Source organism: Buttiauxella sp. AC038 (assembly GCF_979253565.1).
On sequence record NZ_CEEDCQ010000001.1, the window covers coordinates 3,746,198 to 3,861,540 of the forward strand.

Below are 115,343 nucleotides of genomic sequence, written 5' to 3' on the forward strand. Positions count from 1 at the left end.
TGGCACAAAGAGGGTGACTGCCCGGCTTACCATCTAAAAACAAACATAAAAAATAAAATCTATACAACATCATTCTATTTTCGATAGCATTTTCCGCATAAATAAAAACAAAAAATCAGAATTTAGCTCTGTAAAAAAACACCTATGCAATCGAAAACATCACGATAGCGTTCGTAACACCTCACTCACCAATGAATGCATCACCAGAAAAGAATGAAATGACAACAATCCCCCAACATCATTGAGGGGGATATTCTTTCTGCAGAGTAATTATTTCGTGTTATACCCAAGTATTAAACCCAAGTATTAAACCAGCCTTATTAGCACATAACAAAACGGTTTTTTGTTTATTTTTAACAAACACGAATCAACTTAATGAGAATAAGTGCGGCATTAAGCTATCAAAGCGCTGCTAATTAATAGCAAGCCATTATGAGTATGAGTCCATATCTGGAAACAAGGCTACTGTTAGCACACAAACCATTTCCAGAGAAACAATAGCCAGGCAGCAGCAATCAAACAACGGCAAAATAATATTCTTGCCTCGGGTGATGAGGAGCATCAACACCATCCCCCTTAAACCTCAGTTGAACTCAGGCTAATCCCACAGCAAATGATTTTTGTGGTACAAAGTACCAGCAGTTTTTAACCATTTTCAGGGACGTGCCATGTCTGTTTCCATCGATATTATTTCCTGTATCACCGATCGTTTTGTGGAGCTGACCACGACAGAAAAGCGTATTGCGCAATTTATTCTCGATGATGTGCAATCAGCTACGACTTTGTCGATTTCAGAAATGGCGCGGCTTACAGATACCAGCCAGGCATCAATTACCCGTTTTGCACGCGCGATTGGCTGCAAAGATGTGCGCGAGCTAAAAGTGAAACTTGCACAGTCGTTGGCGGTAGGGCAACGTTTTATTCTGGATGTGCCTGACCTCGAAGGCGTGCAAGGTATCTACGAAACTATCATTAATGTGCTGGATATTAATCGCCGGGCGCTCGATACCGATTCGCTTAACAAAGCAGTGGAATGGTTGAGCCAGAGCCGACAAATTCTGGCTATCGGGATGGGCGGTGGCTCCACAATTTGTGCCCAGGAAGTACAATTCCGTCTGTTCCGTCTTGGCCTTCCAGTGGTCAGCCAGAGCGATGGTCTGCTGGTAAGAATGATGTGTTCGGCTGTGTCACCCAACGATGTGGTACTGGCTTTATCGCTGGGAGGCTACACACCAGAGGTGATTGAAAGTGCGGCTATCGCCCGGCAGTATGGCGCAAAAGTGATTGCCATCACCCCGCAAGACTCACCGCTGGCGCAAAACGCCGATATTGTGCTGCCGCTGATAGTGCGGGAAAACGACTACATTTTTAAGCCCAGCACCTCGCGTTATGCGATGTTAGCGATGGTAGATGTGTTGGCGACGGAGCTTGCTATGGCCAATAAAAACCAGACCAAAGACCGCCTGCGCCGCATCAAACTTGCCCTGGATAGCCATCGGGGTGGTGCGGACAGGCAGCCTCTGGGGGATTAGCGGCTTGCCGGGTGCAGTTGTCTCTTACACACAACGCGCCTCAGTAATTTTGTCAGGGTGAGATCTTTAAGCCTCGCTCATTTTCCGTTCACCCGTGCGTTCAGTTATCTCTTTAATTCCCGAAAACGGTGAACGTATCAAGGAGAGAACGCCCTCTCCTTGATAATCCTGGCGCCCGGTCATTAAATTGCCGCTGCGCGGTAAACCCCAGCTTATCCCCAACATCAGGGTCGCTCGCGACTCGTTCCCGACGATCGCTCTCTTTCGCTGCTCCCGGCAGCTCAACCCTGACTTATGGCGAACACTGGGGCAATTTATACCGGGTACAAGGTCAAAACCCGCTCAGTGCTGTCTTTGGGTTTTGACGTTGACCTTTGGTTCCGGCTTCAATCGCGCCGTTTTTCACCCTTCAGTCGGGGGGCACGTGGCAGGGAGCCACGTGAGTAAGCAAACCCTTAACGGTCTGCCCGATAACAGGTCAAATCCACTTCGACTTTACAATCCACCACCAGGTCAGCCACACAACAGACACGAGCGGGCGGATGCTCGGCAAAGAACTCACCAAACACTTTGTTAAACGACTGGAAATAGCGCGCGTCGGTAAGATAAACCTTCACATGCACCACATCGGCCAGGGTGTAGCCCGCGCTTTCCATGATGTCCACGCAGTTCTGAATCGCCAGGCGCGACTGCTCAATAATGCCACCTTCAACGACTTCACCATCTTTCATTGGTGTTTGCCCGGAAACATAAAGCCAACCACCCGCTTCTACCGCTTTTGCGAAGGGTAAATGCTGCCCGCCTGTTCCAGTGCTGCCACCGACTCCATAACGTTTAATGCTCATTGTTGTTCCTTATTTGTTTTCATTCTCTCGAAAGAGGGGCGAAATGAAGGTGCGTTTTAGCGACGTAAGAACCGCCCGGCACGCCCGATAACTTGTTGATCCCGACCATAACTCATCACACCGTTAACCATTACCGCTTCAATACCAGCAGCCGGTTGTTGTGGATCGCTAAAGCTTGCCACATCGCGCACGGTTTCAGGATCAAACATCACTAAATCAGCATAATAGCCGCACTTAACCAGTCCACGCCCATCAAGCTGGAAACGAGCAGCCGACATTCCCGTCATCTTATGCACCGCAACGGTCAGCGGAAATAGCTTCTCATCACGGCTGTAGTGACCCAGTACACGCGGGAAGGCTCCCCACAAACGCGGATGCGGCATCGGATCGTTTGGCAAGCCGTCTGAGCCGACCATGGTGACCGGGTAGCTCAACACACGCCGCACGTCCTGTTCGTCCATGTTGTAGTAAATCGCCCCTGCCGGCATCAGCAATTTCCCTGCCTCAGTCAGCGTCATCGACCAGTTTTGCGCGATCTGTTTTAGCGACTGCCCGGCAATTTCAGGATGTGGCTCCGACCAGGTAATCACAATGTCGAATTCGTCGGTAATTTGTTTCAGGTCCAGCGTAGAAGAGCTCGCAGAATAGGGATAACAGTCGCAGGACACATCCTGCTGCTGGCGCACCTTGTCGAATAGTTTCAATGTTTCAACCGTCCGCCCCCAGTTCTTTGCTCCAGCGCACTTATGATGTGAAACAACAACAGGCACTTTGCCATGACGACCAATGCGAAAGGCCTCGTCGAGCGCCTCAAGAATCGGCTCAAATTCTGAGCGCAGATGGGTGGTGTAAATTCCTTTCCCCGCCGCCAACTCTTCCGCGAGCGCCATTACTTCTTCGGTTGTGGAATGGAACGCGCTGCCATAGGCAAGACCAGTACTTAACCCTAGACCGCCCTGCTGCAACGCCTCACAAAGCTGCGCGCGCATGGCGCTAATTTCTTCGCTTGTGGCGGCGCGGAACAAGTCATCCATATGATTGTTACGAAGTGCCGTGTGGCCAATTAATGTGCCAACGTTAACCGCGGGCTTAGCTTGCTCTACGGCTTGCGCGTAGGCGGCAACCGTTGGGTAGATGAAGTGTTCCACTTCACCGAGCAAATTCATCGGGTCCGGCACATTACCCTTCATAGTCGCCGTGGCGGCACTGATTCCGCAATTGCCGACGATCACTGTCGTAATACCCTGGCTAATTTTTGGCAGGTACTCCGGCATCCGGATAACGTTGATGTCATCGTGGGTATGAACATCAATAAAACCAGGAGCCAGCACTCGGCCGTTACCATCAATTTCTTCATGTGCCGAGCCGCTGATCATTGGCGCGATTTCCACAATGCGATCGCCCTGCACCGCAACATCAGCAAGATATTGCGCTCCGCCGCTTCCATCGATAACCGTGACATTCCTGAACAAATAATCGAACTTCATGTCTTCCTAACCCCCGTTATGTTCTGGATTAAAGTTAACCATTTACAAGCGTAAAAAACAGTGGAAGACTACTCAAAACCCCTATGAATTTATGATACTTTTATTCAATTAATCACATTATTTTTAATAAAACATATATTTTTCATTAAATTACAAATGATACATTGTCTGAAAGAAATGAAAATCACAAAGGAATAATGTTATGAAATACCAGAACAGTAACCTCGTACCACACAAATCAGCCTTGATGTTTACCCCTGCGAATATCCTCAACGAAGACATTTGTTTACCCGCAGCCGTTATCAAAAAAGGCGCGCTGGAGAACAATATTCAGTGGATGCAGCGCTACGCAGACACACGCGGTGTCTCCCTGGCCCCTCACGGGAAAACCACCATGACACCGTGGATTTTTCAACAGCAGCAGCAAGCCGGAGCCTGGGCGGTAGGTGTCGGCAGCGCCTGGCAAGCAAGCATGGCGATGGTTAGCGGTATCAAACGAGTGTTGATGGTTAACCAGTTGGTCGGCAAAGCAAATATGCAGCTGGTTTCACAGCTAAAAACACAGTATCCGGATGTCGATTACCTGTGTTGCGTTGACAGTCTCGCCAACGCAAAAACGCTTTCTGCTTTCTTTAGCGCGAATAACCAACGGCTTGATATTTTGATTGAATTGGGCGTGCCTGGCGGGCGCTGTGGGTGTCGTACTACTGAACAGGCGCAAGCCCTGGCCGAAGAAATTTCTACACTCCCGGGTCTGCGCTTACGTGGTCTGGAACTGTATGAAGGCGTGCTGCACGGCGAAAACCCGCAGCCGAAAGTGGAAGCATTGCTGCGCGATGCCGCGGTACTCGCCTGCCAGCTAGAGCAATATGTTGACGGGGAATTTATCCTCACGGGTGCCGGTTCTGTTTGGTATGACGTGGTCTGTAATGTCTGGCTGGCCGCGCAAAAACCGGCAAACTGCCGCATTGTTATTCGCCCAGGTTGTTACATCACGCACGATGCCGGTATTTACCAGCAAGCGCAGGACGAGCTTATGGCACGCGATAAAGTCGCCTGTGATCTTGGCGGAGATTTAGTCTCGGCTCTGGAGTTGATTGCGATGGTGCAATCCGTACCGGAAAGCGACCGCGCGATTGTGAATTTTGGCAAACGAGACAGCGCTTTTGACGCAGGTTTGCCGCAACCTGTTGCGCATTATCGAGCAGGGAAATCACGGGAATTGGCTACTAATACCATCGAAACCACCGGCATTATGGATCAACACGCCATGCTGAAACTCAGAGCCGGTGCTGATGTGCAGGTGGGGGATATTCTGGTCTTCAGCACTTCCCATCCGTGCCTGACATTCGACAAATGGAAAGCACTGTTACTGGTTGATGAGCAGTACAACGTTCTCGAAACGTTGGAAACAGCTTTCTGATCAAATAGTTTGCCGGTCGGGTTAGCATTCGCGACACCCGACATTTACGCCATCGGCTCAGCTATCAATCCCTTCACAAAGCAAATCAATAATTAACAACGAACCGTAGCGCACTTCTGTTAGCGGCAACAGAATATCGTCGCTGTGAATAAATGAGCCGCTATCCCGGCCAATGAAAATGATTTCAGCACCCAGCCGACGCGCCTGATGGGCCGCCGCAATCAGTGCATTTTCCGGTGCAGAGCCTGCGAAAATCACCAGCACTTGTCCGGCACCAAGCATCGATGCAGTAATACTCATCAGCGCTGGGTCCTGACAAATATTGGCCGGATAACCCTGAGTCAGCAGACGATATTGTAACAGGCTCGCAAAAGGCGTATCTGCCGCACTGGCGCTGAAAATATGCACCGCTTTCGCCTGTTTTAAACGAACAACTGCCTGATTGATGACTGCGGGTTGCAATTCGCAGAACTGTGAATTTAGTGCATTTTGCAGTTTGTTCAGTTTTTCACGCCATGGCAAAGCCATATCGCCACCGGCTACCGGTGTGCTGGCTTGTGCCAATTTCATGCGTAAATCACGGATATCGTCACACCCTGACGCTCGGGCAAATCGGGTAATAGTTGCCGGGCTAACCCCCGCAGCGGTCGCAAGCTGGTCGATGGTGGCCGATGCGGCAAAAGAGACATCATCAAGAATGGTCTGCGCCACGCGAGATTCTTGCTGGCTGAAGTCATTCAGACGGTTGCGGATCTGGCCGAGAATATCGCCGTTATTTTCACGCCCTATGGAGTGCGAAAATCTGTCGAGTATTTCGCTACCAATACCAGCGTTAAGGGCCAGCGCTTTCAGTGCCCCCGGATCTACCCATGCAGCATCGCCCAGCATAGGAGCTGCGAGGACTTGCAGATTGTTCTCCTGCTGCTGATGGCGCACCTGGCCGATAAAATCATTGATATCGTCACAGCCAATGCTGCGTGCAAAGTGTTGCAACGTGGCAGAACTCACCCCTGCCTTTGCCGCTAACTCTTCCATCGTTGCTTCGGGTATTTGCGCGAAGTTATCGAGGAAAAAGCGTGCCAGACGAGATTCTTGCGCTGGTAGGCCAGATAACCCGTGTACCAGTTGGTAAACAATATCCATAACAGGAGGCGTCCTAATGTCGGCATTAACTGCTCGTTAAAAACATCATAAATGTTTGAAATTATTTTTCAATCCATCTCATTCACGTACACATTATTCTATACAACGCTCGACCTAAATATCCATTTTTCTATAGAGATCACATATTCATCCGGCCTCAGTGCCATCTGGAAATAATCCAACAGTGATCACACTCATGAAAATAATTTTCATACATGCTAATTAAAACAGCTAATGTATGAAATATGTTTTCAAATGAGGGGAAAGTTGTAATGAAAAAAATCATGTTGTGCTGTGCTGCGGGGATGTCCACCAGCATGCTGGTACAAAAAATGCGTACCGAAGCGACAAAGCGTTCTCTGGAAATCGAAATTGATGCCATCCCGGTATCCGAAATTGAAGGCCAATTGCGCCATGCCGACGTGGTATTGCTTGGCCCACAAGTACAGTACGAATTACAGCGCCTGACTGAGCTTTCCACACCGCTGGGGAAACCTGTCGCGGTGATAGATATGATGGATTACGGCACCATGCGCGGCGATCGCGTGCTGGATAAAGCCCTCGCCCTAATGGCCTGAGACAGGCGGAGAACAAGATGAAAATTACCGTTATTGGCGGGGGAAGCAGTTATACCCCGGAGTTGATTGAAGGATTGATTGAACGCCATGCTTCACTGCCAATGGCGGAACTGGCATTGGTGGATGTAGAAGCGGGTCGCGAGAAAGTCGATATTATTGCCGCCCTCGCCCGTCGCATGCTCGACAGAAATGGGCTGGAGTCCGTCAAGGTATCCGTACATTTTGACGCTGACGAAGCCATCAAAGGTTGCAGTTTTGTCTTAACGCAGCTGCGCGTGGGGCAGCTTCCCGCCCGCGCCGCCGATGAACGCCTGGGTTTAAGCCACAAGCTTCTCGGACAGGAAGCGACGGGTGTTGGCGGTTTTGCGAAAGCGTTGCGCACCATTCCCGTGATGCTCGATATTGCCCACCGCGTAGAGCGTCTCGCCCCGGATGCGTGGATTATCAACTTCACCAATCCGGCCGGCATTGTGACCGAAGCGGTTTCGCGCTACAGCAAGGCCAAGATTATCGGTCTGTGTAATGTGCCGGTGACGATGCACCATATGATTGCCGACATGCTGAAACTGCCTCACGACAAAGTTTCGCTACGTTTTGCAGGCCTGAATCATATGGTTTGGGTGCATAAAGTGTTGGCAAACGGACGCGATGCCACTCATGAAGTGATCGAAATGTTGTGCGATGGGGAGCAGCTTTCCATGAACAACATTAAAGCGATTCCATGGCCTGCGGATTTGCTGCGCGCATTAGGTGCCATTCCCTGCCCTTACCACCGTTACTTCTGGCAAACGCGTACCATGCTGGAAGATGAACTCTCTGATGCCGCCACTAAAGGCACTCGTGCCGAGCTAGTCATGAAGGTAGAAGAGTCATTATTTAAGCTCTATGCCGATCCTAACCTCGATAAAAAACCGGAAGAACTTAGCCAGCGCGGTGGTTCGTTCTACTCCGAGGTCGCGGTGCAATTGATTAACGCCTTACATAATAATCTCGGTATTGAGATGGTGGTGAATACCGCTAACAACGGTGCAATTCAGGGATTACCAGACGACGCGGTGATTGAAACCAACTGCCTGATTGACGCCCTTGGCGCACATCCGCTGGCATTTGGGAAATTACCGCTGCTGATGAACGGCCTGACTCAGCAAGTTAAAGATTTTGAACGTTTGACTATCGAAGCAGCGGTACACGGCGATAAGAAAAAAGCGTTACTGGCGCTGGTCGCAAACCCGCTGGTTGCTGATGTCAATCTGGCGTCTGCGCTGGTCGATGAAGTGTTAAGTATCAACAAAGCGTGGTTGCCGCAGTTTAACGTTTAAACCAGTGTTGTCGGATGTCGCTACGCTAATCCGACCTACGACTAAATAAAATTATAATTCTACCCAAAATAATTCGAGTTGCAGGAAGGCGGCCAGCCCGTAAGTCCCCAGGAGCATAGCTAATAACTATGTGACTGGGGCGTGCGGGTGCCGCCAACGTACCTGCGGCTTGAAGTATGAAGGGTATCCGGGCAGGGGGTGTCTATGTCTATGAACAAATCTATTATCGAAAAATATGTACTGCCAACCGCGCTAAAAATTGCCGGGCAAAAGCATGTGCTATCGGTGCGTGACGGTATCATTCTGAACATGCCATTTATGTTGATTGGCTCGTTCTTCCTTATTTTTGCTTATCTGCCGATACCGGGTTATGCCCAAATGATGAGCGACTTTTTCGGCCCAACCTGGCAGGAAAAAGTGCTCTATCCGGTTAAAGCGACCTACGACATCATGGCGATTATCTCCGCCTTTGGTATCGCTTATCGCCTGGCGGAAAAGTACCGCACAATTGATCCGTTGACTGCCGGTGCCGTGTCTCTGGTTGCATTTATCATGACCATTCCGCAGCACATCATGTTTACACCCGCTACGGGCGGTGCGGCACAGTTAGTGAAGGGCGTGATGCCGATGGGGCAAATTGGTAGCCAGGGGTTGTTCGTCGCCATTCTTATCGCCCTGCTTTCAACCGAAATTTACCGCTTTATCAATAACCGCAATCTGGTTATCCGTATGCCGGAAGGCGTGCCGCCAGCGGTAGCTAAATCCTTCCTGGCGTTGATCCCTGGCTTCTGCGTTTTAGCGGTAGTGTTGGCGCTGCGTCTGTTAGTTGAGGCAACACCATTTGGCGACATCAATACGATGATTACCGAACTGGTTGGTATCCCGATGAGTCATGTTGGCGGTTCACTGCCGGGTATGATTATCTCGGTATTGCTGATTGGTATTTTGTGGATGCTGGGCCTGCATGGCGACACTATCGTACTGGTGTTTATCCGCCCGGTGTGGTTGAGCAATATGTCGGAGAACCTCGAAGCATTCCAGAACGGTTTGCCTATTCCTCATATCATCACCCAACAATTTTATGACTTGTGGATTGCCCCTGGCGGCACCGGTGCCCTGCTCGGACTGGTGATATTTATGCTTATCCGCAGTCGCAGTGCGCAGATGAAACAATTGGGTAAAATCGCCGCCCCCGGTAGCCTGTTTAACATCAGCGAACCGATGGTATTTGGCATTCCGATTGTGATGAACCCGTATCTGGTCGTGCCGTTTATTCTTACCCCTGTTGTATTAGTGATTGTTTCTTATATTGCAATGACCACCGGGCTTGTCGCCAAACCTGCGGGTATTGCCTTGCCGTTCACTACACCGATCGTGGTCAGCGGATACCTGGCAACCGGCGGGCATATTTCTGGTTCCGTGCTGCAAATCGTCAACCTCGGGATTTCGCTGGTGATGTATTACCCGTTCTTCCGCATCTGGGATAACCTGAAATATCGCGAAGAACAGGCCAATAAATCGCAAAGAGAAGCTTCAGTAGCACCGGTAACAGAGCAAGTAACCTCGTAAACCCGGCGAAGGGTGGATGGTACCCATCCACTCTGCATCTGCTTTTCTCAGATAAGGTTAGCAATAATCATGCTTTTCAATACTGAACAATCTCTTATGCATCTATTTTTGAACAAAATTTTTCTTTACCAAAGCTGGCGAGAAATACAGTTCTGAACCATAGTCTAAAGGTAGGGAAAACAATTTATCTACTATAAGCAAAGATGAGGTTCGTCATGAAGATAGCTAAGGGTGTATTGGTAGCATTAACTTTGGGTGCAGTATCATTCAGTGCATTGTCAGCAGAACTGTTGACGAAAGAAGCCTATAACGACCATAAAGATCAGTATGTAAAAGTAGGCACCATCACCACCAGTGGTGAATTGTCACCATCTGATGCCAAAGCCGAACTCTCCAAGAAAGCCGATGAGTTGGGTGGCAAGTTTTATGTTGTAACCTCTGCAGATACCGAGAATAAAATTCACGGCACCGCAGAAGTTTATAACAAGAAGTAATCTGTCTTCTAAATGGGCAACCCCTGTGTTGCCCATTTAACAATGCTTCCCTTCACAATAAAGCCAGATAACCTTTCCTACCCAAAATACCCTATACTTTGCCATCCCTACCTGATTGATATACCTGAATAACACAGGTATCTGGGTTTCTCTGATGTATATATCAACCCGTTTTAGAATTGTGATTCATCTGTGCGCTTTTTTGGTTGTTCTCTACAGCCTGACGATGATCCCGCCAATGTTGCTGGCTTTAATTGAAAAAGAACGCAGCCTGTTTGGCTTTCTTTATACCTTTATCATCACTTTTACACTTGGAAGCCTGGCTTGGGTGATGACTGGTCGGTCTAATATTCAACTCGAAACCCGCGATGGATTTATTATCATCGTTTTGTTTTGGCTGCTTTTTTCAGTAATCAGCGCCATGCCGCTGTGGCTGGATGACAGCTATAACGTATCTCTAGCTGATGCCATGTTTGAGGGGGTTTCGGGTATAACAACTACCGGAGCCACTGTTTTTAACGATGTCTCCCTATTGCCCAAATCGATCCTCTATTACCGCGCCCAACTCAACTTTATCGGCGGCCTCGGTGTCATTGTGCTTGCTGTAGCAGTATTGCCGCTTCTGGGTATTGGGGGAATGAAGCTTTATCAGTCCGAAATGCCCGGGCCATTTAAAGAAGAGCGCCTCACGCCACGTCTTGCAGACACAGCTAAAAGTTTGTGGCTGACTTACTTGCTGCTAGGTGCTGCCTGCACGATTGCGTACAAACTCGCCGGCATGCCGTTCTTTGATGCGCTTTGTCATGGCCTTTCTACCGTCTCATTAGGTGGCTTTTCTACACGCACCGAAAGTATCGGCTTTTACAACAGCTATGCTATTGAGCTTGTCGCCGGGGCTTTTTCATTGCTCTCAGCCATCAACTTCACCCTCTATTTTGTCGCCCTGGCACGTCGCAGCATTAAGCCGTTTCTCAAGAGTGCGGAGTTGAGATTCTTCCTGATGGTCGCAAGCATTGTGATTTTAATCATCACACTGGAAGTCTGGCGCGCAGGTATGTACGCCCTACCCGCCTCGTTCGTTCATGCCTTTTTCCTGACCAGCTCCATGATTACCGATAACGGCCTATCAACCAGTGATTACGCTTCCTGGCCGGTACACACCATTGTTCTGCTGCTGTCCGCCAGTTTCTTTGGCGGATGCGTCGGGTCAACCTGCGGTGGGATTAAAGCGCTGCGCTTCCTGGTGTTATTTAAGCAAAGCCGCCATGAAGTACATCAACTGGCACATCCACGCGCCATCATGAGTATTCGGATTGGTAACTCGCCTGTTAATGACAGAGTGCTGCGTTCCGTGTGGAGTTTTTTCTTCCTCTACGTCGTGTGCACCTGCTTTTTTATCTGGATGCTGAACTTGCAGGGATATGACCTGTTAACTTCGTTCGCCACCGTAGCGGCCTGTATTAACAACATGGGCTTAGGGTTTGGCGAAACTGCCGCAGGATTTGGTACGTTGAGCGATAGTGCAAAATACTTAATGTGTGCGGCTATGTTATTAGGTCGACTGGAGATCTATCCGGTGTTGATTTTGTTTTCGAGGACTTTCTGGCGGAGTTAATATTTACGTCGCCGCTCATAGAGTGGCTTCTTATTTACATCTCACGCAGTCAATCTGACAGCGTGAGATCAGTAAGCCTGGCACTACACGCTAAGTTCACCCCAAACCAGATTCCCTTTATGGAAGGTCGCGGTTCGTGGAGAGATGCGTGCCACGGCTTCGGCAGAACATGAGGCATCCACCAGCACAAAGCTCGCTTCATCCTGTGCTTTTGGCCACACACGCTCGCCTTTGTCATTAAGCGGCAGCACGTTGCCGGTGGCAATCGCAAGGGATCGTGAAAGATTCAATTCACTGACACGCATATAGAGTTGCGCATAAAGGTTGGCTTTCTCCAGCATGTCGCCCAAGCCATACGGCGACCAGTGGTCGATAACGCTGTCGGTGCCCGTCATCACAAACACCCCCTTCTCTTGCAACTGCTTGAGTGGCATATGCATGGTGCCAATCGGTACCGTTGACGCGATAGTAATTTGTTGCGCCGCCATACGCGTAGCAATCGCATCAACTTCTTGTTCGTTCATCATCGCCAGTGCAAAACCGTGGCTGATGGTCAATTTGCCTTTCAGCTCCGGGGTTTTCTCCACCGTTTCAACCATGTAATTCACCGCGGCAATCCCGGCTGGGCTGGTTTCATGCAGGTGGATATCGACACCTTTTTTGTAGTCGATGGCTATCTGGAACATGGCATCTAAGGATTTTTCCATCGCCCCGTCGACGTTAGTCGGGTCAAGCCCACCCACATAGTGAGCGCCCGCTTGCATTGCATCGCGCATCAACGCAACGGAGTTCGAGTGCAGCAAACCATGCTGAGGAAACGCGACAATTTCACAGCTAAAACCAGACTTACGGCGTTCCAGGACTGCTTGCAGATTCTCGAGGTTTTTTAGCCCGGAAACTGGCTCAACGTTGCAATGGCTTCGAGCGATGGTCGAGCCTTTCGACTGAATCAAATCAATCAGTTTTTCCGCACGCTCCTGAGTGACCGGTTGCAGTTCCGGCAGCAATTTTTGCTCAAGGGCAATCATGTCCAGAATGGCGGTTCCCGCCGGGCGGTTATGCACACGCCACGGGCCGCCGTAGAAGGTTTTATCAAGATGGATGTGCATATCGCGCATCGCTGGCAGCAGCAGTTTCCCTGACGCATCGTAATGGGCAAGGGTAGTATCGGGATGCTGTTTATTTGCGAGCAGTGCCGCAATTTTGCCGTCTTTAATTTCCAGCGTTTTCAGTTCGGTTTGCGTGCCAACAATAGTCTGCCCGTCGCGGCTAAAACCCGCCTCCAGCAGTACGTTGTCGAGGTAGTAATGCGATTCTTTAATGGCGCTCATGCGATTGTCCGTCTCACAGGCAAGGGAGGCTGGTTTCGCAGCATACGCCATTGAGCCAGTCGCGCCAAAGAGTGCGCAGGCAGCAGCCACTTTACCGCCACCGCTTAAAAATTCACGGCGGCTTTTTTCTGCATTATTCATTGAGTTCTCCCACTCTTAAGCATTAACAATATGAGTGCCCGTCTCGCCACGTAGGGCCGCAGGTAATTTTTCAGGTGTGGTGATAATCACGCGTTTGCCGCCATTGCGCAGGAACGCGAGGCTGGCAGTGATTTTTGGCAGCATGCTGCCCGGAGGGAAATGACCTTCTTCGCTGAAATGCGCCATCTGTTCAACCGTGACTTCATCGAGCGCTCGTTGTTCTGGTTTGCCAAAGTGAATACATACTTTCTCCACGCCAGTGGTGATCACCAGAATGTCAGCGTTCAATTCGCGAGCCAGCAGCGCGGTAGACAGGTCTTTATCGATAACCGCATCCACGCTCTGATAATCGCCCTGTTCGCTGCGAATCACCGGAATACCGCCACCTCCTGCACCAATCACCACAAAGCCTTGTTTGATAAGCGCGCTGATGGCATCCGCTTCAACAATGCGTTTTGGCTCTGGAGACGCCACAACCCGACGGTAACCACGCCCGGAATCTTCCACAAACTGCCAGTCCGGATGCGCCACTTTTAGCGCCTCGCACTGCTCTGCGCTAAAGAACGCGCCAATCGGCTTGGTTGGATGGGCGAAATTAGGGTCGTTTTGGTCCACTTCCACTTGAGTTATCACGGTGACCGCTTTTTTGTCTCCGTGTTTCCCCAACTGGTTATTCAGCGCCTGCTGAATCAGATAGCCGATGCCGCCCTGGGTATCTGCCACACAGTTAGCCAGCGGTGTGAGCGGCAATCCCTCTTTCTCATGGGCGATTTCCGCACGACGCAGGTCCAGCCCCACCTGTGGGCCGTTGCCGTGCGTCAGCACGATGTCGTAATCCGACGAGAGCATTTCCAGCACCGTCTGGGCCACTTCTTTAACCGCGACTTGCTGATGTTCAACCGACTGGCTGGCGTTGTCTTTGATGATGCTGTTGCCGCCAATTGCCACGACCACGAGTTGTTTCATTTTTTATCCTTAGGGTACGGACGCCCTCACCCCGGCCCTCTCCCTGGGGAAAGGGTTAGGGTGAGGGGAAGTATTAAACGGAAGTCACAACCTCAGAAGCCGCTTCACGACGGTCGAGCACATGCTTCACTACAAACATCGCGCCCATCATCAAATACGCGGTGACGAACATCAGCGAACTGCCCTGCGCAAAGCCGACCATCGGCGCATGAATCACGCCAAACAGTGCCAGCAACGCACCCACTACCGCTGCAACTGCACCACGTAACGGCTTGTTGATAATCGCGAAGATTGCAACACAGCCCCACAACATACTGGCGAGCGGTGCGCCGTTACCCAAATGCACTAGTCCCTGGTAAAACACCCCTTTATGAGCCAGCGCTTCAGGGCCGATTTTTGCAGCCGTTGTGCCCGCTGCGGCCATCACGCTATTCACCATGGTCAGTGCCCAGTTAGCTATCCACGGGAACAAGCAGATGAAGATAACCGGCACCTCTATTTTCGGTGTCTCTCGCACCACCTGGTTTGCCGTCACCACACCGATAAACACCAGAATCGGCACAATCGCGGTCATCGGAATTATGGCGAGCATGAACGCCCCAAGGCCAAACAACGGCACGATAAACATCGTCACACCTGACGCCAGCGTGTAGCCGATACTCGCGCCCATCGCTTTCCAGCCCGCATGGCCAACGTACACCGTGACCGGGAACGGGTTCCCCATCAGGCAACCGAGCGTTGAAGCCAGGCCGTTGGTCAGCATCACTTTACGGGTGTTGTACTCATCACCCGCTGCGTGGGCACTTTCGATGTTTTCCAGGTCGAAAATGTAGTTCGCCAGCCCCAACGGAACTGCCGATGCCAGGTACGGCAGTGCGTGCGGCAAGCCTTGCAGGAAGCTATCAACATGAATCGATGGCGGGTTAAAGCCGAATGAGGACATCGAGGCTTTGATGGCCTCCGGGCTTTGCAGGCCGGAAACCCACGCCAGCGCAGTACCGGCAACCAACAGTAATAAGCCAGTAGGAATACGGGCAAAAATCGGCTTTTTGCCAAACCAGTTGATGAAGATAAGCAGCAGCACGATGAAGGAAACCGTCGGCGCTTCAAATGCCTGAAGCATCGGGTTCATCGCCAACAGCAATAAACCTAAGCCCGACAAACACGACAGCAGAACAGTACGCGGGATCATCTTGCGGATGGTTTCCCCAAGGAACGAACCGCCCACCAGAATCATCGCTTCAACAAAACACCACACCAGGCCAATCTGAATCGCAAATTCAGCGTCGCCGGTTTGCTGGTAGACCGGCATCAATACCAAAAACGTCACGGTAAAGATGGACGGCGCACTTGGCCCGGAAGGCAGTGCGGTCACATCTTTGCGCCCTGTCTCTTTTGCCAGTTGCAGGCCAAACCAGGCGTAGCAAATGCTCGCTACCAGCACCGCCAGCCCGAAGGCTGGCGCAATGCGCCCGTAAACAATCTCAGTCGGAATACCCACCACAAAAATGAGTAACCCCATCATGGTCAGCAAGTTAGTCAGGTTGTTGGTCATCAACCCGAAATATGCCGCCCAGTCACCGCGTTTCCACTCAAGCTTAACGTTTGTCATCGGGGTATCCCTCAGAAAGAGTAACGCTCACCAAAGGCGAGCAGAGCCTTCTCAAAACATTCAAACGGCGGATGGACAATCCCGGCGCCAATCATGCCGATGCCCGCATCTTTGTGGGCAATGGCGGTGTTGATCACCGGCAAAATGCCGCTGTTGCCCACACGCGTAATATCAATGGCGGTTGGAATGCCCATAAACGACAGCAATGGAATGGTGACATTCGGGTTTTCGCCCAGCGTTATCTCACGCATCTGGCGCGAGAAGTCGATAGCTTCATCCACGGTGCCACCCACCAGCGCCACAATCGCCGGAGCCGTTGCCATAGCAAAACCGCCGATGCCGTAGGTTTCGGTAATCGCGCTGTCGCCAATATCCAGCCCAGAATCTGCAGGTTTGTAACCCGCAAACATCGGGCCGATCACTTGCTGCGCCGGGCCGGTGAACCAGTGTCCCGGCAAGCCGCTAACGCGCAAGCCAAACTCCACGCCGTTACGCGCCATGGTGGTCACCACGGTGCTGTATTCGATACCGTGCGCTGCGTCCATTGCCGCTTTGCACATCGCCATCCACGTTGGGCCGGAGAAATAGTCGCTGCTGGCGACAAAATCGAACACTTCTTTCTGCTGCGCGACGGTGAAATTAGTCTGAATAATCCACGGCGTGAGCGCCTGAATCAGCAACGTGGTGCCCGCGTTGTTGCGGTTGTGGCACTCGTCGCCCATATGCAGTGCTTGCGCCAGCATCAAACGCAGGTCGATTTCACCCGCCAGTTTCATCGCATCACGCAGCATTGGGCCGAGCACATCACGCATCCAGAAAAGACGGTCGATAACGCTCTGGTCGTTAGCGCCCATGCGCAAGATCTTCGCCATCTGCTCGCTGAGGTTGGTATATGCGCGGTTGCCGTAGGTTTTGTTCTCGACGATATGCATAAACATCGAGGCAGACGTCACGCCCGCCATAGAACCCACGCAGTCGTGTTCGTGGCATGGCGAGAAGATGATTTCGCCGGAAGCGGCAAGCTGCGCGGCCTCATCAATATTCGCCGCCAGCCCCTCAAACACCAATGCCCCGGTGACCGCACCTTTCATCGCGCCACACATATCTTCCCAGGCAACAGGCGGCCCGGCATGCAGAATAGTGTTGCGCGTCATGCCCGGCACCACGTTAATCGCCTGGTCGTAACCCTCCAGAACAGGCTGTGACTGGATGATGCGCTCAACGGCCAGTTTGTTTGCTGCTGCTACTTTTTCGGCAAGTGCCGGAGCGGCGATGGAATCAAGCGCGTTAACGACAGCTAAATTACCCTGCCCCGGTGGCGTCCAGTCCAGTTGAGTGACAGGAACGCTCTGCTTTTTCAAATCATCGCTGAACATTGCAATGCCGATGTTAATCACATTTAGCGGTTGGTTGAATAAACTCATTGTGCTTTCTCCTTGCAAACAAACTCACGTGCAAGCAAACCTGTGTTGGTGCTACTACTTGCCCAGATAACGCCCGCATCCGTCAGCATCTGGCACTGCTTTTCAAGAGATGGCGTGTCCAAATCGGTGCCCAACACATAGCCCAGGATTTCCAGGTTACGCTCTTCGCGGGCAGCAATGACTTTCGCTTCTTTGATGGCATCAAGCATCACTCCAACCGGATCTTCATGGGAGCCAAAGCCCAAGACGAAGTCCATTACGATCACGCCCACTTCCGGGTCACGCGCTTCCTGTAACAGGCGGCTAATACGGTTGGTGGGGTCAATCATCGGGTGTGGTTTGCCGTTGGTGAAATCGTCATCGCCAAAATCGAGGAAGGTGTGGGCGATACTGACATTCACATCTTTGAGGCGGTATTCAGGGTTCGGCTGGATATTGCTGTAGACGTCCGGGTACTTTTCCAGTGCTGCAAACATCGCTTCGTCGCACAGCGTGCCGCCGCAGAACAGTGCACGAATGTACTTTTGCTCAGGTTTCATGCGCGCACGGACTTCTTCGATGAGCGGCCAGTTGAGTGGATGCAAATCCAGCGACTCTTTCTTGATGCCGGTGAGCAGCACGGCTTTCAGCGCGGCCTCTTTCGTGGCACGAGCAAACTGCAAACCTGCATCATCCTCACGTGCTTCTTTAGTACCGATGAAGCAAACCACCACCGGTTTGCGGCAAGCTTTGGCCCTCTCCAGCACTTTACGGGCTACCGCTTCAGCAGGTGGTTTGGAAACCAGCACAATCACTTCAGTTTTCGCGTCATCTTCCAACATTTTGATGGCGTCGAGCATCATGATGCCGCCGATTTTCTCGCTTAAATCACGCCCACCGGTGCCGATGAGTTGTGAAATTCCACCGCCAAATTCATGGATACGCACGCTCAATTCCTGACTGCCAGTACCGGATGCACCAATAATGCCAATTGAGCCACGGCGTACCGCGTTACCAAAGCACAAAGCTGCACCGTTGATAATCGCAGTACCGCAGTCCGGCCCCATCATCAGCAGCCCTTTGCTGTGGGCGAACTGCTTGAGTGCCAGTTCATCATCAAGGGAAACGTTGTCGGAAAACAGCATCACGTTGAGGTCGTTTTCCAGCGCCTGACGTGCTTCACGGGCAGCAAACGCGCCGTTGACCGAAATCACCGCGAGGTTAGTTTCCGGGATATTGTGATGTGCGCTGGCAAGTGTGGCGTAACGCGCTTCGTGGCGTGAATTGCCGCTGTCTTTGCGGGTGAAGAGCCCTTCAATGGCTTCAAGCGTGGCTTCATTTGCCGCATCGCTCGATCCTTTGATGACAATCATCAGATCGCCATTTTTGGCCTGTTCCAGCTCGTCGTTTAACAGACCGAGGTTCTTTAAAACCCCTTTGTTCATCTCGGTCGCCATCGCGACAAACGCCTGTTCCACACCGTCAAGCTGGTTGGCTTTGGTTGAAATGGACATCAGTGAGACAGAATCAAAATAGGTATTCTTTTTAATTACAATCCTGGTCGACATAATTTCCTCCGTTAATTTTGGTCAAAGCAAAGGCATCCGCCATGCCGCAAAGCATGTCGCATCCTGAACTCGACCCTATTTTTTTAATTTCGTTAATAGACTGCTGAATATTTTCCAAATCACCATTGACCACCTGATAAATAAAACCATAAATAGTTTCACGATAACGTTGGTCAATAGCTTCACGCAGCGTAATAGCGCTTAGCTGCGTGGTTTTATGTTTTTCTTTCTCCATTGCGACAATAAAAATGTCTCTATATTTTCGCGCTGGATGTCCGGTAATAAATAAAACAGCACTCAGACCCGCCAGATAATCATCACCAGATGGCGTTAACCCAATACCTAACCCCAGTAATCCACTTATTTCATTTTCAATCGCAGCGCAATTCCCTGTATTTAGCGCTGATATAAGCTGTTTTCGATGTAATTGCAGCAGGCGGCTCATTTCCTGGTAGAAAATATTATCGCCATGAAAATAAAATAGTGACGAACTTTGTATGACACTGGCCTGTGTCATTTGCGCAAGATGTTGCCAATCGGTCTGTTTTATTCGTGTGTGGCTTAGAAAAAGCGCTTCAGGTTGCCAGCGTGTACAGCGCGAGAAATCGATGCGTTTATCTGTGCCAATATCAATGCCGTTACTGTGAAAAATTACCCGCTCACCGGGCTTAAAGTGGTTCTGACAATGCTCTACTGCTAAACGACAGCTATTTGGTGCGTTATCACAATCGGTACGGAGCAAAGTGAAGATCTGTTGCCTTTCAGGGAGGTGAATATTCACCGCCCGGTCAAACACCTGCTCAACATAACCTGTTGTATCACCGTATAAATCCGGGACGAAAAAAGCGCTATCTGCCGTTTGTGCAAAAAGGCACTGCCGCTGAAGATATCCGGCGATAGTGCATCTCCTGTGTATCAGGCACCAAAGTTAACCAGCAGTTCGGCAATCTCGTGATAGCCTTTTTCACGCGCAAGAGACAGTGGGGATTTGCCATATTTATCGGTCATGTGCGGGTTGGCACCGTGATCCAGCAGTAGTTTGACGATCTCTTGCTGTTTCGCCCCACCATCATTGAGCACGATAGCTTCAAGCAATGGCGTCCAACCAACAAAATTAGTGTGGTTAACGTTAATTTCGGTGCGTGTGACTAATTCGCGAACAATTTCAACGTGTCCTTTTTCGCTGGCTGGGGTAATTCCCACGCCACCAAAGCGGGATAAACAATTCAGATCGGGATTTGCTGGTAATAACAGGCGTAATAATGTCAGGTCGTTATTAAGACAACTCAACAAGAAGGGGTTAAAACAGGTTTGATCTTGTTTATTGATATCGGCACCAGCTGCAATTAAATATTCCACACAGTCATATTTTTTGTGGAGGCTGGCGAGTGTAATTGCGGTACGCCCTTGACGATTAGTAGCGTTAATATCTACACCATCACTGAGACATTGTTTTAGGTTTTCCAGATGCCCCTGCTCTGCTGCACTTAGAAATTCTGCAATAAGTTCTTTCTGAGACATATCCATACTCCCATACTTTGCTATTTCTGATGAATTGAGAATAGCAACACTATGACCGCTTTAACATCCGTTTAAAAATCATTCATCGTTAATGACAGCATTGTTGAATAGTATTCAACAATGTGAGCAAAATGTGCGATAGAGCAATCTTTTACCTATGATAGAAGAGCTTTCGCCGCTCTTTATCTCTCTCTATGAGGAAAGCCGTCAGGCCTTGCAGATAGCGGGAGAAATGAGATTCAAGAAGTGTGATGCTCTTCAAATCACTTGTAACGGCAGTGTTAAATATGGTTCAAGGCAAAGTCGCGGATCATAAGGAATACAAATACATTCAACAATAGGATTGGGTAGCTGTCGGACGACTCTGCGCTTATCCGATCTAAGGGAGTAGCGCATGAATTCCATTTTTACCGAAGAGAACCTGCTGGCGTTCACCACCACGGCGCGGCTTTCAAGTTTTAGTAAGGCAGCGGTCGAACTGGGGATCACCACTTCTGCCGTCAGCTACACCATCAAAAGAATCGAGACGTACCTTGATGTGGTGCTGTTTGTGCGCAATACCCGCAGTATCGAACTGACCGAGTCCGGCTTCTATTTCTATCGCAAAGCAACCGAACTACTTAACGATTTCCACGCCATAAAACGCGGTGTTGATACCATCTCGCAAGGAATTGAGGTGAAGGTACGCATCTGTATCAACCAACTGCTTTACACCCCGCGCCACACGGCAAAGCTGCTACAAATACTGAAAAAACAGTTCCCTACCTGCCTGATTACTATCACGACAGAGGTGTACAACGGGGTGTGGGACTCAATTATCAATAACCAGGCAAATATTGCGATTGGTGCGCCAGATACATTGCTCGACGGTGGTGGGATTGATTACACGGAAATCGGCGCGATTCACTGGCAGTTTGCTATCGCCCCAACCCACCCGCTGGCATTTATGCCGGAGCCAATTTCTGAAAGTCAGCTGCGCCTGTACCCCAATATTATGGTGGAAGACACCGCATCAACACTGAATAAAAAGGTGGGATGGCTGCTGCATGGGCAAGAAGCGATTCTGGTGCCAGACTTCAACACCAAGTGCCAGTGCCAGATTCTGGGAGAAGGCGTTGGTTTTTTACCCAGCTATATGGTGCGCGAGGCTCAGGATAGCGGCCTGCTGGTGACACGCCAGATAAACAACCCTCGCCAGGATTCACGCATGCTGCTGGCAACCCAGCATGCCGCCACCGGGCAGGTAACCCGCTGGATTAAAAAGCAGTTTGCGCCGGGCGGGTTGTTGACTGAGATTTATGGGGACTTGTTGGTTCGGGATTAAGCGCCAGCTACGCTTCGCTGCAACATCTCCTGCCAGGCAGGGACATCGCCAAGGTAGCGCCCGGCATCCAGTACCTGTAACTGCCCAAGGCTATTGCGAAGCGCAAAAGTTGGGAAACCACGTCCACCAAGCTGCGCCAGTAGCGCACGGCTTTCAGCAATATGCTGATTCAGGATTTCACCGTTGATGGCCTGCATTTCAGCGCTAAAAGCCGGGACGGGTAAACCAAGTTCCAGGGCCTGCGCCTCAAGAACGGTTAAATCGGCCACACGCTTTCCATGCTGGTAGTGCGCCACCTGAATAAGATGCAGCATCTCCAGCCCGCGCCCGGCCAGCTTTTGCGCCGCAAGAATCGCGCAAGTGGGTGGGGCCGAGTCCATCACTGCCGTGGTATCCAATAATAAGCCATTGGTATACGCATCGCCGAACGGCTGCCCGGTCATAGCGGCAATCCTCGCATCATGTTCGATAACGTGCCCGCGCCACTGCGCGTCTATGGTGCGACGGTGGTTGCCAACCATCATGCCGCCGCCATTCAGAGCAATCGACAGTCCAGGGACTTCACCAGCCGCGTCGACAAGCGGAGCTGCACCGTAGCACCAGCCACACAGCGGGTCGAAAATGTAATGCAGAGTGTTAGTTGTCATCTCTCCTCCTGGTTACTGCGGCCATTTCATTTCGCCTTTCAGCACCTTCGCACCCAGCTCAAGGCTCGACTCATCCTTCAAGTCAGGATACTGCTTCTTCATCACCGCAATCAGTTGAGCTGAATCTTTTGCTTTCGGCAACGCCTTTTCCAGCGTCGTCAGGTAGTTTTGCGTGAAGGTCACCGACTCAAGCGTTTGCGGTGCGCCCGGCAGGAAATGGCCTGGAACCACCACTTTCGGTTTCAGGGCTTTGATGCTTTCCAGCGTTTGCTGCCAGTCGGCACGCGATTGCGGCGTTTGAGTATCAGCCACCCACAGATGAATATTATTGCCCGCAACTGGCACCCCGCCCACCACCGCTTTTAGCGCCGGGATCCACACATAGGTACGGTCTGACGTTGGGCCTTTTACTTCGATTTTCTGGCCGTCGACCATGAAGCTATTGCCCTGAAGCGGCTGCGGCACCACCACCGACTGTGGCGCGTTCTCTTTGAGGATCGGTCCCCAGTAAGCCAGTTTGCCCTCTTTTGAGGCTTCAATCGCCGCAATGGTTTCCGGCGTGGCGACGATTTTTGCCTGTGGGAACGCGGCCTTAATTTTGTCCAGACCGAAGTAGAAGTCTGGATCAGAGTGGCTGATGTAAACGGTCGTCAGGGTTTTGCCGGTCGCTTTGATCTTCTCAATCAGCTGCTCGGCATCGTTACCCTGGAATTGCGCGTCAATCAGCACCACTTCTTTCTCGCCACTGACTATCTCGGACGACACCGGGAACACGCTTTTCTCACCGGGATTGTAAACTTCCATCGTTAACGGGCTGGCGGCGTGTGCCAGAGTCGTAAGGCTGACGAGAGTCAGCGTGAGTACAGATTTTTTAAACATAGCAGATGCCCTAAATTGTCTTGATGTTGGGCACATCTTACGTTGCATGAATTGATACAAAAACCGGATAATGAGCAACTATTCATTGCATAAATCGGACGAATAATGGATCGCATTACCGCCGCACGGGTGTTTGTCACCATTGTCGATCTGGGCAGTATGATTGCCGCCGCAGACCATCTTGATATGTCGCGAGCCATGGTGACGCGTTATCTGGCGCAGATGGAAGAGTGGACTGGCGCACGCCTGCTGCACCGCACCACGCGCAAACTGAGCCTGACCGATGCGGGCGAAAGAACCCTGAGCCTGTCACGCAAAATGCTCGCTGTCGCCGAAGCTATCGATCTGGTCGAGGATAATCAGACCGAGGAAATACGCGGCCTGCTACGTATCACCTGCTCCCAGTCGCTGGGGCAAACCGCGCTGGCAGGTGCCGTGACGCAGTTTCTGAAACGCCACCCTCAGGTGAGCGTCGATTTGCAAATGAACAACCGGACGGTAAATCTGGTGGAAGAACGGATTGATCTGGCACTGCGCATCACCAATGAGCTGGACCCAAATTTGATTGCCCGCCCGCTTTCCACCTGCGCCTCGGTAGTGTGCGCCGCTCCTGCTTACCTGGCGGCAAACGGCACTCCGAATCATCCTGAAGATCTTGCCAGCCATAACTGCCTGACTTACAACTGGTTCGGCAAAAGCCTGTGGCATTTTGACCGTGCAGGGGAAAAATCTGCCGTGGCGGTGAGCGGCAATCTCAGCGCCAATGAATCGGTTGTGCTGCTGGCGGGAACGCTACAGGGCGCGGGGATTTCGCTCCAGCCGTACTATTCTGCCGCCCCGTTACTGGCAAAAGGTGAACTTGTAGAACTATTGCCTGGCTACCAACCGCAGGAAATGGGCATCTACGGCATTTACACCACCCGCAAACAGATGCCCGCCACACTGCGTGCGATGCTGGATTATCTGGTGGAATGGTTTGCCACAGATGAGCAGTGGCGAGCGACGCTGCGCTAAAGCTCACCAATGATTATCTCGTTATGGTTAATCCCCCGCCATTACCCCTACTCATGAAGGGGTAACTCGCTACCCAATACCTGGCGAATTGATTTTGCTCAATAAGCCACCGTTAAATGTGGGTATTTTCGCGACCATTCATACGTCATAACAATGAGGTTACGATGGACGTCAGTCGCAGAAAATTTTTCAAGATCTGTGCCGGCGGGATGGCAGGGACTACCGCCGCAGTTCTGGGATTTTCTCCCAAAGCGGCGCTTGCCGAGGTGCGCAACTTTAAGCTTTTGCGTGCCAAAGAAACCCGCAATACCTGTACATACTGCTCAGTAGGCTGTGGTTTGTTGATGTACAGCCTGGGCGATGGTTCGAAAAACGCCAAATCCAGCATTTTCCATATTGAAGGTGACCCGGACCACCCGGTAAACCGTGGAGCGTTATGCCCGAAAGGCGCGGGCCTGCTGGATTATATCCACAGCGAAAGCCGCCTGCGTTACCCGGAATACCGCGCGCCAGGCTCCGATAAATGGCAGCGCATCAGTTGGGACGATGCATTCTCACGCATTGCCCGCCTGATGAAAGACGACCGTGATGCCAATTTCGTTGAGAAAAGTGAGCAGAATGTCACGGTAAACCGTTGGCTCTCCACCGGCATGTTATGTGCGTCGGCGGCCAGCAACGAAACCGGGATGCTGACACAAAAATTTGTCCGATCCCTTGGCATGTTAGCGGTAGATAACCAGGCACGCGTCTGACACGGACCAACGGTAGCAAGTCTTGCTCCAACATTTGGTCGCGGTGCGATGACCAACCACTGGGTTGATATCAAAAACGCCAACGTTGTGATGGTGATGGGCGGCAACGCCGCTGAAGCGCATCCGGTGGGTTTCCGCTGGGCGATGGAAGCCAAAAACAACAACGACGCCACGCTGATTGTGGTCGATCCGCGCTTTACCCGCACGGCATCTGTTGCGGATATTTACGCGCCAATCCGTTCCGGCACCGACATTACCTTCCTGTCGGGCGTGCTGCTGTACCTGATTTCCAATAACAAAATCAACGCCGAATACGTTAAGCATTACACCAACGCCAGCCTTTTGGTGCGTGACGATTTCAGCTTCGATGATGGCCTGTTTAGCGGCTACGACGAGCAAAAACGTCAGTACGATAAAACCAGCTGGAACTATCAGTTCGACGAAAACGGCTATGCCAAGCGCGATGACACGCTCAGTGACCCGCGCTGCGTGTGGAACCTGCTCAAAGAGCACGTTTCCCGCTACACACCGGAAATGGTCGAGCATATTTGCGGTACGCCGCAGGCCGATTTCCTGAAAGTGTGTGAAGTGCTGGCCTCAACCAGTGCCGCCGACCGCACAACGACGTTCCTCTACGCTCTGGGTTGGACGCAACACACCGTGGGTGCGCAGAACATTCGCACCATGGCGATGATCCAGTTGTTACTCGGCAATATGGGCATGGCGGGCGGCGGCGTAAATGCCTTGCGCGGGCACTCCAACATTCAGGGGCTGACCGATCTGGGCCTGCTGTCCACCAGCCTGCCGGGTTATCTGACACTGCCTTCTGAGAAGCAAACCGACCTGCAAACTTACCTGACGGCAAACACGCCGAAAGCCACGCTGCCGGGCCAGGTGAACTATTGGGGCAACTATCCCAAGTTCTTCGTCAGCCTGATGAAAGCGTTCTATGGCGATGATGCGCGTAAAGATAACAACTGGGGCTTTGACTGGTTGCCGAAGTGGGACCAGGCATACGACGTGCTGAAGTACTTCGACATGATGGACCGCAACAAAGTTACGGGCTACATCTGCCAGGGCTTTAACCCGGTCGCCTCCTTCCCGGACAAAAACAAAATTGTCGCAAGCCTTAGCAAGCTGAAATACCTGGTGATTATCGACCCACTGGTCACGGAAACGTCTAACTTCTGGCAGAACCACGGCGAGATGAGCGACGTGAACCCAGCGGCAATTCAGACTGAAGTGTTCCGCCTGCCGTCGACCTGTTTTGCTGAAGAAGACGGTTCGATTGCCAACTCCGGGCGCTGGCTGCAGTGGCACTGGAAAGGGGCAGACGCACCGGGAGAAGCGCGTAACGACGGCGAAATTCTGGCCGGGATTTACCATCGCATACGCGAGCTTTATCGCGCCGAAGGCGGTAAAGGTGCTGAGCCACTGCTGAAAATGGGCTGGCATTACGATCTGCCGGACAGCCCTGAGTCCGTAGAGGTCGCCAAAGAGAACAACGGCTACGCGTTGGAAGATCTCTATGATCCGGCTGGGAATTTGCTGGCGAAGAAAGGCCAACTTCTGGACTCGTTTGCGCTATTGCGTGATGACGGCACCACCGCATCTGCCTGCTGGATTTATGCCGGGAGTTGGACTGCGAAAGGTAATCAGATGGCGAACCGCGATAACGCCGATCCATCAGGCCTTGGCAACACGCTGGGCTGGGCCTGGGCGTGGCCGCTAAACCGCCGCATTATCTACAACCGCGCCTCTGCTGACCCACAAGGCAAACCGTGGGACCCGAAACGTATGTTGATTCAATGGAATGGCGCGAAATGGGTGGGGAACGATATTCCTGACTACAACACCGCCCCTCCGGGCAGCGGCGTCGGGCCGTTTATCATGCAGCCAGAAGGTTTGGGCCGCCTGTTCGCCATCGACAAAATGGCGGAAGGCCCGTTCCCTGAGCATTACGAGCCGTTTGAAACGCCACTGGGTACTAACCCGCTGCACCCGAATGTGGTCTCGAACCCGGCAGCTCGTCTGTATGAAGCCGATGCCAGACGCATGGGCAAACGCGAACAGTTCCCTTACGTCGGCACCACGTATCGCCTGACCGAGCACTTCCACACCTGGACCAAGCACTCACGGCTTAACGCGATTGCGCAGCCTGAGCAGTTTGTGGAAATCAGTGTGGCGCTTGCAAAAAGCAAAGGCATCGCCAATGGCGACCACGTGAAAGTCAGCAGCAAGCGCGGGTTTATTCGCGCCGTTGCGGTGGTCACGCAGCGCCTGCAAACCCTGAACGCGGGCGGGCAGGAAGTGGAAACCGTCGGTATTCCGCTGCACTGGGGCTTTGAGGGTACGGCACGTAAAGGTTATCTCGCCAATACACTGACGCCATCGGTAGGTGACGCTAACTCGCAGACGCCAGAGTACAAGGCGTTTCTGGTCAACATTGAGAAGGCGTAAGGAGCGAACTCATGTCCATGCAATCTCAGGATATTATCAAGCGTTCGGCTACCAACGGCTTTACGCCGCCGCCGCAGGCTCGTGACTTCAAAGAAGAAGTCGCCAAGCTGATTGACGTCTCAAGCTGTATTGGCTGCAAAGCCTGCCAGGTCGCCTGCTCGGAGTGGAACGACATCCGCGATGAAGTCGGTCATTGCGTCGGGGTTTACGATAACCCCGCCGATTTGAGCGCCAAATCCTGGACGTTAATGCGCTTTAGCGAAACCACGCAAAACGGCAAGCTGGAGTGGCTGATTCGCAAGGATGGCTGCATGCACTGCGAAGATCCGGGCTGCCTGAAAGCCTGTCCATCTGCGGGTGCCATCATTCAGTACGCTAACGGGATCGTCGATTTTCAGTCGGAACACTGTATTGGCTGCGGCTATTGCATCGCCGGTTGCCCGTTCAATATTCCGCGCCTGAACAAAGACGATAACCGCGTCTACAAATGCACGTTGTGTGTCGATCGCGTGAGCGTGGGCCAGGAACCGGCCTGCGTGAAAACCTGCCCGACGGGTGCCATTCATTTTGGCACCAAAAAGGAGATGTTAGACGTTGCCGACGAGCGCGTAGCGAAGCTACAAAAACGCGGCTATCCGTACGCGGGCCTCTACAACCCGCCGGGCGTTGGCGGTACGCACGTGATGTATGTGCTGCACCACGCTGACCAGCCGGAGCTGTATCACAACCTGCCGAAAGATCCGCATATCGACGTGCCGATTAACCTGTGGAAAGGGATCCTCAAACCGTTGTCGGCGGCAGGTTTTATCGCCACCTTTGCCGGGCTGATTTTCCACTACATTGGCATCGGGCCAAACGAAGAGGTGGATGAAGACGAGGAGGAACATCATGATTAAGCAGAGCAAATCGATTATCAGGACGAAATTTATCGACCGTGCCTGCCACTGGACGGTAGTGATTTGCTTTTTCCTGGTGTCACTTTCCGGCATTGCGCTGTTCTTCCCGACGCTGCAATGGCTGACGGAAACGTTCGGGACGCCGCAGATGGGGCGCATTTTGCACCCGTTTTTTGGCGTGCTGATTTTCGTGGCGCTGATGTTTATGTTTGTGCGTTTCGTGCATCACAATATCCCGGAAAAGCAGGACTGGCCGTGGGTGAAAAATATTGTCGAAGTGCTGAAAGGCAACGAGCATAAAGTGGCGGATGTCGGCAAATATAACGCCGGGCAGAAGATGATGTTCTGGACCATTATGAGCATGATTTTCGTGCTGCTGGTAACCGGAGTGATTATCTGGCGGCCCTATTTTGCCCCGTACTTTTCCATCAAACTGGTGCGTTACAGCCTGCTGATTCACGCAACCGTCGCCATTATTTTGATCCACGCCATCCTGATCCATATGTATATGGCGTTCTGGGTGAAAGGCTCGATTAAAGGGATGGTCGTCGGCAAAGTCAGCCGCCGCTGGGCGCAGAAACACCATCCGCGCTGGTATCGTGCGGTTCTGGCGAAAGAAGCAAAGAAAGAGAGTACCGAAGGGTTGTAGTGAATGCGCCCTGCTGTCCCCGGCGTTTGCGCCGGGGATTTGTATCGACAGGCGTTTTCCCGGACAATAGCCTTTTTAACTCCGGCGTAACAATGACATGAAACACCCTCTCGAAACCTTGATAAGCGCTGGTACTATTTTGCTACTGGCCTTTTTCTCCTGCCTACTGCTTCCGGCACCTGCGCTGACCATTGAGCTTGCGCAAAAGCTCATCACGATGTTCCATCTGCTGGATTTGAACCAGCTCTATACCATTATTTTCTGCGTTTGGTTCCTGGCGTTGGGTGCCATTGAATACTTCGTGATTCGCTTTATCTGGAAGCGCTGGTTTTCGATTGACCGTGATGCGTAGCGTCGCTGTTGTAGGGTGGATTAGCGCAAGCGACATCCACCATTTACACAAGAATTGTCGGATGTCGCTACGCTAATCCAAACTACAACGAGGCCGGTAACACAATCGAACGAATATCATTGCCCGTCGGCGCCTGATGAATACGCAGCCCAAACTCGTCAACCACGGCAAATATATGCTCGAAAATATCAGCCTGAATCGCTTCATATTCCAGCCATGCCACGGTATTGGTAAACGCATAAATTTCTATCGGTAAACCTTCAGCCCCTGTAGCTAACTGGCGCACCATTAGTGTCATATCTTTGCGAATACGCGGATGGTTTTGCAGATATTCGGTGAGATAAACACGGAATGTCCCGACGTTAGTCATGCTTCGGGCATTGAGCACTGACCCCCCGTCGCTATTATGAGTTCGATTATATTCTTCAATTTCTTTGCTGCGCGAGTCGATATAGGGCCTCAATAATCTCGCATTCATTAAGCGCTGTATTTCATCGGCGGAAAGAAAATGAATACTGGTGGTATCAATATTAATACTGCGCTTAATACGGCGACCACCAGATTGCGACATGCCACTCCAGTTTTTAAATGCATCGGAAACCAGAGCATAAGTTGGAATGGTGGTAATGGTATTATCCCAGTTACGCACTTTCACAGTAGTCAGGCCAATATCAGTCACCGCACCATCAGCACCAAACTTTGGCATTTCCAGCCAGTCACCCAGCTTTAACATACGGTTTGCCGAGAGCTGTATACCGGCCACCAGTCCTAGAATCGGATCTTTAAATACCAACATTAACACCGCAGCCATTGCACCCAGGCCGCTGATAAGAATCGCAGGAGATTGACCGATAACTCTGGAAATCATCATAATGCCAATCACCAGGGAGCTAATGAGCTTCACACCCTGGAATATTCCTTTTAGAGGAATATCCGACGTAATAGTAAATTTCTGTGAGAAATTATAAATAACATCCAGCAAGGAGAATAACGACAGTAAGGAATAGAGCATAATCCAAAGCTGTGCGCCGATAATTAATATCTCGCTGGCGTCACTGCCTTTTTGCAGCCACAGCACCGCCTGGATATTAACGATAATACCTTGCAGGGTTGAAGCAAGCCTATGAAATAGCTTGTTTTCTGTGATGATTTGCAGCCACAAATGCTGACTGGATTGCGCACGTTTCTCAAAAGTGCGCAGTACAACGCGGTGTAGAATAAAATGTACAATTAATGCAAATACAAAAATAATACCCAGAACGACTAATATCGAAGTTGTTGGGTCAAGCACAACACCAAAAGTACTTAAAAATGAAACCAAATCTTTCATAATAACTCCTTCCTGAACAACGCATATAATGGAGGGAGATGATTCTTAGTGCAACTTTCAAGGCATTTTAATTCACTGAACATTCTTTACAATATTATCATTGCATTTATGAGTAGCAGATAATTTCCAATAAGAATAATGAGATAAAAACAGTTTCTATATCCAAATAATTCAAGATGCAGGAAGGCGGCAAGAGAACGAGTCCCGATGAGCTTACTCAGGTAAGTGATTCGGGTGAGTAAACGTAGCCAACGCGCATGCAACTTGAAGTATGACGGGTATATGTCCGATCGTTTCCAGACGGCTGGCTATACTCAATTCAATAATTGTCAGAACAATGAGAGTCCAGCATGCCACTAAGTGATTTTAATCATTCTGACCCATACACCCTCGGCATCGAGCTGGAATTGCAGATCATCAATCCTCCAGCCAACGATCTCAGCCAGGACTCATCGCTGCTGATTGACTCTCTGAAAGACCAGGTGACAGAAGGTGAAGTCAAACATGACATCACCGAAAGCATGCTGGAAATCGCCACCGGGGTGTGTGGCGATATCGCGCAGGCTCAGGCGCAGCTTTCAAGTTTGCGCCAGCATGTGCTGCAATCAGCAAGTAAACATCATCTGGCGATTTGCGGTGGCGGTACGCATCCATTTCAAAAATGGCAGCGCCAGGAGGTATGCCAGAGCGAACGCTATAACAAAACGCTCGAGCTATATGGCTATTTAATGAAGCAGGCGACGGTATTTGGCCAGCATGTGCATGTCGGCTGTGAGAACGAAGAGGACGCTATTTATTTGCTGCATGGCCTGTCGCGCTTTGTTCCACACGTCATCGCGCTCTCGGCTTCATCGCCGTATATTCAAGGGGCAGATACAACCTATGCCTCGTCACGTTTGAATATCTTCTCAGCATTCCCGGATAACGGGCCTGCACCTTTCGTCGGCGACTGGAACGAGTTTAAGTGGATGTACCAACGCCTTGAGTCCAGCAGCATCGTTCAATCGATGAAAGACCTGCACTGGGATATTCGACCAAGTCCAAAATTTGGCACCATTGAAGTACGCGTAATGGATACGCCGCTGACTATCACGCGTGCGGTCCATATCGCTGGATTTATTCAGGCTTTGGCCCACTGGTTGCTTAGCGAACGTCCCTTTGTGCCGCGTTCTGAAGACTACTTACTTTACCGTTTCAATCGCTTTCAGGCCTGCCGCTTTGGGCTTGAAGGGATGCTGACCGACGTGCGCACCGGCGAGCAACGCACAATGGCAGAAGATATTTTGCCATTGCTGGATACTCTTGCGCCTTATGCGGCACAACTCCGGGCATCATCAGCTTTAGAAGCCATTGAAGGTTATGTGCGTAATAACGACAGTGATACGCGCCGCATTCGTCAGTTTATTACTGAGGGAGGGCTTCTGACCGAGTTAATGCGAGAACATTGTGAAATTTGGGCAACTGAGTGAATTTAATTTTCTGCCAGGAGGCCTATTGGAAATAGGCCAATACGATTTCTGATAAATATCGATTAACGCTTAAACCTTAGCGCCTCAACAAATAAAGAAAATGCGGTGGTGTGTTGTTTACGGCTTGGGTAATACAGGTAATAACCAGGAAATGGGGCGCACCACTCTTTGAGTACTGTGACCAGCTCGCCGCGCTCAACGGCTGCTGCTACCGAATCCTCCGGGACATAGGCCAGGCCAAGCCCGACTGTTGCGGCATCAATCCGCTGACGCAGGCTGTTAAACGTCAATTGCCCGTCAACGCGCACGCGTAATTCCCGTCCCTCTTTTTCAAATTCCCATGCATACAGGCCACCCATAGTTGGCAGGCGCATATTAATGCAATTATGGTTTTGTAATTCTTGCGGGGATTGAGGTGTACCTTGCTTTGCGAGGTAATCAGGGGAACCAACTACCGCCATACGCATATCCGGGCCAATACGTACCGCAATCATATCTTTGGCGACTTGCTCGCCGAGACGAATTCCGGCGTCAAATCGCCCGGTAACAATATCCGTCAGGGTGTTATCGACGGTAATTTCCACTTTTATATCCGGGTAATCCCCCAGAAACGATTTCAGTACAGGCCACAGCACCGAATCTACCGCGTGTTCCCCCGCCGTTATGCGGATATTGCCCGCTGGGTTCTCACGCATTTCGATCAGCGCTTCCAGCTCGCCTTCAATTTCCGCGAAACGCGGCCCAAGGCTCTCCACCAGCTTTTCACCGGCTTCAGTTGGGGCAACGCTGCGTGTTGTGCGCGTCAGTAAGCGTAATTCGAGGCGCTCTTCCAGGCCGCGAATAGCGTGGCTTAAAGCCGACTGCGATACGCCTAATTTGGCGGCAGCTTTGGTGAAACTGCGTTCACGGGCAACCACCAGGAATGAAATCAGGTCGTTAAAGTTCTCTTTTAACATATGCAAATCTGCCGTCGCTGCATTAACTGGTTATCAGTATACGCGGATTCATGAATTCAACTCATAGCTCCTTGCGTATATACCGGGCTAATCAGCAGTAATAACAGGCGCTAACATAGCTTTCTCGGTCCTCACAACGAAGCGTGGGCACTCAAACCACGACCAACTTATCTGCCAGTCGCGCTCAGTTACCTATACTTCTGACTGGTGTTATCTCTGTTAACCCCGGCATTGAATGCCGAAGTAGAGGAAAAAATGGAAGAAAAGCTGAAAATCATCCAGGCTGGATCACAGCCTTCTCAAACGGGTCCGGAAAGTTACTTCACAGGTAGAGTCCGTATTGATGCACCTTTCCAGACCACGCCCCCTGCTCGTACCGGTGGCGCTACCGTCACTTTTGAACCTGGTGCACGTACCGCCTGGCATACGCATCCGCTCGGACAAACGCTGATTATCACCCATGGGCACGGCTGGTTGCAGGAATGGGGTGGTGAAATCCGCCAAATGAATCAAGGTGATATTGTCTGGATCCCTGAAGGTGTGAAGCATTGGCATGGCGCGACGCCAGATAACGCTATGACGCATATCGCCATTGCTGAGTCACTCAATGGCACCCCTGTCGAGTGGATGGAACACGTCAGCGACGATCAATACAAAAAAGATACCCTTCATTCTTGAAGTTGCTTCTGCGTTGGCTGCACTCACTCACCGCAGTCACTTACTTGAGTAAGCGCCCGGGGATTCTCGAGTTTGCCGCCTTGAAGCAACTCCAATTATTTTAGGTATAGCCTCTCAACCCGGAGAACAAACATGACGATGAAAGTGCTCGGTTATGCGGCACAGTCCGCAGATGTTCCACTTGCTCCATTTGAATTTATGCGACGCGCACCGCGTCCAGATGACGTGGTGATCGAAGTGATGTACTGCGGCGTTTGCCACTCAGACCTACACCAGGCGCGTAATGACTGGGGTTTCAGTCAATATCCGCTGGTACCGGGCCATGAAGTCGTTGGGCGCGTGGCCTCCGTTGGCAGTGACGTGACAAAATTCAAGCCAGGCGATTACGCGGGTATCGGCTGTATGGTGGACTCGTGTCGTATCTGCCATCCGTGTAAAGAGGGTCTTGAGCAGTACTGTGAAGAGGGCAACGTGCAGACCTACAACGGCGTTGATCGCCATGATCATCTGCCAACCTACGGTGGTTACTCGCAGGCGATTGTCGCCTCAGAAGATTTTGTGCTGAAAATGCCTGAGGGTATGGATCTCAAAGGTGCGGCCCCATTGCTGTGCGCGGGTATTACCACGTGGTCGCCACTGCGCCACTGGAATGTAGGCGAAGGTAGCAATGTGGCTGTTATCGGGCTGGGTGGCTTAGGCCATATGGCACTGAAACTGGCAAATGCGATGGGTGCGGAAGTCACTCTGTTCACCCGTTCTGCGAGCAAAGAGGAAGATGCACGCCGCCTGGGGGCGCATCACATCGTACTTTCCACCGATGATGAGCAGATGGCATCGGTTAGAAATCAGTTCGACCTGATTATCGACACCGTACCTTATGACCACGATATCAACCCGTATATGCCAACACTGACTCTTGATGGCACGCTGGTGTATGTCGGTTTGCTGGGCAACATTGAACCACCGGTCAGCACCTTACCGATGATTCTGGGTCGCCGTTCAGTTGCCGGCTCCTGTATTGGCGGCATCAAAGAAACCCAGGAAATGCTGGATTTCTGCGGTGAACACGGGATTGTTTCTGATATTGAAATGATCAATATGCCCGATATCAACGCAGCCTATGAGCGGATGCTGAAAAGCGATGTGAAGTACCGTTTTGTGATTGATATGGCGACGCTTAAAGCCTGATTGCGCAAACCCTCTCTGTAAAAAAGGGAGGGTTTTTCTGGTTATATCCTCCCTTCCAACATCACATTTCATATACAATCGCGCAACACTCGCTGTTTTTGGTAGATGCCCGGTTGCCATCACTCTTCTCCCTTTCACGTCATAAATGGCCTTTTGCTCTCGCTTTACTCGCGATGGCAATGCTTTTTATCGCCCCGGTGATTTCAAAATCACTGGAACAGCGGCGTGCGGCGGCGAATGGTGAGCATCATATGATGAGCCATTCAGGCGGCATGATGATGGAGATGGGCAATATGGAAATGCCCACAGCATCCCACTTGATGCCGGGCGCGGGCGCTTCCTTGATGGATGATATCGCCTGCGGGTATTGCCAACTTCTGCTGCATATCCCACTGATCGTCTGGCTATTTATTCCCTTTGTCTGGTTGGCATGGCGTATTACGCGTGCGCCACCGCCCCCGGTTATCGCAGCGCTTCTGCCCCAGCATAACGATGCCGAAGCGCTGCCACGCGCGCCTCCTGTCGAATTGTCTCGTTAATACAAACATCATTTAACGTCACAGTTTTACTGGAGATAACCATGTCTGTGAATCAATCCCAGCTCGCCCGCCGTGGCGCGTTGCTGACGCTTTTGCGTCGTCTGCATTTCTATATTGGCTTGTTTGTTGGTCCGTTTATTTTTATCGCAGCACTTACCGGCACCCTATATGTGCTGACGCCACAAATTGAGAATGCGCTTTATCATGAAGCCTTGCGCACGCCAGATACTGGCCCAAACCAGCCGTTTTCACAGCAAATAGGCGCTGCACGCCAATATATTGGCAACGATGCCAGCATCTCAGCCGTGCGGCCAGCCCCCATCCCGGCGACACCACGCGCGTGCAGTTTGTTGACCCGACGCTTGGCGAGTCAGAATCGCGCGCCATTTTTGTCTCACCTGCAACACTTGCCATTCAGGGCGATATGACGGTGTATGGCACCAGCGGTGTGCTGCCACTGCGTACCTGGATTGATCAATTCCATCGCGCATTGCTGCTGGGCGATACCGGCAGAATTTACAGTGAGCTTGCTGCGTCCTGGCTATGGGTTGCAGCACTTGGCGGCGTGGTGTTGTGGCTGACTTCTCGGCCAAAAAGAAAGTTAAAAGTGCGGCAAACCGCGCAAAGAAAAGCGCGTCACTGGCACATTACGCTGGGTGCTGCGTTGCTGCTCGGCCTGCTGTTTTTCTCTGCCACCGGGCTCACCTGGTCGCAGTGGGCAGGCGGAAATATCGACAAAATGCGCAGTGCACTCGGTTGGATGACGCCACAGGTGAATACGGCGCTGGTGCCACAAACCGGGCATCAGCAACATGACCCTCATGCGGAACACCACGCCATGATGCCAGGCATGGTAATGCCGCAAACAGACGACAGTGTCTGGGATCAGGTACTTACAGCCGCTCGCGGTGCTGGAATTGAATCGAGTAAAATCGAGATTCGCCCAGCCCGTTCGGCAGATAAAGCCTGGACCGTGAGTGAAATTGACCGCGCCTGGCCGACGCATGTCGATACTGCAGCGGTCGATCCAACCAGTTTTAAAGTGATTGACCGCACCTGGTTTGCTGATTTCCCGCTGGTTGCCAAGCTGACGCGCTGGGGAATTGATGCTCATATGGGCGTGCTTTTCGGGCTGGCAAACCAGCTATTGCTGGCAGCGTTTGGCATTGGCCTGTGCACGATGGTGATTCTCGGTTACCGGATGTGGTGGTTAAAACGCCCGACGGCTTCTGCGAGCAACCCCGCGCAAACACTAAGTGAAGCGTGGCTTGCGCTGCCAGGTGCATGGCGTGCAGGAGTGGTGATTGTCGCGCTACTCTTTGGCTACTGCCTGCCGGTAATGGGTGCCAGCCTGTTGCTGTTTATCGTTGCTGATATTGGCCGCTGGCGCAAAAACGCGTTGAAATTGCAGACTTCGTAATTCCCTTCCCCCTCACTTTTCTGGCGAGGGGGAAATCGTATTCTCCAGGCCCTCTCCCCTTCCAATATTGGTCCTACCAATCCAGCCAAAAACGTGACCTCTTTGTGCATAACGGCAAAAAAGCGCAACACTAATATTGCCATTAATTAACAAAAGATTAACCTTTACGCATTATCTACCCTACATCGCAATATTGGTCCTACCAATTAAGCGAAAAATAATAAGCACATCACGTTCTGGAGAGTCCTGCATGCAAGCCTGGCAACAAGTCTATGACCCCGCAGGTAACATATGGCTATCAAGCCTCATCGCCGCTATTCCGATTATTTTCTTCTTCTTCGCACTGATTAAACTGCGCATGAAGGGCTACACCGCCGCCACCATTACCGTGGTCCTGGCGCTATTAGTGGCGTTACTTTTCTACCGTATGCCGGTTGACCGCGCATTGTCCTCAGTTGTGTACGGCTTCTTCTACGGACTCTGGCCGATTGCCTGGATTATTATCGCCGCCGTTTTCGTCTATAAAATCTCGGTAAAAACCGGGCAGTTCGACATTATCCGTTCGTCGATTCTTTCCATTACGCCTGACCAGCGCCTGCAAATGCTGATCGTCGGTTTTTCATTCGGCGCGTTTCTTGAAGGGGCTGCGGGTTTCGGTGCGCCAGTGGCGATTACCGCCGCATTACTGGTTGGCCTCGGCTTTAACCCGCTGTATGCCGCAGGTCTTTGCCTGATTGTGAACACCGCACCAGTAGCGTTTGGTGCCATGGGGATTCCCATTATTGTCGCAGGCCAGGTCACCGGCCTCGATAGTTTTGAAATCGGCCAAATGGTGGGCCGCCAGTTGCCGTTCCTGACCATGATTGTACTGTTCTGGATTATGGCGATTATGGACGGCTGGCGCGGTATTAAGGAGACGTGGCCTGCGGTTATCGTGGCCGGCGGTTCGTTTGCTATCGCGCAATTCCTCAGCTCAAACTTCTTAGGGCCAGAGCTTCCGGACATTATCTCTTCGCTGGTTTCGCTGGTGTGTTTGACCGCATTTCTGCGCGTCTGGAAGCCGGTTCGCATCTTCCGTTTTGGCGATATTGGCGCATCAGTTACCGACCAGACGCTGGCTCGAAAAAACTACAGCGCAGGCCAGGTAGTTCGCGCCTGGATGCCGTTTATCTTCCTGACTGCAACCGTCACACTTTGGAGCGTCCCGCCGTTTAAAGCGCTGTTTGCACCAGGCGGTGCCATGGCTGATTGGGTATTTAACGTCTCAGTGCCATTCCTCGACAAAATGGTCGCCAAAATGCCACCGGTTGTCGCCGAAAGCATGGCCTACGCGGCGGTGTATAAATTTGACTGGTTCTCCGCAACCGGCACCGCGATTCTGGTTGCAGCACTTATCTCCATCGTTTATCTGCGCATGAAACCGAAAGCGGCCATCGAAACCTTCGGTGAAACGCTCAAAGAGCTGGCGCTGCCGATTTACTCCATCGGCATGGTGTTGGCATTCGCATTTATCTCCAACTACTCCGGCCTTTCGGCAACTCTCGCCCTGGCGCTGGCGCACACCGGCCACGCATTTACTTTCTTCTCGCCATTCCTCGGCTGGCTGGGCGTGTTCCTGACGGGCTCAGATACTTCATCAAACGCCTTGTTCGCCGCGTTACAAGCCACGACCGCACAACAAATTGGCGTGTCGGACTTGCTGCTGGTTGCCGCTAACACCACTGGAGGCGTAACCGGGAAGATGATTTCGCCGCAATCTATCGCCATCGCCTGTGCAGCCGTAGGGCTTGTGGGTAGAGAGTCGGATCTGTTCCGCTTCACCGTTAAACACAGCCTGATTTTCACCTGCATGGTTGGCGTAATTACTACACTACAGGCCTATGTCTTAACCTGGATGATCCCTTAATGACGACGCACCTGCGCCTGGCCGACCATCTGGTCGAGCGCGTAAAAGCACTGATTAGCGAACGTAATCTGGAGGCGGGCATGCGGTTGCCCGCCGAACGCCAGCTTGCGGCGGAAATGGGTGTCTCACGCTCATCGATTCGCGAGGCGATTCAAAAGCTGATTAGCGAAGGTATTCTGATTAGCCGTCGCGGCGGCGGCACCTTTGTGCGCTATGAAGTTCAGGCGTGGTCGGAACAACGCATCGTACAGCCACTAAAAACGCTGGTGGAAGATGACCCCAACTATCGCTACGACATTTTAGAAGCACGCCATGCGATAGAAGCCAGTACTGCGTGGTACGCAGCTCAGCGGGCAACACCTGCCGACAAAGAGAAGCTCATCGCCTGCTATGACGCAACCGTGAAATTTAAAGAGAGCGATGACCCAGATCTCGCAGCCCAGGCCGACGTGCGCTTCCACCTGGCAATTGCCGAAGCCTCTCACAACATCGTATTGCTCCAGACAATGCGCGGTTTTTTTGACCTGCTGCAATCCTCCGTAATGCATAGCCGCCAGCGCATGTACACCGTACCGGCAATTTTTGCCGGTCTCACCGAACAGCATAACGAACTATTGCAGGCCATTCTGGCAGGCGACCCGGAACGTGCGCGCCTTGCCGCAAAAACACACCTTGGGTTTGTCCATACCACGATTAAAACCCTGCATGAAGATGAAGCCCGACAGGCGCGAATTACCCGCCTGCCCGATGAAGATACCGACGTAACAAGGGACGAAAATCCATGATTATTTCAGCTGCATCAGACTACCGCGACGCGGCAAAACGCATTTTGCCGCCATTCCTGTTCCATTATATTGACGGCGGGGCCTATGCCGAACACACGCTACGTCGCAACGTTGATGACCTTGCGCAGGTGGCGTTAAAGCAGCGCGTGTTGAAAAACATGTCGGCATTGAGCCTTGAGACCAAACTGTTTAATGAAACCCTATCGATGCCGGTAGCGCTCGCGCCGGTTGGTTTGTGCGGAATGTATGCCCGCCGTGGTGAAGTACAAGCGGCAAAAGCGGCAGCCGCAAAAGGCATTCCGTTTACACTTTCTACCGTTTCTGTCTGCCCGATTGAAGAAGTGGCACCCACCATTGATCGGCCAATGTGGTTCCAGCTGTATGTTTTAAAAGACCGTGGTTTTATGCGCAATGCGCTGGAGCGCGCCAAAGCCGCTGGCTGTTCGACGCTGGTGTTTACCGTTGATATGCCGACGCCAGGCGCACGTTATCGCGATGCGCATTCCGGCATGAGCGGGCAACATGCCGCACTGCGCCGTTACTGGCAGGCCGTGACGCATCCACAATGGGCGTGGGACGTGGGCCTGAACGGTCGCCCGCATGATTTAGGGAATATCTCAGCTTATCTGGGTAAACCGACCGGACTTGAAGATTATATTGGCTGGCTGGCGAATAATTTCGACCCGTCAATTTCCTGGAGTGACCTGGAGTGGATTCGTGAGTTCTGGGATGGTCCGATGATCATCAAGGGTATTCTCGACCCGCAAGATGCCAAAGATGCGGTACGTTTCGGGGCCGATGGGATTGTGGTGTCAAACCACGGGGGTCGTCAGCTCGACGGCGTGCTGTCATCGTGTCGCGCCCTACCCGCCATTGCTGACGCTGTCAAAGGTGATATCGCGATTCTTGCCGATAGCGGTATCCGCAGTGGGCTGGACGTGGTGCGCATGATTGCGCTCGGAGCCGATACTTGCCTGTTAGGTCGCGCTTATCTGTATGCGCTGGCAACCCACGGCCAGGCTGGTGTCACCAACTTGCTGAACTTAATCGAGAAAGAGATGCGCGTGGCGATGACGCTAACCGGTGCTAAATCTATTTCTGAAATCAGCCCTGAGTTGCTGGTGCGCGAAGGGCTGAAAGATATTCTTTCGCCACAAAGCATGGCGGTTGGGTTTTAAATAAACTGATGCTCGCCAGGTTGTAAGTGGCGAGCATTTCCACTTAATTCGTCAGCTCCGCAAAACTGATTCCCGCAGCATTAATGATTTTTTTAGTGGTGCTGATGGTCGGGTTACCGCGTTCGGAAAGCGTTCTGTAGAGTGTTTCGCGATTCAGTTTGGTTTCGGCGGCAATTTTGCTCACCCCGCCTCGAGCTTCTACAAGGCGGCGTAAAGCCAGCAGGAATAACACTTCACCGTTTTCTTCATCCAGGCCCGCAAATGCCCCTTTTATATATTCAACGGCAAAGGCGGGATCTTCTTGAAGCATTTCAATAACAGTTTGGTCAAACTCGTTAAATTTCATTTTCTGACTCCCGATGTTCTTGCCACCACGCCACAGCCTGGTCGATATCCGCCTGCTGTTTGCGTTTATCACCACCGAGCAGTAACAGATAAGTATTCTTGCCTTCATGGGCGTAATAAATTCTGTAGCCCGGCCCTTCATCAATGCGCATTTTCCAAACGCCTTGCCTGCAAGGCTTATGGTCACCTGGGTTATTGATCGCTAACTGGTCAATTCGTTGAACGATTTTTGTTTTAGCGCGTGCATCCCTTAACAGCCTTAACCACTCATCAAATGGAACCCTGCCATTTTGCAATTTGAAATACTTAATGATGTTCATCCCTGAAGCCCCTCGATTGTAGCTTTAATACCACAGCAGTCAATGAATAAATTTTGCGCGAAAAAGCTATTTGCGCAGCAAATACAGCAGGTCCAATGAATACAGCGAGAGAAGTTCGAAGGGGGTTTCAGCTTTGCGGCATATCTTCCAGGATGCAAATAAATGGAGCAACGCTGCCGCCGAAATTCATCGAGGCAGCGTGTAGAGAACGTTAGTTGAGTTTGTAATCGAGGGTGATTTCAGCTTTCATCAATTGTGAAACCGGGCAACCCGCTTTGGCTTTCTGAATAATCTGGTCGAATTTAGCGCTATCTGCATTCGGCACTTTTACCGTACTGGTCAGTGCGATTTTAGTGATGGCGAAACCACCATCGGTTTTATCCAGTGAAACATCGGCTACCGTATCAATGCTTTCTGCTGTGTAACCCTCTTCGCCAAGCATTAGCGAGAGCGCCATCGAGAAACAGGCTGCATGTGCGGCACCAATTAGCTCTTCTGGATTGGTACCAGCTGCGCCTTCAAAGCGGGTATTAAAACCATATGGCTGTTCTTTCAATGCGCCGCTCTCGGTAGAGACGGTGCCTTTACCGCGTTTAATGTCACCTTCCCAGTGAGCCTGCCCTTTCTTATGAATCGTCATCTTTGTGCTCCTGTTTTATTTATGCAAAGCATAAGTATAGAAGTTGAATCCAGGTCTGCTGACAACTAAGAGCAATCCTTATCGCGTAAAAATAAATCGAATAAATCCTCATCCCCAAGTGTTCACTGCATATCGAACACCATGAGGGCTTTACCATGAACCGTTTTTCTCCCTGGTTGTTACCTGCTGTTGCCAGCAGCTTCTTATTACTTTCAGGCTATGCTCAGGCGATGGGTGGCAGCAGTGACGAGCCCACTCCGCCAACCTGCCCGAAAGGGCAAATTTATGACTCAAAAACCAAAACCTGCATGGTCGATAAAGGCGGGATGATTGGCGATGAAGCGCGTACCGATTACGCCTACGCGCTGGCAAAAGCGGACCGTTATCAGGAAGCACTGGATATGCTCAACACGCTAAAAGATCCCAATACTGCCGAAGCGCTGAATTACCGGGGTTACGCCACCCGCAAGCTTGGCCGCACGGATGAAGGCATCAGCTATTATTTAAAATCTGTGGCGCTTGATCCCAAATACCCCAAAGTTCGCGAATATCTGGGCGAAGCGTACATGATCAAAAATCGTCCTGATTTAGCACGCGAACAACTCGCGACCATCAAAATCCTGTGCGGCGTAGGTTGCGAAGAATATCGTGACCTGGCAGCAGCTATTGATGGCCACCCGGAATCCTGATATTCGCCTCTGGAGGCAAAAATCAGCAGCGAGACAATACGCAACGAAATCGCTCTCTACCTCTCCCGCCTGTGGCGTTACGGCCTGGTGCTCTCACACCGGCGGGATGTGGCGGACGATCTCGTTCAGGCAACCTGTGTGCGGGCGCTCGAACGCGCCTCACAATACGCCACTGGCAGTCGTATGGACCGCTGGCTGTTCTCTATTTTGCATTCGATCTGGATTAACGAAGTGCGGGCGCAGCAAATTCGCCGTGGGCAAGGTTTTGTCGATGTGGATGAACTGGTCGGCGAAGAAAACAGTGACGCCCCTATTTGGTCTAACGATGTCATGAAGCGGGTTAATCGTTTGCCGGAAGCCCAGCGGAATACCGTGTTTTTGGTGTATGTGGAAGAGTTGTCTTACCGGGAAGCAGCTGAAGTGCTAAATGTGCCTGTCGGCACGGTGATGAGCCGCCTTTCTACTGCACGCCTTACCCTCGCTCAGGACAACTCACTCCAGCCAGACTCGCCGCAAATCAAAGGAGAGAAATCATGAGCCTACCGCTGGGTTCGGACGAAATGCTGGTGGCGTATCTGGATAATGAGCTCAGTGATGCGCAGCGCAAAGATCTGGAAAAACGGCTGATTGAGGACGAGGCTCTTACTCAGCGCCTGGCTTTACTGGAACGCAGTAATCTGCCTTTTAAAACGGCTTTTGAACCGCTACTGGAGATGGCCCCGGCTAAGCGCTTACAACAGCGCCTCCCTCCTGAAATTCGCAAAACCTCAGGGGTTTCGCGACGGCATTTGATTGCAGCCGCAGTCGGTTTCCTGGCACTTGGCGTGGTGGGCGATCGAGTGATTATTCATTTAACGCAACCCGAAGATAACTGGCGCGAATTAGTGGCGCAGTATATGGCGCTTTATACGCCGGAAACACTGGCGGAAACGCCATCAAACCAGGCTATGGATGCGCAATTGCAGACAACGGGCGAGCAGCTAGGCCTCGTTCTTTCCTCTTCGAGTCTGTCGCTACCAGGTGCTGTATTAAAAAACGCACGAATGCTGGCATATGATAACCAGAAAATTGCGCAAATTACCTGGCTTGATGAAGTGCACGGCCCTATGGCGTTATGCATTACAAAAAATTCAGGCCGCGGGATGCAAAAGATGAACGAACAACGGTTCGGCATGAATATTGTTTATTGGGCAAGTGCGAACCACCAGTTTATGGTGATTGGGCATGGTTCTGAGGAACAAGTCAGTCAAGTCGCCGAGCGGCTACAAAGTACAATCGGAGCTTAGTTCAGGCAGGCAGCAACTTTGCTTGCCCACAGGCAAAAATTGCAAAGTGCACGCTTAGACCGTCCAGTCTTCGACACGCAAACGCGCCACCATAGTAAACGCACGATCGCTGGTGATAATCGTCGCGTTTCGGCTAAGGGCATGCGCGGCAATTAACTGATCAAGGTGGCCCATGACTTGGCCTTTTTGTTCCATTGCCGCGCGGAGCTGGCCGTAGCTTTTTGCGGCTTCACTATCCCAGGCGTATACGGTGACTGTTTCCAGAAAACCCTGCACTGCAGCAGTTAAGGCTTTGCTCTTGCGCTTAGCAACGCCATACAACAACTCAGCTTCCGTGATACTCGATATACAGATTTCTAAAGGCCGCATTTTGGCAAGCTTTTCCAGCACATTTGGGTGCTGGCGGAAAAGATAGCTCACCGTGTTGGTATCGAGCATATACATGGTCAGTCCATCCCTGCGAAAGGATCTCGGTCTGCAGTACCCTGGTTACGTTCTTGCTCGTCAAGGAAGTTACTCGGCACTTTTGCTTTTTTCAATAAAGCAAAAACGTTGTCCCATCCTTCTGGTTTAGCTGGTGTTTTTGAAAGAATCACGTTTCCATCCTTGTCTTTGCGGATATACACCCTGTCGGTATCAAACTCAAATTCCACCGGTAACCTCACCGCCTGGTTTCTGCCGTTTTTAAAAAGCTTTGCGACGCGTTCCATGGGATCTCCTGACACTCATCGGCCTATGCCATAGCATATGCCAATGGAACACATCAAACAAGCTCACTTCTTGTACGTTTAACGTCTGTGCCGGCAAATCTATCCTGGATGGGTGAACTTAGGTTGGCTTTATTTCAACCAATGAATGGTTTTGCGAGAAGCTTTCAGGATTATGAAAAAACGATGGGATATTGCAGTGAATAATGAGACTGATGACAAACCTTTCCCCTGGCCCGATTAGCGAAACAACATCCGAAACCATCGGCGTAAACGGTGGATGTCGCTTGCGCTAATCCACCTTACACCATCTTTTTACTGCACCAGCGCAGTCAGCTTGCCAAATACGCCTGCGCCATCGGCATCACGCCTGATTTGCACCACATCCTCAAGCTTGTCGATCTGGCTAATCATCTGCTCAAGGCGCTGGTCGTCTGCCACTTGTAGCCAGATTCGGCTCTGATCACCCTGTGGGAGAGGAAGGCAAAGAATGCCTTCAACGTTAAACGCGCGGCGGGCAAACAGGCCACAAATATGAGACATCACGCCCGGATGGTTACGCACCGTAAGCTCCAGAATAACGGTTAGTTGTTGCATCGCTTACTCTCCAATCATTTCAATATTGGCAGCACCTGGCGGCACCATCGGGAATACTTTTTCGCTGGCATCAATACGCACGTGGATCAGACATGGGCCTGGTCGTGAAATTGCGTCTTGCAATGCCTGTTGCGGGTTTTCGGCTGCGTTTAAATCGCACGTTGCGAGGCCAAAACCTTCGGCAATTTTCAGGAAGTTTGTCTGCCCTGAATAGGTCGCGGCAAAAACATTTTGTTGATAGAACAATGTTTGTTGTTGATGCACCAGCCCCAAAGCCTGGTTGTTGAGCAAAATAATTTTTACATCCAGATTGTGTTCAGCAGCAGTCGCCATTTCCTGAATATTCATCATGATGCTGCCGTCGCCAGTGAAGCACAGCACTTTGCGATTCGGTTCAGCTAATGCCGCACCTACCGCTGCTGGTAGGCCAAAGCCCATGGTTCCCAGGCCGCCAGAAGTCAGCCACTGGCGCGGACGGTTCAGCGGATACGCTTGCGCCACCCACATCTGGTGTTGGCCTACGTCAGTGGTGATAACGGCTTCATCATCCACACAGGCGGCCGCCGCGTTAATCAGGCCGTATGGCGTCAACGGGTTATCGGCACCAGGCATATTGAACGGGAATTCATGCTGCAAACCAGCTACTTGTTGCAGCCATTCCTCGCGCGGTTTCGCGTCAATTTTTGGCAGTAATTGTTCAAGCACTTCACCCACGTCGGCGCGAATGGCAACATGAGCTTGTTTAATTTTACCCAGCTCAGCGCGGTCGATATCAACATGAATGATTTTCGCGTTCGGGCAGAACTCTTCGGTTTTACCAATCGCGCGGTCATCAAAACGCGCACCCAAAACAATCAGCAAATCCGCTTCCTGCAAAATGTAGTTGGTGCTACGCGCACCGTGCATACCCAACATGCCCAACGATAACGGGTGTTTAGCGGGAACGGTGCCGAGAGCCATTAACGTCATGGTGGTGGGCAGGTTAGCTTTTTCGGCCAATGCTCGCGCATCAGCATGGGCATTAATCACCCCGCCGCCAAGATACAGCACCGGGCGCTGCGCCTGGTTAATCATCGCGGCAGCATCGGCAATTTGTTGGGCTTCAAATTGTGGTGCTGGAGTGTGTGCGGAAACAGACGGCAACTCGTTGATGTCGATTTCTGCGGTTTGCACATCTTTTGGAATATCAATCCACACCGGACCAGGGCGGCCAGATTCAGCAATGCGAAACGCGTCGCAAATTACCTGCGGTAGTTCAGCAATATCGCGAACCAGATAGTTGTGTTTGGTGATAGGAATGGAGATGCCGTAGGTGTCGACTTCCTGGAATGCGTCGGTGCCAATCATCGATTTCGGCACCTGCCCGGTGATACACACCAGCGGGATGGAATCGAGTCGCGCATCGGCAATTGCTGTGACCAGGTTTGTGGCACCAGGGCCGCTACAGGCGATGCATACCGCCGCTTTGCCCTGCGTTCGTGCCATGCCCTGCGCCATAAAGCCTGCGCCTTGTTCGTGGCGCGCCAGAATGTGGCGGATTTTTTGGCTTTTACTCAGTGCGTTGTAGAGCGGCAGAACGGTGCCACCGGGAATACCGCTAACGGTGGTGATGCCATGATGTTCAAGCATTTGCACAATTAATTGTGCACCCGTAATACGGTTTGCTTGCGGTGGGTTTTCCGAAATTGCCATTGCTCCAGTCCTTCTTCTTATGCCGTTTCGCTTTTGGCCGGGGGACTAAAACAAGAAACCCCGCCCGGTTTGCGCCGGCGGGGTTTTGGAATCGATGTGTTGATTCAGACCCTACGGCGCATTGCCGACGACGACCACCACCACACGCACGACGACCACCGCGGCTGGTAGCGCGGTTAGTAGTAGGGCTGATGTGTGCAGGTTAGTTGTCATTTGGGTCCTGAATGTGTTGTGTGTTTTTAACAGCGAATTTCATACAAACATACTGCTTCGTTTCGCACAACAGCTTTATTCGCCATGGATGAAAATCGTGCGTGAGATCACATCCGCGTTTCAGCGTTTAAATGGTTGTTGCAGCAAACTCCTGACGCAGCTCATCAATCGGCAGGTAACGCCCGATAATCACTAAGCGCGAAACGCGTGACTCGGACGGGTGCCACATCGAGCCATAATCAAAACCCACCACTTTATGCACACCCTGCACAATCAAGCGCTGCGGATGATCGGCAATCGCCAGTACACCTTTATAACGCAGCATGTCGTTGCCAAAACGCGCGATGCAGCTTTCCATAAATGCGCCGATTTTTTTCACATCCAGCATTCCGGCATCAAAAACATGCGCCTGAATGGCATCATCCCAGGAGCGTTTGGCCGGCATTTTACGGAACGGCTGGAAACGATCGGGGTGGCCGGTATCAGCACGAATCACATGGAACCCTGCAGCCACATCGATGTTATCGGTGAGTTCAAAAGCGTTAAGATCAAGCCAAAACTCTTCCGGACACTCACCGTTTACGATCTCAAACAGATCCGCTTTGTTATTGATCCGATTAATCCGATCGAGCGCCAGCTGTTTTGTCTCTTCATCAACACGATCCGCTTTAGTCAGCAAAATACGATCGGCAAAGCCAAGCTGTGACGCCGCAACCGAATGCTCATCAAGCTGGCGTGAGATATGTTCGGCATCAGCAAGTGCGATAACCGCATCCAGGCGCAGCGCTTCACGCAGGTGTTCATCGACAAAGAAGGTCTGGACGATAGGTGCTGGGTCCGCAAGGCCCGTAGTTTCAACAATCAGACGCTCAAATTTCAGCGTTCCGGCAGCACGCTTTTCCAGCATTTCTCTTAATGCTGCGGTGAATTCCCCGCGCACGCTGCAACAGACACAACCATTGCTCAGTTCCACAACGTTGACGTTTTCACCGCCTCTGAGCAATGCGCCATCAATATTTACTGCACCAAATTCGTTTTCAAGAATAGCGACGGTGGCGTTGTCGCAATGGGCGAGAAAATAGTTGAGAAGTGTGGTTTTCCCGGAACCGAGAAAACCCGTTAACAGGGTGACAGATACCGCTTGATTCATGTCAAATTCCTTCGTTTAGCAGCAGCGAGCGCCGCCTTTTCCGCCGTAGCGCGCATCCTGACGCTCACGGAAAAACTCTTCATATGTCATTGGCGTCTGCTCCGGATGGGTCAGACGAATGTGTTGTACGTAGTTGTCGTAATCAGGGACGCCAACCATCAGTTTAGCGGCCTGGCCGAGATATTTTCCAGCTTTAGCGAGTGTGTCGAACATGGTAGCTCCGGGCGTAAAATCCACCTCCCCTTACGGGGAGATGGATGAATGGCTTAGTGCGCACTTTTCGCCTGCGCAACAATCTGCTCAACATCTTCAGGCATCTTCTGGTAAGGCGTTTCCTTCGCCGTTGGCGTGTCCGATCTCAGCGCCTGGCGCGCGGTTTTAATCGCAAACAGACCAATCACCACCACAACCACCATAAAGAAGATGGTCAGCCCAGCATCCAGACGGTTGTTAAACACCAGTTGGGTAAGCTGAGACTGAGTGTATTGCGCGGGAATATTGCCGCTGTCTATCATTGCCTGGAACTTGTTAGCGATAGCCAGGAAGCCCACTTTCGGGTTGTCGCTGAACGCTTTTTGCCAACCAGCAGTCAGCGTACAGAACAGCAGCCAGGCCGTTGGCACCAGCGCCACCCAGGCGTATTTCTGTTTCTTCATCTTAAACAGCACGACCGCACACAGCATCAGCGCCATACCCGCCAGCATCTGGTTAGCAATACCAAACAGAGGCCACAGGGTGTTAATACCGCCAAGGGGGTCAACAACGCCCTGATGCAGGAAATAACCCCATGCCAGCACGCAAAGCGCCGTCGCCAGTAAGTTCGCAGGCAACGAATCTGTACGCTTGAGGCTTGGGGAGATTACGCCCAACAAGTCTTGCAGCATAAAGCGTGCCGCACGTGTACCGGCGTCGACCGCAGTCAAAATGAACAGTGCTTCAAACAGAATAGCGAAGTGATACCAGAACGACACATCCATCAAGCCGCCCAACGCGCCATGCAGAATATACGCCATACCAACCGCAAGCGTTGGTGCACCGCCTGCACGGGAAATGATGCTTTGCTCGCCCACTTCATTGGCAATGTTGGTTAAGGTGTCTGGAGTGATATGGAAGCCCCAGCTACTGACAACACTTGCCGCAGAGGTGACGACATCCACCGTCCCTGCCGGAGCCAGAACCGCCATCGGGCTGTTCATCGCGAAGTAGACGCCAGGGTCGATAACACAAGCCGCCACCAGCGCCATAATCGCCACAAACGATTCCATCAACATGCCGCCGTAACCGATGAAGCAAGCCTGGTTTTCATTAGCCAGCATTTTCGGCGTGGTGCCAGAGGCAATCAGCGCGTGGAAGCCTGAAACTGCACCGCATGCAATGGTGATAAACAAGAACGGGAACAAGTCGCCGGTCCAGACCGGGCCAGTGCCATCAATGAATTTAGTCAGCGATGGCATTTGCAGCGTTGGGCGCATAATCAAAATGCCAATCGCCAGCCCAATAATGGTACCGATTTTCAGGAAGGTTGAGAGGTAATCACGCGGTGCCAGCAGCAGCCAAACTGGCAGAACTGCGGCGACAAAACCATAACCCACCAACATCCAGGTCAGTTGCACACCAGTAAAGTCAAAGTACGGTGCCCAGGTTGGGCTTTCGGCAACCCAACCGCCAGAAATAATGGCAAATATCAGCATCACCAGGCCGATAACCGACACTTCACCAATGCGGCCAGGGCGCAGGTAGCGGATATAGACACCCATAAACAACGCCAGCGGAATGGTGAACGCCACGGTGTAGGTGCCCCACGGGCTATGGGTCAGCGCTTTCACCACAATCATCGCCAGCACCGCGAGGATGATAACCATGATCATAAAGCAGGCCACTAGCGCGATCACACCCGCCGTGTTGCCCATCTCTTCTTTCACCAGTTCGCCCAGTGAACGCCCGTCACGACGGGTTGAGACAAACAGCACCATAAAATCTTGTACTGCACCGGCTAACACCACACCAGCCAGCAGCCAGAGCATACCAGGCAAGTAACCCATTTGCGCGGCAAGCACCGGCCCGACAAGCGGTCCCGCACCAGCAATCGCAGCAAAGTGGTGACCGAACAACACTTTCTTGTCGGTAGGTACGTAGTCAAGCCCGTCGTTATGGCGCACAGCTGGCGTCATACGAGTGGCATCAACAGTTAACACCCGTTTAGCGATAAACAGGCCGTAGTAACGATAAGCGATGAGGTAAACGCAGATTGAGGCAACTACAATCCACAATGCGTTTATCTGTTCGCCACGATTGAGCGCGATGTAGCCGAGCGCGAATGCACCTATCAGTGCAAGCACAGCCCATATGAGGTGTTTCCCTGGATTATTCATATTGTTTTCCATGTGTAGAGCCAGAGGTAGAGGCAGACGGTATTACCGTTTTGTTCTAGAACAAGCACATGGATTTAACAACATTGAAACATTGGAATACAGTAGTTTGACCAGGTCTTTACATCAGCTTGTTAAGGAGATCACGATGTGGTGATGGTTCTGCCATTGCTTGATAGGTGATGGTTCCGTTCACCGAGAGTTCAGTGATCCCTGTAGTTACCGAAACGGTGAACGGACCAAGGGTGCTACCGCAGCACCCTTGGCAATCCCGGCTCCCGGCGATTAAATCGCTGCTTCGCAGTAAACCTCCGTTTTTCCTTTCAGTCCCAGGGTCGGTTGTGACTCGCTCCCGGCGATCACAACCTCTCGCCGTTCCCGACGGCTCGACCCGGCCTTACAGTCAAAACGGAGGCGATTTATGCCGGACTCAAAGGTCAACGTCAAAAGCTAAGGTAAAAGTCAAAAGCCGAACCGGTTTTGACCTTGTTCCCGGTATAAATTGCCCCAGCGTTACCCACCTGGCACGTTCACCGTTCGCGGGAAATTATGGGATCGAATATCGTTCGGGTGAACGGAAAACCTCCTGCTTGCCATAAGCATCACCCTAATAGCGCCGTCGTCAGCCGACTCGTACAACACCGCTTCCCGCGAGCATCAAAAATAGCAATTTCCCACACCTGGGAAGACCGTCCTAAATGCAGCGGTTTGCATACTCCACGCACCGTTCCTGATGCCACCGCGCGATGATGGCTGGCGTTTATCTCCGTTCCCACCACGCACTGCCCTTCGCTTGTCGTCAGAAATCCAGCCATAGACCCCAGCGTTTCTGCCAGCACCACAGACGCGCCGCCATGTAGCAAACCAAATGGCTGTTGGGTGCGGTGATCAACAGGCATTTGCGCTTCCAGACTTTCGTCGTCCATGCGTGTGTAAACAATACCGAGATGCTCAACCATCGTTCCGACGCTGGTTTTATTTAGCGCCTCGAGCGTAAGTTCCCTTTTCCAGATACTCATTCAGGCTCCAAGCGTTGCGCCGCCATCAATCACAATATCCTGCAACGTGATGTGGCTGGCATACGTTGAAGCGAGGAACAAAATCGTGCTGGCGATCTCCTGCGGGCAAGCGATTTTGCCCAGCGGAATACCCAGTTTGAACTGTTCCGGGAAGCCCTGAATACGCTGCTGTTCGGCGTCCGGTGTTTTCCACAACGTGCGTTGCATATCGGTATCCGTCGAACCCGGCGATACCACATTGCAGCGCACGCCAAAGGAGCCAGTTCGAGGCCAACGGTTAATGCCAGACTTTTGAGAGCCGCTTTCGATGCACCATAAGCCGACATTCCTGTACGCGGCGTGTGTGCCGCATCGGATGCAACGGTGACAATCGCCCCGCTGCGCTGTTCGCGCATGCGTGGCATCACGGCGCGGAACATATTGAACGCGCCGCCGACGTTGACCGCAAATGTGTCCTGCCAGTCCTGCAACGCCAGGGCATCGGTTGCGCCCATGCGCAAAATTCCCGCTGCGTTCACCAACACATCCAGTTGCTGTTCGTCGCTAAGTATTCTTTGAGTCACGCGGCCCACCTGGTCTGCATCCGCCACGTTGACCACTTCGGTGGCGAACGGGTAAATCTCCAGCGGAAACGCCAAATCAAAGCCGATTACCGTCGCACCCGCGTCGCTAAACGCCCGCGCGGTGTGGTAACCAATGCCTTTGCCTGCCCCCGTTACCCAAACTTGTTTGCCACTAAAATCGATGTTCATGCCGCGACTTCCCGCGATAACAGCGCCCACCAGGCGTCAATCGTCGGGTTCTTCGCTAGCATCACGAAATCAATGTCGGCGTGGATTTTGCGCCAGCGAGCCGCCAGCGCCATCATGCGCACGGAATCAAGACCGTAATCAATCAGGTTTTCGTCATCTTCCGGAATGTCAGATTCATCAAGCAGCGGCAGGACTATTTCACGCAGTTGCTGTTTGTTTTGCGGCGCGCTTTCCGGCAGCAAATCGCGAGTCATCACTACGCGCCCGGAACGGCCTGCTGTGTATTTCAGCGCCATCATGTGTTCTTCGCGGCTGAAATCAGCCAGCGCATCGGCCACCATAAACGGTTTGATATCGCGCATAAACGCGTCAGTTGCCGTCGTCATGCAGCCAATGTGTGCGTATACGCCGCAAATAATGAGCTGGTTACACCCTGTTTCTTTTAAGGCTTGCTCCAGCGGCGAGCGGATAAACGCGCTGTAACGCCATTTGGTCAGCACCGTGTCGTGCTCGTCTGGCGCAAGTTCAGCCACCACTTTCTGGCGTTCAGGGTGTTTGTTTAAACCCGGCCCCCACATGTCGTTTAGCAGCGCACGGTCTTCATCGCTCTGGGCATTAGGCTGCGCGGTGTAATAGACCGGAATATTGTGGCGCTTGCAGTAATCGCGCAGTGCGGCAATGTTGGCGATAACCTGCTGGATCATCGGGCAATTGTCGCCCCAGAAATCGATGAAATATTCCTGCATATCGTGAATCAGCAGTGCCGCGCGCTCGGGTTCAAACGCCCAGTTCACTTTGTTTTCCGGGATGTCGGCAGCCGTCGGTAAGGTGTATGCGTTCAGTTTTGGAATAGCCATAAATTCTCCGTCAATCAGGAAGCCAGTTGCTTATCAGCAATCAACTGGCGCAAACGTTTTTTGTCCACTTTGCCCACCGCGGTTAGCGGCAGGTTTTCAACGATTTCAATACGATCGGGTAGTTTGAAGTCGGCAATACCTAACTCACGCAAATAACGGCGAATTTCCACCGGGCGGAACGGGCGGCTGCCGACGATAAACGCGCAGCTTTTCTCGCCCAATAAACTGTCTTCCATCGAAACCAATGCGGCATGCACGATCTCTTCGTGGCGCAGTAACAGGTTTTCGATCTCCTCGGCGGCGATCTTCTCCCCGCCACGGTTGATCTGATCTTTCTCGCGCCCCTGCACGGTGATGTAGCCGTCTTCGGCAATCGAAATCAAATCGCCCGAGCAGTAGAAACCGTTGGCATCAAAGGCGCTGGCGTTGTGCTCCGGGCTGCGGTAATAGCCACGGAAGGTGTATGGCCCGCGCGTCATCAGTCGGCCGACTTCGCCATATGGCAGCGGGTTTCCCTGCTCATCGGCCACCCAGACTTCGTCGTCCGGGCACATTGGTTTGCCCTGGGTTTTGAAGATGTGATCGTTATCGTCGTCAAGGCGCGTGTAGTTCACCAGCCCTTCGGCCATGCCGAAAACTTGCTGTAACTGGCAGCCAATTTCAGCCGGGATACGCGCGGCCAGCGCTTCGCTCAAACGTGCGCCGCCCACCTGCAACAACGCCAGCGACTCAAGGGATTTATTGCTGCCCCACTCGCCAATCGCTTGCAGCCACAGGCTGACGGCCGGCGGCACCAGCGCGGTGGCATTGATTTGGTGGCGTTCAATCAGCGGGAAACAGAGCGTGGCACTCGGGTCATTTGCCAACACCACGCGCCCGCCGCCATAAAACACGCCCAGCGAACCAGGCGAACTTAGCGCGTAGTTGTGTGCCGCCGGGATCGCGCACAGAAAGCGCGTGTTCGCATCAAAGCGGCAGATTTCTACGCTACGGCGAATGCTGTAGTAGTAGTCGTTATGAGTGCGAGGGATCAGTTTTGGCGTGCCGGTACTACCGCCAGAAAGCTGGAAAAAGGCCACTTCATCGGCCGCCGATGGCGAAGCGACAAAGTTGTCTTCCGCTTCGTTGATGAAGGCACTTAGCGAACGTTCACGATCGTTTTCATTGAGCAACACAGCCATGCGTAGCGATGCGTTTTGCTGGCACAGCGACTCGAGAAAATCATCATGAGCGAACAAACTGTGTTTGCGATCGGCAATCAGCACCACCGGCTCGATTTGCTTAGCGTAGGCTTCCATTTCGGTGCGCTGGTGGCTGAACAGCGCGTTAACCGGAGCCACGCCAATCTTCAGCAGTGCAAACAGTGTGATATAAAGTTCTGCCACATTGCCAAGTTGAACCAGCGCGGTTTCACCACGGCTCAGGCCACGGCGCTGTAGTGCGCAGGCCAGCCGCGTAGCGGCCAGTTCGAGTTCGCGATAACTGTAATGGCGCTCACCTTCGATTAACGCAATCGCGTCGTTTTTGGCCTGGCGGCTGAGAATATCGGTAAGGGGCAAGTCGGCCCAGTAACCTTTTTCGCGGTAGCGAGCGGCCAGTTCATCCGGCCAGCGAGTGAATTGAATCGCCATTTAATTAAGTCCAAATACGTTTAGCATGGTGGAAAGTTTGACGCCGGTTTCGCGCCATTCCGATTCAGGAGAGGAAGCAGGCACAATCCCTGCTCCGGCGAACAGGCGCACCTGGTTACCGCCCACGCGGGCGCAGCGAATAGTGACTACCCACTCGCCGTTACCTTCGGCGTCACACCAGCCGACGATGCCGCCAAACAGTTCGCGGTCGAACGGTTCCAGTTCGGCAATTAATTTTTGCGCCACATCGTGCGGGAAACCGCTCAACGCCGGGGTTGGGTGCAGCAGGCAGGCAAGCGAAAGCGCGTTGTGTTGATGGTCTTCAACCTGGCCGTAAATCGGGGTCGCGAGGTGCCATAAAGTTGGCGTGGTGATAAGTTCCGGCGTATCGGAAAGCGTTAAATGTTGGCTATGCGGCTGCAAAACATCGCGCATCGCCTGGGTCACGAGGCAGTGTTCGTGGCGGTCTTTGCTTGAGCGCAGCAGCTGCGCACCAATTTCGCTGTCGCGCTGGATATTGTTTGTATCGCGACGCGCCGAACCTGCCAGCGGCAAGGAGCTGAAATTCTTGCCCGATTTGCGTAGCAGCAATTCCGGGCTGGCACCCACCAGCGAGCTGCCATCGGCTAGCGGCACATGGAAGTTGTAGCTGGTCGGGTTTTGGCTAATCAGGCGATTGAGCAAAGCATCGAGGTCAACGGGCGCGTCCGTTTCAATATCAATCAGGCGCGAGAGCACCACTTTGTCGATATCCGGCTGGGTGGTAGCGGCAGCGGCATGCGCCACCATCGCCATAAATTTTTCTTGTTCAGGGACAGCTTTACGCGCGGCAATGTTCAGCGGTTGGGCCGCACCACACTGGCTGGAATCAATCTGGCGTTGAGCACGTGAAAACGTCTGCCAGCTTTCAGGAATAAACAATGCTGATGGTTGGCGGGGATCGAAGGGGATTGCACCTACGGCAACGGGCTTCTCGATACCGTGCTTTTTGGCGTTTTCGAACGCTTCACGCAACTGTTTTTGCAGCCCACCATTGAGGTTTTCACCATCAAGTGCCGGGCAGTCGAGTCGAGTAAAGCAGCCGCTTGTCGAGAAACTGCGATAAGGCGACATAAAGAAAAAACTATCGGCACAAGAAGTTAGCTGTTTTTCTTGCGGCTGCCGGGCCAGTAACGTATCCATCCATCCTCCGTCAAAAATGATAAAAGATATTAATAATAATTATCATTTGTATTTCGGAGTCGTAACCTAAAGAGAAACCACCGCGCTGTCAACAAAGGCAAATTTATTTTAACAATTGTGCCGCTTGCACCCTGATGGCATAACAGTGAAAATGAGAAGCATTACCATAACTTTGCGCATAATTTCCTACAGGATGTCATTGAGTGAAAATCAGATTCTCCGCACTAATCCTTTTCTGCCTGAGCAGCTTTGCCCACGCCGCCGACTGGCCGCGCACCATCACCGACAGCCACGGTACGCACACGTTTGAGCAGGCACCGCAGCGTATTGTTTCGACCAGCGTGACGTTAACCGGCTCTCTGCTGGCCATTGATGCGCCCGTTATCGCAAGCGGTGCAACGACGCCCGGCAACCGAATGGGTGACGCGCAGGGTTTTCTGCGCCAGTGGGGAGATGTGGCTAAAGAGCGTAACGTTCAACGCTTATATATTGGCGAAGCCAGCGCCGAAGCCGTCGCGGCACAAATGCCGGATTTGATTTTGATTAGTGCAACCGGTGGTGATTCTGCCCTCGCCCTTTATGAGCAGCTCTCTGCCATCGCACCAACGCTTGTGATTAATTATGACGACAAGAGCTGGCAGCAATTACTGACTCAGCTTGGTGGCATCACCGGGCATGAGAAGCAAGCCGCCGGGCGAATTGCCAGTTTTGATAAGCATCTGAGCGAAGCAAAAATGCATATGGCACTGCCACCGCAGCCGGTGACCGCGCTGGTTTACACCCCTGCCTCTCATTCGGCGAACTTGTGGACGTCAGAATCTGCACAAGGGAAATTGCTTCAGCAGCTTGGCTTCACGTTGTCGACGTTACCCGCGACAATTCAGGCCAGTAAGAGCATGGGGAAACGTCATGACATTGTGCAACTTGGTGGGGAAAACCTGGCCGCAGGTTTGAACGGTGAAAGTCTGTTCCTGTTTGCCAGCGATGAAAAAGATGCCACCGCGCTGGAAAACAACCCGCTGCTTTCGCATTTGCCTGCCGTGCAGCACAAGCAAGTTTATGCGCTGGGCACTGAAACTTTCCGTCTGGATTATTACAGTGCCACTCAGATTCTGGAGCGGATGAGTAAGCTGTTTGCCAGTAAGTAATGGATTGCATGTCGGATGTCGCTAACGCTAATCCGACCTACTGCTTTCAGGTGATTGCGTGGTTTTTCCATGTCGGATGTCACAGCGACATCCGACATGGTTCATGTTTTAAGCAGGAACGGTTTGCTGGTAACGTCGCAATTGCACCAGCACAATCGCCAGCACAACCCCGCATATCGTTAGCGCAAAACCACCCGAGCTTGCAGCCGCAACAGGCGTCATAGCAACGGTCATTCCGCCCAAAATCGCAGCACCAATCGCATCACCCGTCACGTTCTGCGCAGTCCACAGGCCGTTGATACGCCCTAACATCCCGTCCGGGGTAAGCGTCTGAATTAGCGTGTATTGCAACAAAGAGCTAATCGCACTGAGATAACCAAACAGCGCCAGACACGCCAGCCCAAGCCCCCAAACCGGCATCAGGCTGAAAATGCCAATCGAGATAAACGACACAACACCCGTTCCCAGCATGATCATGCCCGGACTCGCGTGATGGGCAATACGCCCGCTGGTCAACGCGCCAATAGCGGCTCCCAGTGGTACGGCGGCATACATCAGGCCGATTTGCGCCGCACTCATTTGCCAGTGCCCGGCGAGCGCCGGATATAACACGCGCACCGCACTCGCCATCGTGAGCAACGCGCCGACTAACGCAATGCCGCCGATAATCGGGTGGCCAACCAGGAAACGTAAACCATTCCACAGTGACAGCAGCGGGTTTTCACGCGCTTGTGGCGGCGGTGCCAGTTTCGGCAAACTCAGCAACGGCAGCAAAGTGATAAAGGTGCCGACGGATGCCAGCGCGTAGTTCCACACCACGCCGCCCGACGCCAGCAGCAGCCCGCCGATCATCGGTGAAATCACCGAGCCCAGGCGCACTGTGAGCATGGTAATCGCACTTGCCTGCATCAGGTTTTCACGCCCCACCAGCGCAGGTGTTGCGGCTAAAAGCGCAGTCACACCGAGCGCGCCAAAGAACCCATCCCACACGCCAAGCAGGTAAATCGCCGCCAGCGATGGTTCAGGTAATGCGGCGTTAATCGTCAGGCCAATAAAGCCGACGCCGCAGGTAGAACGGGCCAGAAGAATCAGGCGGCGGCGCTCGTGGCGGTCTGCCAGCACGCCGCCCATCATCAGACCGATAAACATCGCCGAACCGGTTAGCGTCACCGCAAGACCGACTTGCAAAGAAGAACTCGTCAGGGTCTGAATTTGTACCGGCACCGCAACGCCCAACAACCCCAACGACACAATGGAGATAAAACGGGCGAGGAAGACGGCACGAAAAGCGGGATGAGTCTTGAGTAAACTGAGATTAAGCAGCAAAGAATTGCGGTTCATTACATGGCCTTAAAGCGAATTTTTCTTTCCGGGTGCGAGGCGGCTCATGCTAACATAAACAAATAAGAGTGATAATGATAATAACTATCATTTAATTTTACATGATTTTTGTAGGGCTACGAAGTGAAGGATATACAACGTATGTCACGCTGGTTCATCCTGCTGAGTTTGCTGTTTTTACTCGTTTTAATGGCAACGCTCAGTTTGTTATTAGGTGCAAAATCACTCCCCGCTGAAGTTGTTATCGATGCGCTTAGCGGCCAGTGCCAGAGTGCGGATTGCACTATCGTGCTCGACGCCCGCCTCCCCCGCACGCTCGCCGGTATTCTTGCGGGCGGCGCGCTGGGCCTTGCCGGTGCGTTGATGCAAACCCTGACCCGAAACCCACTCGCTGACCCTGGCCTGCTTGGCGTTAATGCCGGAGCAAGTTTTGCCATTGTGTTGGGTGCGGCGGTCTGGAGTCTGACCTCTCCTCTGGCGCTCCTTGGGCTTGCCTTTTCAGGCGCGCTGTTTGCTGCCCTGGTGGTGGCATTTACCGGTAGTCAGGGTGGCGGCCAACTCAGCCCGGTGCGCTTAACGCTGGCAGGTGTTGCACTCGGTGCGGTGCTCGAAGGTTTAAGCAATGGCATCGCGCTACTTAACCCAGTGGTCTATGACCAGCTACGTTTCTGGCAGGCCGGTTCACTCGATATCCGTACGCTTTCAACGTTGAAAGTCATTGTCTTGCCCGTGCTGGCAGGCGGTGCGATTGCGCTGCTTATCAGTCGTTCTCTAAACAGCCTGAGTATGGGCACCGATACCGCAACTGCACTTGGCAGCAAAGTGGCACGCACTCAGTTGCTCGGTTTAATCGCCATCACTTTATTGTGTGGCAGCGCGACCGCCGCTGTCGGACCAATTGCTTTTATTGGCCTGATGATACCGCATCTGGCACGTTGGCTGGTGGGCGCTGACCACCGATGGTCGCTTCCCGTCACCTTGATTGCCACACCGGTGCTATTGCTGTTCGCCGATATTGTTGGCCGCATGCTGGTTCCTGGCGAATTACGTGTTTCAGTGGTGAGCGCATTTATTGGCGCACCGATGCTCATTTACTTAGTCCGCCGCCAGCGTAAAGGAGCAGGAATTTGAACCGCCTCTCCCCTCGCCTGTTAATCAGCAGCCTGATGCTATTAATGCTCAGTATTATTCTCGGATTGTGGAGTCTGGGGAGTGGCGTTTTGCCACTATCAGTCAACCAGGTGATTGACGCACTACTCGGCTCCGCACCACGCAATATCTCACTGGTCGTCGTTGAATGGCGTTTGCCACGCGTTGTCATGGCGCTGCTGATTGGTGCGGCGCTGGGCGTGAGTGGTGCCATCTTCCAGTCACTGATGCGCAACCCGCTCGGCAGCCCGGACGTGATGGGTTTTAATACCGGGGCGTGGAGTGGTGTTCTGGTCGCCATGGTGCTGTTCGGCCAACATCAAACTGCGATTGCTACCTCCGCCATGGCTGGTGGCATTATTACTGCGCTGGTGGTCTGGTTGCTCGCGTGGCGAAACGGTATTGAAACTTTCCGTTTGATAATCATCGGTATTGGCGTGCGAGCCATGCTGGTGGCGTTCAATACCTGGCTATTGCTGCATGCCTCGCTTGAAACCGCTATTTCCGCAGGGCTGTGGAATGCGGGTTCCCTGAACGGTTTAACCTGGGGGAAATTATTCCCGGCAGCACCGTTAATGTTGCTGGCATTAGTGGCTGGCGCATTGTTAGTGCGGCGCATGCGTTTGCTGGAAATGGGCGATGACAGCGCCTGCGCGCTCGGTGTTTCCGTGGAGCGATCTCGCCTGCTGTTGATGCTAACGGGGGTTATCCTCACCGCCGCCGCAACGGCACTCGCCGGGCCGATTTCGTTTATCGCGCTGGTCGCCCCGCACATCGCCCGCCGTTTGAGCGCCACTTCACGCTGGGGTTTGCTGCAATCTGCATTATGCGGCGCAACGCTGTTACTCGCAGCAGACCTGTGCGCCCAACATCTGTTTATGCCGTATCAATTACCGGTCGGCGTCGTCACCGTAAGTCTCGGCGGTATTTATCTTATTGCGTTGTTGATTCAGGAGTCCCGTAAGAAATGAGCCAGATTTCCACTCCATCGCGCCTGCATGGCGAAAAATTACGGCTTGGATATGGCAATCATGTGGTGGCCGATGGCCTGACCGTGGCCATTCCTGACGGGAAATTTACCGCGATTATCGGCCCCAACGGCTGCGGGAAATCCACGCTGCTGCGCACGCTAAGCCGCCTGATGAAACCGATGCACGGCCAGGTGTGGCTCGACGGCAATGAAATCCACCGTTTTGCCACCAAAGAAGTGGCGCGACGTGTGGGTTTGCTGGCACAAAATTCCACAGCTCCGGGGGATATTAGTGTGGCGGAACTGGTGGCTCGCGGCCGTTACCCGCATCAACCGATGTTTTCGCGCTGGCGCGAAGAAGACAGCCAGGCGGTCGAGCGGGCATTAAAAGCGACAAACATTGAAGATTTGGCCGATCAACCCGTCGACACGCTTTCGGGCGGCCAGCGGCAACGAGCCTGGATTGCGATGGTGCTGGCGCAGGAAACCTCCATTTTGCTGCTTGATGAGCCCACCACCTGGCTTGATATCAGCCACCAGATTGATTTGCTGGAATTGCTGCGCGACCTCAACCAAAAACAAGGTTACACGCTTGCCGCCGTACTGCACGATTTGAACCAGGCCTGCCGTTACGCCACGCATTTAATCGCCTTGCGGGACGGCAAGATTATCGCCGAAGGGGCACCGACCGAGATTGTCACCCCTGAACTTATCGAAGCGATTTACGGCCTGCGCTGCATGATTATTGAAGATCCGGTGGCACATACGCCGCTGGTGGTGCCGCTCGGACGGGCGTGAAGTATCGGTGGATGTCGCTTACGCTAATCCCCCCTACAAAACCTGCTCATCCGTAGGTCGGATTAGCGCAGCGACATCCGACATTCTTCAACAACGTCGGAAGACAAAAAATCGTGCCGCCGCATTTGTTTAATCCAACGCTAACACTCGCTGCAATACCGGCCCAATTTCCTCGAAAGCATGCGGGGAAATGATATCGACATGGGCGCAATCGAGGCGGAACACATCAAGCTCACCCACCCACGGAGCCCAGGTTTGCTGCGGGTCCATTCCTTCTGGCAACGTCCGTTCGGCAACAAACAATGTGGCTTTACCCGCAAACGGCACACTTTGCGCCGTGGTCAGCAGGCGCACCGCATCACCATAGTTCCCTTCGATAGCCTCGAACAAAGCACCTGAGGCTTGCCCCTGCTGTGCGGCGACAAAAGCCTCACGTTCGCGGTTGATTTCATCAAGCACCGCCGGGTCGAGTTCGTTGGCACCTTTTTCAGCCCAGTTTTGCGTTTCCGGTGGCCAGGTATCTAACAGTCCTAAGAACGCCACCTTTTCACCTGCCGCTTCAAGACGCGCTGCAATACCTTGCGCGAGCGTGCCGCCTAACGAATATCCCATCAGGTAATACGGGCCATGCGGCTGAAGTTCACGCAGGGTTTGCAGATGCGTTTCACAAACCTGCGCCAGGTTTTCTGCCTGCTGCATCGGGCCAGATGGCCGGGGAGACTGAATGCCGGTTATCGACCAGCGTGGGTCGAGATAGCGCTGCAACACGCTAAATTGCCAGGCAAAGCCAGACGCCGGGTGGAAGCAATAAAGCGTTGGTCCGGTGCTTTTACGCAGCGGCAGCACGGCTTCAAACCCTGCCCGATTCGCTTCTTCTTCGTCGCAATCATGCGCCAAAATTTCAGCAAGCTGGCCGACTGTCGACGCCACCATCACTTGCCCCACGGTTACTGGCCTTTCAAGCGTACGGCGAAGTTGAGCCGCGAGGCGCATCGCCAGTAGTGAATGGCCGCCGAGCGCAAAGAAATCATCGTCTATGGAGTGAATTTCGCAGCCCAGCAAATGGGCAAAAGCGTCAGCAATGGTGATTTCTAAAGAAGATTCCGGTGCGCGCCCTGAGCTACGTAACGCCAGTTCCGGCAACGGCAGCGCTTTTCTGTCCAGTTTGCCGTTCGCGCTCAATGGGAAATCATCAAGCTGAATAAGCGCGACCGGCACCATATGCGCCGGGAGCACGTCGCTCAATTGTTCACGCAGAGTGTCGACTGGCAAAACCTCGCCTGAGGCCGAGACCAGATAGCCCACCAGTTGGCGGGCATCGCCACCGCTTGCGGCCTCTTTATTGAGCACGCAAGCATGCGTGACTGCCTGAACCACACCCGGCAGCGCCTGCAAAGCGCGGTCGATGTCACCCAGTTCGATGCGCTGGCCACGAATTTTAAGTTGATCGTCACTGCGCCCAAGGTATTCCACCGCGCCATTATCAAGCCAGCGAGCCACATCGCCCGTGCGATACATACGCTCGCCCGCAACAAAAGGATCGGCAACAAAGCGACTGGCGGTAAGATCCGGGCGGGATAAATAGCCCTGCGCCAGTTGGATCCCGGTAAGGTAAAGATCACCAGCAACACCCGGTGGAACCGGGCGCATTGCCGAGTCCAGAATTCGCAGCCCGGTATTCCACACCGGCCAGCCAATTGGCACGCTGCTGCCAGAGACTTGCGCTAACTCGTCACCAAATGCCGGATACCAGCTCACATCAACGGCGGCTTCCGTTGGCCCGTAAAGGTTGTGCAGCGGCGCATGAGTGAGCTGCTCCCACTGGCGGCAAAGTTCGGTTGGCAGCGCTTCGCCGCTACAGAATACGCGTTTCAGACTGGCACATTTCGCCACCGCGTCGGCATCGTTTAAAGCAGCAACAAACGCCGCTAACATCGACGGCACAAAGTGCGTGGTCGTCACCCGGTAACGGGAAAATAACTGCTGCAACGCTTCCGGATCACGGTGCGCTTCTGGTGGAGCCATCACCAGTTGAGCACCCACAATATACGGCCAGAAGAACTCCCAAACCGACACATCAAAACTGCATGGCGTTTTCTGCAAAACCACATCATCGCCATTTAACGGATAGTGGTTTTGCATCCACAACAGCCGGTTCACGATGGCCTGCTGCCCGACCATTACCCCTTTCGGGCGGCCGGTTGAGCCTGATGTGAAAATCACATAAGCGGTATGTTCCGGGCGTGAGAGATTGTGAGTCTGCGGCGGCGCAAGCGTTGCCAGCACGTTTTGATAGCAGAAAGTTTGCAGGCCGTTGACGCACTCAAAACGTGGTAACTGATCTTCGGATGTCAGCAACAAACGCGGGGCGGCATCTTCAAGCATCATATGAAGGCGCTCATCGGGGTAACCGGTATCCAGCGGAAGCCAGGCGGCGCCAGCTTCCACAATGGCCTGCAACGCCAGGGATAAAAACACTGAGCGTGGCAACGCGACTGCGACGACATCACCCGGTTTAACACCGCGAGTTATCAGCTCCCCCGCCAGTACAGACACTTGTTCACGCATCTCGCGATAACTGAACTGATGGTTTTCATCGGCAAGTGCGGGGGCATCAGGTGTGCGCTCTGCTTGCTTCGCAATAAGCTCGCTTAACGTTGTCGCCGGGACTGGAGTTTGCGTGGCATTCACGCTTTCCAGCAGCGAGATTTCGGATTCATGCAACAACTGGGCATCGGCGCATCGTAATGCGGGATTGGCCGCAAACTGGCGCAACAAAAGTGGCAAGCGCGCAATATGCTGCTGCAAAGTTTGTGCATCATAACGTTCGGAGTTAGCCAGCATTTCAAGGGAGAAGTCGCCTTGTTCACTGATATACAGCGCAATTTCTAAATCACGCACCGGGCCGGAGGCCAGTTGATGTGTAATGCCTTCGATACCGTTGAAATCCAGACGGTAATCGAACATTTTCAGATTCAGCACCGGGCCGAATAATGGCTCTGAACTTGCGGCCTGCCCCAAATCACGCTGGATTTGCTCGGCATCGTAGCGCTGATAACGGCGCATACCTTTCAGCTCTTGAGCCAGGTTTGCCGCCAGATCCACGAGGGTGAAGCCGGGTTCGATACGCACACCAAACGGCAGCACATTCAGCACCGGGCCAGTGGCACAAAGTGCCGCGGAACCCATGCGGCGCATAAAGATAAAACCAGCGGAATACTCATTGCGGCCACTTAAACGCCCGAGCCACAACGCCACCAGCCCTAATGCCATATCGGCGGCTGTCAGGTTGTGAAGCCGTGAGTGTTCAACCAAACGCTGAAAATCTGCACGGCCAAAACTCAGCGACTGACGGATAAGTTGTGTGGTGGAACCATGGCTGGTGAGCGGTTGTGTTGAAAGCGTGGCGGGTGGCGGCAGTTGTTTGGCTTTCTCAGCCCAGAACGTCGCATCGCGTTTCCACGCGTCGCTTTCGCGGTATTTTTGGTACTCGGCAACCACGTCGCTAAATGGTGTAAATGGCGTGGGTTCAGGCGCTTGGTTTTGGCACAAGTCGCTATAAATATTGGCAATCCGGCGGGTAATGGCGGTGAAACTGAAGCCATCAACCACTAAATGGTGAAAACGTTGATACCAGAACCAGCGTGTGTCGCTGATACGCAGCAACTGGTGGTGGTAGAGCGGTTTGCCGCTGGAAATGCGCAAATCCTGCTCGAGATCGTTGCGCATAATATTTTGCGCCACGGCCACCGGGTCTGCATCGTTGCGCAAATCATGGCAATGCGTGGGGATAAATGAAGCATGCGGATCAAGCCACTGGCGTGCTTCGCCGTCCACTTCACTAAAGCGCATGCACAAAGTATCGGCCTCTTTCATTCCAGCCACGATAGCCTTGCACAGCAGAGCTTCGTTGAGGTCACCATTTAATTCTACGTAGTGGGCCACGCTCCACGCATTAGCCTGCGGCGAAAGTTGATCCGCCATCCAGATACCGGGTTGGGCCGCCACAAGCGGCAGAGTTTCAATTTGTTGTTCCAGTGCAGAAGACATCATTAATTCACTCACCGCTTACACCCTGTTTCGCAAAAGAAGTGGGTTGGAGATTGATCCAGTTGGCAAGCAGCCAGTGGTTACATTCATCATGTGATGCGGGTTCACAAACCACCTGCCAGCCATCGGGCAATGCACAATGTTCCGGCCATAAGCTGAACTGTTGCTGCGCATTTTCAAGGATGAAAAAACGGCTCTGCAATGAGTCGAAAGGGTTACTGAATTCCATAGTTAACTCCGCTCTTTAAGGCGCTTTCCAAAGCCAGGCGAGACCGTCCAAAAGACCGCCTCGCCAGCAAAGCGCATCGTGCCCACCATCAACCTGACGGTAGAAAACAGCTCGCTGTGTTTGTTGTAGTAAGGGGTAAATTCTTTGATTAACTTGATAAATGAGAGGTTCTCTGACCCCTGCCTCAAGATAGATACGCAGCGGTTTTCCACACGCAAGCCCATCTTCCAGTTGCCGTATCAACTGCCCGCCTTGCTGGTTGTTTTCACGACGTGGCCACCAGTAAGAACCTGACTGGCTCAGCACACAGCCAAATTGTTCAGGCCAGTGAAGTGCGGCATAAAGCGAAGAAAGCCCACCAAAGCTTTGGCCGGCGACGACCGTGGTTTGCGGGGTTTCATTCCAACTGGTGAGCGAGCGTAATTGCGGCAATAGCTCTTCCTGCACCGCCAGCCAAAACTGCGCATTACAGGGCAGTTCATCACTGCGCGTTGAATTGTCGATGACATCAATCAACACATAAACGGCGGGAGGCAATACTCCGGCATCGGTTTGAGCCTGGAGCGCAGACCACACCGGCATGCTTTCGGCCCAGAATTGCCCGTCGAGCAAAATAGCCATCGGGCGCTGCTCTGGCTGTGCGTCACCGGTTGCAAAAATCCAGACGTTACGTTGATTTTTCAGGCGCGAACTTGTCCAGGTTATGCAACGTGCTGCGGCATACGGCGTGTCGGGTTGAGCCCAGCCCTCTTGTTTCGGCGCATCAGGGAGATGGAGTGCTGACATTGGATGCCCTCGCCCACCGGCCCAGCTTTCAGAGTTAAGCGGATCGGCAATCGCACACGGCAGCAGCTTTCGCCAGCCTTCACGCAGCGCCATCGGAACCGGAACCAGCCCTTCAAAAGCCTCTGGCGGGAAATCGTCTTCGCTGTTTGTTGGAATGAGGCAATAACTGCCGCGCCATGTAGCAGTTAGCTGCGTTTGCCACTGCCAGACATCAGTTCCGGCAATGCGTTCGAGCGTTTGCGGACGCGAGCGTTGGTGGTGATCCGTCACGCCCGTGATGTAAATCCAGACTCGCTTTGTCGGTGAGATTTGCTCGCAACCCTTAGGGTCACGCCATAAAAAAGTCACTTCACACAGACCATCATTTTCACAGGTAACGGCGGGTATCCCTTGCGCCTGTTTTTCCTGCCACCAGCTCTCACTTCCTGTCAGCAAATTCACCACTCGAACATAACCCCATGAAAGTATTGATAACGATCAATTAAGCTGAAATATATTGATAATACTATTGATAATTATTTGCATTTGCAATAGCGTATTTCCGCGCTTTGGGCTACCAGCTTACTGGTGCAAAAACAATTAATTGCCGGACTAGAACGCACGATTCCCTCATTTCGGGGCTGTTGCAGACAGTTTCGGTATCGCTTCGTAACATCCATGCTGCGCCCGATCCCTCTGGGAATGGAATGACACCGGGCCCAGCGGAAAAGCAGGCCGCCATAATGAATAAGAAAATTAACTATTCCCTCGCAATGCTAATCAATCTGGGAATCTACGGTGTTGCAGCACCTGTCTTTGCGGCAGAGCAAGCGGCACCAGCAACGGCTCAGACCGCTGCTGCCAACAATGACGACACACAAAATCACGCTGATGAAGACACTCTGGTTGTTACCGCCGCCGCGCAAAATTTGCAGGCACCAGGCGTTTCAACCATCACCGCTGAAGAGCTGAAAAAACGCCCACCAGCGCGTGATATTTCTGAAATCGTCCGCACTATGCCAGGCGTTAACCTGACCGGTAACTCCACCAGTGGTCAACGTGGCAACGGCCGCCAGATTGATATTCGCGGTATGGGCCCGGAAAACACCCTGATTCTTATCGATGGCAAACCGGTCACCAGCCGCAACTCGGTACGACTTGGCTGGCGTGGCGAACGTGATACACGTGGTGATGCAAGCTGGGTACCACCTGAAATGGTCGAGCGTATCGAAGTCATTCGTGGCCCGGCCGCAGCGCGTTACGGTAACGGTGCGGCAGGTGGTGTAGTCAATATCATCACCAAAAAAGGCACCGGTGAATGGCATGGTACCTGGAACACCTATCTCAATGCCCCTGAGCACAAAGATGAAGGCTCCACTAAGCGCACCAACTTCAGCCTGAACGGCCCACTGGGTGGGGATTTCAGCTTCCGTCTGTACGGCAACCTCGATAAAACTCAGGCCGATGCGTGGGACATCAACCAGGGCCATCAGTCTGAACGTACCGGTATTTATGCCGATACGCTGCCCGCCGGGCGCGAAGGGGTAATTAACAAAGATATCAACGGCGTCGTGCGTTGGGACTTCGCACCAATGCAATCTCTGGAACTGGAAGCGGGTTACAGCCGCCAGGGCAACCTGTATTCCGGCGATACCCAAAACACCAATACCAACCAAATCGTGAAAGATAACTATGGCAAGGAGACTAACCGCCTCTACCGCCAGAGCTACTCCATGACCTGGAATGGTGGTTGGGACAGCGGCCTGACGACCAGCAACTGGGCGCAGTACGAACACACCCGCAACTCACGTATGCGTGAAGGTCTGGCCGGTGGCACCGAAGGGATTTTCTCCAGCGATAAATTCAGCGATATCGATCTGAGCGATGTGCTCTTGCACAGCGAAGTGAATATCCCGATTGATTTCGTGTTTAACCAAAACCTGACGCTGGGTACCGAATGGAACCAGCAAAAGATGAAAGATTTGTCGTCGAATGGGCAAACCTTTATGGGTGGCCCAATTCCTGGGTCGAACAGCACCAACCGTAGCCCATATTCTCAGGCAGAGATCTTCTCACTGTTTGCTGAAGACAATATGGAGCTGACCGACAGCACTATGTTGACTCCGGGTCTACGCTTTGATCATCACAGCATCGTGGGTAATAACTGGAGCCCATCTCTGAACCTGTCTCAAGGTTTGGGTGATGACTTCACCCTGAAAATGGGTATTGCTCAGGCGTATAAAGCACCGAGCCTGTATCAGACCAACCCGAACTACATCCTCTACAGCAAAGGCCAGGGTTGCTACGCAAGCGGCACCGGCGTGGGCTGTTACATGATGGGTAACGAAGACCTTAAAGCTGAAACCAGCATCAACAAAGAGATTGGTCTTGAGTTCAAACGTGACGGCTGGCTCGCTGGTGTCACGTGGTTCCGCAATGATTATAAAGACAAAATCGAAGCGGGTTACGCGCCAATCGGCCAGACTTCTTCAGGCAAAACCAAAACCGATATTTACCAGTGGGAAAATATTCCTAAGGCACTGGTAGAAGGGCTGGAAGGCACGTTAAACGTACCGGTTTCCAATACAGTGAACTGGACGAATAACATCACTTACATGCTGGAAAGTAAGAATAAAGAGACCGGCGAGCGCCTGTCCGTTATTCCGGAATATACGGTAAACTCTACCCTGAGCTGGCAAATTCGCCAGGACATCTCTGTGCAATCGACCTTTACGTGGTACGGCAAACAACAGCCGAAGAAGTACAACTACAAAGGTTTGCCTGCAACGGGAACAGAAACCAACGAAGTTAGCCCTTATAGCATTGTTGGCCTGAGTGGGACCTGGGACGCAACGAAGAATGTCAGCCTGACTACGGGTATCGACAATGTCTTCGATGAACGCCACTGGCGTGCGGGTAATGCCCAGACAACGGGTGGCGATGCCGGTTATATGTACGGTGCAGGTGCCGAAACATATAACGAGTCAGGACGTACTTACTATGTCAGTTTGAATACGCATTTCTGATAGACCTCCGCTTACGCCATGCAGTCCCTCTCCTTTTTGGAGAGGGAACTGCGATAACTGCCCTCATCCCAACCTTCTCCCCAGGGTAGAAGGAGAAAATATCTTATGAATACTCAGCTCACCCATTTCAGCCTCTGTGACGCGACGCAAACTATCGTGCGGGTGGATTTTGACGCTGTCACTTTTCAACCCGATGACCTGCTGTTACTTCCGCATCACAAGCGTCTTGAAAATGCTGTCAGGCAACGCAAAGCCGAGCATCTCGCTGGCCGGATTGCAGCCTGCGAAGCGCTGCGTCTTCATGGAATAAGCCATCATATTCCGGGCATTGGCCTGCACCGTGAACCTTGCTGGCCGCCAGGGTTTACCGGCAGCATGACTCACAGCGGCAATGTGGCGCTGGCAACAGTAATCGCTGACTCGGCGCAAATGCGTGTGGGAATTGGCATTGATTGTGCTGAAATTATTACGCCAGATGTCGCCGGGGAAATTTACCCTGGCATAATTGATAGCGCGGAAAGAGAAGTTTTGTGCTCGACCGCCCTCCCCTTTCATTACGCATTAACGCTGGCATTCTCTGCCAAAGAAAGTTTATTCAAAGCCTTGTTTCGCCACGTTGGGCGCTATTTTGATTTTTCAGCTGCATCCATAAGAAAAATAGATGACAAGCATCTTATGCTGACGCTCAATCATTCACTCGGACCATTTAAAAAAGAAATAAAATTCAAAGTGATATGGGAAAGTCACGCTGTGCAATTAATAACGCTAATACAGTTATAAAAAGCATAAGATAAATCACTTGCGGCCTGGTAATAAGTGAATGTTATATTCGAAAGAACACAACACATCTACAACATCACTTATAACAAGGACTTCTTAATCTATGGAAAACTCACTTTCTCTCGAATCATTCCTCGCCTCTGTACAACAACGCGACCCAAACCAGCCTGAATTTGCTCAGGCCGTTCGCGAAGTCATGACCACTCTGTGGCCGTTCCTGGAGCAAAACCCGCAATACCGCCGTTTGGCTCTTTTAGAGCGCCTTGTTGAACCAGAACGTGTGATTCAATTCCGCGTCACCTGGGTTGATGACCAAAATCAGGTGCAAGTTAACCGCGCCTGGCGCGTGCAATTTAGCTCGGCGATTGGGCCATTTAAAGGTGGGATGCGTTTCCACCCGTCAGTGAACCTCTCAATTCTGAAATTCCTCGGCTTTGAACAAACCTTCAAAAATGCGCTGACCACACTGCCAATGGGCGGCGGTAAAGGCGGTAGCGATTTTAACCCGAAAGGCAAAAGCGAAGGCGAGATCATGCGTTTTTGCCAGGCACTGATGATGGAGTTGTACCGCCACCTAGGGCCAGATACTGACGTTCCGGCCGGTGATATTGGCGTTGGAGGCCGTGAAGTTGGCTTTATGGCGGGGATGATGAAAAAACTCTCCAACAACACAGCCTGCGTGTTTACCGGCAAAGGCTTGTCGTTCGGCGGAAGCCTGATTCGCCCGGAAGCGACCGGTTACGGTCTGATCTACTTCACCGATGCGATGCTCAAACGTCATGGCCTGGGCTTTGAAGGAATGCGCGTTGCCGTTTCTGGTTCCGGTAACGTGGCGCAATACGCCATTGAAAAAGCATTATCGCTGGGTGCGCGCGTGGTAACGGCGTCGGATTCCAACGGCACTGTCGTGGATGAAGCGGGTTTCACTACCGAGAAGTTGGCGCGTCTGGCTGAGATCAAATCCAGCCGCGACGGGCGCGTAGCCGATTACGCGAAAGAGTTTGGCCTGCAATATCTCGAAGGGCAACAACCGTGGAGCGTACCGGTTGATATCGCGCTGCCGTGTGCCACACAAAACGAACTGGATACCGAAGCCGCACGTGCGCTTATCGCCAATGGCGTGAAAGCCGTGGCAGAAGGCGCGAATATGCCAACCACCATCGAAGCGACCAATCTGTTCCTCGATGCGGGCGTGTTGTTCGCACCGGGCAAAGCGGCAAACGCAGGCGGCGTGGCCACTTCAGGTCTGGAGATGGCGCAAAACGCCGCTCGTATGGGATGGAAGGCCGAAAAAGTTGATGTTCGCCTGCATCACATCATGCTGGATATTCACGAAGCCTGTGTGAATTACGGTGGCGAAGATAAGCAAACGCATTATGTTCGCGGTGCGAATATTGCGGGCTTTGTAAAAGTGGCCGATGCGATGTTAGGGCAAGGCGTTTTATAAGACGCCTTTAGAAAAATCTGACAATACCCAAAATAATTCGAGTTGCAGCCAACACGGCTGCAACTTGAAGTATGACGGATATTACGTTGCCGGAACGACCTTAATATCACCCATCCCAATCCCAATCTTGCGCGGTTCGTGACCAAGAATATTGCCTTCATTAGATAACTGCGGCTGCGGCGGAATAATCTCCAGCAGATTACTGCGCTCTGGATTATCAAAATGCAGCGTCGTGGTACTTAACTCTTCGCCAAGCGTTAGTGTCTGCTGCTGGTTCCCGACTTTGACCGGCACCGGTTGACCGATATTCGGGCCAAACGCTTTAGCTGTTATTACCAGGTCAAATTTCTCGGGCAGCGGCTCGGCATATTCAATTTTCACTTCCGGTGCCAGATTCGCATTCGACCAGCGTCCCCACTCTTCCGGACGAGAAATACCGGCATACTCTTTCACATTAAGTGGCGCACCCGGCACATTGAAAATAAAGCTATCTGCCTGGTAGCGGATGACGTTTTCATCCACTTTCAGTAACGCGACATTCTTTTTAAAGCGCGTTTTGTCGATATCCTGTTTGGTAAATTCAACCGCATGCTGTTCCTGCTGTTGTTCAATCAAACGCACTGACGGTTGGCCGCCAACTTGCCCCTGAGCCACGCACATTCCGGTCGAAAGTGCCAGTTTAGGTTCCCATAAACGCGCCATTTTGAAGCAGCGATCGGCCCAAATGAACTTGTCATTTTCTTTAAAGTCAGCAAGTTGGTAGCGCAATGGTGCTGAATATTCGCTTTCAGGCAACGGCTCTATTTTTTTATCCAGAATGCGCAGCAATAAAGGCATTTTGAAATGCGCGCCTGAATAGCTAAAGGTATTTTTCTTCTGATCAATCTCATACTGGCTAATAGTTTTCGGGAAGTTCCACAGATCGATTACGTCCGGTTTCCACTCCATTACCTTTTCTTTGACGTTAAGAAATACCGATGCAATCGACTGCCCGGACAAACTACTGCGCCCTAAGCCAAGATAATTATCGCCGCCTAAAACATCTAATACCGTTGCACCGTTATCCAACGTGCTGCGTTTAACTGGCACCAGATCGGCCTGTGGTTTATCACCGCGAATAATAAAGAACAGGTTATTTCTTTCGTGCTGATTGAGGTATTTATACGCGGTGTTATTCATTGCCAAATGGTCGGAACTTACGACAATGACGGTATTTTTAAAATACGGTGATGCTTTTATCTTTTCGATAAGTGCAGCGACATGTTCCTGGCTGCAAGCCACGGCGCTGAAGGATTGGTTTTCTTTGCCGTCAAAATTGTAGCTACGGCGCTTACAGGTTTTCGAGATAAAGCCGTCCGGGTGATGCGTGTCGACGGTCAGCGTAAACAGTGAGAAACGCTTATTCTTTTTCGACAGCTCAACATACTTTTCATAGACCTCGTCCAGAACCGTATCGTCGTAGAAACCCCAGTTATTGCGGTATTCCGGGTCTGCGACCATGCTTTTCAGCTCTTGCGCGCCGTACATATGGTCGAAGCCATGAGACTGTAAAAAAATGTCTTTGCCCGCAAAGCGTAAGTCTGCGCCCTGCATAAAGTAGTTTTCATATCCCGAGGCTTTCAGAATATCGCCAAGGCAGATATTTTTTGGGAAAAAACTCGACATTGAAGCTGATGAATTCCCCTCAAATGGTGCAAATAAAGGAATACCACATTGCGAGGCGACCATTCCGGCAATGGTGTAATCGGTGCCGGGTAATTGCACCGTATGGCTGAAATCTATTGCTTCATCTTTAAGCCCGGTTAATTCCGGCGCTAAATCAGGGAAGAACTCTGGCTGTAAATAAGTACGTTCCAGACTTTCACCGTAAATATAAACCAGGTTTAATTTAGGATCTTTAATGCTCCCCTGCGGGACTTTGTAATAAACATCAAAATCTGAGTTACCAGAACGAGTCTGTGATTTCACCAATTCTGTGACCTGGCGAAATGCTGGCGAGGCATCGACCGAACCCATCGCTAACGCAAGCGCCAACAGGCTGTAGCCAAAATGGTGAGGGTAGTTTTTACGGCGGCGTAAAATCCAGGTCAAACCGCTGAAAACGGCCACCAGCGCAACAAACACCCCGACACCTGGCAAGATATACTTCCCGATCCCTGCCCCAGTCAGGCTGCTGGTAAGGGTGTAAAGCACTGCATCGTTGATCCCATCACCGGTGAAGTAGTTACTGGCAACAAAGGTCACGTTCAGGACAATATAGAGTCCTAAAATCAGAAGGATAGCGCTAAACCACCAGGCGTTACGACCTGCTTTTACGGCGTATACGGCAATAGCTGCGACAAACAACACAATTGAAAGCATTTCCGACAACGCCTGACCCTCGAAATAGATGCGCACAATGGCACAAAGCTGTACTCAGAGATTAGTGAGCGCTCTAAATCTAACGTTGTTGTCATAGTCCTGCAATTTCTCTGACATGAAAATGTGCTCTATTTCGGAATTGTACCCGCTGTAAATATGGGTATTGCATTGTTCGATAGTAAATAGCTATCAGAACCATCGTTAATACAACGGTTGAGTGGATTGACCAATACTGCGCGCAAATGATTTAATCGCGCCGCTGTTATAATTTTTTAAAGTGGAATTGTAACGCGCAACATGAAGGCCACCCCGCAACGGGTGGCTTTTTTTTATGCCTGCCATTTCGCTTGTAAGGTATTACTTATCAATTCGATACGGTCTACCCATTAGAGCCAAATGCGAATATTCGGTACCTTTCTCCCATCGCAAAACGGAGGAAGTACAGATGTCTTTAATTAACACAAAAATCAAACCATTCAAAAACAGCGCTTTTAAAAACGGTGAATTCATTGAAGTAACCGAGAAGGATGTAGAAGGCCGCTGGAGCGTTTTCTTCTTCTATCCAGCTGACTTTACTTTTGTATGCCCAACTGAACTGGGCGATGTTGCTGACCACTACGAAGAATTCCAGAAACTGGGCGTGGATATCTACTCTGTTTCCACTGACACCCATTTCACGCATAAAGCATGGCACAGCAGCTCTGACACCATCGCTAAAATCAAATATGCGATGATCGGCGACCCAACTGGCGCACTGACTCGTAACTTCGAAAACATGCGTGAAGATGAAGGCCTGGCGGATCGCGGTACCTTTATTGTTGACCCACAGGGCATCATTCAGGCGATCGAAGTGACTGCTGAAGGTATTGGCCGTGACGCCTCTGACCTGTTGCGTAAAGTGAAAGCGGCTCAGTACGTTGCTTCTCACCCAGGTGAAGTTTGCCCGGCAAAATGGAAAGAAGGCGAAGCAACGCTTTCTCCATCTTTGGACCTCGTCGGTAAGATCTAAAAAAATAAGACAATAAACACCTGCAATAACTAACTCAGCGGTGGGCAGCGCGCAAGCCTGTCCACCCTGGTTATTCTCGCCATCAGGGAGATTTAAATGCTCGACAACAACATGAAAACCCAACTCAAGGCCTACCTTGAGCGCTTAACTAAACCTGTTGAGTTGATTGCCACGCTGGACGACAGTGCAAAATCAGCCGAGATAAAGGAACTGCTGGCAGAAATTGCTGAGTTATCTGAGAAAGTTTCCTTCAACATTAATAACGATTTGCCTGTGCGCAAACCGTCGTTTTTGATTACCAATCCAGGTTCCGATAAAGGCCCACGCTTTGCGGGTTCCCCACTCGGCCATGAATTTACTTCTCTGGTTTTAGCTTTGCTGCAAACCGGGGGACATCCGTCGAAAGAGTCGCAAGATTTGCTTGAGCAGATCCGTGAAATCGACGGCGATTTCCATTTTGAAACCTATTACTCACTCTCGTGCCACAACTGCCCGGACGTGGTGCAGGCGCTGAACCTGATGGCGGTGCTAAACCCGCGCATTAGCCACACCGCGATTGACGGTGGCGTGTACCAGAATGAAATTGCGGATCGCAACGTAATGGGCGTGCCTGCTGTGTTCCTGAACGGTAAAGAGTTTGGCCAGGGGCGTATGACGCTGGCTGAAATCGTCAGCAAAATTGATACAGGCGCTGAAAAACGTGCGGCCGAAGCGCTGAACAAACGTGATGCTTACGATGTGCTGATTGTCGGTAGCGGCCCTGCGGGGGCGGCCGCAGCGGTTTACTCGGCACGTAAAGGCATTCGCACCGGTTTGATGGGCGAGCGTTTTGGCGGCCAGGTTTTGGATACGGTTGATATCGAAAACTACATTTCCGTGCCGAAAACCGAAGGCCAGAAACTGGCTGGCGCACTGAAAGCTCACGTTGATGACTACGACGTGGATGTTATTGATACGCAAAGTGCCAGCAAGTTAATCCCGGCTAAGACTGAAGGCGGTTTGCACCAGATTCAAACGGCGTCTGGAGCAACACTTAGTGCACGCAGCATCATCATTGCGACCGGTGCCAAGTGGCGCAACATGAACGTACCGGGCGAAGAACAGTACCGCACCAAAGGCGTGACATATTGCCCGCACTGCGACGGCCCGCTGTTTAAAGGTAAACGCGTGGCGGTTATCGGTGGCGGTAACTCCGGTGTGGAAGCAGCGATTGACCTGGCGGGTCTTGTTGAACACGTTACGCTGCTGGAGTTTGCCCCAGAAATGAAAGCCGACCAGGTTTTGCAGAACAAAGTTCGCAGCCTGAAAAACGTCGACATCATTTTGAATGCGCAGACGCTGGAAGTGAAAGGCGATGGCAGCAAAGTCACCGGGTTGCAGTATAAAGACCGCGTAACTGAAAACGTGCATGAAATTGAGCTGGCCGGTATTTTCGTACAAATAGGCCTGCTGCCTAATACCAACTGGCTTGAAGGCAGCGTTGAACGCAACCGCATGGGTGAAATCATTATTGATGCGAAGTGCGAAACTACCGTTAAAGGTGTGTTTGCTGCGGGTGACTGCACTACCGTGCCTTATAAACAAATTATTATCGCTACGGGTGAAGGTGCAAAAGCCTCTCTGAGCGCATTTGATTATTTGATTCGCACTCCTATCGATAATTAAAAATCATTATTTACCTGCATATAAAAAAGCGGCTTCGGCCGCTTTTTTCATTCTTTAAATGAATCAAATACCCCATAGCATTCATTAAACAAATGAAATAAATAACTTTTTCTATCTCCGCCTCATTTTCTATTACGTGCCATTGACATATTTCGGCTCACTGCTCAAATATCCACAAAATAACCAATGTTTTATATTAAAAAGTTCAATGAGAATAATATGAACAAGAAATGGATTTTTGTGGTTTGTACGGCAAGTATCGTCGTTGGAGTTATGTTAACCGCACTCACCGGATGGGGTTTAAAAAAGACCTCAGAAACAGAATTTTGCCTCTCATGTCATACCATGCAAGCACCCTACGAAGAGTATCAAGGGTCGGTTCATTTTATGAATCAAAAGGGTATTCGCGCCGAGTGCAAAGATTGCCATATTCCGGAAGGTGGGCTCGATTACCTCGTAACTAAGCTTCGCGCCAGCAAGGACGTTTATCACGAATTAATCACCAACAAAATTGATACCCCTGAGCAATACGAAGCCCATCGCCTCGAGATGGCGCAAACCGTATGGAACCAGATGAAAAGCAACAACTCTGCCACCTGTCGTTCCTGCCACAGCATGGAAGCGATGGATCTACAAAAACAGAGTAGCGATGCGCAGAAAATGCATGCTTTGGCGGTGAAAGAGAACCAAACCTGTATTGATTGCCACAAAGGTGTCGCCCACTTCCCACCTGAAGTCAGCGTAGATAGCAAAGCGTTGGATGCAATGATGGCTGAAGCCGTTAAAACCCCAGTCGATTCCCCAGAACGCTTTGCCGTAACCCCAACGCCGTTGGGCAAATTGGGCACTGTCTATCCAGCGACAAAAATGAAAGTTTTGCGCCAAATAGATGATGGGCAAGAAGTTGAGATTACCGGCAGTCAGATGCAAGGTGCAGAGCAGGTTATCTACCTTGCAACAGGCCAAAGGCTGGTCATTGCCTCTCTTACCCCTGAAGGAATGCAAGCGCTTAAGCCACTGGGTGAATGGCAAAAAGACAGTTACGGCAATGTCTGGCGTGACGTTAGCCTGCAAGGTCCGGTCACAGAGCACTCGTTGGCAAGCCGCGAACCTCTTTGGCGCTATGCAAAATCCCTCGATACAGCTTACTGCTCCGGTTGCCACGCCCCAATAGCCGCAGATCACTACACCCTCAACGCCTGGCCTTCTATTGCTAAAGGAATGGGGTCCCGCACAGATATCAGTGATGACGATCTGGACCTTCTTACGCGTTGGTTCCAGTACCACGCTAAAGATGCTGCCCGGTAAGCCGTACGTCATAGCCATGTTCATTTAAGGAGAGAATGATGAAGTTAACACGACGTAGTTTTTTAAAAACGGCAGGCGGTACCGCGGGCGCCATGGTGGTGTCCTCAGCAATCCCGCTTCCTGCATGGGCTGAAACACCCGCAGGTACAATACTCACCGCGGCTCGCTGGGGAGCAATTGAAGTTGAAGTGAAAGATGGGAAGATAGTCTCATCGAAAGGCGTTCTGGCTAAAACCATCGAGAACTCACTACAGAGCAGCGCACCTGATCAGGCTCATACCGCCTGTCGAATTAAGTACCCTATGGTACGTAAAAGTTATCTCGCCGCACCAGGAACAGCAGATGGAAAACGCGGTAAAGATGAGTTTGTCCGCGTCTCCTGGGATGACGCGCTAAAGCTCATTCACGAACAGCATGCTCGTATTCGTACCACTCATGGCCCGGCATCTATCTTTGCGGGCTCTTATGGCTGGCGCTCCAGCGGAGTGCTGCATAAAGCACAAACACTATTACAACGTTATATGAGTATGGCTGGTGGTTATGCTGGTCACACTGGAGATTATTCCACAGGTGCTGCACAAGTGATTCTGCCGCACGTTGTCGGTTCCGTTGAGGTTTACGAACAGCAAACCGTCTGGCCCATGATCCTTAAAAATAGCCAGGTCGTTGTTCTGTGGGGAATGAACCCGCTAAATACACTGAAAATTGCCTGGAGCAGTACCGATGAACAAGGCCTGGAATATTTCAATCAGTTGAAAGCTTCCGGCAAAACGGTGATTGCCATCGATCCAATGCGTTCCGAAACCATCGGTTTCTTTGGTGATAAAGTTCAATGGATTGCTCCCAATATAGGTACTGACGTTGCGCTGATGTTGGGGATTGCCCATACGCTGGTTGAAGCAAACCTGCACGATAAGGCCTTTATCGAGAAATACACCACCGGATACGCGGAGTTTGAGTCCTACCTTCTTGGTAGTGCTGACAAAACGCCCAAAAACGCCGCCTGGGCTGAAAAAATATGCGGGGTTCCTGCCAAACAAATCACGCTGCTGGCTGAGATATTCGCCAAAAATAAAACCATGCTTATGGCTGGATGGGGTATCCAGCGTCAGCAGTATGGCGAACAGCGCCACTGGATGCTGGTGACGCTCGCAGCAATGCTTGGGCAAATTGGCAGTGATGGTGGTGGTTTCGGCTTCTCCTATCACTATTCAAACGGTGGTAACCCAACGCGTAGTGGCGGCGTACTCACGGCAATTTCTGCAACCATTGCAGGCAACTCTTCCGCTGGGAATGACTGGGCTACATCCGATGCTGTCACTAATATTCCGGTGGCGCGTATTGTCGAAGCACTGGAGAACCCTGGCGTTAAATACCAACACAACGGTAAGGAACAAACCTTCCCTGATATCAAAATGATCTGGTGGGCAGGCGGCGGTAATTTCACCCATCACCAGGATACCAACAGGCTTATTGCTGCCTGGCAGAAGCCAGAGCTGGTGGTGATTTCTGAATGCTACTGGACAGCTGCTGCAAAACACGCGGATATCGTGCTGCCGATAACGACCTCCTTTGAACGCAACGATCTGACCATGACCGGCGACTATAGCAACCAACACCTGGTGCCGATGAAGCAGGCCATTGCACCACAGTTTGAAGCGCGTAATGACTTTGACGTATTTGCCGATCTGGCAGAACTGCTCAAAGCAGGAGGAAAAGCCGTTTACACCGAAGGGAAAGACGAAATGGCCTGGCTGCGCGAGTTCTACGATGCCGCGCAGAAAGGAGCCCGTGCACAGCGCGTCAATATGCCGCAATTCTCTGCTTTCTGGCAGGCAAACAAGCTTATCGAAATGCGTAAAAACCCGAAAAATGAAACCTTCGTACGCTATGCGGATTTCCGCAAAGACCCGGTGATGAACCCACTAGGTACACCGAGCGGAAAAATAGAGATCCACTCAAAAACTATCGAAGAATTTGGCTATAAAGATTGCCCGGCGCACCCGACCTGGCTTGAACCAGATGAATGGGCAGGCAACGCTCAACCGGGTCAGCTGCAACTTTTAACCGCGCATCCGGCTCACCGTCTGCATAGTCAGCTTAATTATGCCGAATTGCGTAACAAGTATGCCGTAGCGAACCGCGAACCTGTCTATATTCATTCTGATGATGCTGCAAAACGCGGTGTTAAGAATGGGGATACGGTACGAGTGTGGAACGATCGTGGCCAGGTTTTAGCGGGCGTTGTGGTTACTGATGGGATCAAACTCGGAGTGGTCTGCATTCACGAAGGGGCCTGGCCGGATCTTGATCCAGCAACCGGTATTTGCAAGAACGGTAGCGCTAACGTGCTGACCAAAGATATTCCAACATCACGCCTGGCAAATGGCTGCTCTGCAAATACGTCATTGGTGAAACTAGAGAAGTATTCAGGAGCGGAGTTAACACTTAGTGCATTTACGCCTCCTGTCGGAGCGTAACATAAGACAATAAACCCCTTCGGTAATAGCCTTAGGGGTTTATTTTCACTTACGTATTCTTGCGACCCAGTCTTACTAATACTCCTTCGGCAAATGCCGAATCGCTACCAGTTTCCCACGCTTAATCTCAATGTAATCACCACGACGTAACTCCCCGAGAATCGCCATAATCGTGCTGCGCGCCAGTTGCGTACGCTCCTGAATAAAATCTGCTGCATTGATGTCACTGCGTAAATCGGGAGCTTGTGAATACAGCTCGAGCAGTTTATTGCGCACCATGACATAAGCCGTTACGCCGACCAGGTGCTCTTCACGCAGAGAATAAATCTGCAATGACCAGGCGAGAAAGCTGGCTACCGTCTCCCATAACTGCTTTTCAGTGATCACTTTTTTTGCCAGCTCATAAGGCACGACATAACCCTTGCAATCTTCCTCAACTTTAAGAAACCAGCCACCACGGGGGCGCAAACACTCAGCCAGACCAAATATCATTCTGCCTCGCACTGAGGAAAGGACGAGGCCATCAATTGCACGAATAAAAGTGAAATGCCCAGTGGGGAATAAATAGAGGTATTTTTCATCGTCGTGAACCGCGTTAAGTTCTTCTTTAGCTTTAAAAGTGCGCAGGGTGCCAAGCGGGCAAAGGAGCTTGTGCAACATGTCTATCTCCGCCAATGGCCTCGGCGGATAGAAAGATGGGGAAGCGGAGTCGTTGCTAAAATCATTTTCGCTAACCATGAGTTAACCTTTTTTAATTCTTATCACCAATATCATAGCTGATAAAAAAAGCGGCCTAAGCCGCTTTCTGAATGAGTGATTAAATAACGATTACTTTCTGCGCCAGGTTGTCCCTTGTGGGCCATCTTCCAGCACAATTCCCATTTCATTCAAGCGGTCACGAGCCTTGTCCGCCAGCGCCCAGTCTTTTGATTGACGGGCATCATTACGCTGTTTGATTAGCGCTTCGATCTCAGCCACTTCGCCGTCGTCAGACTGCGCACCACCTTGCAGGAAGGCTTCTGGATCTTGCTCCAGTAAACCCAGCACGCCAGAAAGTTGGCGCAATGCCGCAGCCAGGCCATTTGCTGCTGCCAAATCTTCAGTTTTCAGGCGGTTAACTTCACGCGCCATATCAAACAGTACAGAGTAAGCTTCCGGCGTATTGAAATCATCGTCCATCGCTTCACGGAAACGCGCTTCAAACGCCTCGCCACCCGCAGGCTGAACGCTACCGTCTGTACCACGCAATGCGGTGTACAAACGCTCAAGCGAGGTACGCGCCTGTTTCAGGTTCTCTTCACTGTAGTTCAACTGGCTACGATAATGGCCAGACATCAGGAAGTAGCGAATGGTTTCGGCATCGTAATATTTCAACACGTCACGCACGGTGAAGAAGTTGCCCAGTGATTTGGACATTTTCTCACGGTCAACCATCACCATTCCGGAGTGCATCCAGGTGTTAACGTATTCGCCGCCGTGCGCACAGGTTGACTGGGCGATTTCGTTTTCGTGGTGCGGGAACATCAAGTCCGAACCGCCACCATGAATATCAAAATGGTTACCGAGCTGTTTGCAGTTCATTGCAGAACATTCGATGTGCCAGCCTGGACGACCTTCGCCCCACGGGGATGACCAGCTTGGCTCGCCTGGTTTCGACATTTTCCACAGCACGAAATCCATCGGGTTGCGCTTAACGTTTGCTTCGACTTCAACACGGGCACCGGCTTGCAGTTGTTCCAGATCCTGGCGGGAAAGTTTGCCGTAATCGGCATCACTTTCTACCGAGAACATCACATCACCATTGCTGGCAACATAGGCGTGATTGCGCGCGATAAGCTGTTCAACAATTTCGATGATGTCCGGAATATGTTTGGTGGCGCGTGGCTCACTGTCCGGGCGCAAAATATTCAGCGCGTCGAAATCGGTGTGCATTTCGGCAACCATGCGGTCTACGAGCGCAACAAAATCTTCGCCGTTTTCATTGGCGCGTTTGATGATTTTATCGTCGATGTCGGTAATGTTGCGCACATACTTCAGCTTATAGCCGATAAAGCGCAGGTAACGCGCGACCACATCGAAAGCGACAAAAGTACGGCCATGGCCGATATGACACAGATCGTAAACGGTGATACCACACACGTACATGCCAACTTCTCCGGCATGAATAGGTTTGAATTCCTCTTTTTGGCGACTCATTGTATTGAAGATTTTTAACATCAGGGGATTCCATGTAAGCGTGTGATTTCAAAATTAGGCTATATGTTACATCAAAATTTCACACGGAAGCAGCACGCTTTGCAAGGTGATGATCATGTGCAGTTATGCTATAACAACCACCTTGTGTCGCGGCACCGTCTGCCCGAACACTGTCTGACTAATATAGGATGCACAGCATGGTTACTTTTCATACTAATCACGGCGATATCGTAATCAAAACTTTTGATGATAAAGCGCCTGAAACTGTTAAAAACTTCCTCGAGTACTGCCGCGAAGGTTTCTACGCGAACACCATTTTCCACCGTGTGATCAATGGTTTCATGATCCAGGGCGGCGGTTTTGAACCGGGTATGAAGCAAAAAGACACCAAAGACACCATCCAGAACGAAGCGAATAACGGCCTGAAAAACACGAAAGGTACGCTGGCAATGGCTCGTACCCAGGCGCCACATTCTGCAAGTTCCCAGTTCTTTATTAACGTGGCTGACAACGATTTCCTGAACTTCAGCAGCGAAAGCATGCAAGGTTGGGGTTACTGCGTGTTTGCTGAAGTAGTTGAAGGCATGGACGTTGTTGAGAAAATCAAAGGCGTGTCCACTGGCCGCAGCGGTATGCACCAGGACGTTCCTAAAGAAGACGTGGTTATCACAAGCGTAACCGTCAGCGAATAATTCGCCCATGGCGACGCTGTTTATCGCAGATTTACATCTGTGTTCAGAAGAACCGGCGATTACCGCCGGTTTTCTGCGTTTTCTGGCGGGCACCGCTCGGGAAGCTGATGCGCTCTACATCCTTGGCGATCTGTTTGAAGCCTGGATTGGCGATGATGATCCTGAACCGCTGCACCGCCAAATTGCTTTAGCCATTAAAGATCTGGTTGATTCCGGCGTGCCCTGCTTCTTTATTCATGGCAACCGCGATTTCCTGCTCGGCAAACGTTTTGCCCGTCTTAGCGGCATGACTTTATTGCCGGAAGAAAAAACGCTCGACCTGTATGGCCGCAAAATGCTGATCCTGCATGGCGATACCCTTTGCACTGACGACCACGGTTATCAGGCGTTCCGCAAGAAAGTCCACCGACCCTGGCTACAATGTTTGTTCCTCGCCCTGCCGCTGTTTATTCGTAAACGCGTCGCCGCCAAAATGCGCGCCGGCAGCAAAGCCTCGAACAGCAGCAAATCAATGGCGATTATGGATGTAAATCAACACACCGTGACCCGCGCGCTCACCCGCCATCAGGTACAGTGGATGATCCACGGCCATACGCATCGCCCAGAAATTCACTCGCTTTCAGCTAACGGCAAGCCCGCATTTCGTTGCGTACTTGGCGCCTGGCATAGCGAAGGGTCGATGATTAAAGTCACTGCCGAAGACGTCGAACTCATCCCCTTCTCTTTTTAAACAAAATCGCGTTTTTTTGCTGCCTTGTTAGCTACGCAACCGTTTTCCTTGCTCTATGTTCATGCTATTCTCTGTGCCCTTCTGACCGACCGAGCCATATTCGGTGATGTTTGCACACCCACAGGAGTTTTGAGACGCATGTCCTCCAACCAGACCCCAGCGCGTATCGCCATTGTCATGGGTTCCAAAAGTGACTGGGCTACCATGCTGTTTGCCGCAGAAATCCTCACCGCCCTTGATGTTCCACACCATGTCGAAGTGGTTTCCGCACACCGCACTCCCGATAAACTTTTCAGCTTTGCCGAACAAGCAAGCGGCAACGGTTATCAGGTTATTATTGCGGGCGCGGGTGGTGCGGCGCATTTGCCAGGTATGATCGCGGCAAAAACGCTGGTTCCAGTGCTGGGTGTGCCAGTCCAAAGCGCGGCATTAAGCGGCGTAGACAGTCTCTATTCCATTGTACAAATGCCACGTGGTATTCCGGTTGGCACGCTGGCAATCGGCAAAGCGGGTGCGGCCAACGCGGCCTTGCTGGCGGCACAAATCCTTGCGCTGCACGATAAAGAACTCACTATGCGCCTTGAAGCGTGGCGTCAAAGCCAGACCGATGAAGTGCTGGACAACCCCGATCCACGGGGTGAAGCATGAAACGCGTTTGCGTGCTGGGTAACGGCCAGTTAGGCAGAATGCTGCGCCAGGCAGGCGAACCGTTGGGTATCGCGGTTTACCCGGTTGGCCTTGATGCAGAACCTGAAGCCGTGCCATTTGCGCAAAGCGTCATCACCGCAGAAATTGAACGCTGGCCAGAAACCGCACTCACCCGCGAACTGGCTCGCCACAATGCGTTTGTGAACCGCGATGTGTTCCCAATCATCGCTGACCGTCTGACGCAAAAACAGCTGTTCGATAAACTCGATCTGGCGACCGCGCCGTGGCAATTACTGTCCAGCCGCGACCAGTGGGCAGGTGTGTTCCAAAACCTTGGCGAGCTGGCGATTGTAAAGCGCCGTACAGGTGGTTATGACGGGCGTGGGCAGTGGCGTTTGCGCAGCGATGAAACGGCTCAGTTGCCGGACGATTGCTACGGCGAATGCATTGTTGAGCAAGGCATTAACTTCTCGGGCGAAGTTTCTCTGGTTGGCGCGCGTGGTCACGACGGTACAACCGTGTTTTACCCGCTGACGCACAACCTGCATCAGGACGGTATTCTGCGCACCAGCGTTGTTTTCCCGCAGGCTAATATTGAGCAACAACAGCAAGCTGAAGCGATGCTTTCTGCCATCATGCATGAGCTGAACTATGTTGGTGTCATGGCGATGGAGTGCTTTATCACGCCAGCCGGGTTGCTGATTAACGAACTAGCCCCACGCGTACACAACAGCGGGCACTGGACGCAAAATGGCGCATCCATCAGCCAGTTTGAACTGCATCTGCGCGCCATTGTTGACCTGCCTTTGCCACAGCCTGTCGTTAATTCGCCGTCGGTCATGATTAACCTTATCGGCACCGATTTAAATTACGACTGGCTGAAACTCCCTCTGGTACATTTGCATTGGTACGATAAAGAGGTACGTGAGGGCCGCAAAGTCGGTCATCTCAATCTGAATGACAGCGATACCGATAGACTGAGTGCAACTCTCGAAGCCATCGTGCCATTGTTGCCAGCGGAATACGCCAGTGGTATTGCCTGGGCGCAGCACAAATTCGTTAAGTAGCCATAACGGCGGGTGGCGCTAAGCGCTTACCCGCCCGATCATTCAAGCCAACTCCCCCTTCCTTTCTTTTTTGCATGCAAAAGCGCACAATTCCGCCTCACTCGCTTTAAGGTTTATCTATGCAAAACGCTCGTCCCGATACTCAAGATTATGAACATCTTCTACGCGCTGATATCCCGCTGATTGATGTGCGTGCTCCGGTTGAATTCAGCCAGGGGGCGATGCCTGCCGCGCTGAATTTCCCGCTGATGTCGGATGATGAGCGTGCTCAAGTCGGCACTTGCTATAAACAGCGCGGGCAGCAGGCTGCGGTGGAATTAGGTCATAAGCTTGTCCAGGGTGAAATCCGTGATGCCCGTTTGCAGAAGTGGCTTGAGCAATGCCGCCAGAATCCAGAAGGATACCTGTGTTGCGCCAGAGGTGGCATGCGTTCCCACATTGTGCAGCAGTGGCTACGTGAAGCGGGCGTTGACTATCCATTGGTTGAAGGTGGTTACAAAGCACTGCGTCATTATGCGATGGAGATGATTGAGTCACGTTCACGCTGGCCGATGCTTCTCGTCAGCGGTAATACTGGCGGCGGCAAAACCATTCTTATTCGCTCGTTACCAACGGGTGTCGATCTTGAGGGGTTGGCGCATCATCGCGGTTCGTCGTTTGGCCGCACGATTGTCGAGCAACCCTCTCAGGCAAATTTTGAAAATAATCTCGCGGTAACGTTGCTTAAGAAAAGTGATGGAGCGCAAGTAACCTGGGTTGTTGAAGATGAAGGCCGGATGATTGGCTCTCGCCACATCCCGGAGTGCTTCAGAGAACAGATGCAACGCTCACCGATTGTGGTGATTGACGATCCATTCGAGCAGCGTTTAGAGCGTTTAAAAACCGAATATTTCCAGCAAATGAGCGAAGCATTTTTATCAGTACACGACGAAGAGACAGCCTGGCAGAACTATGGTGAGTATTTGCATCATGGCCTGTTCGCTATCCGCCGCCGTCTGGGGATGGAACGCTTTGCGCAGTTCAGCGCATATCTGGATGAAGCATTGGTTGAGCAACGCAAAACCGGCTCAGTAGAAGGGCATCTCGCCTGGCTTTCGCCGCTGCTCGAAGAGTATTACGACCCAATGTATCGTTATCAACTAAGTAAAAAAGCACACAATATTGTCTTTCGTGGCGACTACCAACAGGTGGAAGCCTGGCTTCGCGAACGTACAGCGTAAATTACCTTCAACGGGCTGGCGTTAAATAGATTGCCAGCCCGTAAGTTTCACGCTTATCAGGCAACAAACTGGCGGAATAGCGCTTTACCTTTCAGCAAACGAATCCCCAACCAGCCGCCACACAGAGAAAGCAGCACAGCACCGGTTAACGGCAGGATTACCCACAGCCGCCAGTCTGGTTCCCATGGGAAATCAAACACGCGGGTTTGCAGTAGACCGAGCGCAGTTTCAGCACCAATCGCCGCCACCAGCCCGGAAACCAGCCCCAGAACCGCAAATTCACACCATAAAGTCGTGCGCAGCAAGCGCTTCCCTGCACCCAAAGTGCGATATACCACCAGTTCCTGATGCCGTTGGCGCATCCCTACTTGAACCTGGGCCAGCAGTAACAGCACACCGCAAGCAGTCACCAGCACCACCATCACTTCCAATGCCCGGCTCACCTGCTCTAGCACCTGCCCTACCTGGCGCAAAATGGCCCCGATATCCAGCAAACTGACGGTAGGGAATTCACGGTTAAGTTGCGTTAACACGCCATTTTTCCCATCCAGATGGAAGCTCGTCAGCCAGCTTTGTGGTTGGTTGTCGAGCGCACCCGGCGGGAAGATAAAATAGAAATTAGGTCGCAGACTCTCCCAATCAACTTTACGCAGGCTTGAAACTTTCGCCGAGAAATCCTGGGTATCGCCCATAAACGTGACGGTATCTCCCAGTTTAATCTTCAGCCGTTTTGCAACACCTTCATCCATGGACACTTCGCCCGCTTTCGGCGGCCATGAACCGGCAAGTATTGGGTTATGCGTTGGCTTCTGGCTCTGCCACGTCAGATTGAGTTCGCGGTTAAGTGCTTCATCAGTATTACCCTCGGTGGATTTTCCGTTTATCGCCGTCATACGCACACGCACAATCGGGTAGAACGATTCCGGGATTATCTGATGCTCAGCTAAAAACTCTTTCACTGGCTGAACCTGCTCGGTGGCAATGTTTAGCAGGAAATAATTCGGGCTTTCCGGCGGTAACTGTTGCTGCCAGCGGTCAAGCAAATCGCCACGCAGTACCAACAACAATGCCAGTAACATAAACGATAGCGAAAACGCCGCAAGCTGACTTAAGGTTGCCCATGGCTGGCGCAGAAGGCGATTTACGGCCAGGCGCAGCGCGAGGTTTTTCAGCGTCAGCTTCTTCAGCAGTTTCAGTACCCCCCAGCCAACAATGCCGCACAAAGCCGCGAGTACAACTGTACCTGCCAGCACCGCCCACAAAAGCGTGCTCCCACCCATCAATGCGGCCAGCAGTGCGACAACAACGATGAAGATGACTGGCAGATAGATTTTCAGCGGCCAGACGTTTGCCACGGCATCACGGCGTAAAACGCGCAGCGGTTGGGTTGCCAGCAGTAAGCGATAGGGGCGCAAACCCACCAGCAGGGAGATCACCACCATTGAACCGACAGCCCACACCCACGGCCAGAGGCTGGCTGGAGGAAGGGCGGCAGGCAATACAGGCTTAAGCAGGCGCATTAGCACCGCTTCAAACACCAGCCCTGCGGCACCACCGGTAATTGCCGCTAGCGCCAGCACCATCAACCACTGGCCGATAATCAGCTTGCGCAGCGCAGCACGCCCTGCCCCGAGGGTTTTCAAGATGGCGACTAAATCGTAACGGCTGCGGCAGTAATGATTCATCGCGACCGCAACGGCTGCGACTGCCAGTAATAGCGTCAGCAGTGCAGAGAGTAGTAAGAATTGTTGCGAGCGTTCCAGAGATTTCCCGAGAGCGCCGTCATCTTGTTCCATACCGTACCAGCGCTGCTCTGGCTTGAGTTTTGGCACCACATACTGTTCAAATTTATCGAGCTGCTGCGGCGTGCCGCCAAATTTGTAGCGCCATGAGATACGGCTCCCCGGCTGCACCGCGCCGGTTTTTTCCACATCAGCCAGGTTCATCATTAAGCGCGGAGCCATCTGGAACGGGTTAAAACCCGAGTCCGGCTCCTGAATCACTTCTCCGGCAATGCGTAATGTGGTGTCGCCCACATCCAGCGAGTCCCCCACGTTAAGATTGAGCAACGCCATTAAACGCGGTGCCAACAGCACGCTTCCCGGCTCGGGTTTTAGCCCTGGCGGGTTGGTATCGAGCTGGCCGTACATCGGGTAAACCTCATCCACGGCTTTTACCGATGCCAGTTGCGGCGTATCTCCGGCAAATGTCATGGTGGCGAAGGTCAGTTGTTTGCCGACTTTCAGCCCGTCCTTTTTCGCCTGATCCAGCCATTCCTCAGGCACTTCTCGCGAGCTGCGTAATGCACGGTCACCCGCCATAAAGTCGCGGCTTTGCTGGTTTAGCCCTTGTTCCATGCGGTCGCTGATATTACCCAACGCCAGCACACATGCCACCGCCAGGCTCAACGCCAGCCAGACAATCAATAACGATGGCGAGCGCCATTCACGCCAGAACCAGCGGGCAATCATGCTTCCTCCCACAACTGACCTTCGCGCAGGCGCAGGCGGCGGTCACAGCGGGCTGCAAGCTGTTCATCATGCGTCACGAGGATGAGCGTAGTGGAAAAATCCCGGTTCAAGGAGAAGAGTAAATCCGCAATACGATCGCCGGTGTGGCGGTCAAGATTACCGGTTGGCTCATCGGCAAACAGCACCGAAGGACGCCCATTAAAGGCGCGAGCCAATGCCACACGTTGCTGTTCGCCACCGGAAAGCTGCGCGGGGAGGTGATCCAAACGTTTCCCCAGACCAAGCTGTTCGAGCAATGCTTTCGCCTGCGCACGACTGGATGAGTCATTTTCCCCGCGCAGCAGCGCCGGAAGTTCAACGTTCTCAAGCGCGTTAAGCGTGGGAACCAACATGAATGACTGGAATACAAAGCCGACGTTTTTCGCCCGCAATGCCGCTCGAGCTTCTTCATCCATACTATGCAGCGGCTGGCCGCACAGATGCACCTCACCTTCGCTGCCATCATCGAGCCCCGCCAGAATCGCCAGTAGTGTAGACTTCCCTGAACCGGATTCACCGATAAGCGCGATGGTCTGCGCCTGTTTGACAACCAGCTCAACTCCGGTAAGGATGGAGAGCTGATGTTCCCCAGTTCCTACGGACTTACTAAGATGATGAACTTCAACAATGTTTTCCGCTGGCATTTGCCCTTCCTGTTTCTGGCTTTCTTAACCATTCGCGCCGCGCATGCGGACACGTTGTTGATTTTGGGAGATAGCCTGAGCGCCGGTTACCGAATGTCAGCAACAGCAGCCTGGCCGGCCTTGCTGGATGCGAAGTGGCACCAGCAAAATACTAAGGTGGTGAACGCCAGTATTAGTGGCGACACCGCACCACAAGGTCTGGCACGGTTACCGGCGCTACTGAAACAGCATCAGCCTCGCTGGGTATTAATTGAGCTTGGCGGTAACGATGGCCTGCGCGGTTTTCAGCCACAAGCCATCGAGAAAAGTTTGCGCCAGATAATTAACGATGTGAAAGCGGCAAACGCTCAACCATTGCTGATGCAAATACGTCTGCCTGCAAACTACGGTCGTCGTTATAATGAGTCGTTTAGCGCTATTTATCCGCAACTTGCCAAAGAGTTTTCTATTCCTCTTCTGCCATTTTTTATGGAGGAGGTCTATTTGAAACCGCAATGGATGCAGGATGACGGTATACATCCGAATAGTGATGCTCAACCGTTTATCGCCGACTGGATGTCTTCCCGTCTGGCACCTTTAGTTAAACATGACTCATGAACAATCGGGGCACCTCTCGGGTAAAGTTATGCAAAAATCAGTTTTAATTACAGGTTGTTCCAGCGGTATTGGTTTTGCCTGCGCACAAGATTTAAAGCAGAAGGGTTATCACGTTCTGGCTGCCTGCCGTAAACCTGCAGATGTTGAGCGTATGAACCAGGCCGGATTGACCGGCGTATTGCTCGATCTCGACTCGCCCGAGAGTGTGAAAGCAGCGGCGGAACAAGTCATTGAACTGACCGAAAACCGCCTGTATGGGCTGTTTAACAACGGCGGTTTTGGCGTTTATGGGCCGTTGCAAACCCTTTCACGCGACCAGCTTGAGCAACAGTTTTCAACCAATTTGTTTGGCACCCACCAGCTGACCATGCTGTTACTGCCGGCCATGCTGCCGCACCGTGAAGGGCGCATTGTGATGACCAGCTCGGTTATGGGTCTGGTTTCCACGCCAGGTCGTGGTGCGTATGCCGCCAGTAAATATGCGCTGGAAGCCTGGTCCGATGCACTACGCATGGAACTGCATCATAGTGGAATTAAAGTCAGCTTGATTGAGCCCGGCCCGATTCGCACCCAGTTCACGCAGAACGTCAACCAGACTCAAGCTGACCATCCGGTAGAAAACCCAGGAATTGCTGCACGCTTTACGCTCGGGCCGGAAGCGGTAGTGGAAAAAGTGCGCCATGCTTTTGAAAGCTCAAACCCGAAATTACGTTATCCGGTGACGCTGGTTGCCCATGCTTTAACGTGGTTACGCCGCCTGTTACCAGGCCGTATGTTGGATAAAATTTTACGTGGTTAGTTGAAGCAACTGACGCCAACCCCCATGTAATTATTAAATATTTAAAAGAGAGTTAAGCCATGTCTGCACCGTACAATATTGATATCACCGAAGCGAACATGCACCAGGTGCTGGAACAGTCCGTTACTACACCGATTCTGTTCTATTTCTGGTCGGCACGCAGCCAACACTGCGAACAGTTAACACCGGTTCTGGATAAGCTTGCAGCGCAGTATCAAGGGCAGTTTATCCTTGCCAAAGTAGACTGCGATGCCGAGCAAATGGTCGCGTCTAAGTTTGGTTTGCGCAGCATCCCAACGGTTTATTTGTTCCAGAATGGTCAGCCTGTTGATGGCTTCCAGGGACCACAGCCTGAAGAAGCGATTCGCGCGCTGCTGGAAAAAGTTCTGCCGCGTGAAGAAGAGCTGAAAGCGCAAGAAGCGATGCTACTGATGCAGGAAGGCAAGCACGCTGAAGCGCTGCCGTTGCTTAAAGACGCCTGGCAGATTTCCAACCAGAACAGTGAAATTGGCCTAATGCTGGCGGAAGTACAAATTGCGCTGAACCGTAGCGAAGATGCAGAGGCAGTGCTGAAAACCATTCCATTGCAGGATCAAGATACACGTTACCAGGGTCTGGTGGCTCAAATTGATTTACTGAAACAAGCCGCCGACACACCAGAAATTCAGCAACTGCAACAACAAGTTGAGCAAGATCCTGAAAACGCGCTGTTAGCCAGCCAACTGGCGCTGCAACTGCATCAGGTCGGGCGTAACGAAGAAGCGCTGGAGCTACTGTTTAGCCATCTGAAAAAAGACCTGGCTGCCGCTGATGGGCAAGTGCGCAAAATGCTAATGGAAATTCTCGCAGCCTTGGGCACCGGTGATGCGCTGGCCTCTAAGTATCGCCGCCAGATGTATTCGCTGCTTTATTAAGTATTTATCAAATGGCCTCTTTGTTATACCCGTTAGCATTCGAGTTGCAGCCAACACCTCTGCAGCTTGAAGGATGACGGGTATCGGAAGTCGCTGAATCTTTCCACGTAAAGGGTTAGACTTACATCAAATAAACAATGGAGGTTTTTTTGATGCTAATCGTCATTCCCGTACTGATCCTCGTCGCGCTGATTATCGTCGGCGCCGGGGTAAAAATCGTGCCGCAGGGCTACCAATGGACCGTGGAGCGCTTCGGCCGTTACACCAAAACTCTGATGCCGGGCTTAAGCCTTGTGGTGCCGTTTATGGACCGCATTGGCCGCAAAATCAATATGATGGAGCAAGTGCTCGACATCCCTTCTCAGGAAATCATCTCTAAAGATAACGCCAACGTCGCCATCGACGCGGTGTGCTTTATTCAGGTCGTTGACGCCCCGCGCGCGGCGTATGAAGTCAGCAATCTTGAGCTGGCTATCATGAACCTCACCATGACCAACATCCGTACCGTGCTCGGTTCAATGGAGCTCGACGAAATGCTCTCGCAGCGTGACAACATCAACACACGCCTGCTGCATATCGTTGATGAAGCCACCAATCCGTGGGGGATAAAAATCACCCGTATTGAGATCCGTGATGTGCGCCCACCGGCGGAGCTGATTGACGCAATGAATGCGCAGATGAAAGCTGAACGTACCAAGCGTGCGTACATTCTCGAAGCTGAAGGTATTCGTCAGGCGGAAATTGTCAAAGCCGAAGGGGATAAGCAGTCAAAAATCCTGAAAGCGGAAGGTGAGCGCCAGTCAGCGTTCTTACAGGCAGAAGCCCGTGAACGTAGTGCGGAAGCGGAAGCAGCGGCGACAAAAATGGTTTCTGAAGCTATCGCTGCTGGTGATATTCAGGCGATTAACTACTTTGTTGCCCAGAAATACACTGACGCGCTGCAACAGATAGGCTCTGCCAATAACAGCAAAGTGGTGCTGATGCCGCTTGATGCCACAAGCCTGATGGGTTCGATTGCCGGGATTAGCGAACTTATCGCGCAAAGCGGTACCGAGCGTAAAAGATGATTGCCGTGATATTTACCCACGCGCATATCTTCTGGCTAACGTTGGGAGGTCTGCTGCTGGCGGCTGAAATGCTCGGTGCCAGTGGTTATCTGCTGTGGAGCGGTGTTGCGGCAGTGCTCACCGGTTTGCTGGTGTGGGTGTTGCCACTGGGTTGGGAATGGCAAGGCGTTTGCTTTGCCGTGCTCACACTGGTTGCCGCTTTTCTGTGGTGGCGCTGGCTGTCGACACGTAAACAGCAAGAGCCTGGCGAAGTGCTCAATCAGCGCGGCCACCAGCTTATTGGCAGGCGTTTGCGTTTGGAAACCGCGTTAGTTAATGGCCGCGGCCATGTGCGGGTAGCCGATAGCTCATGGCCGGTGATGGCAGATAGCGATTTAGCAGCAGGCACCGATATTGTGGTGGTGGCTGTTGAAGGGATTACGTTGAAGGTAAGAGCCATTCAAGCGTGAGTTATCAGATGGCGCTACGCTAATCCTACCTACGGAAAACGAAGATTGCGTAGCGACTGATTACTGGCGATGGCAACAGCCCGAAAGGTTATCGATGATCGGGCAATCTGCGCTGTCGTCCCCTGGGCAGGATTCGGCAAGCGCCAGCAATTGTTGGCGCATCGCCTGAAGCTCACTGATATGTTTTTCAATATCTGCCACTTTTTGCAGCGTGCGTGTTTTCACATCCGCACTGTGTCGCGCCGGGTCGTTGAACAAATTGACCAGCTCGCGACACTCTTCAAGATTAAACCCCACCTGCCGTGCCTGGCGCAGCAAGGTCAGCTCATCAAGATGTTTTTGCGAATAGCTACGGTAGCCGTTTTCAGAACGAAGCGGTGCTGTCACGAGCCCCTTTTCTTCATAAAAACGAATCGCTTTGCTGGTTAAACCGGTCCTTTTCGCTACATCGCTGATGTTCATGTTTCCTCCTGATTTTGTCGGATGTCGCTTCGCTAATCCGACCTGCGAAAGCGGGTCATTCATACTAACGATCCTGACCCCAAAATCATATTAGAAGCGAATCTTCATACCCACCGACGCCGAAACATCTGATGACACGGAAGTATCACCTCCGCCATCCCATGTTTTCCCGATTTCAGTATAGCCCTGTACATCCGCAGTCACTGCCCATGTGGTGCCGACGGCAACTTCGGTAGTCTGGAAGCGCTGGTTGGCATTGATATCCGTTGCTGCGGCGTTATTCGCCGTGTTCTTCCAGGTCACGGTGTCCTGCCCATCAGAGAGCTCCTGCCAGTAGTTGACGCGCACATACGGTTTCACTTTGCCGTAGTTAGTGTCGTAATCCGCCGCCAGGCGAACCCCGAGGCGACCAATAACAGAACCGTCAGCATTAACCGAGACTTTGGTCTTGCCGCGATCCTTGAGTGTTACGTCATCAAAATCACTATATTGGTAGATTAATTGCGCCTGCGGTTCAATCAGCCAGTTACTGTCACCCAGTTGCCACGGTTTACCCACTTCTACAGATGCCGTAAACGAGTTGCCATCAGGATTGTAAGTCTCGCGATCATACATATTCTTCAAATCAACCGAGTGGTATCCGTACTGCAAAACATTATCGACATACAAGCCGTTGGTATCAGTCCAGGTTCCGTAGCCGCCAAGGTAAGACGAGAATGTAGAGTTATACGCGTCGCCACCACTCATCCCGGTTATGCCACTGATTGAGCTGTCGGTATCCATAAAGGTGGTGTACAAACCCGCACGCCATTTATCGTTCTGCCAGAGATCAAGCCCCATCTGCATGCCATTGTAGTTGGTGCTGCTTTGCGATTGGGTTGGGTCATCATGTTTCTGATCGACCGACTTCACGATGTAACGCGCCCAGAAACGCCCTTCCTGATCTTCAGGCACATCGGCCTTGTACGGTTGCTCATCACCCAGACGCTGGTGAAGTGTGCCGAGCACAGTAAGATCAGCCTGGCGGATGATCGCGGCCAGCGTATCAAACCCTGGAACATCCGGTCGATAGCCCGCGCGCAAGAACCAATCCTCGCCCGCGCCCTGAGCATTTCCGGCAAACAATTGGTATTCCCAGGCTCCGGCAGTCAGAATATCGCCGCCGATGTTAAAGGCATCTTTAGTGGTCTGTGCGGTGGTAGTTGCGCCATTAACGGCGTCAACAACCAAAATACCATCACCCGTAGTAGGCTCGCCCAACTGGCTAACATCGATATCCAAAAGCGTGCTGCCAGAAGCAGTGCCACCATTGATAACCAGACGGTCAGCAACACCAGGGCTGTGCTGTTGCGCAGCAATTTTCAACGTGCCATCGACACCCACATAGCTACCATTCACCGTGAGTGTTGAGCCCACATCACCGCCACGCAGATTGATGGTTCCCTGGTTAACCAGATTGGCGACCGACTGGCTGTAGCCGCCAGTATCCAGAGTGGCACCACTGCTAACAATATGGCTCGATTTCTGGCTAAAGCGGTCCTCGCCCGACGCAAGCAAAGTCCCTTTTTCGACAAGAGTAATCCCACTCCAGGTATTGCTACCGTTGAGAATAGTGGTGCCACTACCTTGCTGCCAGACTCGCCCGCTGCCCGATATATCGCCGTTTAAGGTGAAGGTGTCGCTGCGGTTAATCGCAAGAGTCGCGTTATCGACAATATTGCCGCCAACATTGCCTGCCGTTCCACCGTTGCCCAATTGCAGCACACCATCACTGACGGTGGTAAGTCCTGCAAAACTGCTGTCCTGGGTGAGCGTCAAAGTGCCTTTACCCAGCTTGGTGAAGTTGCCATTGCCGGTTACTGCACTTAACAGCGAAACCGAGTTGCCGTTGGTATCGATAGCCCCACCGACGCCAGAAAGCGTTACCTGGCGTGCCGTGTCAAAAGCGCCACCGTAGCGCAATGTGCCGCCACTCAGGCCAATTCCGGTTCCCGCAGCGCCGAGATTGCCGTCAGAAGAAACCTGCAATACGCCGCCGCTCACCTGCGTTCCTCCCTGGTATTGGTTGTTACCATTAAGAATCAATGTGCCGAGGTCGGCCTTGTTGATGCCCCCTTCGCCGTCGATAACCGAGTTGATAGTCGCGGTGTAGCCCGCGCTCGGCGCCGTACCATCGCCTACGCGAATCACGGTATTGGCGGTATGCGTGGTGAGGTTATCACCGCCAACTACGTAACCGTCGGTGGCAAATTGCGCGCCGCTAATCGCGACTTCGCCCAGGCTTGTATCTATCGTGACATTGCCCGCAGTGCCGCCAAATACCGCGAACGAACCATCGCTAAACGGTGTATTAAAACGTCCGTCCGGGGTAGTGACGTCCGTCGTCCAGTTATCATTACCGCTGGCGCTTTGCCAGATACCGTTGCCGCCGTCGATCACGCCGTTGTTTTTCAGCGCCCCACCCGCGCCGCCAAATCCATCCCAGAAGCGCATGACATAGCCGGTGCGATTCACCAGATTGACCTGGCCTGCAATTGAGGTTTGAACATAGAGATCGTCTGCTGCCGGAGGCGCCGAACCTATCTCCAGAATATTGTCGGTCAACGCACCGGTATAATTGAAGACGCGATAAACCCCGACATCAAAGCTGCCGCCCGGAGTCTGTGTGATATTCAGTTGGCCGTTAAGGTTGAGATCGCCATTGATGTTGATCAGGTCGTTAAGCGCACCGCCAACGGTGTAAGGCTGTCCAAACTGGAAGTCGACTTGTGAGTTTTGGTTGAGTGTTAATGCGCCCATTGTCAGCACACCAACGCTTGCCAGGTCCTGCCCTGCGGCCAGGTGCCCACCGTCATCAACAACAACGCTGCCACCCAACACGCCAGCACCACCGAGTGTTGCGCCGTTATTGACGGTGGTTTTACCCGTCGCAGCCACTTGATTACCGTTGATAAGCAACACGCCTTGCTGTGCGGTTGTCGCCCCGGTCCAGGTGTTAGCTGCGGTCAGGTTTAAGGTCCCGGTACCGGTCTTCACCAGGTTTCCGCTGCCGTCAATAATTCCGCTGATGGTGTCATTGCGCCCTAATGCCCCTTCAACCAACGTTGCGGCTCCCAGTGCAATGTTACCCGCGCCCGATAACGAACCGACTGACGCACTGGCCAGTGCCGCGCTGATATCAACTAAACCACCCGCAAGGTTTGAAATCACCGCCCCTGCGCCCTGCGCATTGTCGGCAAACTTAACCGTACCGCTGTTAGCAACCGTCGCCGAACCGGCATCCGCGCTGCCTCCGAGCGCAAGCATCGAACTGGCGTCAACAGTTACATTAGCGTTATCACCGTGGCTTTCATCAGTGAATGTCGCATTAGCACCTTGTGTCAGATTGATGGTGCTCTGCCCGGCCCCTGCGGTGTCGTGGAATGCCAGACTCGCATCATTGACTTCAAAGGTATGGGCCTCACCAGAGGCTGAATTATTGAGATTTAGCAATGCATTATTGGAAACAGAAACCTGGCTGTTCACCTTGCCAAACACACCAGTGGCATTAGCATTGACGGTCAGTTGCCCGTTATTGTCGTTGCCAACAATATTGGTATCGCCCTGATAAATATTTTTCCGGTTCATCTCGAGGAAACTGCTGTCGCTGCCGCCCGAGGTATCATAGACGTTGAGCGGCCCATCGCCGGCAATCAGACCCGCTGGTGTGAAGGTGTTACCGTATAAATCAAACGAACCACCGGTGGCGCCATCAAGATAAATATTACGATTAGTAGTGAAATCAGCCCCCGCCTGCAAAGCCGAAGCATTTCTGATCGTTATGGATGTCCCTGAATCGCCCAGGCTTTCGTCTTTAGAGACCTGCAAAGTGCCGCCCCAGATCTCTACCCCACCGCTGAAATCATTGATGCCATTGAGGATCAAACGGCCCGGATCGGTTTTCAGCAATCGCACTACACCGCTGTCTAACTCGTCCTGAACCAAATTCGCATTGATTGTCGTCGTCACATTATTACTGCCCGCAGCCCCGACCCGGATAACAAAGAAACTATCCGCCTCGGTTTCCCCATCCGACTGGAAACGGTTGGCCGGTTTTGGTGCCGTAGTATTGAAAGCATCCGTTACGGTGCTGATGTAATGCAATTGAGAGATGGCATTAAGTTGTTGCAGTACATAACCATCTGTCAGGAATTGCATACCAGAGGTGATGACTCGTCCATTGTCATTACTTATAGTGACAGTGCCTTTTTGTCCCTCAAATACAGCAAAGGCAGTTGCTGCCCATGGCTCATTACCGACGCCATTTCCCTGAGTCCAGTTATTCGTCTGGCCGAATCGATTAGCACGCCAGACTCCATCCCCACCGTTGACATTATTATCGCCACCAACACCGCCTGTCCCATGGCCCGCTGCGCTACCACCATCCCAGAACTGCAGTTCTGAAGCAGGATTCAAGTAATTCAGAATCAGGTTAACTTCATTAGGAAGAGCAGTCTGAATATAGTAATCACCACCACTATTCGCCGGAAGTGAAGCAATATTCATGATGTGATTGGTTAATTCTCCTACGTAGTTAAACAGGCGATAGACGCCCGGAATGAAATAGCCCCCACTTGACAGCGTGACATTAAGATCACCATCAAGAACCAGATCCCCCCCACATTCACGACATCGTTAAGTGCCCCACCAGACACATAGGGTTCGCCCAGTTCAAATTTGCTGTTGGTGGTGCTCGCCAACGTCAAATCACCATTGATCGTCAGTTTGCCGACCCCGCCATCTCCCGGCGTCAGCGTGGTGTTGCCTTCAAATGCGACATCCCCACCAATGGTGCCATTGCCGCCTAATGTGGTGTTCGAATGGACGGTGGTAAGCCCAGTTGCCTGGCTTTGATTACCATTGACCAGCAATGTACCTTGATTAACTTCTGTCGCCCCTTTCCAGGCGTTGGCACCACCCAGTCGCGTAATCCCGAGGCCATCTTGATGGAACGCCCCACTCCCCGAAATCACGCCGTTTAGGGCAATGTTGTCAGAACGGTCAATCGTCAAAATGCCATCATCGGTGATATTGGTGGTTTCAGACACACTACCGACAGTGCCACCATCACCCAATGCCAGTTCCGCCCCCGAGCCAATATAAGTGTTTCCGGTGTAAGTACTGTTGCCAAGCAATGTAGTTTTGCCCGCATTGATACGTTCCATGCCGCCGCTGCCACTGATAATCCCGGTATAAATCTGATCGCTTGCACCATCAAATGACAGCAGGCTTGTCGCTCCCGAAGTAGTGACGTTGTAGTTATGAATCGATGAGTCAGCAGTGGTGGCAGCGCTTGTGCCACTGCGCAGCGTCGCACCGTTGTTAATGTTTATGGCCTGCGTACCGGAAAGCACCAGGTCGTCAACAATACGTGCATCTGTGGCATCACCATTTAAGGTTAAAGAACTCCAGCCGGTGCCAATATTGGTGCCCTTCGTGAGGTCATCAGCGCTAAAGGTGCCGATTAAAGCCGGAGCTGCCCCCTGATGAGTGCCGTTAAGCGTTAAGGCATTATTGGTGCCACCTTCACTTAAAATATGCGTAACGCTGGCAAGCGAAACATCACCAAGAGTTGCACTATCGTTGCCATCTGCTCCCGTAAACGTGACACCGCCGGTGAAAGCACCCGCCGTCCAACTGAAATTATCATTACCGCTTCCAAGGTTGATTTCGCCGCGTGTATTCGCCCCCGAACCGCTTAATGCCACTACATCATTGCCGGTCCCGGTGAGAATGGCCTGCGCCGTGGCATTCGCCGCAAGCAACGTACCGCTGTTATTGACGGTCGTATTGCTCGCACTGGAAGCGTTAATTACTGGAGCACCCGCGCCCAGACTTGTTATTGTTCCGGTGTTGGTGATTGTCCGGTTGCTGCCCACAGAACCATCCGTTGCAACTATCGCAGACCCCGCCCCCGCCGCCATATTGATAGTGGCGCCGGAACTCACATTACCGGCGGTTCTTGCCAGAATACCGACACTGCCAGCCCCCGTACCATTGATGGTGTAACCATTATCAATGGTGAGATTCCCGGTTGTGGGAGCCCCATTTGCATCCATAAAGGCGAAGCCCTGGCCGTTACCGGAGATATTTAGCGTGTTGTTAGTGCCTGCGGCGTTAAACGTTACAGCCGTGCGAATCGCCGGGCCATTTGAGGCATTAATGGTCACGCCATTAAGATTGATATTCGAGGTGTCAGCATTGTTATTAATCCCTGCGCCACTGCCAGAAATGTCGATAACGGTATTACTTGCGGTAAATGATGCAGCTCCGGCATCCATCCGTACACCATCAGCCCCACCTGATGCCGTAATGTGGTTACCCGTCCCGTTAACCGTCAAGTTAGCACCAGCACCAATCAGCTGAACGGCGGCAAGTCCGCCAGAGGCATTGACGTTGCCCAGGGTGTTCACCACCGCGTTCGTCCCGCCGACGCGCACACCGACATTCCCGCTGCCCACCGCACCGCTGACACTAATCAGATTGTTGTTAGTCAGTGCGCTATTGTTTTGAATATCGACGCCAATATTGTTGGTGCCTGAGACAGTTACCGGTGCAGCTACCGTCGCCTTGCCGTTGTCATGCAAAACGATTCCGGTACTGTTGGTGCCATTTAACGAAATACCGCTACCACTGAGATTCAGCTCACCCGCATGGGAAACGTTATAGCCAACAATCCCGCTTTGCCCAGCGCTGCTTGTGACGGAAGCGTTCGATGTCACCAGCGTTTGCAATTCGTCAGTATCAATCGAGCCGTCGATATTGTAATTACGCCCATCAATCAACACAGCGGTTGTATTGTTATGCTGCAACACAATGCCGCCATCGCTAATATTACCGACCGCGCCTCCGGTGACTTTCACCCCGACCGCATTTTCACCATTCACAAATATTTTGGCGGTCCCAGTGGTGAGTGAAGTCTTGGTTCCGGTTGTTTCATCCACGCCGTTGGCAATAATCCCGGTGGCGTTATCACCAGACATTGTTAACTGATAACTCGCCGCAGCCCCTGTGCCGCCAGCAAATACCGCGCCGTGGTCAACGGCAAATAAAATAGAGTCAGCCTGGCCGTTATCATTGATATTCGCATTGCCAACATTAATCTTCGCCTTATTACCCCAGGCGTAATAACCCATTTGTTTAACGTTTTCGAAAGAGAGCGTTGAAGCAGGGTTAATATCAATTTGCGCATCACCACGCGCATGAACACCAATCGCCCCCGCTGATAGCAATCTTATCGTGGAATTCAGGTCTACCTGCGCATGTTGGGTATTTAACCCTTCGGCATAAACCGCGTAGTTTCGGTAAGTATAAGGCTGGCCATCGCTACCGCCGGTGTCACCCGCCTTGCCCACGGTAATGGCACTTCCTCCGGTAGTTGTCACCGCAGCACCTGCTTTCTGCGCCAGCACATTAATGGCGATATTGTTGTCGCCATCAACGTTAATGGTGCCGCTGTGGGTCACGGTACCAATATTATCGACAACGTTCAGACCATAGTTTGCCGCAGCAGATCCGTTAGTGAGTTTGCCTAATACATTAATCGTGCCGGAGTTGGTAACCGCACCCGTTGCGCCTTCCACTGAAATCCCGGCAGCATTACGCGTCATTTCACCAATAGTTATCGTACCGCTGTTATTCACGGCGGCCGTGCTTTGCGTACGAATCCCAGCTGAAAGGTCACCACCTGTCATTGGCACCGGAGTTGGCGTGGCTGAATTAAGAACGGGATTGAAGCCGAGGTAAATATTGCCGGCATTACTAAACGTGGCATTTTGGTCGAGCCAAACCCCATAACCACCGGCTTTGCCATTCACATTATTGCTATTACCCACCACCGCGATAGTACCCGTTGCGGCGTTGGTGGCATTTGTCGTACCTGTTGCACGCATACCAATCGCATTGTTGGTGGTGGTGTCGGTAATCGCGGTATTAATATGGCCATTGTTAACCAGCGTACTGCTACCAGCCCCTTCCATCCCCACGCTACCCGCGTTAGAGACATTCTGATTGCTGCCATTTTTTTCAATAAACAATCCGGCATTTAAGGTGCCATTGTTAGTCGCAGTAGCGTTAGTTGCCATCATACCGACGGAAGTTGGGCTGCTGCCGCTGCTGCGCCACGCATTGATTGCACCGTCGCTCGTGATAACGCCGCCATTATCAGCACGCATTACCGCAGATGCGCCATCAACAGCCAGACTCCCGTCAGCAGTTACCAGCCCCGTCGCTTGTGCTCCAGTGGCATAAATAACGTTTAAATCACCGGTGGGTTGTGTGGCGTTATTGTTGTGTACGCCTTTGTCATCCCAGACGTGGTAGGTGAGATTGATACTGGTGTTTTCTTCTTTACCCAGCATGCCGGTAATAATGGCGTCGTAGGTGTTTTGTGCTTCAACCGTGGAGTCGATGACTTCACCGTTCACCTCAGCACCCGCTGTGAGCCAGTACTGAATTTGCGGTTTACCGCTGTATGCACCCGCCCCTATCAGGAAGTCATTAACTTCGGCAATATCATTTGATGAGTTGATAACAAAGGTTTTATTGCCAAGCTTAAGTACCCGATTCCCGACCAGTTCATAGTTGGGCAATGTAATTGAAAAGTCGTATTTTGCGCTTTGAGCCTCAAGGCTTTGCGTATCGGTTGAAAGGACAATTGCCGGGCGAAAATGGATGTAGTTATCGGAAAGCCATTGGGTGCCACTGGCAACGCCTGCACTACCGTCAGCTTTTGCCAATACGGAATTTTTGGTCAGCAGATCGATGGTATTTTCTGGTGCAGCAATGGCAGAATTGGGATCGCTTGAACCGACATTAATATTTGCCTGCCCGCCGGTCGGAGCCACATACGCAATACCAAAATTATTAAATATCCGAATGGAGTTATGATCGTAAACCGGTAACACCATATTACTTACCGGTGTGTCACCCGCTGAGATAAAGCTCGATGAATCATAAACACTGATGACCTGATAGCTACCGTCAAGACCTGGAACAGTAACATTGAGCTCCTGACTTTCTTGTGGCACAGCAGGAGAAGGTGAATAGGTATATTGCCCAATGTTAGCCGCGGTAATTGGTGTGGGATTATTATTCGAATCAGTTGCAACAATAGTAATAATGCGATTCGGGTCGGTCCCGGTGGAACCCGGCAGACCATTTAGCACCGTAACGCCCGTGCTGTTACCGTTGGTACCGGTGGCGATATTAGGTATTGCACCGATAACATTAAGCGTTGTGCCCGCAGCATAATGATTCGCCAATGGCTGGCCATCAATGGAAAACGCATAACCGGTATTTTTCACGGCATCATAGGGAGGCAGTAATGCATAGTTTGGGTATGCAGCATTCCAGATAACATCAACTGCACTGGCAGCACCTGAATAACTCCCGGCAAGCATCAATGCTGCTGTTGTTAATAGCTTTCTGCTACCTCGCCCAGTCCTGCTGCCTTTTTTCCCTGCCCGAGAAATTTCTGCCACAGCAATAAAACTGTTTGCAACATGGCTCCACACTAAGCGATATATATTATTCATAAGCAGTCTCTGCATAGCCAAAATAAGTAATAACGTGCTGACACATAAAGACAACGACAAACACCTGTCGAAACACTTTGTGTAACATTAGTACATAGCTGTGCTTTGAGAAGGAAATGGTGGAAAAAGTATTAGTTAACTAATCCCGTTTCACATAATGCTTTGAAAAATTCAAAATATTTTAAAGACGACATAGATGAATATTAATATTCTGCAAGTACTGATGAGTAATTTATATAAATCAAGAAAAAAGACATTGAGAATGGTAGGGTTAATATCTCCGCCCAGAACGAACGGAGATATTGAGGTTTAACTATCAGGCATGTGAAGCAGCAAGAGTGCCGTTATTCACATTAACCGGTAACGCAGCGGTGGTGAGCGCTGCCGAAGGTGATGTATTCATTGCTGCCATCGCGTGAACAAGTTGCCCGGCAGCATCGGATGCTCCCGTTGAGTTAACGATAGCAATACCGGTATTGTAATTTCCTTTCTGCCACATTTGATCCATTGAGGCTTCAAATGTTCCCTGGACGCCGTCAGTACGGAAAGCCCCCCACGGGTTGGTAAGAATAAAATCATTCGTTACGTCATCAAAACCGATAATCGCAAAAGCATGCCCGCCAACAAGATTGGTTTGCCCAGTATCAGCATTTACGGAGCTATCCCAACTAGAAAGCTGCACAGGTTGGCCGTTTAGTACCGCGGTTTTCAATATATCAAAGTCCGTGGTATTCCATTTTTCCTCAGTTGTATATACCGCTCTGAACGTTGTGTAGGTGTCACCTGTAATTTCCCCCAGTTTGTCGTAGCCACCAGGCAAACTTGAGTAAGCATTCACTTCATTCAAATAAGTCGCTTCAAAATCAACGTTCGCCCGTTCGACAATCGCCGCCCAACTCGAGGTTGCTGAATTTGTGCCACTGCTATAGGCATTGCCATCTACTGTGACCCATTGAGCCACACCTTTATTAAAGAAGCGCACACTGTAAGTATCATTCGGGTTCTGAACAATCATTGACTTAATGAAGTCTGGTGCCGTTTCCACAACCGCCTGAAGCGCGGACAGGAGCGAACAATCCCCAATGTAACCTTGAGTGATGTCGTTAATTGATGGGCCACCTTTAGCGAAAAGTGGGCGCCCATCAACATGATCAGATGAGGAAGATTTCGGGTCGTTTGCACCATCAAACCAGGTAGAAATTAGCTGGTTAAATTGCGTGGCTGACGAGCCCTCACTCAAGCTGCCAATTCGCTCCCCGTCACCGGTCGCACTCCAGTAAACAGATGCGCCATTGGTGCCCATCAACCCGCTTAATAGCGAGTAGACTGCCGAGTCAGTCCCACAAACATTGCCAACTTGCTGAACATAATATTTTATGTCGTTGTACTGATTTGCGTTAAGGTCACCGGTTAATTGAGAGGCTAAATCCTTAAGAATTGACTCAATCGTTGTAAAGCTAAACAAAGAAGAGTCGTTGGTCACTGCGTTATGCATGCTGGTTTTCAGTATCGGGTCATGCACACTGTCAACCAATGAGAAACCCGTATCCACAGATTTGTTAATTAACGCCTGTTGGCCTTGTGACAGAAGCCCCTGTTGCTCGATAGACAGCATTGGGGAAAGCGTTAGCAGCTGATCGGAAGTGAACGACGACACCATATCAATCAAATCAGAGAAATTATTCAAAGCAAGGAAATGTCGATATTCCAGCCCAATAAATGCAACAGGAGTAAGAGTCTTAAGCTGTGACGGAGTGAGCGCACTCATTGCATCCAGACTCAGGTTATTGAGGAATGTTGCAGTAAAACCTGATAAATCATTGCCAAAGGCCTGCATTTGGGCGGTGGTAAAACCTTGGATCGCGGCCGATGGGATCCAACCAAGGTGCTGCAATCCCTGAATTTGCTCGGCACTTAATGAGGCAATTTGCTGCGCAGTTAGCCCTTGATATTCGGTTTTAGATAATGTCCCGATAGAAGTAACCGAGAGTTGAGAAATATCTAAATGCCCAAACTGATCGCTAGTCAGTGCATTCAGGTGCGGAGCAACTGCGACTTGTGCCGCTGTTAATGCAGCCAAATGGTCGTTATCCCAATGCTTAAAATTGTCAGTCTGAATATGGGCAAGCTGATCGGCAGTTATCCCTTTCATCGCATCCGGACTTAAACTGTTAAACCAGTCAGAAGAAAAGAAGTAAAAATTATAGATAATTCCGCCAACCTGGTCCGCGGTTAATTGGGCACGACGTTCAGCGTCCAGCCCATTAAAGGCATCAAGGTACACCTGGCCCATCTGTTCAGGTTTTATTGCATGGAATGCTTCTGTCGTCAGGTTATTAAACCAACCAGGAGAGAACCAGTAAAAATTCTGGGTGCAATTCTTTATTTGGTCTGGCGTAAAACCGGAAGCCGCATCATCTGTCATCCATGCGGCATGGCCCATTGCGTTAATTTGTTCAGCGCTTAAGGAAGCAATTTGATTAGCTGTAAGCCCTTTATATTCGGTGTCACTCAAATAACTAAAGACTGACGTTTGCATTTTGGAAAGATCTAACAAACCAAATTGCGCACTACTCAGCCCACCAAAGTTATTCATGCCGCCGATCTGTTCTGCGGTAAAGGCATGCAGGTGTTCACTATCCAGAGCCGCAAGTGTGGTGGTGGAAATCTGGCTTACCTGAACAGGTGTCATCGCCTGCAATGTCTCAATGCTCAGATTATTTAACCAACCCGCCGAGAACCAGTTCATACCGATACTGATGTTTTGCACCTGTTCTGGTGTGAAAGCGCTCGCAGTGGCATCCGACATCCAGGATGGGTGGTACATCGCCTTAATTTGTGCAGGACTTAAAGAGGCAACCTGAAGTGCAGTTAATCCTTCATATTCCGTTTTGCTTAAACCGTTAATAGCTGATTCGGACAGTTGGCAAATATTTAACAGTCCAAACTGTTGGCTATTCAGCGCACTTAAGTGCGTTATTGCAGCAACCTGATCCGCACTTAAATGTGAAAGTACGTTGTCACTCAAAACAGGCATTTGAGCTGCCGTAAATCCACTTACCGCCGCAACCGATAGCAAGTCTACGTGTTGCAGGGCATTAATTTGTTCCGCACTTAATGCCGCTGTCTGTTTTGCGCTAAGCCCCGCATATTCAGTCGAGGTTAAATTGGCAATAACAGAAACCGGTAACCCAGAAATATTTAATAAGCCAAACTGAGCGCCAGTCAGCTCCTGTAAACTATTCATTGCCACAACTTGTTCGGCTGTGAGTTGCGCAAGCTTATTACCCAACGCCGCGGTTTGCACTGCGGTAAATTCGCTTATCACCCCTACAGGCAGCCATTCCACGTGTTTTATTGCCTGAATTTGTTCAGTGCTTAAACCCGTAATTTGATTCGCTGTCAGTCCGTCATATTCGGTTCTGCTAAAATTGCCGATGGCCGATGTCGTCATTCCGGAAAGATCTAACAAACCAAATTGCGCACTACTCAGCCCACCAAAGTTATTCATGCCGCCGATCTGTTCTGCACTAAGGGAGTGCAAGTGCTCGTTATCCAGGGCCGCAAGCGTTGCGCTGGAAATCTGGCCTGCCTGAACAGGCGTCATCGCCTGCAATGTTTCAAGGCTCAGGTTATTTAACCAACCCGCCGAGAACCAGTTCATACCGATACTGATGTTTTGCACCTGTTCTGGTGTGAAAGTGCTCGCAGTGGCATCCGACATCCAGGATGGGTGGTACATCGCCTTAATTTGTGCAGGACTTAAGGTGGCAACCTGAAGTGCAGTTAATCCTTCATATTCCGTTTTGCTTAAACCGTTAATAGCTGATTCAGACAGTTGGGAAATATTTAACAGCCCGAACTGTTGGCTATTCAGTGCACTTAAGTGCGTTATTGCAGCAACCTGCTGTGCGCTTAAATGCGAAAGCACGTTATCGCTCAATGCAGGCATTTGAGCGGCTGTAAATCCACTTACCGCCGCAACCGACAGCAAATCTACGTGTTGCAGGGCATTAATTTGTTCCGCGCTTAATGCCGCTGTCTGTTTTGCGCTAAGCCCCGCATATTCAGTCGAGGTTAAATTGGCAATAACAGAAACCGGTAACCCAGAAATATTTAATAAGCCAAACTGAGCGCCAGTCAGCTCCTGTAAACTATTCATTGCCACAACTTGTTCGGCTGTGAGTTGCGCAAGCTTATTACCCAACGCCGCGGTTTGCACTGCGGTAAATTCGCTTATCACCCCTACAGGCAGCCATTCCACGTGTTTTATTGCCTGAATTTGTTCAGTGCTTAAACCCGTAATTTGATTCGCTGTCAGTCCGTCATATTCGGTTCTGCTTAAATTGCCGATGACCGATGTCGTCATTCCGGAAAGATCTAATAAACCAAATTGCGCACTACTCAGCCCACCAAAGTTATTCATGCCGCCGATCTGTTCTGCGGTAAAGGCATGCAGGTGTTCGCTATCCAGAGCCGCAAGTGTGGTGGTGGAAATCTGGCCTGCCTGAACAGGTGTCATCGCCTGAAATGTTTCAATGCTCAGGTTGTTAAACCATCCTGCGCTAAACCAGTTCATACCAATATTAATGCTTTGTATCTGTTCCGGAGTAAAGGCGCTGGCCGTAGCATCAGATATCCATGACGTGTGGGCCATCGCATGGATTTGCTCAGAGCTTAAAGTAGCAATCTGCTCAGGAGTCAGCTTTTGATAAACCGCCTGACTCATTGCGCCAATCGTAGATGTTGAAAGCTGGGAAAGATTCAGTACGGCAAATTTATCGTTACTTATTCCATCAAGCTGGCTGGCAGTGAGTGCGGAATACGAATTTTTCGTCAGATTTTTTAACGTTGAAACTGAAAGTCCGGAAATATTAAGCAGCCCAAACTGGGCGCTACTGAAGGCATCAAGGTGTGAAATGGCGTTAACCTGCCCGGCGTTTAACACCCACAGATGTGAGTCCTTCAGGTCTTTGAGGTTTTCAGCTGTGATACTGGAGAGTTGAGCGTGACTTAGTGCGCCGAAATTCCCCCTCGGTATCTCATTAAGATGAGCCGAAGTAATAGCGGCAAAAGCCTGCTGATTGAGACTGTTTAAAAAATCAGGCGTGAACCAGTAAAAATTCACCTGGATATTCGCTACCTGATCGGGTGTAAATGCCCCCAGATGAGCGTTGTCCAGGCCACAAAGAGTATTGGTGGTTAACTCATTCATCTGCTTTTGTGTCAGCCCATGTAATGCTTCGGTGCTGAGATGGTTAAACCATCCAGGTGCAAACCAGGACATGCTGATATTGATACTCGCCACCATTTCAGCTGTAAAACCGGCCGCAGCGGCATCGGGCATCCACGAGGTATGACTCATGGCATGAATTTGGTCTGCAGTCATCTTGCTGACAAAATCTGCGGTCAGTTTCTCGTAATCGGACTTGCTCCATGAACCAATTGAATTAAGGTCGGGCATGGGGGGGTATTTTGTATGGAATCAGGCACAGCGTGACCTCTTACCGGAATGGATAATATTTATTAGAAATGAATAACCACCTGCAATATAAGTATCGTGGCAGGCGGTTAAAGGTTAAAAGCGCACACATCCTTTAAGTGATTGAAAGGAAAAGATGAGTTCATATAAATATTATCAATCAACATCATTACCAGCAGCTTTTATTTTTGCTGAAAAATTCAACACAACATATTAAATAGTAACATTTCAAAGCAACATAATACTTACAAGCATTAACTCGTATTGACTAAAGCAAAAGACTTTGTATTTTTTCTGTTCAATTATCACTAATTAATGAGTGATAACTTTAAAAAAACTGTATTTATTTATCAGTAAAGTTACAAGCAAGGCACTACTTCGCAACGCGCCTGCGGCATAATATAATTCACAAATGTCTAATTTTACTTATTTTTTATGAGCATGGCATTTTGACAACATTCAGTGCCTGTGATATTTAATCGCGCATATTTTATACCCGTAATCCTTCAAGTTGCATGTGCGTTAGCGTTCCTGCAACTCGAGTTATTTTGGGTATATATCCTACAATAATGACTGGTTTGTTAATAAATATGATTTCTTTTCCGTCGGCGGTATCCCATGGATAGCGGTTTTTTCTGTTTGCAGGTAATTGGCTCCTTTCATCAGGTCGCTGTCGACAAAATAAACCTTCAGCATAAATTTGCCGGTCATCTTGAGATATCCCCCGACGGGCAACCCGTGTTTGGCCAACGAGCAATTTTATTGGCGGCACAGGAGTTAGGACTTAAAACAAAGGTGGTGCGCCAGGATGCACGCCGAATGGATAAAGCTGCATTACCGGCCGTAGGCCAGAATCGTGATGGCCGTTATTTTATTCTGGGGAAATATGACCCTGGGAGTGAAAATGGTAATCATGTCGTCAAGCCTCGCTTGCTTATCCAATATGAAAACTGCCCTCCTGAGTTTATTTCCATCGATGAGTTACCCGAGGTTTGGACGGGTGAAGTTATTTACTTCGCAAGCAAAGTAAATTTCACAGGAACATTAGCTAAATTCGATTTCACCTGGTTTATTCCGGCATTGATTAAATACCGGCGAATTTTAGGGGAAATAATGCTCATTTCCCTGGTGTTGCAGTTAATCGGCTTAGCCACCCCACTTTTCTTTCAGGTGGTGATGGATAAAGTTTTGGTTAACCATGCCATGAAAACCCTTCATGTGGTTGCCATTGGCCTGGTGGCAGCAAATATCTTTGAAGCTTTATTAAGCGGAATTCGCACCTGGGTATTTGCACATACCAGCAGCAAGCTTGATGTGGAACTCGGCGCGCGTCTATTCCGCCATATGCTTAACCTGCCGATTGCTTATTTCCAGAGCCGGCGCGTTGGGGATTCGGTAGCGCGTGTGCGAGAGCTGGAAAATATCCGTTCGTTTCTGACGGGCAATGCCATCACCGTCGTACTCGATATTCTTTTCTCGTTCGTCTTCCTCGCCGTAATGTTCAGCTACAGCGTTAAGTTGACACTTATCGTGATTGCATCGATCCCGCTCTATGTTTTTCTATCGCTGGTGTTCACACCCGTGCTGCGCCGTCGGCTCAATGAAAAATTCAATAAATCGGCGGAAAACCAGTCGTTCCTCGTTGAGACCATCAGCAATATCGACACCGTAAAAGCCATGGCCGTTGAGCCGCGCTGGGTTAAGAACTGGGATGACCAACTGGCGGGCTATGTGACCTCTGGACTTTCAGCCACCAATATCTCGACCATCGCCAACGGTGGAATTACGTTGATCAGTAAGCTGGTGACCGCCGCTATCATGTGGATAGGTGCAAGCCTGGTTATCGATAACCAACTCACCGTAGGTGCACTCGTAGCATTCAACATGCTCTCCGGCCAGGTGTCACAGCCCATTTTGCGTCTTGCACAGTTATGGAATGATTTTCAGCAAGTCGGTATTTCAATGAGTCGACTTGGCGATATTTTAAATACTCACCCTGAAGTTGTTGATCAGAAATCGCGGCTGCCACGGCTGTCCGGGGCAATCGAGTTCGATAAGGTCTCATTCCGCTATCGCCCGGATGCATCCGAAGTATTGCGCCAGGTGAGCCTCACGGTTAAACCCGGCGAAGTCATTGGTATTGTCGGCCGTTCGGGTTCAGGAAAGAGCACTCTTACTAAGCTGGTGCAACGCCTATACATCCCCGAACGCGGGCGCGTGTTACTGGACGGGCACGATCTCGCGGTGATAAACACCACGTCTCTGCGGCATCAAATTGGTGTGGTGCAGCAAGAAAACAACCTGTTTAACCGCTCGATTCGCGCCAATATCGCGCTGACTAACCCGACGCTGCCGATTGAAGCAGTAATAGAAGCCGCCAAACTTGCCGGAGCGCATGAGTTTATTTGTGAGTTACCGGAAGGCTACGACACCATGGTCGGCGAGCACGGCACAGGTTTGTCTGGCGGCCAGCGCCAGCGTATTGCCATTGCCCGCGCCTTAATCTCAAACCCACGTATTTTGATTTTTGATGAAGCCACCAGCGCGCTGGATTATGAGTCCGAAAAAATCATTCAGGATAATATGCGCCGCATCTGTGAAGGCCGAACAGTATTGATCATTGCGCATCGCCTCTCTGCGGTGCGTGAAGCCAACCGCATCGTGGTGATGGAGCGCGGAGAGATTGCCGAAGTCGGTCATCATGATGAACTGGTTCAACACGCCGGTGGGATCTACGCACATTTATATACTCTGCAACAAGGTCCGGTAAGAGAGGCCTGCGTATGAGCCTCAAACTCCGCTACAGCGCCTGGTGCGAATTGATGAAACGCTACCGTTCTCACTTTGCGTTTTTCTGGAAGCAGCGCCACTCACTCACTCCACCGGCTTTGAAAGCAGACGAAGCAGAATTTCTTCCGGCGGCCCTGGCATTACAGCTGGCCCCCGTTTCACCAACCGCTCGCTGGACGGCGCGCCTGCTTATGGTGTTAATCGTTTTCCTGGTGCTGTGGTCGGTATTGGGTAAGGTCGACATTATTGTTTCCGCCAGCGGGAAAATCATTCCCTCAAGTCACGCTAAAACCATTGCCTCTGTGGAAACCGCACGCGTTCAACATATCTTTGTTACCGATGGGCAAACCGTGCATGCCGGTGAACCACTGCTGCTGCTTGATACGCAAATTATCGACCATGAAAAAATGCGCGCGGAAGTTGGCCAGGATAACGCTGCCTTGCAGGTTGCACGTTCGCGGGCCTTGCTGGAATCCATTACCGCTCATCAATTTATTGGACTGAGCAATATAGAAAACATCACGCCAGAAAAGGTCGCTGACGCCCGTCAGCATCTTTCCAGTCAGTGGCAGAATGTAGAAAGCAGGCTAAGAGATCTGGATGGGGAAATTGCCCGTTACAGCCAGCAATTACCGATTGTCCGTGAGCGGGCACAAAATTATAAAGATCTGGCCCAAAACCATGACGTGTCGGTCACTTCATGGCAGGAAAAAGAGCAGGACAAAATTGAGTTGGAAGGCAAACTTGCCGATGCACGCCACCAGCGCGATTCATTTATCGCCGATACTCGTAAGAAAACCGAGGATGAGCTCAATGACGGGTTACGCCAGCAGGCCGAAGCACATCAGGATGTGCAACGAGCCGGCGCCCATAAAACTCAACTTCAGCTCACTGCCCCGGTTGACGGCACGGTACAACAATTAGCGGTACATACGGTTGGTGGCGTAGTAACGGCTGCCCAGCCGTTGATGGTCATCGTACCCAAGCAAAATCAGGTCGAGATCGAAGCAATCGTTGAAAACAAAGACATCGGTTTTGTGCACAAAGGCCAGCATGCCGCTGTGAAAATCGAGGCATTTGACTACACCAAATACGGCATGATGCAGGGTGAAGTGACTTATGTTTCGCGCGATGCAATGAATGCAGGAACCAGCAATGCAGCCGAAAGCACGCAATCAGGCCATAGCGATAACGCACAGAAACCGCAGAATTCTCAATACGCAATTCACATCAAACTTGACCACAAAACGATGGATATCGATGGAGAACCCTCGACACTGCGACCGGGCATGAGCGCCTCAATCGAAATAAAAACGGGTAGCCGTCGAGTTATTGAGTACTTCCTCTCCCCTCTGATTCAACACACTCATGAGAGCCTGAATGAACGCTAAAAGGTATTTAGTCTCTCTTTGCCTGCTGACCTTGTGGGTGCAGCCTGCTGCTTTCGCTGAAGAGAAAAGTGGTTTACTGGACGATCCGTTACTGGCGCAACCTGTGCAATTGCAGGACGGCGCGACGCTCCCTGATACCAGCCGGATTAATTGTGCAACTGCGGTAGATTTCACCCAACCACTGGCGCTGACCGATGCTGTTGATACAGCGCTGTGTAACAACCCGCAAATCCGCGCCACCTGGGCAGAAATTAAGGTGCAAAGCGGCGTGGTAGGTGAAGCCCGAGCCGCTTATCTGCCAACCATCACCGGCTCGGTTAGCCGACTCAAAGACACCACAACCTATTCCTCTGGTTCGCAACAGCCCGCATCCACCAGTATCGGCAACCAATATTATGGTTCATTAAACTGGCGCTTATTTGATTTTGGGGGCCGTGCTGCAAACCGCGAAGCGGCGAATCAAATGCTGTTAGCCGCGATTGCCGGGCATGACGCGGCTTTGCAAAAAACCATGGCATCGGTGATTCAGGCTTACTTTGAGGCGATGACCAGCCAGGCAGTAATGGAGGCTCGCATGCAGATTGCGCAGCTTGCCCAACAAACGTTAAGTGTTGCGAAACGGCGTGAGGAAAAAGGCGCAACCACTCAGGACGACACCTTACAGGCTGCAACCGCGCTGGCAAAAGCACAGCTTAATGCGATGCACAGCCGGGGGATTTTGAAAAAAACCTTGCCCTGCTCAAGCAAGTCATGGGCATCAATCTTGAGATGTCCGTTAATTTACCAGCGCAACCCGACAACGTTATCCCTTCGGACATTCACGACCTAAACCAGTGGCTGAAACAGGCGCAAATCCGCCACCCGGCAATTATGCAGGCGCGGGCAAAATGGCAGGCCGATAAAGATAAAATTATCCAGGTTCGCTCGGATGGTTTACCAACGCTCGATATGACGGCGCATATTTCGCGCAATGGTTTCCCGAATCAGGGTCTGTCGACTATTAACCAGACCGATAAAGATGTTGGCCTAACGGTTTCTATTCCATTGTTCGATGGCTTTAGTCGCCACTATAAAATTCTGGAAGCAAGAGCACAGGCCGAACAAAGCGAAGCCCAACTCGAAGATACCACCACACAGATTCTTACTGACGTAGTGAAAGCCTGGGC

The 115,343-nt window shown here is 51.6% G+C and carries 90 protein-coding genes and 3 pseudogenes (1 of these 93 cut by a window edge); 50 read left to right on the plus strand and 43 right to left on the minus strand.

The features are described from left to right. The first annotated feature begins 668 nt into the window (after positions 1–668). A complete protein-coding gene (locus AC0IXI_RS17880; RefSeq protein ID WP_064516939.1) occupies positions 669–1,532 on the plus strand; it encodes a MurR/RpiR family transcriptional regulator in 864 nt (287 codons plus the stop codon). 455 nt (positions 1,533–1,987) lie between these two features. Here AC0IXI_RS17880 and AC0IXI_RS17885 read toward each other — a convergent pair whose 3' ends face one another. Together AC0IXI_RS17885 and AC0IXI_RS17890 are read right to left on the minus strand one after the other, a co-directional pair. Beyond that, positions 1,988–2,377, minus strand: coding sequence for a RidA family protein (locus tag AC0IXI_RS17885; protein ID WP_134183857.1), 390 nt, complete (start codon positions 2,375–2,377; stop codon positions 1,988–1,990). Positions 2,378–2,433: 56 nt separating this feature from the next. Beyond that, entirely contained in the window at positions 2,434–3,864 is a 1,431-nt protein-coding gene (locus AC0IXI_RS17890; protein WP_471682871.1) for an N-acyl-D-amino-acid deacylase family protein, read from the minus strand. A gap of 31 nt (positions 3,865–3,895) precedes the next feature. Between AC0IXI_RS17890 and AC0IXI_RS17895 the strand changes: the two are divergent. Further along, a pseudogene (locus AC0IXI_RS17895) lies at positions 3,896–3,970 on the plus strand (hypothetical protein); the annotation flags it as partial. A 96-nt stretch (positions 3,971–4,066) separates the two neighbouring features. After that, positions 4,067–5,287 (plus strand): amino acid deaminase, encoded by a 1,221-nt coding sequence (locus AC0IXI_RS17900; protein WP_471682872.1) that lies wholly within the window; start codon positions 4,067–4,069, stop codon positions 5,285–5,287. Positions 5,288–5,344: 57 nt separating this feature from the next. Here AC0IXI_RS17900 and AC0IXI_RS17905 read toward each other — a convergent pair whose 3' ends face one another. After that, entirely contained in the window at positions 5,345–6,430 is a 1,086-nt protein-coding gene (locus AC0IXI_RS17905) for a MurR/RpiR family transcriptional regulator (protein ID WP_413498013.1), read from the minus strand. Positions 6,431–6,702: 272 nt separating this feature from the next. On the opposite strand from AC0IXI_RS17905, the gene AC0IXI_RS17910 reads away from it, so the two are divergent. The 5 genes from AC0IXI_RS17910 to AC0IXI_RS17930 all read left to right on the plus strand — a co-directional run bounded on the left by AC0IXI_RS17910 (position 6,703) and on the right by AC0IXI_RS17930 (position 12,005). Further along, positions 6,703–7,008, plus strand: coding sequence for a PTS sugar transporter subunit IIB (locus AC0IXI_RS17910; RefSeq protein ID WP_064516930.1), 306 nt, complete (start codon positions 6,703–6,705; stop codon positions 7,006–7,008). 17 nt (positions 7,009–7,025) lie between these two features. Continuing rightward, positions 7,026–8,327, plus strand: coding sequence for a 6-phospho-beta-glucosidase (locus tag AC0IXI_RS17915; RefSeq protein WP_471682873.1), 1,302 nt, complete (start codon positions 7,026–7,028; stop codon positions 8,325–8,327). Positions 8,328–8,537: 210 nt separating this feature from the next. Next, positions 8,538–9,896 (plus strand): PTS cellobiose transporter subunit IIC, encoded by a 1,359-nt coding sequence (celB, locus tag AC0IXI_RS17920; RefSeq protein WP_422568637.1) that lies wholly within the window; start codon positions 8,538–8,540, stop codon positions 9,894–9,896. A 215-nt stretch (positions 9,897–10,111) separates the two neighbouring features. Beyond that, positions 10,112–10,390 carry a DUF1471 family periplasmic protein YahO gene (gene yahO, locus AC0IXI_RS17925; protein ID WP_064516924.1) on the plus strand — a complete coding sequence of 93 codons (279 nt, stop codon included), beginning with the start codon at positions 10,112–10,114 and terminating at the stop codon, positions 10,388–10,390. Positions 10,391–10,544: 154 nt separating this feature from the next. Continuing rightward, entirely contained in the window at positions 10,545–12,005 is a 1,461-nt protein-coding gene (locus AC0IXI_RS17930) for a TrkH family potassium uptake protein (RefSeq protein WP_064516922.1), read from the plus strand. 83 nt (positions 12,006–12,088) lie between these two features. Here AC0IXI_RS17930 and AC0IXI_RS17935 read toward each other — a convergent pair whose 3' ends face one another. From AC0IXI_RS17935 to AC0IXI_RS17965, 7 genes are all read right to left on the minus strand, one after another. Beyond that, on the minus strand, positions 12,089–13,477 hold the full coding sequence (locus AC0IXI_RS17935; protein ID WP_471682874.1) for an amidohydrolase family protein: 1,389 nt from the start codon (positions 13,475–13,477) through the stop codon (positions 12,089–12,091). A gap of 15 nt (positions 13,478–13,492) precedes the next feature. Continuing rightward, positions 13,493–14,443 (minus strand): carbamate kinase family protein, encoded by a 951-nt coding sequence (locus AC0IXI_RS17940; protein WP_471682875.1) that lies wholly within the window; start codon positions 14,441–14,443, stop codon positions 13,493–13,495. Positions 14,444–14,516: 73 nt separating this feature from the next. Further along, positions 14,517–16,055 (minus strand): xanthine permease, encoded by a 1,539-nt coding sequence (locus tag AC0IXI_RS17945; RefSeq protein ID WP_151994856.1) that lies wholly within the window; start codon positions 16,053–16,055, stop codon positions 14,517–14,519. 11 nt (positions 16,056–16,066) lie between these two features. Then, complete coding sequence (locus AC0IXI_RS17950) at positions 16,067–17,479, minus strand: YlbE family protein (RefSeq protein ID WP_471682876.1); 1,413 nt, start codon at positions 17,477–17,479, stop codon at positions 16,067–16,069. Further along, positions 17,476–19,026 (minus strand): acyl-CoA synthetase FdrA, encoded by a 1,551-nt coding sequence (gene fdrA, locus AC0IXI_RS17955; RefSeq protein WP_471682877.1) that lies wholly within the window; start codon positions 19,024–19,026, stop codon positions 17,476–17,478. Before fdrA ends, AC0IXI_RS17950 begins: the two co-directional genes overlap by 4 nt. Continuing rightward, the gene (locus AC0IXI_RS17960; protein WP_471682878.1) at positions 19,004–19,822 is read right to left on the minus strand and encodes an oxamate carbamoyltransferase subunit AllH family protein; all 819 of its coding nucleotides are present in this window, start codon (positions 19,820–19,822) and stop codon (positions 19,004–19,006) included. The genes fdrA and AC0IXI_RS17960 overlap by 23 nt, the downstream gene beginning before the upstream one ends. A 119-nt stretch (positions 19,823–19,941) precedes the next feature. Next, a complete protein-coding gene (locus tag AC0IXI_RS17965; protein ID WP_064516890.1) occupies positions 19,942–20,547 on the minus strand; it encodes an ankyrin repeat domain-containing protein in 606 nt (201 codons plus the stop codon). Between the two features lie 394 nt (positions 20,548–20,941). On the opposite strand from AC0IXI_RS17965, the gene AC0IXI_RS17970 reads away from it, so the two are divergent. Next, the gene (locus AC0IXI_RS17970) at positions 20,942–21,871 is read left to right on the plus strand and encodes a LysR substrate-binding domain-containing protein (RefSeq protein ID WP_064516888.1); all 930 of its coding nucleotides are present in this window, start codon (positions 20,942–20,944) and stop codon (positions 21,869–21,871) included. Here the strand turns inward: AC0IXI_RS17970 and AC0IXI_RS17975 are convergent. Together AC0IXI_RS17975 and AC0IXI_RS17980 are read right to left on the minus strand one after the other, a co-directional pair. Beyond that, the gene (locus tag AC0IXI_RS17975) at positions 21,868–22,518 is read right to left on the minus strand and encodes a DsbA family protein (RefSeq protein ID WP_413498025.1); all 651 of its coding nucleotides are present in this window, start codon (positions 22,516–22,518) and stop codon (positions 21,868–21,870) included. The two genes, AC0IXI_RS17970 and AC0IXI_RS17975, sit on opposite strands and share 4 nt — an antisense overlap. Before the next feature lie 12 nt (positions 22,519–22,530). After that, positions 22,531–23,397: an MBL fold metallo-hydrolase gene (locus AC0IXI_RS17980; RefSeq protein ID WP_413498026.1), complete on the minus strand. Its 867-nt coding sequence runs from the start codon at positions 23,395–23,397 to the stop codon at positions 22,531–22,533. Positions 23,398–23,502: 105 nt separating this feature from the next. Between AC0IXI_RS17980 and AC0IXI_RS17985 the strand changes: the two genes are divergently transcribed. The 5 genes from AC0IXI_RS17985 (at position 23,503) to AC0IXI_RS18005 (ending at position 29,520) form a co-directional block, all read left to right on the plus strand. Continuing rightward, positions 23,503–24,411 carry a LysR family transcriptional regulator gene (locus AC0IXI_RS17985; RefSeq protein ID WP_134183879.1) on the plus strand — a complete coding sequence of 303 codons (909 nt, stop codon included), beginning with the start codon at positions 23,503–23,505 and terminating at the stop codon, positions 24,409–24,411. A gap of 164 nt (positions 24,412–24,575) precedes the next feature. Beyond that, positions 24,576–27,623, plus strand: coding sequence for a formate dehydrogenase-N subunit alpha (gene fdnG, locus AC0IXI_RS17990; RefSeq protein WP_471682879.1), 3,048 nt, complete (start codon positions 24,576–24,578; stop codon positions 27,621–27,623). Positions 27,624–27,634: 11 nt separating this feature from the next. Further along, positions 27,635–28,519 carry a formate dehydrogenase subunit beta gene (fdxH, locus tag AC0IXI_RS17995; protein ID WP_064516875.1) on the plus strand — a complete coding sequence of 295 codons (885 nt, stop codon included), beginning with the start codon at positions 27,635–27,637 and terminating at the stop codon, positions 28,517–28,519. Further along, on the plus strand, positions 28,515–29,168 hold the full coding sequence (fdnI, locus tag AC0IXI_RS18000; RefSeq protein ID WP_471683249.1) for a formate dehydrogenase-N subunit gamma: 654 nt from the start codon (positions 28,515–28,517) through the stop codon (positions 29,166–29,168). The genes fdxH and fdnI overlap by 5 nt, the downstream gene beginning before the upstream one ends. Positions 29,169–29,265: 97 nt before the next feature. Further along, positions 29,266–29,520, plus strand: coding sequence for a DUF1158 domain-containing protein (locus AC0IXI_RS18005; RefSeq protein WP_471682880.1), 255 nt, complete (start codon positions 29,266–29,268; stop codon positions 29,518–29,520). Between the two features lie 82 nt (positions 29,521–29,602). Here AC0IXI_RS18005 and AC0IXI_RS18010 read toward each other — a convergent pair whose 3' ends face one another. Continuing rightward, entirely contained in the window at positions 29,603–30,850 is a 1,248-nt protein-coding gene (locus AC0IXI_RS18010) for a mechanosensitive ion channel family protein (RefSeq protein WP_471682881.1), read from the minus strand. 350 nt (positions 30,851–31,200) lie between these two features. Between AC0IXI_RS18010 and AC0IXI_RS18015 the strand changes: the two genes are divergently transcribed. Continuing rightward, positions 31,201–32,319, plus strand: a complete 1,119-nt coding sequence (locus AC0IXI_RS18015) for a YbdK family carboxylate-amine ligase (protein ID WP_064516871.1) — start codon at positions 31,201–31,203, stop codon at positions 32,317–32,319. A gap of 62 nt (positions 32,320–32,381) precedes the next feature. Here the strand turns inward: AC0IXI_RS18015 and AC0IXI_RS18020 are convergent, their stop codons facing one another. Next, complete coding sequence (locus tag AC0IXI_RS18020) at positions 32,382–33,275, minus strand: LysR family transcriptional regulator (protein ID WP_134183889.1); 894 nt, start codon at positions 33,273–33,275, stop codon at positions 32,382–32,384. Positions 33,276–33,530: 255 nt separating this feature from the next. On the opposite strand from AC0IXI_RS18020, the gene AC0IXI_RS18025 reads away from it, so the two are divergent. The 7 genes and pseudogenes from AC0IXI_RS18025 (at position 33,531) to lldD (ending at position 40,969) form a co-directional block, all read left to right on the plus strand. Then, positions 33,531–33,953: a (R)-mandelonitrile lyase gene (locus AC0IXI_RS18025; protein ID WP_064516869.1), complete on the plus strand. Its 423-nt coding sequence runs from the start codon at positions 33,531–33,533 to the stop codon at positions 33,951–33,953. 132 nt (positions 33,954–34,085) lie between these two features. Continuing rightward, a complete protein-coding gene (locus tag AC0IXI_RS18030) occupies positions 34,086–35,141 on the plus strand; it encodes an NAD(P)-dependent alcohol dehydrogenase (RefSeq protein WP_134183891.1) in 1,056 nt (351 codons plus the stop codon). Positions 35,142–35,254: 113 nt separating this feature from the next. Further along, positions 35,255–35,680 (plus strand): DUF2946 domain-containing protein, encoded by a 426-nt coding sequence (locus tag AC0IXI_RS18035; RefSeq protein WP_134183893.1) that lies wholly within the window; start codon positions 35,255–35,257, stop codon positions 35,678–35,680. A 41-nt stretch (positions 35,681–35,721) separates the two neighbouring features. After that, positions 35,722–37,100: pseudogene (locus tag AC0IXI_RS18040) on the plus strand (PepSY-associated TM helix domain-containing protein). Between the two features lie 250 nt (positions 37,101–37,350). Next, positions 37,351–39,006: an L-lactate permease gene (gene lldP, locus AC0IXI_RS18045; RefSeq protein WP_471682882.1), complete on the plus strand. Its 1,656-nt coding sequence runs from the start codon at positions 37,351–37,353 to the stop codon at positions 39,004–39,006. Beyond that, on the plus strand, positions 39,006–39,791 hold the full coding sequence (gene lldR, locus AC0IXI_RS18050) for a transcriptional regulator LldR (protein ID WP_471682883.1): 786 nt from the start codon (positions 39,006–39,008) through the stop codon (positions 39,789–39,791). The genes lldP and lldR overlap by 1 nt, the downstream gene beginning before the upstream one ends. After that, a complete protein-coding gene (gene lldD, locus AC0IXI_RS18055) occupies positions 39,788–40,969 on the plus strand; it encodes an FMN-dependent L-lactate dehydrogenase LldD (protein ID WP_471682884.1) in 1,182 nt (393 codons plus the stop codon). Before lldR ends, lldD begins: the two co-directional genes overlap by 4 nt. Before the next feature lie 43 nt (positions 40,970–41,012). Here lldD and AC0IXI_RS18060 read toward each other — a convergent pair whose 3' ends face one another. The 3 genes from AC0IXI_RS18060 to AC0IXI_RS18070 all read right to left on the minus strand — a co-directional run bounded on the left by AC0IXI_RS18060 (position 41,013) and on the right by AC0IXI_RS18070 (position 42,274). Beyond that, the gene (locus AC0IXI_RS18060) at positions 41,013–41,315 is read right to left on the minus strand and encodes a helix-turn-helix domain-containing transcriptional regulator (protein WP_064516854.1); all 303 of its coding nucleotides are present in this window, start codon (positions 41,313–41,315) and stop codon (positions 41,013–41,015) included. Further along, a complete protein-coding gene (locus AC0IXI_RS18065; protein WP_134183903.1) occupies positions 41,305–41,634 on the minus strand; it encodes a type II toxin-antitoxin system RelE/ParE family toxin in 330 nt (109 codons plus the stop codon). The genes AC0IXI_RS18060 and AC0IXI_RS18065 overlap by 11 nt, the downstream gene beginning before the upstream one ends. 211 nt (positions 41,635–41,845) lie before the next feature. Next, entirely contained in the window at positions 41,846–42,274 is a 429-nt protein-coding gene (locus AC0IXI_RS18070) for an OsmC family protein (RefSeq protein WP_064516850.1), read from the minus strand. A gap of 155 nt (positions 42,275–42,429) precedes the next feature. Between AC0IXI_RS18070 and AC0IXI_RS18075 the strand changes: the two genes are divergently transcribed. From AC0IXI_RS18075 to AC0IXI_RS18085, 3 genes are all read left to right on the plus strand, one after another. Then, positions 42,430–42,963 (plus strand): tetratricopeptide repeat protein, encoded by a 534-nt coding sequence (locus tag AC0IXI_RS18075; RefSeq protein ID WP_471682885.1) that lies wholly within the window; start codon positions 42,430–42,432, stop codon positions 42,961–42,963. 87 nt (positions 42,964–43,050) lie between these two features. Further along, positions 43,051–43,500: an RNA polymerase sigma factor gene (locus tag AC0IXI_RS18080; RefSeq protein ID WP_243839598.1), complete on the plus strand. Its 450-nt coding sequence runs from the start codon at positions 43,051–43,053 to the stop codon at positions 43,498–43,500. After that, the gene (locus AC0IXI_RS18085) at positions 43,497–44,249 is read left to right on the plus strand and encodes an anti-sigma factor family protein (protein ID WP_424222571.1); all 753 of its coding nucleotides are present in this window, start codon (positions 43,497–43,499) and stop codon (positions 44,247–44,249) included. The genes AC0IXI_RS18080 and AC0IXI_RS18085 overlap by 4 nt, the downstream gene beginning before the upstream one ends. A 54-nt stretch (positions 44,250–44,303) precedes the next feature. Here the strand turns inward: AC0IXI_RS18085 and AC0IXI_RS18090 are convergent, their stop codons facing one another. The 13 genes and pseudogenes from AC0IXI_RS18090 to entC form a co-directional block, all read right to left on the minus strand. Beyond that, a complete protein-coding gene (locus tag AC0IXI_RS18090) occupies positions 44,304–44,693 on the minus strand; it encodes a type II toxin-antitoxin system VapC family toxin (protein ID WP_422568955.1) in 390 nt (129 codons plus the stop codon). Between the two features lie 2 nt (positions 44,694–44,695). Next, positions 44,696–44,959, minus strand: coding sequence for an antitoxin (locus tag AC0IXI_RS18095; protein ID WP_064557150.1), 264 nt, complete (start codon positions 44,957–44,959; stop codon positions 44,696–44,698). Positions 44,960–45,271: 312 nt separating this feature from the next. Next, the gene (ilvN, locus tag AC0IXI_RS18100; RefSeq protein ID WP_034456867.1) at positions 45,272–45,553 is read right to left on the minus strand and encodes an acetolactate synthase small subunit; all 282 of its coding nucleotides are present in this window, start codon (positions 45,551–45,553) and stop codon (positions 45,272–45,274) included. Between the two features lie 3 nt (positions 45,554–45,556). Then, complete coding sequence (gene ilvB, locus AC0IXI_RS18105) at positions 45,557–47,245, minus strand: acetolactate synthase large subunit (protein WP_471682886.1); 1,689 nt, start codon at positions 47,243–47,245, stop codon at positions 45,557–45,559. 111 nt (positions 47,246–47,356) lie between these two features. Continuing rightward, the gene (gene ivbL, locus AC0IXI_RS18110; RefSeq protein WP_134183912.1) at positions 47,357–47,458 is read right to left on the minus strand and encodes an ilvB operon leader peptide IvbL; all 102 of its coding nucleotides are present in this window, start codon (positions 47,456–47,458) and stop codon (positions 47,357–47,359) included. A gap of 127 nt (positions 47,459–47,585) precedes the next feature. After that, positions 47,586–48,608 carry a CobW family GTP-binding protein gene (locus tag AC0IXI_RS18115; RefSeq protein WP_471682887.1) on the minus strand — a complete coding sequence of 341 codons (1,023 nt, stop codon included), beginning with the start codon at positions 48,606–48,608 and terminating at the stop codon, positions 47,586–47,588. Positions 48,609–48,623: 15 nt separating this feature from the next. Next, positions 48,624–48,821: a YbdD/YjiX family protein gene (locus tag AC0IXI_RS18120; protein ID WP_034456870.1), complete on the minus strand. Its 198-nt coding sequence runs from the start codon at positions 48,819–48,821 to the stop codon at positions 48,624–48,626. Between the two features lie 53 nt (positions 48,822–48,874). Next, on the minus strand, positions 48,875–50,980 hold the full coding sequence (cstA, locus tag AC0IXI_RS18125; protein WP_134183916.1) for a pyruvate/proton symporter CstA: 2,106 nt from the start codon (positions 50,978–50,980) through the stop codon (positions 48,875–48,877). A gap of 599 nt (positions 50,981–51,579) precedes the next feature. Beyond that, positions 51,580–51,996, minus strand: a complete 417-nt coding sequence (gene entH / locus AC0IXI_RS18130) for a proofreading thioesterase EntH (protein WP_134183918.1) — start codon at positions 51,994–51,996, stop codon at positions 51,580–51,582. Continuing rightward, positions 51,997–52,748, minus strand: a pseudogene (gene dhbA, locus AC0IXI_RS18135) (2,3-dihydro-2,3-dihydroxybenzoate dehydrogenase). It lies immediately after the preceding gene. Next, entirely contained in the window at positions 52,745–53,605 is an 861-nt protein-coding gene (locus AC0IXI_RS18140) for an isochorismatase family protein (RefSeq protein WP_471682888.1), read from the minus strand. Before AC0IXI_RS18140 ends, dhbA begins: the two are co-directional and overlap by 4 nt. Before the next feature lie 14 nt (positions 53,606–53,619). Beyond that, the gene (locus tag AC0IXI_RS18145; protein WP_134183922.1) at positions 53,620–55,236 is read right to left on the minus strand and encodes a (2,3-dihydroxybenzoyl)adenylate synthase; all 1,617 of its coding nucleotides are present in this window, start codon (positions 55,234–55,236) and stop codon (positions 53,620–53,622) included. Next, a complete protein-coding gene (entC, locus tag AC0IXI_RS18150) occupies positions 55,237–56,418 on the minus strand; it encodes an isochorismate synthase EntC (protein WP_471682889.1) in 1,182 nt (393 codons plus the stop codon). A gap of 203 nt (positions 56,419–56,621) precedes the next feature. Here entC and fepB point away from each other — a divergent pair, with 203 nt between their 5' ends. Continuing rightward, positions 56,622–57,566 (plus strand): Fe2+-enterobactin ABC transporter substrate-binding protein, encoded by a 945-nt coding sequence (gene fepB / locus AC0IXI_RS18155; protein WP_471682890.1) that lies wholly within the window; start codon positions 56,622–56,624, stop codon positions 57,564–57,566. Between the two features lie 108 nt (positions 57,567–57,674). On the opposite strand, the gene entS is transcribed toward fepB, so the two are convergent. After that, positions 57,675–58,907, minus strand: a complete 1,233-nt coding sequence (gene entS / locus AC0IXI_RS18160; protein WP_413498043.1) for an enterobactin transporter EntS — start codon at positions 58,905–58,907, stop codon at positions 57,675–57,677. A 141-nt stretch (positions 58,908–59,048) separates the two neighbouring features. Here entS and fepD point away from each other — a divergent pair, with 141 nt between their 5' ends. Genes fepD through fepC form a run of 3 tightly spaced genes read left to right on the plus strand, consistent with a single transcriptional unit; the run spans position 59,049 to position 61,824 of the window. Continuing rightward, positions 59,049–60,038 (plus strand): Fe(3+)-siderophore ABC transporter permease, encoded by a 990-nt coding sequence (fepD, locus tag AC0IXI_RS18165; RefSeq protein ID WP_471682891.1) that lies wholly within the window; start codon positions 59,049–59,051, stop codon positions 60,036–60,038. Between the two features lie 35 nt (positions 60,039–60,073). After that, the gene (fepG, locus tag AC0IXI_RS18170; RefSeq protein WP_064557650.1) at positions 60,074–61,027 is read left to right on the plus strand and encodes an iron-enterobactin ABC transporter permease; all 954 of its coding nucleotides are present in this window, start codon (positions 60,074–60,076) and stop codon (positions 61,025–61,027) included. Continuing rightward, positions 61,024–61,824, plus strand: coding sequence for an iron-enterobactin ABC transporter ATP-binding protein (fepC, locus tag AC0IXI_RS18175; RefSeq protein WP_413498045.1), 801 nt, complete (start codon positions 61,024–61,026; stop codon positions 61,822–61,824). Before fepG ends, fepC begins: the two co-directional genes overlap by 4 nt. A gap of 129 nt (positions 61,825–61,953) precedes the next feature. On the opposite strand, the gene AC0IXI_RS18180 is transcribed toward fepC, so the two are convergent. From AC0IXI_RS18180 to fes, 3 genes are read right to left on the minus strand one after another with little or no spacing between them, the layout of a single operon-like run. Further along, positions 61,954–65,877 (minus strand): amino acid adenylation domain-containing protein, encoded by a 3,924-nt coding sequence (locus AC0IXI_RS18180; RefSeq protein WP_471683250.1) that lies wholly within the window; start codon positions 65,875–65,877, stop codon positions 61,954–61,956. A 4-nt stretch (positions 65,878–65,881) separates the two neighbouring features. Further along, positions 65,882–66,103, minus strand: a complete 222-nt coding sequence (locus AC0IXI_RS18185) for an MbtH family protein (protein WP_134183935.1) — start codon at positions 66,101–66,103, stop codon at positions 65,882–65,884. A 15-nt stretch (positions 66,104–66,118) separates the two neighbouring features. Next, positions 66,119–67,333, minus strand: coding sequence for an enterochelin esterase (gene fes, locus AC0IXI_RS18190; RefSeq protein WP_471682892.1), 1,215 nt, complete (start codon positions 67,331–67,333; stop codon positions 66,119–66,121). Positions 67,334–67,611: 278 nt separating this feature from the next. Between fes and AC0IXI_RS18195 the strand changes: the two genes are divergently transcribed. The 3 genes from AC0IXI_RS18195 to gdhA all read left to right on the plus strand — a co-directional run bounded on the left by AC0IXI_RS18195 (position 67,612) and on the right by gdhA (position 72,121). Further along, the gene (locus AC0IXI_RS18195; RefSeq protein ID WP_424221229.1) at positions 67,612–69,894 is read left to right on the plus strand and encodes a TonB-dependent siderophore receptor; all 2,283 of its coding nucleotides are present in this window, start codon (positions 67,612–67,614) and stop codon (positions 69,892–69,894) included. Positions 69,895–69,999: 105 nt separating this feature from the next. Further along, positions 70,000–70,674 (plus strand): enterobactin synthase subunit EntD, encoded by a 675-nt coding sequence (entD, locus tag AC0IXI_RS18200; protein ID WP_471682893.1) that lies wholly within the window; start codon positions 70,000–70,002, stop codon positions 70,672–70,674. A gap of 103 nt (positions 70,675–70,777) precedes the next feature. Then, positions 70,778–72,121: an NADP-specific glutamate dehydrogenase gene (gene gdhA, locus AC0IXI_RS18205; protein WP_413498050.1), complete on the plus strand. Its 1,344-nt coding sequence runs from the start codon at positions 70,778–70,780 to the stop codon at positions 72,119–72,121. 81 nt (positions 72,122–72,202) lie between these two features. Here the strand turns inward: gdhA and opgB are convergent, their stop codons facing one another. Next, on the minus strand, positions 72,203–74,482 hold the full coding sequence (gene opgB, locus AC0IXI_RS18210; RefSeq protein WP_471682894.1) for a phosphatidylglycerol--membrane-oligosaccharide glycerophosphotransferase: 2,280 nt from the start codon (positions 74,480–74,482) through the stop codon (positions 72,203–72,205). A gap of 445 nt (positions 74,483–74,927) precedes the next feature. On the opposite strand from opgB, the gene ahpC reads away from it, so the two are divergent. From ahpC to AC0IXI_RS18230, 4 genes are all read left to right on the plus strand, one after another. Then, the gene (ahpC, locus tag AC0IXI_RS18215) at positions 74,928–75,491 is read left to right on the plus strand and encodes an alkyl hydroperoxide reductase subunit C (RefSeq protein ID WP_151994812.1); all 564 of its coding nucleotides are present in this window, start codon (positions 74,928–74,930) and stop codon (positions 75,489–75,491) included. 96 nt (positions 75,492–75,587) lie between these two features. Continuing rightward, positions 75,588–77,156, plus strand: coding sequence for an alkyl hydroperoxide reductase subunit F (ahpF, locus tag AC0IXI_RS18220; protein WP_471682895.1), 1,569 nt, complete (start codon positions 75,588–75,590; stop codon positions 77,154–77,156). A gap of 219 nt (positions 77,157–77,375) precedes the next feature. Then, a complete protein-coding gene (locus AC0IXI_RS18225; protein WP_471682896.1) occupies positions 77,376–78,464 on the plus strand; it encodes a NapC/NirT family cytochrome c in 1,089 nt (362 codons plus the stop codon). Positions 78,465–78,502: 38 nt separating this feature from the next. Next, positions 78,503–80,944: a trimethylamine-N-oxide reductase 2 gene (locus AC0IXI_RS18230; protein WP_471682897.1), complete on the plus strand. Its 2,442-nt coding sequence runs from the start codon at positions 78,503–78,505 to the stop codon at positions 80,942–80,944. A gap of 75 nt (positions 80,945–81,019) precedes the next feature. Here AC0IXI_RS18230 and AC0IXI_RS18235 read toward each other — a convergent pair whose 3' ends face one another. Next, positions 81,020–81,604, minus strand: coding sequence for a helix-turn-helix domain-containing protein (locus AC0IXI_RS18235; protein WP_422568943.1), 585 nt, complete (start codon positions 81,602–81,604; stop codon positions 81,020–81,022). A 168-nt stretch (positions 81,605–81,772) separates the two neighbouring features. Further along, positions 81,773–83,161, minus strand: a complete 1,389-nt coding sequence (cysS, locus tag AC0IXI_RS18240) for a cysteine--tRNA ligase (RefSeq protein WP_064516795.1) — start codon at positions 83,159–83,161, stop codon at positions 81,773–81,775. Between the two features lie 176 nt (positions 83,162–83,337). Between cysS and ppiB the strand changes: the two genes are divergently transcribed. The 5 genes from ppiB (at position 83,338) to mnmH (ending at position 87,497) form a co-directional block, all read left to right on the plus strand. After that, positions 83,338–83,832 carry a peptidylprolyl isomerase B gene (ppiB, locus tag AC0IXI_RS18245; RefSeq protein ID WP_064516793.1) on the plus strand — a complete coding sequence of 165 codons (495 nt, stop codon included), beginning with the start codon at positions 83,338–83,340 and terminating at the stop codon, positions 83,830–83,832. A gap of 7 nt (positions 83,833–83,839) precedes the next feature. Next, complete coding sequence (gene lpxH / locus AC0IXI_RS18250) at positions 83,840–84,562, plus strand: UDP-2,3-diacylglucosamine diphosphatase (protein ID WP_064516791.1); 723 nt, start codon at positions 83,840–83,842, stop codon at positions 84,560–84,562. Positions 84,563–84,700: 138 nt separating this feature from the next. After that, entirely contained in the window at positions 84,701–85,210 is a 510-nt protein-coding gene (purE, locus tag AC0IXI_RS18255; RefSeq protein WP_064516789.1) for a 5-(carboxyamino)imidazole ribonucleotide mutase, read from the plus strand. Continuing rightward, positions 85,207–86,277 (plus strand): 5-(carboxyamino)imidazole ribonucleotide synthase, encoded by a 1,071-nt coding sequence (gene purK / locus AC0IXI_RS18260; RefSeq protein ID WP_471682898.1) that lies wholly within the window; start codon positions 85,207–85,209, stop codon positions 86,275–86,277. Before purE ends, purK begins: the two co-directional genes overlap by 4 nt. Before the next feature lie 119 nt (positions 86,278–86,396). Beyond that, positions 86,397–87,497, plus strand: a complete 1,101-nt coding sequence (mnmH, locus tag AC0IXI_RS18265; RefSeq protein WP_471682899.1) for a tRNA 2-selenouridine(34) synthase MnmH — start codon at positions 86,397–86,399, stop codon at positions 87,495–87,497. A gap of 56 nt (positions 87,498–87,553) precedes the next feature. Here the strand turns inward: mnmH and ybbP are convergent, their stop codons facing one another. Next, positions 87,554–89,968 (minus strand): putative ABC transporter permease subunit YbbP, encoded by a 2,415-nt coding sequence (gene ybbP / locus AC0IXI_RS18270; RefSeq protein WP_471682900.1) that lies wholly within the window; start codon positions 89,966–89,968, stop codon positions 87,554–87,556. Beyond that, positions 89,965–90,651, minus strand: coding sequence for a putative ABC transporter ATP-binding protein YbbA (gene ybbA, locus AC0IXI_RS18275; protein WP_134183960.1), 687 nt, complete (start codon positions 90,649–90,651; stop codon positions 89,965–89,967). The genes ybbP and ybbA overlap by 4 nt, the downstream gene beginning before the upstream one ends. On the opposite strand from ybbA, the gene tesA reads away from it, so the two are divergent. The 5 genes from tesA (at position 90,619) to AC0IXI_RS18300 (ending at position 94,477) form a co-directional block, all read left to right on the plus strand. Next, positions 90,619–91,248 (plus strand): multifunctional acyl-CoA thioesterase I/protease I/lysophospholipase L1, encoded by a 630-nt coding sequence (gene tesA, locus AC0IXI_RS18280; protein ID WP_064517643.1) that lies wholly within the window; start codon positions 90,619–90,621, stop codon positions 91,246–91,248. The genes ybbA and tesA overlap by 33 nt on opposite strands. After that, the gene (locus AC0IXI_RS18285; RefSeq protein ID WP_422568934.1) at positions 91,238–92,047 is read left to right on the plus strand and encodes an SDR family oxidoreductase; all 810 of its coding nucleotides are present in this window, start codon (positions 91,238–91,240) and stop codon (positions 92,045–92,047) included. The genes tesA and AC0IXI_RS18285 overlap by 11 nt, the downstream gene beginning before the upstream one ends. A gap of 59 nt (positions 92,048–92,106) precedes the next feature. Further along, the gene (locus AC0IXI_RS18290; protein WP_471682901.1) at positions 92,107–92,961 is read left to right on the plus strand and encodes a co-chaperone YbbN; all 855 of its coding nucleotides are present in this window, start codon (positions 92,107–92,109) and stop codon (positions 92,959–92,961) included. A 152-nt stretch (positions 92,962–93,113) separates the two neighbouring features. Continuing rightward, entirely contained in the window at positions 93,114–94,028 is a 915-nt protein-coding gene (locus AC0IXI_RS18295; protein WP_064557085.1) for an SPFH domain-containing protein, read from the plus strand. Next, on the plus strand, positions 94,025–94,477 hold the full coding sequence (locus AC0IXI_RS18300) for an NfeD family protein (protein ID WP_413498056.1): 453 nt from the start codon (positions 94,025–94,027) through the stop codon (positions 94,475–94,477). The genes AC0IXI_RS18295 and AC0IXI_RS18300 overlap by 4 nt, the downstream gene beginning before the upstream one ends. Positions 94,478–94,537: 60 nt before the next feature. Here AC0IXI_RS18300 and cueR read toward each other — a convergent pair whose 3' ends face one another. From cueR to AC0IXI_RS18320, 4 genes are all read right to left on the minus strand, one after another. Continuing rightward, complete coding sequence (gene cueR, locus AC0IXI_RS18305) at positions 94,538–94,939, minus strand: Cu(I)-responsive transcriptional regulator (RefSeq protein WP_064516773.1); 402 nt, start codon at positions 94,937–94,939, stop codon at positions 94,538–94,540. A 90-nt stretch (positions 94,940–95,029) separates the two neighbouring features. Next, a complete protein-coding gene (locus AC0IXI_RS18310; RefSeq protein WP_471682902.1) occupies positions 95,030–99,484 on the minus strand; it encodes an autotransporter outer membrane beta-barrel domain-containing protein in 4,455 nt (1,484 codons plus the stop codon). Between the two features lie 20 nt (positions 99,485–99,504). Continuing rightward, the gene (locus tag AC0IXI_RS18315) at positions 99,505–104,514 is read right to left on the minus strand and encodes an ESPR-type extended signal peptide-containing protein (RefSeq protein WP_471682903.1); all 5,010 of its coding nucleotides are present in this window, start codon (positions 104,512–104,514) and stop codon (positions 99,505–99,507) included. Between the two features lie 316 nt (positions 104,515–104,830). After that, positions 104,831–109,978 (minus strand): C2 family cysteine protease, encoded by a 5,148-nt coding sequence (locus AC0IXI_RS18320; RefSeq protein WP_471682904.1) that lies wholly within the window; start codon positions 109,976–109,978, stop codon positions 104,831–104,833. A 636-nt stretch (positions 109,979–110,614) separates the two neighbouring features. Here AC0IXI_RS18320 and AC0IXI_RS18325 point away from each other — a divergent pair. The 4 genes in view from AC0IXI_RS18325 to AC0IXI_RS18340 are tightly spaced (each overlapping or abutting the next) and all read left to right on the plus strand, a layout consistent with a single transcriptional unit that may run on beyond the window. Continuing rightward, a complete protein-coding gene (locus AC0IXI_RS18325; protein WP_471682905.1) occupies positions 110,615–112,783 on the plus strand; it encodes a type I secretion system permease/ATPase in 2,169 nt (722 codons plus the stop codon). Next, complete coding sequence (locus AC0IXI_RS18330; RefSeq protein ID WP_413498059.1) at positions 112,780–114,177, plus strand: HlyD family type I secretion periplasmic adaptor subunit; 1,398 nt, start codon at positions 112,780–112,782, stop codon at positions 114,175–114,177. The genes AC0IXI_RS18325 and AC0IXI_RS18330 overlap by 4 nt, the downstream gene beginning before the upstream one ends. Next, positions 114,167–115,006 (plus strand): TolC family protein, encoded by an 840-nt coding sequence (locus AC0IXI_RS18335; protein ID WP_471682906.1) that lies wholly within the window; start codon positions 114,167–114,169, stop codon positions 115,004–115,006. The genes AC0IXI_RS18330 and AC0IXI_RS18335 overlap by 11 nt, the downstream gene beginning before the upstream one ends. Next, positions 114,946–115,343: the 5' portion of a TolC family protein gene (locus tag AC0IXI_RS18340; RefSeq protein WP_471682907.1), read on the plus strand. Its footprint extends 253 nt past the window's final position; the window shows 398 of its 651 coding nt (coding positions 1–398); its start codon is at positions 114,946–114,948; its stop codon lies off the right edge, out of view. The genes AC0IXI_RS18335 and AC0IXI_RS18340 overlap by 61 nt, the downstream gene beginning before the upstream one ends.

Bases quoted from the DNA above. Each gene is read 5' to 3' on its own strand.
- ybbA (WP_134183960.1), bottom strand. From the start codon at position 90,651: ATGCCAGCGGAAAACATTGTTGAAGTTCATCATCTTAGTAAGTCCGTA.
- AC0IXI_RS18195 (WP_424221229.1), top strand. From the start codon at position 67,612: ATGAATAAGAAAATTAACTATTCCCTCGCAATGCTAATCAATCTGGGA.
- lldD (WP_471682884.1), top strand. From the start codon at position 39,788: ATGATTATTTCAGCTGCATCAGACTACCGCGACGCGGCAAAACGCATT.
- ilvB (WP_471682886.1), bottom strand. From the start codon at position 47,245: ATGGCAATTTCGGAAAACCCACCGCAAGCAAACCGTATTACGGGTGCA.
- AC0IXI_RS17950 (WP_471682876.1), bottom strand. From the start codon at position 17,479: ATGAGTTTATTCAACCAACCGCTAAATGTGATTAACATCGGCATTGCA.
- cysS (WP_064516795.1), bottom strand. From the start codon at position 83,161: ATGTTAAAAATCTTCAATACAATGAGTCGCCAAAAAGAGGAATTCAAA.
- AC0IXI_RS18145 (WP_134183922.1), bottom strand. From the start codon at position 55,236: ATGGCGATTCAATTCACTCGCTGGCCGGATGAACTGGCCGCTCGCTAC.
- yahO (WP_064516924.1), top strand. From the start codon at position 10,112: ATGAAGATAGCTAAGGGTGTATTGGTAGCATTAACTTTGGGTGCAGTA.
- ilvN (WP_034456867.1), bottom strand. From the start codon at position 45,553: ATGCAACAACTAACCGTTATTCTGGAGCTTACGGTGCGTAACCATCCG.
- AC0IXI_RS18320 (WP_471682904.1), bottom strand. From the start codon at position 109,978: ATGCCCGACCTTAATTCAATTGGTTCATGGAGCAAGTCCGATTACGAG.
- AC0IXI_RS18120 (WP_034456870.1), bottom strand. From the start codon at position 48,821: ATGTTCGACACACTCGCTAAAGCTGGAAAATATCTCGGCCAGGCCGCT.
- AC0IXI_RS18090 (WP_422568955.1), bottom strand. From the start codon at position 44,693: ATGTATATGCTCGATACCAACACGGTGAGCTATCTTTTCCGCCAGCAC.
- AC0IXI_RS18315 (WP_471682903.1), bottom strand. From the start codon at position 104,514: ATGAATAATATATATCGCTTAGTGTGGAGCCATGTTGCAAACAGTTTT.
- ybbP (WP_471682900.1), bottom strand. From the start codon at position 89,968: ATGATTGCCCGCTGGTTCTGGCGTGAATGGCGCTCGCCATCGTTATTG.
- AC0IXI_RS17935 (WP_471682874.1), bottom strand. From the start codon at position 13,477: ATGAATAATGCAGAAAAAAGCCGCCGTGAATTTTTAAGCGGTGGCGGT.
- AC0IXI_RS17900 (WP_471682872.1), top strand. From the start codon at position 4,067: ATGAAATACCAGAACAGTAACCTCGTACCACACAAATCAGCCTTGATG.
- AC0IXI_RS18085 (WP_424222571.1), top strand. From the start codon at position 43,497: ATGAGCCTACCGCTGGGTTCGGACGAAATGCTGGTGGCGTATCTGGAT.
- lldP (WP_471682882.1), top strand. From the start codon at position 37,351: ATGCAAGCCTGGCAACAAGTCTATGACCCCGCAGGTAACATATGGCTA.
- AC0IXI_RS17910 (WP_064516930.1), top strand. From the start codon at position 6,703: ATGAAAAAAATCATGTTGTGCTGTGCTGCGGGGATGTCCACCAGCATG.
- AC0IXI_RS18235 (WP_422568943.1), bottom strand. From the start codon at position 81,604: ATGTTGCACAAGCTCCTTTGCCCGCTTGGCACCCTGCGCACTTTTAAA.
- AC0IXI_RS18185 (WP_134183935.1), bottom strand. From the start codon at position 66,103: ATGGAATTCAGTAACCCTTTCGACTCATTGCAGAGCCGTTTTTTCATC.
- ahpF (WP_471682895.1), top strand. From the start codon at position 75,588: ATGCTCGACAACAACATGAAAACCCAACTCAAGGCCTACCTTGAGCGC.
- AC0IXI_RS17985 (WP_134183879.1), top strand. From the start codon at position 23,503: ATGGATCGCATTACCGCCGCACGGGTGTTTGTCACCATTGTCGATCTG.
- mnmH (WP_471682899.1), top strand. From the start codon at position 86,397: ATGCAAAACGCTCGTCCCGATACTCAAGATTATGAACATCTTCTACGC.
- AC0IXI_RS18075 (WP_471682885.1), top strand. From the start codon at position 42,430: ATGAACCGTTTTTCTCCCTGGTTGTTACCTGCTGTTGCCAGCAGCTTC.
- entS (WP_413498043.1), bottom strand. From the start codon at position 58,907: ATGAACCGCAATTCTTTGCTGCTTAATCTCAGTTTACTCAAGACTCAT.
- AC0IXI_RS18325 (WP_471682905.1), top strand. From the start codon at position 110,615: ATGGATAGCGGTTTTTTCTGTTTGCAGGTAATTGGCTCCTTTCATCAG.
- AC0IXI_RS18310 (WP_471682902.1), bottom strand. From the start codon at position 99,484: ATGAATATTGCTTCACTTCCGGCGAATAGTGGTGGTGATTACTATATT.
- AC0IXI_RS18225 (WP_471682896.1), top strand. From the start codon at position 77,376: ATGAACAAGAAATGGATTTTTGTGGTTTGTACGGCAAGTATCGTCGTT.
- AC0IXI_RS18295 (WP_064557085.1), top strand. From the start codon at position 93,114: ATGCTAATCGTCATTCCCGTACTGATCCTCGTCGCGCTGATTATCGTC.
- AC0IXI_RS18025 (WP_064516869.1), top strand. From the start codon at position 33,531: ATGGAAGAAAAGCTGAAAATCATCCAGGCTGGATCACAGCCTTCTCAA.
- AC0IXI_RS18065 (WP_134183903.1), bottom strand. From the start codon at position 41,634: ATGAACATCATTAAGTATTTCAAATTGCAAAATGGCAGGGTTCCATTT.
- AC0IXI_RS17970 (WP_064516888.1), top strand. From the start codon at position 20,942: ATGAATTCCATTTTTACCGAAGAGAACCTGCTGGCGTTCACCACCACG.
- AC0IXI_RS17965 (WP_064516890.1), bottom strand. From the start codon at position 20,547: ATGTCTCAGAAAGAACTTATTGCAGAATTTCTAAGTGCAGCAGAGCAG.
- AC0IXI_RS18140 (WP_471682888.1), bottom strand. From the start codon at position 53,605: ATGGCTATTCCAAAACTGAACGCATACACCTTACCGACGGCTGCCGAC.
- lldR (WP_471682883.1), top strand. From the start codon at position 39,006: ATGACGACGCACCTGCGCCTGGCCGACCATCTGGTCGAGCGCGTAAAA.
- entC (WP_471682889.1), bottom strand. From the start codon at position 56,418: ATGGATACGTTACTGGCCCGGCAGCCGCAAGAAAAACAGCTAACTTCT.
- AC0IXI_RS18015 (WP_064516871.1), top strand. From the start codon at position 31,201: ATGCCACTAAGTGATTTTAATCATTCTGACCCATACACCCTCGGCATC.
- fepD (WP_471682891.1), top strand. From the start codon at position 59,049: ATGTCACGCTGGTTCATCCTGCTGAGTTTGCTGTTTTTACTCGTTTTA.
- AC0IXI_RS18290 (WP_471682901.1), top strand. From the start codon at position 92,107: ATGTCTGCACCGTACAATATTGATATCACCGAAGCGAACATGCACCAG.
- gdhA (WP_413498050.1), top strand. From the start codon at position 70,778: ATGGAAAACTCACTTTCTCTCGAATCATTCCTCGCCTCTGTACAACAA.
- AC0IXI_RS17905 (WP_413498013.1), bottom strand. From the start codon at position 6,430: ATGGATATTGTTTACCAACTGGTACACGGGTTATCTGGCCTACCAGCG.
- AC0IXI_RS18330 (WP_413498059.1), top strand. From the start codon at position 112,780: ATGAGCCTCAAACTCCGCTACAGCGCCTGGTGCGAATTGATGAAACGC.
- lpxH (WP_064516791.1), top strand. From the start codon at position 83,840: ATGGCGACGCTGTTTATCGCAGATTTACATCTGTGTTCAGAAGAACCG.
- AC0IXI_RS18005 (WP_471682880.1), top strand. From the start codon at position 29,266: ATGAAACACCCTCTCGAAACCTTGATAAGCGCTGGTACTATTTTGCTA.
- AC0IXI_RS17915 (WP_471682873.1), top strand. From the start codon at position 7,026: ATGAAAATTACCGTTATTGGCGGGGGAAGCAGTTATACCCCGGAGTTG.
- cueR (WP_064516773.1), bottom strand. From the start codon at position 94,939: ATGAACATCAGCGATGTAGCGAAAAGGACCGGTTTAACCAGCAAAGCG.
- AC0IXI_RS18030 (WP_134183891.1), top strand. From the start codon at position 34,086: ATGACGATGAAAGTGCTCGGTTATGCGGCACAGTCCGCAGATGTTCCA.
- AC0IXI_RS17885 (WP_134183857.1), bottom strand. From the start codon at position 2,377: ATGAGCATTAAACGTTATGGAGTCGGTGGCAGCACTGGAACAGGCGGG.
- AC0IXI_RS17945 (WP_151994856.1), bottom strand. From the start codon at position 16,055: ATGACAAACGTTAAGCTTGAGTGGAAACGCGGTGACTGGGCGGCATAT.
- AC0IXI_RS17975 (WP_413498025.1), bottom strand. From the start codon at position 22,518: ATGACAACTAACACTCTGCATTACATTTTCGACCCGCTGTGTGGCTGG.
- AC0IXI_RS18230 (WP_471682897.1), top strand. From the start codon at position 78,503: ATGAAGTTAACACGACGTAGTTTTTTAAAAACGGCAGGCGGTACCGCG.
- fdrA (WP_471682877.1), bottom strand. From the start codon at position 19,026: ATGTCGACCAGGATTGTAATTAAAAAGAATACCTATTTTGATTCTGTC.
- AC0IXI_RS18300 (WP_413498056.1), top strand. From the start codon at position 94,025: ATGATTGCCGTGATATTTACCCACGCGCATATCTTCTGGCTAACGTTG.
- AC0IXI_RS18010 (WP_471682881.1), bottom strand. From the start codon at position 30,850: ATGAAAGATTTGGTTTCATTTTTAAGTACTTTTGGTGTTGTGCTTGAC.
- AC0IXI_RS18095 (WP_064557150.1), bottom strand. From the start codon at position 44,959: ATGGAACGCGTCGCAAAGCTTTTTAAAAACGGCAGAAACCAGGCGGTG.
- AC0IXI_RS18020 (WP_134183889.1), bottom strand. From the start codon at position 33,275: ATGTTAAAAGAGAACTTTAACGACCTGATTTCATTCCTGGTGGTTGCC.
- ahpC (WP_151994812.1), top strand. From the start codon at position 74,928: ATGTCTTTAATTAACACAAAAATCAAACCATTCAAAAACAGCGCTTTT.
- ivbL (WP_134183912.1), bottom strand. From the start codon at position 47,458: ATGACAACTAACCTGCACACATCAGCCCTACTACTAACCGCGCTACCA.
- AC0IXI_RS18060 (WP_064516854.1), bottom strand. From the start codon at position 41,315: ATGAAATTTAACGAGTTTGACCAAACTGTTATTGAAATGCTTCAAGAA.
- fepC (WP_413498045.1), top strand. From the start codon at position 61,024: ATGAGCCAGATTTCCACTCCATCGCGCCTGCATGGCGAAAAATTACGG.
- AC0IXI_RS18070 (WP_064516850.1), bottom strand. From the start codon at position 42,274: ATGACGATTCATAAGAAAGGGCAGGCTCACTGGGAAGGTGACATTAAA.
- purE (WP_064516789.1), top strand. From the start codon at position 84,701: ATGTCCTCCAACCAGACCCCAGCGCGTATCGCCATTGTCATGGGTTCC.
- fdxH (WP_064516875.1), top strand. From the start codon at position 27,635: ATGTCCATGCAATCTCAGGATATTATCAAGCGTTCGGCTACCAACGGC.
- AC0IXI_RS18285 (WP_422568934.1), top strand. From the start codon at position 91,238: ATGACTCATGAACAATCGGGGCACCTCTCGGGTAAAGTTATGCAAAAA.
- AC0IXI_RS17890 (WP_471682871.1), bottom strand. From the start codon at position 3,864: ATGAAGTTCGATTATTTGTTCAGGAATGTCACGGTTATCGATGGAAGC.
- fepG (WP_064557650.1), top strand. From the start codon at position 60,074: ATGCTATTAATGCTCAGTATTATTCTCGGATTGTGGAGTCTGGGGAGT.
- opgB (WP_471682894.1), bottom strand. From the start codon at position 74,482: ATGCTTTCAATTGTGTTGTTTGTCGCAGCTATTGCCGTATACGCCGTA.
- AC0IXI_RS18335 (WP_471682906.1), top strand. From the start codon at position 114,167: ATGAACGCTAAAAGGTATTTAGTCTCTCTTTGCCTGCTGACCTTGTGG.
- tesA (WP_064517643.1), top strand. From the start codon at position 90,619: ATGATGAACTTCAACAATGTTTTCCGCTGGCATTTGCCCTTCCTGTTT.
- AC0IXI_RS17880 (WP_064516939.1), top strand. From the start codon at position 669: ATGTCTGTTTCCATCGATATTATTTCCTGTATCACCGATCGTTTTGTG.
- AC0IXI_RS18180 (WP_471683250.1), bottom strand. From the start codon at position 65,877: ATGATGTCTTCTGCACTGGAACAACAAATTGAAACTCTGCCGCTTGTG.
- AC0IXI_RS17930 (WP_064516922.1), top strand. From the start codon at position 10,545: ATGTATATATCAACCCGTTTTAGAATTGTGATTCATCTGTGCGCTTTT.
- AC0IXI_RS17980 (WP_413498026.1), bottom strand. From the start codon at position 23,397: ATGTTTAAAAAATCTGTACTCACGCTGACTCTCGTCAGCCTTACGACT.
- entH (WP_134183918.1), bottom strand. From the start codon at position 51,996: ATGAGTATCTGGAAAAGGGAACTTACGCTCGAGGCGCTAAATAAAACC.
- celB (WP_422568637.1), top strand. From the start codon at position 8,538: ATGAACAAATCTATTATCGAAAAATATGTACTGCCAACCGCGCTAAAA.
- cstA (WP_134183916.1), bottom strand. From the start codon at position 50,980: ATGAATAATCCAGGGAAACACCTCATATGGGCTGTGCTTGCACTGATA.
- purK (WP_471682898.1), top strand. From the start codon at position 85,207: ATGAAACGCGTTTGCGTGCTGGGTAACGGCCAGTTAGGCAGAATGCTG.
- entD (WP_471682893.1), top strand. From the start codon at position 70,000: ATGAATACTCAGCTCACCCATTTCAGCCTCTGTGACGCGACGCAAACT.
- AC0IXI_RS17940 (WP_471682875.1), bottom strand. From the start codon at position 14,443: ATGAAACAACTCGTGGTCGTGGCAATTGGCGGCAACAGCATCATCAAA.
- AC0IXI_RS18115 (WP_471682887.1), bottom strand. From the start codon at position 48,608: ATGAATCAAGCGGTATCTGTCACCCTGTTAACGGGTTTTCTCGGTTCC.
- ppiB (WP_064516793.1), top strand. From the start codon at position 83,338: ATGGTTACTTTTCATACTAATCACGGCGATATCGTAATCAAAACTTTT.